Source organism: Cupriavidus sp. 01L45 (assembly GCF_056399885.1).
The window spans coordinates 1-114184 of sequence record NZ_JBFTSG010000008.1 but is presented as its reverse complement, the minus strand read 5'-3'; the positions used below and the strand labels follow the sequence as shown (position 1 = coordinate 114184).

Below are 114184 nucleotides of genomic sequence, written 5' to 3'. Positions count from 1 at the left end.
AGACCGACACTAACGTCGATCTTGTCATGCAGCACGAATTGGGTCCAAAGGTTTTCCGTGGCACCGGCCTTGCCCGGCAGGAACCCACCAAAAAAGCACACCCCGGGCTCGGACGGAATCTCACTTTCCGGACGGCCACGCACACGTTTCAGCAGGTCGAATACGCGGGCGCGCAGTTCCGGAACGATGTTCTTGGGAGTGATTAGCTCGACAAGCGAGTCGTTGGTTTGATCCGGGTTGGTGTAATCCCACCCCTCCGTTCTCATCTTGATCTGAAAGCCCCGGTCCCACTTGTAAGCTTCGATGACCCGGCTGGCTGGATGAGCAAGAACATCGCCCCGATGAATGAAATATCTTGTAGCTGCACCCGACACCTCACCGCTTGCATACAGGAACGGGTAAGCATCGGCACTCCTGGTACCTTTCAACTCCGCTTCGCGTGAGGTGACCTCCCGCTGAAACTGATCCTCCGGCATTGCCATCGCCTCAAGAGGAATCTGGTCCACCGTGAGGTTTCCAAACACAAACACATCAGCCGGCATGTCAATCAGGTAGCGTCCCACGCAGCGCGGACCGAGATTGGCTGTTAGTTCGTTCATGGTTTTTCTCTCCTCTTGCGTCAATGGCTTGGGCGGATTGCAGGCTGTCAGACATAGCGCGAAACATGCGATGGCCACCACGGTTGCTTTCTTCATGACTTGTAGGCCATCGAGGTCTTCGCAACGCCACAGGCAATCTTGGTGATCGCCCAAAGGGCAAAAAGCTGTTGGGACCTGTTCTTGTATGCACCTTCGTGATCGACGCCCGGATATGGCACACAAGCCTTGACTCTTCGGCCTGGGGCGGCGCCGGATCGGATTGGTACCGTGCCATCTCCGTTCTCGCCGGCCCCCTTCAAAATGAAGCTTGTCGCCAACGGTCTGCCGCCAGTGTGCTGGTGCACTGTCTGTTCGCCCTTCCCCGGATCGTGCAAGACCTGTCCGGCCGCGAGATCGTCAACTTTGGGATACGCATCGAACAGCCGGAGAGCACTGGAGATTCTCCGCTCCCAGACCACGTCGCCCCATGTCTTATGACCTGAATCGTCTCCATAGAATGCGTAAGTGGTTGCGTGGTACTTCCCACTGATCTCCGCTTGGAATACTTTGACTTGACGCTCAATAAGATCCACAAATCCGATCCAGTCCCGATCAATCGTCGCCTTCTTCGGATCCAGCGGATTGATCAGCTTGTCATCGCAAAGGCCCCACCACTTGCCGCGGACGGTATAGATCTCCTTGTACGGGTCTGCCTTGGGCAAGCCGACAGTACTCTTTCCGTCCTTGAGCTTGAGCCAACCCATCCCGTACTCCGGGCTGGGCAACAACTGCAGGGGCCCGGGTGATTGCGCGAACACAGCAGTCATCTCCGCGGCGTTGGCGCCCAAGACGATCCCTTCCGGCATCTCCGTGCCGGCCTTCACCCGTTTATAGGCTGTAGCCGAACCCGTGGCGGGCATTACGCCGTGCACGATCCCCAGCACGTTCTTGTTGCCACCCATCAGTTCGGAGTAGTAGCGAGATACCAGGCCGCCCATCGAATGCGTCACGATGATCACGTAGTCGCACATATAGCCCTTGCTCCGGTAGTACGCCATGAACTCCTGGATCTTCCCGTCCAATCGCTTTGCAGACTCTGCATTCGATTGGAGCCAGTTGTAACCTACGGCATGCAAGGGGAGCTGGTATTTATAGGAGAGTGCCACCTCATTGTGGGTTAGCAACTCGACGCCAGGTGCATTGGCCACAAGGGTCTTCATCAGGCGCGCGCGCTCGCCCGTCTTGCACTGATCGGCGTCGTTGAGCGCATTCTCGAGCCAGGGTAGAAACGTGCCATAGCTCATGAAGCCGACCTCACCCCACCCGCGGCGCTTCAGTTCGGCATCGTTCTGGCGCGTGCCTTGCGGGATGGCTCCATCGGCATAGACCTGGGTTTTTTTGGGATCAAGGATCCGCTTTCGTGTATCCGGACCTCTGTTCGCCCACGCCTTCGAGACACTCCCCTTCCCGTTTACGAGCCACACGTGTTTTCCGTCATCACCCATCAAGTTCGTGCCCATCACACCTGGCACAAAGATCACGGGTATGATCCTGTCGGGCACCATGTGACATACGGCAATGCTGTCGTCGGACGGCGACATGACGGACGAGTAGTGCACCGAGCCATCATCGGCTATGGAGGGTGGGATAACGCGTTCAACGGTGGCCATACGAAGTTGCTCCGGTTTGCTTCTGCGTGATTGTGGTTGTGAGGTGCACTGCGCGCCAACGCGACTCATTCCGGATCGATGCGCAGGCGCAGTCCATCCACGAAAAGACTCTTCTGCAGCCCCGTCTTTCCTTCGGCATCGGTGGTGCCACGGATCACACTGCCGTCTTCGCGAATGATGGAGAACGTGCGATTGCTGACGGGCTGACCATCGAAGGGCCATCTGAGCATGTATTGCTCATCAAAATTGGCGTGCTTCCACGTATTCATCGATTCGGCGAGCGAAGCCGGCCCCTGACGGCTGTACGCGGCCGCCTTGATGGTCCGGTCACCGCGCGTGCCGTCCTCAATGCCCGTCGACGACAGGCGAAGATAGGAGCCACCGCACTTGAGCAGCAGCTCCTCCCTGGCCTCGATCACGACGCACCCGTTTGCACTGCTGATCGTCATGTTCTTGTCCGACAGCAGGCGCATCTCATCGCTCTGCGCCTGAATCTCGACCTTGCCCTTAGCAGCAAACAGCTTGATGCCGAGTTTCTGCGCGAACACGGACACCAGTTCGCCCGCCGCAACCGTAAAGCGCTTGAGTACGCTGATGTCGGCATGACCGCCAGCGGTGGCGATCAGGTTTTGAGCGGCCGTCAGTTGCAAGTCGGCACCCGAGGCCAGCGCCAAGCCCGCCGGTGCGCTGACAAGTATCCCGGCCTTCTTCAGCGCCGTCAGCGTATCGTTGAGCAAGGCTTTCTGCCGGTTGTAGTCCGCGGCCACCGCTTGTGCCGCGTTGGCGGCCGAAGCCAATGCTTCGCTCTGCTGAAGGGCTTGCTGCAGCAGGCTCTGCGCTGCCTCCATATCGAGTTGCTGACCGCCGGCGTTCGGCTGGTCATCCGCCGAAACGAACAGCCCCTTGCCGCCGCGAATCGCGCCCCAGCCAGAAGTACGCAGCTCGAACCCTTCGCCGCGCTTCTTGCGTTCGCCGTTGACCATATGCCCCAGGGTCAACTGGCTCTTGCCCGAATGCTCGGTGGAAAGCTGTACGTGTTCCTCGTCCTCCCAGTCTTCCAGTTCGACCTTGTTGCCGCTCTGCGTATGGATGACATTGCGCGACTGCAAGCGGTCCTGGTTGGTGATCAGGTCGACATGCTGGCTGTTGTGATGGAAATGCGCGATATACGGCTTGTTCGGATTGCCGTCGTGGAACGCAATCGCCGCCTCGGTCCCATCCAGCGCCGGGAAGTGAAAGCCCGTCCGGTGAGCCCCGGCAAATGGCTTGGCCGAACGCAGCGGTACGCTCTCGCCGCCTTTTGGCCATTCATCGAAATCCAGGTCGAAGCGGACCGTGTAGTGGCCCACCTGCGTCAGGTAGGCGTACTTGTACTGGCCCGGCGAGGTGATGCGCGCGCTCAGCGTGCCGTGGATCCGCGCCCATTTTTCTTCATGCAGCGGCAGCCGGAAATGCCGGTCGGACGGGATCGCCTTGTAGGTGTTACGGTAGGCCTGGTCGCGCGCGCCGCTGTGCCTGACCTCGATGATCACCTGCCCGTTGGGCGCATCCGGCAGGACCTCGTCCATGCGCAGGATGCGCCCCGAGTGTAGAGCCCGCACATTGCTCGCGCCCTCGTAGACCACCTGCCAGGCGATTGCTGCCTCGTGGCGCAACTGGGCCTCCCATTTGGCGCCGTCCTTGTCCAGGTGATGGCTCCCAAAGACATAGGACTCGCCATAGGTCGTCTTGCCCTTGCGGGCGATGTTCGCCTCGGCATGGATACGCTCCCAGGACTGCTCGGGGTTGTAGTCCGCGACGCGGACCGATTCCGGCACCGTCTGCGCGCGGGTCTTGAGATCGGTCACAGCCTCGGCGCCAGACTCCAGCCCCGCGGTTTCGCGGAAAGGCACCCGCAACTCCGGCAGATAAATGTAGTGGTCGATGTCGTCGCCAAATACCACCATCTCGCCGAACTTTCCCAGGGCGAAGTAGCTGTAGAGCCCTTCCTGCTCCATCAACAGGCGGATGTAGGCCCAGTCGGACATCTGGTACTGGAGGCGGAACTTGTGCTGCGGATACTTGCGGCGCGTCTTGAAGGAAAACTGATGACCTTTCAGGTCATGTCGCCGCAGGATTGCCTCAATGATCTGCGGGGCGGTCTGGTGTTGATAGACGCGGCTCGCGCGGGTGAGTTTCAGCCGTGCGACGAGCGGCTCGACCACGATCTCGTAGCTGCTGAAGTCATGAGTCTGCTTGGTCTGGCTGAAGCGCATGATGCAGCCTGCAAACTTGCGCGGCTCCGTCCCGTCTCCGGGATCGATCAGGAACGTCGCGTCCTTGCCGAGATAGTCGGCCCGCTCAAGCGGCAAGGGGTGCGTCAGCTGGATGGTGACGGTATAGGGCTCGCCCATGCGCTCCACCGCTTCGAATGACACCACCGACAGCTCGGCGGCGCTGGCCGTGCCGGGCACCTCGAGGAAGTAAGCCTGGCACCCGGTCAATCCCTTGAACGGCGCACTGCCGTATGTCCTCCGTTGTTCATCCGGATCCGTCATGGTTTCCGCTCCGTTGTCGGCGTGATCGATGCTGACGCAGGACTTTAAACGTCTTTTTATATGCCATAAATACCTTATATTCCGTTTTTGAAATTTAACATTTATTTAACATGAATTCGTACTTGTCCTATATCCATCACATGGACCTCCATGCTATTAATTTCGGCGAACTACCTTACTGATCGCTAACGAAAAAATTGGAAAATTCTTGAAATCAGTTGTGTGATTCCGCGCAGCGCCAAGCAATCGCGGGCAGGGCCTTCCAGTACTCAGCCGAGGCCGACTAGAAAGGAATGCGGGCGACAATGGACATATTCACATTCGGCGCGTTTGTGCTACGGCGACGGGATATTTGCAGCGATCGGAAAATAGGATGCCAACCGATGAATCAGAAGACCTGCGCCTGATGAGGCCACCCAGTCTTATCGGACAAGTGAGGCGCACCCATAAAATGAACCCAATGAAAAACCTGAGTATCATCAAGTACACCTTCGCCGTCATAGGTATCGCGTTGCTGCTTGGTGCAGTCGCCATCGGTCAGCACACGCGTTCATTCCTGTCGAACGCGGTGCGTGCGGACGGCACCGTCGTTGCCCTCGATGCACTGCACGACCGCGGTTCGACGACCTACAGACCAATCATTCGTTTCCAGACGCCAAGCGGGACCGTCGAATTCCGTTCCTCGAGTGGCAGCAACCCACCTGGCTACACAGTCGGCGATACGATCCCGGTACTGTATTCGCCGGCAAAGCCGAATGAAGCGACGCCCGACGAATTCTTCCCCCTTTGGGGGGCGGCAACGATAGTCGGTGGCATCGGCCTCGTGTTCTTCGCCATTGGCGCCACGATGGTCGTGCTGGCACGGCGCTCATCGCGTCGAGAAGCCTACTTGCGCAGCCGGGGCGTACCGGTCCAAGCACGCATCCAGGGCATCGAAGAGAACGAAAGCATGCAAGTCAATGGACGCACGCCCTACCGGATCACGGCACAATGGCTGGACCCGGCGACATCGCGAATCCACATCTTCTACAGCGGCAACATCTGGTTCGATCCGACCGACTATGTGACGGGTGAGCACATCACCGTCCTTTTAGATCGGAATAATCCGAAGCACTATCACGTCGACATTTCGTTCCTGCCGCAACTGGCAACCTGACACGCAAGCCAGGTAGCTGAACCACCCCTCTCCCCCGGCGGGGAAAGGAACTGACAGCCATCGTCATTGCCGACTGCTTTGACATGCCGTCGGCTTCTGTCGAGGCACGTTGCGCCCCTAAACATCGATCGCCGTATCCGACTTCACCTTCTTGCGCAACTCGAACTTCTGGATCTTGCCCGTCGATGTCTTAGGCAACGGCCCGAAGTACACCGCCTTGGGCACCTTGAAGCCCGCCAGCAGGGTGCGGCAATGGGCGATCAGTTCCTCGGCCGTTGCGCTGGCGCCATCCTTCAGCTCCACGAACGCGCAGGGCGTCTCGCCCCATTTCACATCCGGCTGGGCCACCACCGCCACGGCCAGCACGGCGGGATGGCGATAGATCGCGTCTTCCACTTCCACGCTGGAGATATTCTCGCCACCGGAGATGATGATGTCCTTGCTGCGGTCCTTGATCTTGACGTAGCCGTCTGGCGTGCACACGCCCAGGTCGCCGGTATGGAACCAGCCGCCGGCAAATGCCTCGCGCGTGGCCTTCTCGTTCTTGAGGTAGCCCTTCATGCAGATGTTGCCGCGGAACATGATCTCGCCGATTTCCTCGCCGTCCGAGGCCACCGGTTGCATGGTGTCCGGGTCCAGCACGGCCACCTCCGTCTGCAGGTGGTAGCGCACGCCCTGCCTTGCCTTCTTGGTGGCGCGGTCCTCTTGCGACAGCCCGGCCCAATCGTCCTGCTCGGCGCACACCGCGGCCGGGCCGTAGGTCTCGGTCAGGCCATAGACATGGGTCAGCTCGAAGCCCATTTCCTCCATCTGCGCCAGCACCGCGGCCGGCGGCGGCGCACCCGCCACCATGCCGCGCACCGGGCCGCGCAGCCCTTCGCGCCAGGCCGGCGGCGCGTTGACCAGCGCGGTATGCACGATGGGCGCGGCGCAGTAGTGAGTCACGCCTTCGTCGCGCATCAGGTCGAATACCAGCTTGGGCTCGAACTTGCGCAGGCACACATTGACCCCGGCGCGCGCCGCGATGGTCCACGGGAAGCACCAGCCGTTGCAGTGGAACATCGGCAGCGTCCAGAGGTACACCGCGTGCTTGGGCAGGTCCCACTCAAGGATGTTGGAGATGGCGTTGATGGCCGCGCCACGATGGTGGTAGACCACGCCCTTGGGGTCCCCGGTGGTGCCCGAGGTGTAGTTGAGTGCGATCGCATCCCACTCGTCGGCGGGCATTTGCCAGGCGAATGCGGGATCGCCGGAGGCCAGCAGGCTTTCGTAGTCGGTCTCGCCGAAGGGCTGCGCGTCCTGCGGGCCCAGTGCGTCCACCACGGCGACTACCTTCAGCCCCGGGATCTCGTTGGCGATCTGCCGCGCCAGGTCGGCAAACTCGGTGTCGGCCAGCAGCACCCTGGCCTCGCCATGGCGCAACATGAAAATCAGGTTGGCAGCATCCAGCCGGATATTCAGCGCATTGAGCACCGCCCCGGCCATCGGCACCCCGAAATGCGCCTCCACCATGGCGGGCGTGTTGGGCAGCAGGGCTGCTACGGTATCGCCCTTGCCCACGCCCAGGTTCGCCAGCGCGCTGGCCAGGCGCCGCGCGCGTGCATAGGTCTCGCGCCAGTTCTGGCGCACCGGGCCGTGCACGATGGCCAGGCGATCGCCATAGACCTCGGCGGCGCGCGCCAGGTAGTCGATCGGTGTCAGGGGAACGTGGTTGGCCGGGTTCTTGCCCAGGCCGGTATCGAAATCGCTTGGCATTGCTGTAGTCTCCGCATGCGCCGGCAGGGCCGGTTCCTTTCCACAGGATGAACCAAGCGCGGCCGGTCGCTGTTACTTTTCGCTGTGCAAGGCTATCATCGCACACGACGAAGCTCTGTCGTCCGGATGACAATGCCCGCGCCGGGCCAAGCCGAAATCATGTCCAGCCCGCCATCAGCCACACCCCAAGCGCTCACGCCCCCCTCTGCAGCCGCCACACAGCCGCCAGCATCCTCGCCGTGCACCGGGCATGCCGCCCTGCTCTCGGAACATGAATGGTTCGCCGCGCTCGCGCCCGGCCATCAGGCACTGGCGGCGCGGCAACTGGTCGTGCAGGACTTTGCCGCGGGCGCCTTCGTGGCGCATCGCGGCGAGCCTTCGCGCTACTGGATCGGGGTGGAGCGTGGCCTGATCAAGCTCGCGGTCTACACGCCGGACGGGCGCGGCTGCACCTTCTCGGGCGTGCCGGCGGGCGGCTGGTGCGAAGAAGGCAGCGTGATCAAGCGCGAAGCACGGAGATACGATGTGATCGCCATCCGCGACTCGCGCGTGGCGCTGGTGCCGGACACCGTATTCCACACCTTGCTGGCCGAGAGCCTGCCTTTTGCCAGCTTCGTGGTGCGCCAGCTCAATGAACGCATGGGCCAGTTCATCGCCACCGTGCAAAACGAGCGCCTGCTGAGCGTCGATGCGCGCGTGGCGCAAGCGGTGGCCCAGTTGTTCCATCCCGCGCTGTATCCGCGTACCAGCGAGGTGCTGGAGCTATCCCAGGAGGAGATTGGCCTGCTGACCGGACTTTCCCGCCAGCGGGTCAACCAGGCGCTGCGGCGGCTGGCGTCGGAGGGCATGGTGGACCTGTCGTACCAGAGCATCCGGGTGACGGATCTTGAGCGCCTGCGTCACTTTGGCTTGTCCGAACTGTAGCCAATGTAGCCAACGCGGCCGATGAAACCTTCCTTCGCCATCCCGGAAGCCACTGGCCTTGCGAACCCGTACAATGCGAGTTCGGCTTCGCGCCCCGCGCGTCGCCTGCCAGCCGGACCCTCCTGAACTTCGCATGGCCCTCGTCAGCAGAACCGATCTGCGCCTGTCCCGCTTGCGCTTTCCCTTCGCGGTGCGCGTCGACGCCCTGCGAGGCAGCGCGCGCCTGCGCGACGCCAACGCGCGGCGCGAGGTGTGGCCGGGGAATCCGTTCGTGGTCCCTGCCTTTTCATATTTCGATTGCGATTTGCTGCCGGCGCCCGGGCGCAGCGCGGTGATCACGCTGCGCGCGGTGCCGGACGACGCCTGTCCGCGCATGACGCTGGCCGCCACGCCGGGCGGCACATACCCCAGCCAGAAATACTGGTCGCGCGCCCTCGCCGGCGAGATGTTCGAACACCCCCGGCTGGCCTGGAATGCGGCACTGGTGGCCGAGCGCTGGCAGGCCACGCCGCGCCTGGTACGCGCACGCCTGTTCGCGGAAGGCGAATCGCTGCGCACCCTGCTGCGCGAGCAGCGGGTAGCGCATACGATCCACCTGCTTGCGATGGACAAGGACGCACCCCCCGAGTGGCTGGCCAGGCAAGTGGGACTGGCGGGCGTCGCTGCGTTAAGGGCCGCCTGCGCCAACACGCTAGGCCCCTCTGCCCTGAGCTTGCTGGCGGACAGAAACAGCCAGGCTGCCCCCGCCGGACTGCGTCCGGCATTCACGCTGGCGGCCTGAAGCACCGCGTCCGGCTTCACTGCATTGCGGCCTTCACGGCGCTTGTAAAAAACCTGCGGCGTTTGTAAAAAGCACTGGCCTGCCTGCGGTCCATAGTGCCCGGCATGTGCGGGGCCGTGAACATCGTGCCCTTGCCCGACTAGTGGCGGCAAAAGAAAAGCAAGGCCAGGGAGACGCGCAAACCGTTGCCAGCCGGTCCAATGCGGGGCGCACGCGATCTCGGGTGACCGGCAGGTGGCATGGATACCCGCAGCGTGGCACGCGCCTTGCACCCCTCCATTAACGCGGCATTCCGCCGCGCCATGGAGAGCACAATGGGACAGCAACAGCAACCCGGCCAAGGCCAGCAAGACCAAAGCAAGCAACAGCAGCAATCCGGTCAGCAAGGCGGCCAGTCCGGCAGCCAGGACCAGAAGGGCGGCCAGCAACAGCAGCAGGACCGTGGCCAAGGCCAGCAAGGCGGCCAGCACGACAAGCAAGGACAACAGGGCCAAAAGGCCGACCAGGCTGGGCAGCAAAACCAGCAAGGCCAGAAAAGCGGCCAGCAAGGCCAGCGTTAATCACTTTGCCGGCATAACGAATTGGCTTGCGGCGGCAATCAAGGCCGCCGCCCGGCGCCGCCTCCGCGTGCTTGCGTGGAGGCGGCTTTTTGTTTGAGCTGGATTGAGGAATGGCCGGGCGACGCCATGGATCATGCTGACGCCTTACCTGCGGCGGCGGTTTACCTTGCTGCCGCAAACCGGCGCCGGATGGCCCTTGTCAGGCGGCATCCCGGGCAACGGCCTTCGCACCTTTTTCCTCGCTGGCCTTGCGCGCCTCCAGCAAATCCAGCGCCACGTCGACGATCATGTCTTCCTGCCCGCCCACCATGCGCCGGCGCCCGAGTTCGACCAGCACGTCGACCGTCTTCAAGCCATATTTGCTCGCCGCGGCCTCGCTGTGGCGCAGGAAACTGGAATACACGCCCGCATATCCCAGCGCCAGCGTTTCGCGGTCGACCCGCACCGGCCGGTCCTGCAGCGGACGCACGATGTCGTCGGCGGCATCCATCAGCTTGTAGAGGTCGCAGCCGTGGTTCCATCCCATGCGCTCCGCCGCCGCGATAAAGACTTCCAGCGGCGCATTGCCGGCGCCGGCCCCCATGCCGGCAAGGCTGGCGTCGACGCGGTCGCAGCCCTCCTCCACCGCCACGATGCTGTTGGCCACGCCCAGGCTCAGGTTGTGGTGGGCGTGCATGCCGGTCCGGGTTTCCGGCTTCAGCACGTCCTTGAAGGCGCGGAAGCGGTCGCGGACATCGTTCATGGTCAGCGCGCCGCCCGAGTCCACCACGTAGCAGCAGGTGGCGCCGTAGCTCTCCATCAGCTTTGCCTGCGCCGCGAGGTGCTGGGGCGTGGTCATGTGGCTCATCATCAGGAAGCCGACCGCCTCCATGCCCAGGTGGCGGGCGTACTCGATATGCTGCCGCGAGACGTCCGCCTCGGTGCAATGCGTGGCCACGCGGACGATGCGCGCGCCGGCGCCATAGGCGGCCTTGAGATCATGGACGGTGCCGATGCCGGGCAGCAGCAAGGTGGCGACCTTGGCATGGCTGACCACGCTGGCCACCGCTTCGATCCATTCCAGGTCCGTATGGGCGCCGAAGCCATAGTTGAAGCTGGACCCCTGCAGGCCATCGCCATGCGCCACTTCGATGGAGTCGACCCTGGCCTCATCGAGGGCCCTGGCGATCCGGACGGCTTGTTCGATGCTGTACTGGTGACGGACGGCGTGGCTGCCGTCGCGCAGCGTCACGTCGGAGATATAGAGTTTCTTCTGGTCTTGCATGACAGTCTTTCCTGATGAGCGGCCGCGTCAGGCGGCAGCGCGTTGGGCAAGCATGGCGCCGGCCATGCGCCTGGCGATGGTCAGCGCGGCGCTGGTCATGATGTCGAGGTTCCCGGCATAGGCGGGAAGATAGTGGGCAGCGCCCTCCACCTCCAGGAACACCGAAGTCTTGAGCCCGCTCACCCGCCCCACGCCCGGCACCACCAGCGGCGCATTGGCCGGGATCGTCTCGAACTGCACCTTCTGCTTGAGGCGGTACCCCGGCACATACTGCTGCACCTCGGCGGCCATGGCTTCGATCGACGCGGCGACCGCATCCTGCTCCGCCATCTCGCTCAGGCAGTAAACCGTGTCGCGCATGATGAGCGGCGGCTCGGCGGGATTGAGCACGATGATGGCCTTGCCCTTCCAGGCCCCGCCGATCGCTTCGATCGCCTTCGAGGTGGTCTCGGTGAATTCGTCGATATTGGCGCGCGTGCCGGGGCCCGCGCTCTTGCTGGAAATGCTCGCGACGATCTCGGCGTACAGCACGGGCGCCACGCGGGAGACAGCGGCCACCATGGGAATGGTGGCCTGTCCGCCGCAGGTGACCATGTTGACGTTGTGTGCGTCGAGATGGGCGTCGCCGTTGACCACCGGGATGCAGTACGGGCCGATGGCCGCCGGCGTCAGGTCGATCATGCGCAGCGACGGGCGCAGGCCGCGCAGGAACGCATCGTTCTTCACGTGCGCGCCGGCGCTGGTGGCATCGAACACGATGTCGATGTCGCCGAACACGGGCATGCGCGTCAATCCTTCCACGCCCTCGTGGGTGGTCGCCACGCCGAGGCGCGCGGCGCGTGCCAGGCCGTCCGATGCCGGGTCGATGCCGACCATCGCGCCCATCTCGATCTGCTCGCCGTGGCGCATGATCTTGATCATCAGGTCCGTGCCGATATTGCCGGAACCGATGATGGCTGCTTTCAGCTTGCGGGTCATGTCGTTCTCCTGTTGCTTGTTTCGCGTCATTCCACGCTGGCGCCGCTGGCCTTGACCAGCGGGGCCCAGCGCGTGCTTTCGCTGTTGAGGAAGGCGCCGAACTGTTGCGGCGTCATGGGCAGCGCTTCCAGGCCCTGGTCGGCAAACCGCCTGGTCACCTCGGGTGCCTTGAGCGCCTTGACCGCCGCCTCATTGAGACGCGCGACGATGGCATCAGGCGTGCCGGTCTTGACCACCATGCCGAACCAGACGCCGGCATCCAGCCCGCCAATGCCGAGCTCGGAGAGCGTGCGCACGTCCGGCAGCGAAGGCGAGCGGCGAGGCGCCGCGATGGCCAGCGGCTTGACCTTGCCGCCCTTGATCAGCGGCGAGGTGGTGATCACCGGGTCGAACATCATGTCGACCTGCCCCGCCATCACATCCTGCAAGGCCGGGGCCGAGCCCTTGTAGGCCACGTGGGTCATATGGCCGCCGGACTTGTCGGCGAACAGGCCGCCCAGCAGGTGCCCGATCGAGCCGATGCCCTGCGAGGCATAGTTCACGCCGTCTGGCTTGCTCCTGGATAGCGCCACCAGTTCCTTGACGGAATTGACCGGGCTGCCCTGCGGCACCACCAGCACGAGCGGCGACGAAGCCAGTGCCGTCACCGGCTTGAAATCCTTGAGCGGGTCGTACGAGAAATTGCGGTACAGACCAGGATTGATCGCGAACATTTCGGTGGCGGCCACAAACAGGGTGTAGCCATCCGCATCGGCACGCTTGACCGATTGCGCGGCGATCTGGCCGCCACCGCCGGGCCGGTTCTCGACCACGACCGGCTTGCCGAGACCGGTTTGCATCTGCTGCGCCATCTGGCGCGCAATCATGTCGGTCACGCCGCCGGCGGGGAACGGCACGACGATGGTCAGCGGCCGGCTGGGAAAGGTGTCGGCCATGGCGGGGGCGTTGGCGGCCAGGCCGACGGTCGCGAGCAGTGCTGCCAGGATGGGTTTTGCGTATTTCATGTTGTCTCCTTGTGTATTTCTAATGGGGTAAATCGCTTGATACGCGGCGCGCTAGCCCTGTGCGAACCGTGCCCGCACACTGCCGATGCCGCTAATGCGGGCCTCGAAGCACTGCCCCGGTCCGGCGGCGGCCATCGGGCCGAGCGCACCGGTCAGGATCAGGTCGCCGGCGCGCAGCGGGTCGCCCAGCGAGGCCAGCTTCCGGGCCAGCCAGACCGCGGCGTTGAGCGGATGGCCAAGGCAATCCGCACCCGAACCCATGGAGACGCGCTCGTCGTCCCGCAGCATTTCCATCTTCACGGTCTTCAGGTCCAGGCCGGCCAGCGGCACGGGCACAGCGCCGAGCACCACCAGGCCGCTGGAGGCGTTGTCGGCCACGGTATCCACGTACGAGATATCCCAGTCGCGGATACGGCTGCCGACCACTTCAATCGCGGGCAGCACGTAGGCGATGGCGTTGATCAGGTCCACCAGCGTGGCGTCCTCCTCCGGCACATCGCGGCAGAGCACCAGCGCGACCTCGGCTTCCGCCTTCGGCTGCAGGGTGCGCGCTACCGGAATCGGCTCGTCGTCGCCGAAGACCATGTCGGCGAACAACGTACCGAAGTCGGGCTGGTCCACGCCAAGCTGGCGCTGCACCGCTGGCGAAGTCAGGCCGATCTTGCGGCCCACCACGCGGCGGCCCTGAGCCCGCCACGCGTCGACGTTGGCGCGCTGGATGGCATAGGCCATCGCGGCATCGCCGGGCGGGATTTCGCCGCGCAGCGGTTCGACCGGCGTGCGCGTCTGCTCTGCCTCGCGCAGCCGCTTGGCAAGCGCGAGCGTCATTTCCTGGTTTGACATGGTTGATCCTGGTTGGGTTATGCGTGCCCGGTGGCAGGCCGTGCCTGCATCACGCCGAAGCCTGCGATCCATTCGTCGATGGGCCGGTAGTACTCGACCGATGCCTGGTAAGGCCCGGCGGCGGCCAGCGCGCCAAATGCGGCGATCCAGGTGCGGATCTCGTGCGCCGACTTGCCGGCGTCGCGCGTGATGTCGTCGTTGCGCATCGCATCCACCCCGCCCAGGTTGCCGCTGGCGAGCAGTTCCAGGAAAGCCCTGTCCCATGCCGGATTGAGCGGATGCAGGGGGCTGTCGCCCTTGGTGAAGGCTTGCGCGGCGGCCACGGTACGCGCCTGGCGGGCAGCACGCGACTCGGGCGACGGGTTGCGCCCCGCAATCAGGCGCTCGGCGACCTCCGCGTTGGCCGAAGCGATTTCCGGCACGGGCGGCTCATGTGAAATGCCGCCCGACCCCACCACCAGCACGCGCTTGCCCAGGCCTTGCAGGAAGCCACCGATGGCCTCGCCCAGCAGCCGCGCACGGCGGCACGTCGCCATGGGCGGCGCCACCGAGTTGATGAAGACGGGAATCACCGGGCACTGGCCGAGCCCGCCCAGCAGCACTTCCAGCGCCTGCGCGCAGCCGTGGTCCACCTGCATGCGGTACGACACGGCCACGTCCACGTCGCTGGCCAGCACGGCCTGCGCCATCGCAATGGCAGTGCCGCGCGGCACATCGAGCGGGCCGGCGAGACTCTTGAAGTCGCCGATGGCGCTGGCTTCGACGCCGATACAGAACTGCGGCATCACGTCATAAAAGAATCCATTGAAATGATCCGGAGCGAAGACCACCACCAGTTCCGGCGCAAAGGCCTGTACCCGGGCACGCGCCGCGGCCTGCACGCGCTCCACTTCGGCCACGATCTCCGGTGCGGGATCGTAATAGCCGTGCAGCGGCGTATGGGACAGGCATTCGAGATGCATCGGCATGTCAGGCTCCCCGCGCAAAGGCGATCGCGCGGCCGGGCACCGGCGCCGCGTCCGGCTGGGCAGGCAGTACGCCCGAGGCAGCAGATGCCGCCGGCGACACGTCGGCCAGGGCAAGCTTCCCGGCCAGCGCCTGGATGGCCTCCGACACCTGCTGCGGCGAGCACATGCCGGCCACGAAGCGGTCGGGACGCAGCAGCACCACGGAGTCCGGCACCTTGCCGAACCATTCCTTGAGGCGCCCGGCGGCATCGCCGATGGCAATCACGCCGTCCGGCACATCGTCGCGATAGGCGAGCTGCGTATCGGGCTTGGCCATCACGAAACAGGCGCCCAGCTTTTCCCAGACGGCACGCGCTTGCGGCGTCAGGCCGAAGGTCGGGTCGGCACCCCAGGCAACGATGGCAAAGCGATTGCCGATCACGTCGTCGAGGCGCACCGTATGGCCTGCCTCGGTCCGCACCATCGGCTGGATGAACATGCGCCCGACCGGCGACCCGCCGGCCGGATCGCGGCCGTGGACAAGCCTTCCCACCAGCGAATCCCGTTTCTCGCTCATCAGCCCCAGCATGCGTCCCAGCGGCGAGTTGCCGGAGCGCTCCAGCAAGCGCGCGAGGAAGCCGTCGTCCCGCTGGCGCCCGGGCAACAGCACCACCCCGGATTCGTAGCGCGGCATGGGCTTGAAGCGCATCTCCACGAAGTACTGCTTTACCGGGGGAAACACGTTCAGCACCCGCGTCAGGCCGTCGCGCACCGACGCACCGAAGCGGCTGGCGGGCGCGAAGATGTCGCCCGCCACCTCCGACAGGTGGATCATCGAGCGCGCATGGGCGCGGCGTTCCACGCCATAGGTGTCGAGCAGGCGGTCCTGCGCCACGCCCTTGACCACCATCGCCAGCTTCCAGCCCAGGTTGCTCGCATCGCGGATGCCGCTGTTGTAGCCCTGCCCCTGCCAGACCGGCATGATGTGCGCGGCGTCGCCCGCCAGCAGCACGCGGTGGACGCGGAACGTGCGCGCCAGCCGCGCGTTGTGCGTATAGACGCGCTTGCGGATGTAGTCGACCTTGTCCGGCTCGGCCACCACCTTGCGGATCAGCGCGGCGAGGTTTTCCGGCCGGGACAATTCCTCTTCCGTCTCGCCGGGCATGACCATGAATTCGAAGCGGCGGATCCCGTGCGGCAGCGCGGCCGAGACATAGGGGCGGGTCGCGTCGCAATGCATGTAGATATGCGGCGTGCCGATCGGGTCGTTGCGCACGTCGACCACAATCCACTGGTTTGGCTTGGTGCGCCCTTCGAACGGCACATCGAGCGTGCGCCGCACGATGCTGTTGCCGCCATCGCAGCCCACCATATAGGCAGCGCGGATCGAAGTGACCCGCCCCTGCGCGTCTTCCGCGCTGAGGGTCACGCCAAGTTCGTCCTGTGTGAAGGCCGCGATGCCGTGGCCCAGCAGGACCCTCACATGCGCAAAGCGCTGCAGGCCGTCATACAGGACGCGGTCGGCCAGCGGCTGGATGAAGGCGTTGCGGCGGGACCAGCCAAACTCGTCGGTGCGCGGCTCGATCGATGCAAAGCAGCGGCCGGTATGCGTGACGAAGCGCATCCAGTGGTGCGGCGTGGTATGCGGCAGCAGCGCATCGGCCAGGCCGACCGACTGGAACACGCGCAGTGCCTCGTCGTCGAGCCCGATGGCGCGGGGGTAATCGATGATCTGGTCCAGCTTCTCGACCAGCACGACGCGCACGCCCTGCAGGCCAAGTATGTTGGCGATCATCAGGCCAACCGGCCCGGCGCCGATGATGGCGACGTCGGTGGCAAGATCCTGCGGACGAGCGTCTCCGCCCGCCATCTCGATGGCGTTGTTCATGTCTCCTCTCCTGCTGTTTCGCGGATCTGGCGGGCTTAAACCGCAGTCGCTTCCGGCACGGCGTTGCCGAGCAGGAAGTTCAGGTGAATGCGGTTGAAGGTGGCGGCATCCTCGAACTGCGGCCAGTGGCCACAGCCATCCATCACCGTGAACAGCGCGCCGGGAATCATGGTGGCGATGCGGCGGCCTTCCGAGACATCGGCGGTGGGGTCATCCGAGGTCCACAGCACCAGCGTCGGGGCCTTGATGCGGCCATAGTGCTCGGCGCGCAGGATGTTGCGCTGGCGCGTTTCCATGTCCTGCAGCACCATGTTGCCGCGCTGGGCCTCGACCATGCCCGCTTGCGCGTAGATGGCCTGGCGCGTGGCGATCAGGTCGTCGAAGGCCTTGGCCTTGTCGGCCATCAGCCATTCCACGCGGGCCTTGATGAAGTCCCAGCCCGGTTCTTCCACGGCGCGCATCGACAGCGTCTTGAGGCGCTCCATCACCACCGGGTCCGCCTGCGATCCGCCGGCCGTGTTCAGTACCAGCCGCTCCACCCGCTCGGGATGGTCGATGGCCAGTCGCGAGGCCACCCAGCCGCCCAGCGACTCACCGCTGAACGAGGCGCGCTCGATGCCCAGGGAATCCATCACGCGGATCACATGGTCGACGTAATCGGGAATCTCGCGCCCGCCTGCCGGCTTGTCGGTCCAGCCGTGGCCGATCATGTCGATGGCCCATACGTCGAAATGCTCGGCATGCGATTGCAGGTTGCGTACATAAGCCTCGGCGTGGCCGCCGACACCATGCAGCAGAATCAGTGCTGGCTTGTCGCTGCTGCCGGCATGCAGGTAACGGGTGCGGATGCCTTTGGCATCGAGCCAGCCCTGGCTGAAGGAAACGCCGCGCAACTCACCCCAGATGCTCTGGAACGGCTGGCTGGCCTGGCTGGACTGGACGGGCTTGAGGCTGGTGGCGGCGCTGGGCATCGTGTCTCCTTCGTTCGTGAATGTCTAAGTAGTACAGCGGAGTGTAGAGACCCGATTGCATCCCGACAAAAAAACGAACAGAATGTGCAAGGAGTGCACAACGTTGATTTAAAAGGGTTTTTTAGGGTAATTTATGCCGCATAGCCGAACCTCCCCGTATGCCAGCGTGCGCGGGCTTAGCCGTGGACTGGACGTGCTGAAGGCGCTGAACCGGATGGAAAGCGGGCGCGGGACCGCCCTGCAACTGAGCGAACTGACCGGGCTGCACCGCACCACGGTCAGGCGCCTGCTGGAGACGCTGATCGCGGAAGGCTACGTGCGCCGCAGCGAGTCGGACGACAGCTATCGCCTGACGCTGCAGGTACGGGCCCTGAGTGAAGGCTTCAATGACGACGAGTGGATCTCCACCATCGCCGCGCCGCTGATGGGAGAACTTTTGCAGCGCGTGCTGTGGCCGTCCGACCTGACCACGCCCGACGGCGACGCCATGATCATTCGCGAAACCACCCATCGCTTCAGCCCGCTGTCCTTTCACCGTGCGATGGTGGGACGGCGCCTGCCGATGCTCTCGACGGCAGCCGGGCGGGCCTATTTTGCGTATTGCGGCGACGCCGAACGGGACGATATCCTCAACCTGCTCCGTTCGGGGGCGGGGGGCGAAGAACAAGCGGCGCTGGCCAATAACGCAGCCTATGTCCGCAAGCTGGTGGAGCGCGTGCGCGCGGATGGCTTTGGCTCCAATCGCGGCGACTGGCTCGAGCAGCGCAAGATCGGCGCCGTCGCCGTGCCGATCCGGTATCAGGACCGCGTGCGCGGCAGCCTGAACGTGGTGTATCTCGCGCGCGCCCTGAGCGAGGAAGAAGCGATCAAGCGGTTCGTTGCGCCGCTGCAGGACATCGCAAATCGTGTCCAGGAAGGCATGGCCGCGCCCGTGCCAGCACGGCAGACCACCTAGGCGCGGCTCAGTCCAGCGCGATCTTGTGCGCGCGGATCAAGGCTCCCCACTTCACGCGCTCACGCTCCACGAACTCGGCAAATCCTGCCCGCGTGTCGCCCATGGGTTCAAGGCCAAGCTCCTGCATCTGCCTGACCACAGCCGGATCCTTCAGCGCGGCCGTGATCGCCGCGTTGAGTTTGTCGACTGAAGCGGCCGGCGTGCCGGCCGGCACTACCACGCCCTGCCAGGCAAAGGCCGTGAACCCCGGCAAGCCGGCTTGCGCAAAGGTCGGAACATCCGGCAGTACCGCCGATCGTTGTTCAGCGGGCAGCGCAATCGCTCGCAGGCGGCCGGCGCGGATCAGCGGCACCGCTGCCGACAGGTCAGCCATCATGAAATCGACCTGTCCGCCCGCCACGTCTTGCAGCGCCGGCAGGGTGCCCTTGTAGGGCGCATGCACCGCGCTGGCCTGCACGCGGTCCAGCATCAGTTCGGCACTCAGATGATGCGGGCTGCCGGCGCCCACCGAGGCATAGGTCGCCTTGCCCTGCCCGGCCTTTATCCAGGCGATGAACTCGGGCAGCGTATTCATCGGCAGAGCCGGGTTGGTCACCAGCACCACCGGCAGCTTCACCAGCGAGGTGACCAGCGTGAAGTCCCTGCCGACGTCGTAAGGCAGCTTACGGTACAGCGCGGGATTGAGCACCAGCATGCCCTGCCCGGCGGTCAGCAGCGTGGCGCCGTCGGCGCGGGCCTTGGCCACGTCCTGCGCGGCCAGGATGGTGGCGCCACCGGGCTTGTTGTCGACCACGATGTTCCGGTGCATGACCGGCGCGATCGTCTGCGCGACGATGCGCGTGGCGAGGTCACTGCCGCCGCCCGCGGTAGAGGGCACCACCCAGCGTGCGGGGGGATCGGCGGCCAGGGCCTGGGTAACGCCGCAGAGCGATGCCGTCAGCAGGACCGCAGCACGGAATGTTTGCCGCGCGATAGAGAGCGAGCGCGCGCATGGCGGGCAGGCTGATGTTTGCATATTGTGACTCCTCGCTTCCTCTCTTGTTTTTCGTGCTGCCAGGATGGGACCTGCCTCGGATACGCTGATCTGCTCCTCTCTCCCGCTTGCGGAAAAAGGGGGCGGGGGAAAGGGCCGGCGCTGGTTACGCCTTCGTGCCGGAAAAAACCATTGGCTCCGCTTCCAGTGGTTCCTGGCCAAACCGCGCCAACCCTCTCCCCATGAGGGGAGAAGGAGTAACAGCCGTCGTCATTGCAGACGGTTTTGGCGCACCGGCCGGCTCCGGCTAGTACGTCTTGTCCCCGCCGGCCCCGGCACCGCCCCGCCCCTTGAACTGCGCAGCCAGGCTTTCCGCCGCACGGGCCAGCATCGTGGCATCCACGCCAACCGCGGTAAACGTCGTCCCGAGGGCCATGTACTTGCGGGACTGCGCCACATCGGCGCTGAGAATGCCCGCCCCCTTGCCGGCGCGGCGGATGCGCGCGATAGCGCCGGCGATGGCGCTCTGTACCTCTGCATGGCCCGGATTGCCAAGGTGCCCCATATCGGCAGCCAGGTCCGCCGGGCCGATGAATACGCCGTCCACGCCTTCGGTGGCCGCGATCTCGTCCAGATGTTCAAGCCCGGCGCGCGTCTCTACCTGCACCAGCACGCACATCTCGCTGTTGGCGCGGCCCAGGTAGCCATCGACGCGGTTCCAGCGCGAGGCGCGCGCCATCGCGCTGCCCACGCCGCGCACGCCTTCCGGCGGATAGCGCGTCGCCGCTACGGCGGCGGCGGCCTCGACGGCGTCCTGCACCATGGGCACCAGCAGCGTCTGCACACCAAGGTCGAGCAGTTGCTTGATCTGCACGGTGTCGTTCCAGGACGCGCGCACCACCGGTTGCACCGGATAGGCGGCCAGCGCCTGCAACTGCGCCAGGATGGACGGCACCGTGTTGGGCGCGTGCTCGCCGTCGATCAGCAGCCAGTCGAAGCCGGCGCCGGCGAGCACCTCGGCCGCGTACGGGCTGGCCAGCCCGAGCCAGAGCCCGACCTGCTGCTCGCCCGCGGCGAGCGCGCGCTTGAAGGTATTGAGGGGAAATTCCATGATGGCCTCGGATTCATGCGAAATGGCAAGCCACGGCGCCCAGCGCGCCGTAATCCACCTGGAATGTATCACCCGGGCTGGCGGCCACCGGCCGGGTGAAGGAGCCGCCAAGGATCACCTCGCCCGCTTCCAGGCTCACGCCGAACGGATGCAGCTTGTTCGCCAGCCAGGCCACGCCGTTTGCCGGATGGTTGAGCACGCCGGCGGCCACGCCGGTTTCCTCGATCACGCCATTGCGCGACATGATGGCCGAGACCCAGCGCAGGTCCACATCGAAGGGCCTCACCGGCCGGCCGCCCATGACCACGCCGGCATTGGCGGCATTGTCGGCGATGGTGTCGAACACCTTGCGCGGGCGCTTGCTGTCGGGGTCGATCGAATGGCTGCGCGCATCGATGATCTCCAGCGCGGGGATCACGTAGGCGGTGGCGTCGTAGACGTCGAACAGCGTGCAGTGCGGCCCCTTGAGCGGCTTGCCAAGCACGAAGGCCAGTTCCACCTCCACGCGCGGCACGATGAACCGGCCGGGGGGAATCGTTGCGCCGTCCTGGAAGAACATGTCGTCGAGCAAAGTGCCGTAGTCGGGCTCGTCGATTTGCGAGGACAGTTGCATGGCGCGCGAGGTCAGGCCGATCTTGTGGCCCTTGACGGTGCGGCCCCCGGCCAGCTTGTGCGCGATCCATTCCCGCTGGATGGCGTAGGCGTCTTCGATGGTGATGTCGGGATGGTCCAGCGAGATCTGCCGGATCTGCTTGCACGATTGTTCCGCATCGTGCAGGCGATGGGCAAGCTGGCGAATCAGCTCAGGGCTGAGCATGGGGTCTCCGTGGGTAGCGTTGAGATTGAGTGGGCGTGGCGCCGGTCAGGCTTTCTTGAAGCGGGCATGGACGTTGTTGTGCTTGTAGCTGCCGCCCTCGTTGAACTCAACCAGCTCCATCGACAGCGCCAGGTAGCGCCGCGCGTACAGCTCGGCAAAGTGCGCCTTGACGGCCTCGAACAGCGCGTCGCAAGCCGTCTTCTTTACCGCCTCGGCGCGCCCGGCGCCGATCTTCAGCGTGATATGGACGAAGGCATAGTCCTCCTCGCCGTCCGCCATGCGGTAGTCGGTCAGTGCCAGCGCGCGCGAGCGGATGCCGCCGGTGGGAAACACCCCGTCCTGCGCGATCAGCACGTCGTTGATGGTCTTGAGCAGGGCCGGCACGCGCGCCTCGGCCCGGATGTTATCGGTGTACTCGACGATGATGTGGGGCATTGGCGGCCTCGTTGGTGAGTCGTGATCCAGTGATCCAGCGATCCAGTGATCCGTCAGCGCACCGGGAAGACCGCATTGATCTGGCCCGTGCCGGAACTGGTGAAATAGTCTGTGACGATATCGACAGGCTGGTCGTACTTGTCCCAGCCCAGCAAGCCAAGCAGCATGGCCGTATCGTGCATGCCGCCCTCGCCGATGCAGTGCTCGTTGTACTCGGGCAGCATGCGGCAGAAGGTGGCCCAGTCGCCCTGCTTCCACAGTTCCACCACGCGCAGGTCCACCTGTTTGAAGAACTCGCGGCTGATCTGGTGGATGCTTTCCTCGGGGCTGTTGTTGTCGTTGAAACGGTGCGACAGCGAGCCGCTGGCGAGAAAGGCCACATTGGCGTCGCTGGCCTCGATGGACTCGCGCAGCGCGGCGCCGAAGCGGCGGCTCTCGTCGAGCTGGTGCCAGGCGCACCAGGCCGCGACCGACACCACCTTGAAGTGGCGGTCGGCGTTCATGTAGCGCATCGGCACCAGCGTGCCGTATTCCAGTTCCAGGCTGGCGATCTCATGGGCGCGCGTCATCACGCCACGTTCAGTCGCGGTGCTGGCGATCAGGCGGCCCAGTTCGGGGTTGCCGTCGTAGGCATAGGCCATGTCCTTGATGAAGTGCGGCAGCTCGTTGCTGGTGTAGATGCCTTCGAAATGCGCGTTGCAGTTGACGTGGTAGCCGGCGTTGACCAGCCAGTGCACATCGGCCACTACGATGGTGTCGACCCCAAGCTCGCGGCAGCGCCGGCCGATCTCGCGGTGGCCGGCGATTGCCGCTTCGCGGCAACCGTGGTGCTTGCCGGGTAGCTCCGACAGGTACATCGACGGTACGTGCGTGATCTTGGCGGCGAGTGAAAGCTTGCCCATTGCGGTGTCTCCTGTTTTGTCATGGCGCCGGTTCGCAGCCCACCCGGCGCGCCGGGTGCTCTCAAACGCCCCAGCGCGGAATGTGATGCCCGCCCATCGAGATACAAACGTTCTTCACCTCCGCAAACACCTCGAAGCTGAACTCGCCCCCTTCGCGCCCGGTGCCGGACGCCTTGGTGCCACCAAAAGGCTGCCGCAGGTCCCGCACGTTCTGGCTGTTGACGAACACCATGCCAGCCTCGATGCCGCGCGCCAGCCGGTGCACCTTGCCCACGTCCTGCGTCCAGATATACGAGGCCAGGCCGTAGGCGGTGTCATTGGCCATGGCCAGGCCGTCATCCTCGCCCTTGAAGGGGATCAGGCAGGCCACCGGGCCAAAGATTTCCTCCTGCGCCACGCGCATGTGGTTTTCCACATTCGCCAGCACGGTAGGCTGCACGAAGTTGCCGTTGCGCAGGTGCGCCGGCAGATCGGACGGACGTTCCGCGCCGCCGGCCAGGATGGTGGCGCCCTCCTGCTCGCCCAGGCGGATATAGCCCGTGACCTTCTCCCAGTGCTGCTGGGTGATCATGGCGCCCACATGCGTCTGCTCGCTGGTCGGGTCCCCCACGCGCAAACGCCTGGCGCGCTCGGCGAACTTGCGCGCGAAGTCGTCATAGACGGTGTCCTGCACGAAGATGCGCGAGCCGGCGGTGCAGCGCTCGCCGTTGATCGAGAAGATGGTGAATAGCGCGGCATCCAGCGCGCGCTCCAGGTCGGCGTCGTCGAACACCAGCACCGGCGACTTCCCGCCCAGCTCCATCGAGAACTTCTTCAGGCCGGCGCGTTCGATGATGCGCTTGCCGGTGGCGGTGCCGCCGGTGAACGACACCGCGCGTACATCCGGATGGCGCACCAGCGCGTCGCCCGCGCTGGCGCCGTAGCCCTGCACCACGTTGAGCACACCGGCCGGGACGCCGGCTTCCAGCGCCAGCATGCCGAGCTGGTCCGCCGTCAGCGGCGACAGCTCCGACATCTTCAGCACCGCGGTATTGCCCAGCGCCAGACACGGCGCGACCTTCCAGGTGGCGGTCATGAAGGGCACGTTCCACGGCGAGATCAGCGCGCACACACCCACCGGCTGGTAGAGCGTGTAGTTCAGCATCTGATCGTCGACCGGATAGGTGCGGCCGTTCATCTGCACGCACACCTCGGCGAAGAAATTGAAGTTCTCGGCGGCCCGCGGAATCAGCTGCTTGCCGGTCTGCGCGATCGGCAGGCCGGTGTCCTGGGTTTCCAGCGCGGCCAGGTGCGGCACGTGCTCGGTAATCAGGTCCGCCAGCCTGCGCATGATGCGCGCGCGCTCCTTGGCGGGCGTATTGGCCCACTTCGGAAAAGCCGCCTTGGCCGCCGCCACCGCGGCGTTGACCTCGGCCTCGCCGCCCGCGGCCACGGTGGCGATCTCCTCGCCGGTGGCGGGGTTCCAGGTCACGAAGGTGTCCTTGCTGTCGACCTGCTTGCCGTTGATCCAGTGCTTGATCATGTCTTCCTCCTTGTTGGCGCGTGGCGTATCAGCGCACGCTGCCGTATCCGGTGGCGCAGGCGATGGTGTTGACCAGCCGCCCCACGCCTTCGATTTCCGTGACGATTTCATCGCCCGGCTGTGTATCGGCCAGCCCTTCCGGGGTGCCGGTGAGGATCACGTCGCCCGCCTCCAGCGTCATGAAACTGCTGAAGTATTCGATGAGCCACGGAATGCCGAAGATCATGTCGCGCGTGTTGCCCTGCTGGGTCAGCTTGCCGTTGACGGTGGTGCGCAACGCCAGGTTCATCGGGTCCGGCACGTCGTCGCGATCGACCAGCCAGGGTCCGAGCGGGGTGCAGGTGTCGCGGTTCTTCACCCGCAGGTTGGGGCGGTAGTAGTTTTCCAGGTAGTCGCGGATGGCGTAGTCATTCGCCACTGTGTAGCCGCGCACGTAGTCGTAGGCTTGCGCCGCCTTGACGCCGCGTGCGGTGCTGCCGATCACCACCGCCAGCTCGCACTCGTAGTGCATGTACTTCACGCCTTCGGGCCGGATGGTGTGGGCGCGGTGGCCGATGAACGCGCCCGGCCCCTTGAGGAAGACCAGCGGTTCTTCCGGCGCCTTGAAGGCGAGTTCGCGTGCATGGTCGGCATAGTTCAGGCCGAGCGCGAACGTGGTGCGCGGCGCCAGCGGAGGCAGCCACGTCACCGCGTCCTCGCTGACCACACGGCCATCGTCGAGGCGCAGTGCGCCCTCGCCCACCGGTTGCGCGCTATGGATCAGGCCATCGAAGGCCACGCGTGCGGTTCTCATGCGGTCTCCCCAATGGCTGCCACGACCCTGTGCCGCAGGCACCCTACGCCTTCGATCTCGATCTCCACGGTGTCGCCGGCACGCGCCAGCGGCGCGCCTTCCGGCACGCCCGCCAGCAGCACATCGCCGGCTTCGAGCGACATGAAGGCGGTGACATCGGCCAGCAATTGCGCCACCGGGCGCAGCAGGTTGCCGGTGTGATTGCGCTGGCGTTCCTCGCCGTTGATGCGCACTACCATCATGAGCGTATCGGGGTTCCCCGCTTGCTCGCGCGCGGTCACCCACGGGCCGATCGGGCAATAGCCGTCGCGGCACTTGTGGCGCACCGCCGGGCGGTAGTAGCTGGCATGCGGCACGCTGACGTCCGACACCACCGTGTAGCCGGCGATATAGTCCGCGGCCCGCGCCGCATCGACGCGCGTGGCGCGGCAGCCGATCACGATGCCCAGCGCGGCGCCGATCTCCAGCGTGTCCTGCCCCGGCGGCAGCGCTACGTCGCTGCCGTGGGCGGCCAGTGTATTGGCGGGCTTGATGTAGAGGATGGGTCCGGCCGGAGGCGCCTGGTACGGCGCAGCGTTGACGCTGTCGCCCAGGGCCGCGAGCGCGCCCTTGAAATTCAGCAGCGTGCCGTAGACCGTGCCGGTGATGGCGGGCTGCCACATGAACTCGTCTTCACGCAGGGCGCGCGCCCCGTCCCACGGCAGCAAGGTGGCTTCGTCCACCGGCATTGCCCGCACCGGCCGGCCGCCGGCAGCGATTCTGGCTTGTCGCATCGTGCTCCTGTCTGGTTGCGCCCGCTCTGCGCCCGGCCATTGCATTGCCCGGCTTGCGGATCGTCGTGGCGGATCGCCCGTTGGCGCCGCCTGTACTTAACATGTTAATAAGATTGCGCGGGAGTTTCAAGTGCTTTGTGCCGTCCGGCTTCTCGCACATTCTGCGGCCGCTGGCAGGTTCAGGCTACCCGGCTCCGGGAGCGTGGACGCGGGCCTGTCATCGTGCTGTCATGCAGCATCGCCAGAATTCGCCCTGTACCGGGTCAGGCCTTGCTGCAGCGCAAATTTACTAATGCGCCGCAGCAGCAAAAGAGCTTGCTACCCGATTTTTTTGCAGCTTGAATGAAAACGTTTTCATTTCTGCCGCCATGCCTTCTTCGCTAACCGAGACCGGAACGACACACGTGAAGCGCAACCAGGACCGATCGCCCACCCTGCCCGACGCCGCCACCCTGGCTGACGTGGCGCAGACGGCCGGCGTCTCGCTGGCCACCGCGTCCCGCGCGTTCAACAGCCCGGCGCTGGTGCGCGAAGGCACGGTGCAGCGCGTGCTGGACGCAGCGCGGAAACTCAGCTTCCGCCCCAACCTGCTTGGCAGCAAACTGCGCGCGCAGCAAAGCCGCATGATTGGCGTGATGCTGCCGACACTGGAGAACGCCGTGTTCGCCGAATGCTGGCGCGGTATCGAAGACGCAGCGCTGGCCGCCGGCTACTCGCTGATGCTGGTGACCAGCGCCTACGACCCGGCGCGCGAGCGCGAACGCATCGAATACCTGCTGCGCCACCGCGTGGACGGCATGGTGCTGACCGTGGCCGATGCCGCCCGCAGCGCCGTGCTCGACCAGCTCGACGCGGAAGGTGTGCCCTACGTGCTGACCTACAACCAGGCTGCCGCCCGCAGCCAGCGCCATTCCGTCTCGGTAGACAACCGCGCCAGCGCCCGCGAAGGCGTGGAAGCGCTGATCGCCGCCGGGCACCGCCGCATCCGCGTGGTATCCGGCGCCTTCATCGCATCCGACCGTGCCCGCCAGCGCTTCGACGGCTACCGCGACGCCATGCGGGCGCACGGCCTGGAACCCGCGCCACCGGCATGCCTGCCCACCCACACGGCCAGCAACGCCGAACAGATCCGCGCGCTGGCCGTGGGGCCGGACGCGCCGACCGCCTTCTTCTGCACCAATGACCTGCTCGCGATCGGCGTGATCTCGGACCTGAAACGGCTCGGCCTGCGCGTGCCGCGCGACATCTCCGTGCTCGGCTACGACGGCATTGCGCTCGGCGCGCTGGTGGAGCCGGCACTGGCATCGGTGGTCCAACCCAATACCGAAATCGGCGAGCGCGCCGTCGCGCGTCTGCTTGCGCGCTTCGCGCCGTCCGGCACCGGCAAGCAGGACGGCGCCAGGCCCGGACGCATCACCCTGTTGCCACACACCCTGCGCCTGGGCGGCACCGTCGCCGCGCCGGCATGAACCGTCTTCCACCCGCTTTTCCCAGCCCCAGTCCGCTACTCAAGGAGTTCACCATGCAAGCAAGCCGTACCTGGCCCAAGCCGCTACGCTGGATCGCCATCGCACTCGGCGCCGCCGCCTTCAGCCAGGGCGTGGCAGCGCAAACCGCGATCTGCTACAACTGCCCGCCCGAATGGGCCGACTGGGCCTCGCAGATCCGCGCCATCAAGGAAAAGACCGGCGTCACGGTGCCGCACGACAACAAGAACTCCGGCCAGTCGCTCGCGCAACTCGTCGCGGAGAAAGGCAGCCCGGTCGCCGACGTGGTCTATTACGGCGTGACCTTTGGCATCCAGGCCAAGAAAGACGGCGTCACCGCCGCCTACAAGCCGGCCCACTGGAACGACATCCCCGACGGCCTGAAAGACCCGCAAGGCAACTGGTTCGCCATCCACTCGGGCACGCTCGGCTTCATGGTCAACGTCGACGCCCTGCGCGGCAAGCCCGTGCCGCAATCCTGGGCCGACCTGCTCAAACCCGAATACAAAGGCCTGATCGGCTACCTCGACCCCGCCAGCGCCTTCGTCGGCTACGTCGGCGCCGTCGCCATCAACCAGGCCCTGGGCGGCTCGATGGACAACTTCGGCCCCGCCTTCAAATACTTCCGCGACCTGCAGAAGAACCAGCCCATCGTGCCCAAGCAGACCGCCTATGCCCGCGTGCTCTCCGGCGAGATCCCGATCCTGCTCGATTACGACTTCAATGCCTATCGCGCACGCTACAAGGACAAATCCAACGTGGCCTTCGTGATCCCCAAGGAAGGCACGGTAGTGGTGCCCTACGTGATGAGCCTGGTGAACAAGGCCCCGCACGAAGCCGAAGGCAAGAAGGTGCTTGATTTCGTCCTGTCCGATGCCGGACAGGCGCTATGGGCCAACGCCTATCTGCGGCCGGTGCGCAGCGCCGCGATACCCAGCGAAGTGCAAGCCAGGTTCCTGCCCGCGGCGGACTATGCGCGCGCCAAGCCCGTGGATTTCGGCAAGATGGCGGAAGCGCAGAAAGGGTTTAGCGACCAGTATTTGAAGGAGGTCCGATGAGCGGATGGCTGCTCGCGCGATGGCCCTACGATGCTTGATGAGGCAGGCTGAGTTGGTTGCATCGCCATCGCTTTGCCTGCGCCCGCCCTCTCCCGCAAGCGGGAGAGGGGAGCAAGTCGATTCAAACCTCGCAGGGTGTAGCCGTGTGGAGCGCCCCCAAGGGCGGTCCACACCTCAACGCGATGCGAAGCGAGCCGTCAAGGTGTACCAGGCCGTATGGGGCGCCTCGGGATCCGGCGAAAAGAGCGGAAAAGAGGGACCCATGTTTGAGTATCGCCTTAAGGCGATGCGAGTTTGGGCCCCGGCCGCTCTTTTCGTCGGATCCCGAGGGGGTGTCGCCCCATCCGGCGCGCCTTCTTTGCCTACTTTCTTGGCAAGACAAGAAAGTAGGTCGCCCCCCGCAGGGGGGTGAAACCGCCTTTGACTTTAAGGTTTTAAGCCTTGGAAGTTGAAGTTGATTTTCAAACCCCGGGAGCATCCCCAACCATGCCCAAACAAAGCCCCCCCCTCCTCCTCTTCGCCCTCCCGGCCCTAATCCTCTTCACCGCCTTCTTCTGCCTCCCAATGGCAAAACTCCTGGCCATCAGCATCACCGGAGAAAAAGGCGCAAGCGTCTACTGGACCGTAATCTCAAGCCAACGCTATCTTCACAGCCTGATGGTAACGGTACTGCTCTCGGCAACCGTAACCCTGGCAACCCTGATCATCGCCGGCATCACCGGCACCTTCCTCCAACGCAACGCCGTCCCCGGCAAAGCGCTGCTGGTAGCCATGCTGACCTTCCCGCTAGCCTTCCCCGGCGTAGTCATCGGCTTCATGGTCATCATGCTGGGCGGCCGCAACGGCCTGCTGGCCATGGCAGGCGACTGGCTAGCCGGCGACCGCTGGACCTTCGCCTACGGCCTCACCGGCCTGTTCGTCGGCTACCTGTACTTCTCCATCCCCCGCGTCATCCTGACCGTGATGGCCGCGGTAGCCAAGCTCGACGCCTCCCTGGAAGAAGCCGCGCGCTCGCTCGGCGCAGGCCGCTGGCGCGTGGTGCGCGACGTCATGCTGCCCGCCCTGATGCCCGCCATGATCTCCAGCGGCGCGATCTGCTTCGCCACAAGCATGGGCGCTTTCGGCACCGCCTTCACGCTGGCGACGCAGCTCGATGTACTGCCGCTCACCATCTACAACGAGTTCACCAACTACGCCAACTTCGGCATGGCCGCAGCCCTGTCCGTACTGCTCGGCACGGTCACCTGGGCCTTGCTGGCGCTGGCGCGCTGGTTCTCGGGCGACGCCGTCGCCGCCACCGCATGAGGATTGCCATGACTACGACTTCCCGCCGCGGCAACGCTTACTGGCTGCAACTCGCGCTCACGCTCCTGGTTTGCCTCTTCATGGTGGTCCCGGTGGTGATGTCGGTGCTGGCCGGCCTGACCAACAATATCTTCATTGGCATAGCCAGCGGCCTGACCACGCGCTGGCTGGCGGAGGTATGGTCGCTCTACCGCAATACCATCTTCCTGTCGCTGGGCATCGCACTGGCCTGCCTTGCCTGCACGCTGGTGCTGGGCGTGCCGGCGGCCTACTACATGGCGCTGCGGCGCGGCCGCATCACGCGCCTGATCGAAGAGCTGCTGATGCTGCCGGTGGCAGTGCCGGGCCTGGCTACCGCCCTCGGCCTGATCCTGCTCTATGGCGGCTGGCAGGCGTTCCGCACCAGCTGGGTATTCATCCTGGTGGGCCACGTCCTGTTCACGCTGCCGTTCATGGTGCGCTCGGTGCTGGCCATCATGTCGGCCATCGATATCCGCACGCTGGAAGACGCCGCCGCCAGCCTGGGCGCGAGCCGGCTGCAGCGCTTCTTTACGGTGGTGCTGCCCAACTGCCGCCAGGGCATCCTGGCCGGAGCGCTGATGGTGGTAACGCTCTCGGTGGGTGAGTTCAACCTGACCTGGATGCTGCATACGCCCACCACGCAGACATTGCCCGTGGGTCTGGCCGATAGCTATGCATCGATGCGGCTGGAGATCGGCTCGGCCTACACCATCGTGTTCTTCTTCATGATCATTCCGCTGCTGGTGCTGATGCAGGGCCTCTCCGCGCTCGGCGCGCGCGCCCGCAAGCACCAGCCGCTTGCCGACAGCGGCGGCGCCGGGGCGATCTCCGGCACCGATCCGCTTTCCCCATCCGAGGCCCGCCATGCATGAACCGACCCCCATCACCCTGCGCCACTGCGGCAAGACCTTCGCCGACGGTACGCTGGCGCTGCAACCCCTCGACCTCGACATCGGCGCCGGCGAAACCGCGGTCCTGCTTGGTCCTTCCGGCTGCGGCAAGACCACCACGCTGCGCATCATCGCCGGGCTGGAATTCCCCGATCCCGGCGGCGTGGTCATGTTTGGCGATAGCGATGTGACGCCCCTGCCGATCGAGCAGCGCGGCGTGGGCATGGTGTTCCAGAGCTATGCGCTGTTTCCCAACATGACCGTGGCGGAGAACATTGCCTATGGCCTGCGCGTGCGCCGGACCGATCCCGCCGCGCGCCGCCGCCGGGTGGACGAGATGCTGTCCATGATGCAGCTCGGGCCCTTCGCCGAGCGCCGCATCGACCAGCTCTCCGGCGGCCAGCGCCAGCGCGTGGCGCTGGCCCGCGCCATCGCGGTACAGCCGCGCGTGCTGCTGCTCGACGAACCGCTGACCGCGCTGGATGCCAAGCTGCGCGATGCGCTGCGCGCCGACATCAACCAGTTGCTGCGCAGCCTGCATATCACCGCCGTCTATGTCACCCACGACCAGGCCGAGGCGATGGCGCTTGGCGACCGCATCATCGTGATGGACCGCGGCCGCATTGCCCAGACCGGCACGCCGCAGCAGATCTACCGGGCGCCGGCCAATGCCTTCGTGGCGGATTTCATCGGCACCATGAACCGCTTGCCGGCGGTGCCGGAAGCCGGTGCCTGGCGTGTGCCGGGTGGTCTGGTGCCGCGCCAGGACAACGCAGCGGGCGCCGCGCAGCCGGCCCGCGCCGAACTCTTGTTCCGCCCCGAGGACGTGGCGCTGGCCCGGGCCGAGGAGGCGCACCTGGGCGGCTCGGTCGTCACCGCGCTGTTCCTGGGCAACTACACGCGCTTGCTGGTCGACGTTGGCGCACCGGCGCCGCTGGTCGTCGACACCACCCGGCGCGATGCCTGGCATGCGGGCGACCGCGTCGGCCTGCGCCTTGATACCGGCCACCTGATCACGCTTTCCGAAGCGCTCGCAGCATGAACTCCCTGACCAGCACTCCGGGCAATCCGGGCAACCCCGGCGATCCGGCCGGCACCTACCTGCTCGCCCACATCACCGACCTGCACATCAAGGCCGGCGGCAAGCTGTCCTACCGCATGGTGGACACCGCCGGCGCGCTGCAGCGCTGCATCGACACGTTGCTGGACGCGCCACAGCGGCCGGATTCGGTCGTCATCACCGGGGATCTCGTCGACTTCGGCACCGAGGCGGAATACCGCTTCCTGCGTGGCATCCTGCAAGGCCTGCCGATGCCGGTACGGCTGCTGCCGGGCAACCATGACCACCGGGCTACCTTGCGCCGTGTCTTCGCGGATCACGATTACCTGTTCGCCGCCGGCGATGGCGATGCGCCCATCCACTACAGCGTGGAAGCCGGCCCGTTGCGCCTGGTTGCCTTCGACTGCACGGTGCCGGGCAAGCCTGGCGGCCGGGTCGATCCCGCCGCGCTGCCATGGCTCGAAGCCACGCTGGCGGCCGAGCCGGACCGGCCCACGCTGTTGATGCTCCATCATCCGCCCTTCCACACCGGCATCGGCCACATGGATCAGCAGGGCCTGGCCGGCGCCGGACTGCTGGAGGCGGTGGTGCGCCGGCATCCGCAGGTGGAGCGTGTGCTGTGCGGCCATTTGCACCGGCACATCACGTGCCGCTTCGGCGGCACGGTGGCCATGACGGCGCCGGGGCCCGCGCATCAGGTCACGCTGGACCTCGACCCGCAGGCCGCTTCGCGCTTTCGCATGGAGCCGCCCGGCTACCTGCTGCACTGGTGGCATTCCTTGCATGGGCTGGTGAGCCATGCGGCGGTCATCGGCGCATTCGGTGCCGACCACCCCTTCTTCGATGCCGCCGGCAAACTGATCGACTGAGCGGCGGCCGGACAAAAAAAACCCACAGCCGGGTGGATGTGGGTAATAAAGTGGTATGGGCAAGTCGCGGAAATCGCCCACGTCCGTATGGTGACACCCCGCGGCCGCGAGTGAAATAATCTTTCCGGACTAGAAGGCCGCCATGCGTCGCGCAGGCAGTCCCCAGTGTGCCTTCCGGCCACATCCCGGAAACCGCGTGGGCGCGCACGGCGCGGCACGGCCGCCCCGGAACACAAGCCGGGCTCTGCATTGCGTATCCCCTCTTTAGTGGGGAAATGGACAACACTGCAATAATCTAGTCCAATTCGCCCTTGACGATCGCTTTGAACCGGCGCTCCTTTCGCATTACCGTGGTTCCAGCGGCCGCTGCCGGCGCGCCGGCCGCCGTCCAACTTCCTACCATGCTCAACGCCCACCTGCTGCTGATCGACGACCACACACTGTTCCGCACCGGCCTGCGCTTGGTGCTGGCTGACAGCCCAAGCGTGGCAAGCATCATCGAGGCGGGTTCCGTCATGGGCGCGGTGGAGACGCATCGCGGCGCCACCGTGGATATCATCCTGCTCGACATCCAGATGCCCGGCCTCAACGGCATCGAAGGCGTCAAGGTGTTGCGCCGCCATTTTCCCGTTGCGCGCATCCTGATCGTTTCCGGCACCTCCGGGCTGGAGACCATCCCGGCCGAGGTACGCAAGGAGATTGCCGGCTTCCTGCCGAAATCCGCGGACAGCGTCCAGATCGAGATAGCCATCGCCGCCTGCCAGCAGGGCGACACCTACTTCATTCCGGACCCGACCGGCGAGAGCCACGACAATCCGGACGGCACGCCAAACGGCACGGCCAACGGCATCGCATACCAGTCCAGCTCGCTCACGCCGCGCCAGCTTGAAGTGCTGGAGCAACTCAGCCAGGGCCGCTCGAACAAGATCATTGCCCACCATCTGGGCCTCTCCGAGAACACCGTCCGGGTTCACGTGGCGGCCATTCTCGATCACCTCGGCGTAGTCAGCCGGGTGGAGGCGGTGCTCGAGGCGCAGCGCCGCGGCCTGGTGCAGACAGGCAGGTAGGTCATGGCCTTGCTCATCCCCCGCTTCGACGAACCGCGCCTGCTGGCCGCGGAAATGGAACTGATCGACCAGAGCTTCGGCATCGCCATGTTGGGCTGTGCGCTGGCGGCCTTCATCCTGGCCCTCGGGCTGGCGCTGGGCGGCGGGCATCCCGGCGCCTTCCCGTGGGCCCTCGCCATGGGCCTGGCCTGCGCCGCCGGGCACTTTGGGCGGCGCAGGCTGCCCGAGCGCACGAGCCAAGCCAAAGCGGGTCTTTACGCCCGTGCCATGACGGCCTTGCTGACACTGATCGGCGCGCTCTGGGGGCTGGCGGCATGGCTATACATGGATGTGAAGTCGCCCGCGACGGTGATCTGCATCCTGTCGCTGATCGCCGGCATGAGCGCGGCCGCGCTGGCGGTGTTCTCCGCCTGCCTGCCGGTCGCCGTGGGCTTCTTCGTGCCGGCCATCGTGCCGGTCTGGGCGGTCTTCATCGCCACCGGCGATGCCGCCTATCTGGCCATGTTCCTCGGCACGCCGCTCTATCTCGTTGTGCTCATGATCTTCGCGCGCAACTACGCGCGCGTGGCGCGCCACGGCATCGCGCTGCGCTTTGCCAACGTGGAACTGATCTCGCAATTGCGCGAGCAGACCGCCCGCGCGGAAAACGCACAGCGCGAGGCAGAGGAAGCCAACCGCGCCAAATCCGTATTCCTGGCCTCGGCCAGCCATGACCTGCGCCAACCGCTGCACGCGCTCGGCCTGTTCGTGGTCACGCTGGGCCGGTCCGATCTCACCGACAAGCAGCGCCAGTTGCTTACGCACATCGAGGCCGCCTCCTGTGCCGCGCGCGAGATGCTCAACACGCTGCTGGATTTTTCCAAGGTGGACGCCGGCGTGATCACCGCCCGGCCGCGCGCGTTCCTCCTGCAGCCGTTGCTGTACAAGCTGGAGAACGAGTTTGCGCCGCAGGCCGACGGGCGCGGCCTGTTCTACCGCACCCGGGATACCACCGCCACCGTGTTTGCAGATCCGACGCTGGTCGAGCTGATCCTGCGCAACCTGATCGCCAACGCCATCCGCTACACCAGCCAGGGCGGCGTGCTGGTGGCATGCCGCCGCCGGGGCAAGAGCATGGTGCTCGAGGTCTGGGACACCGGCGCCGGCATCCCCGCGTCCCAGCATCGCGCCATCTTCAAGGAGTTCCACCAGTTGGGCAACCCGGAGCGTGACCAGCGCAAAGGCCTGGGGCTCGGCCTGGCCATCGTGGAAGGACTGGCCCGCACCATGTCTACCCGGATCCTGCTGAATTCGCGGCCCGGCCGCGGCTCGGTGTTCCGCTTCGCCCTGCCCGTGACCGAAGACCGTGCCGAGACACCCGCCGCCAGCTTGCACCAAAGGCCCGGTCTGCGCGGGCTGCGCGTGCTGGTGATCGACGACGACCAGGAGATCCGCATCGCCATGAGGGCGCTGCTGGAGAGTTGGCAAGCCGTTTGCCTGGCGCTGGAATCCGAGGAAGAAGCGCTGGCGGCGCTTGACACCTTCAGACCCGACCTGTTGCTGGCGGACTACCGCCTGCGCGGCGAGCGCACTGGCCAGGAAGCGATGATGGCGATCCGCGAGCGGCTGGGCCACGCCCTGCCCACCGTCATCATTACCGGCGATACCGCCCCGGATCGCCTGCGCAGCGTGCATGCCGGCGGCGCCGCACTGCTGCACAAGCCCGTAGTGGCGCAACAGTTGCATACCGCCATGACCGCCCTGCTGCGCGATGCGGGCTGGCGCCAGGATATCCCCCGCTCCGCCGCCGGCAATGGCGCGGACCGCATGGCGCGTGCCGGGCGCTGAGGGGCCTGAGCGGCTCGCCAGCGCCCCTCGCCCCCTCATTCATGCGATTTTCGTATTAATTGATCCGTCCTATTAATTGGACTTAGAGCCAGTGCCCACCCAAACTGCATCGTGACAGTCGGCACGGGCGCCATCAGCAAGCCGCATCGCTTTCTCGCCAACGTGCCGCCAGGTTTCACCGATCCTAGCGAGGAGCCACCATGAGCACGCAGCCCGAACTGCCAAGACACGACTTGCTGATCGACGGCAAGCGCCTGCCACCCGGCACCGGAGAGTATTCCACCGATATCAACCCTGCCACGGAGCAGCCGATCGCCCTGGTCGCCCAGGGCAGCGCCGCCGACGTGGACTTGGCGGTGACCGCCGCGCGCGCCGCGCTCAAGGTCTGGAACGGCCTGCGCGCAGCCGAGCGCGGCCGCATCCTGTACCGCTTTGCCGAACTACTCGAAGCCCATCAGGAGGAACTGATCGCGCTCGAGAGCCTGGATGCCGGCAAACCGCTGGCCGCCGTGCGGCGCCAGGACATGCCGGCGGTGATCGATACCGTGCGCTACTACGCCGGCTGGGCCGACAAGATCAACGGCCAGGTGGTACCGACCCGCCCCGGCGCGCTGACCTACACCGTGCGCGAGCCGGTCGGCGTGGTCGCCGCCATCGTGCCGTGGAACTTCCCGCTGATGATCGGCATGTGGAAAATCGCGCCGGCGCTGGCCTGCGGCTGCACCCTCATTGTCAAACCCGCCGAGATCACGCCGCTGACCGCGCTGCGCGTCGGCGAACTGGCGCTGGAAGCCGGCCTGCCGCCCGGCGTGCTCAATATCGTCACCGGCAAGGGCAGCGTGGTTGGCAATGCGCTGGTGGCGCATCCCGGCATCGACAAGGTGACCTTCACCGGCTCGCCCGGCGTGGGGCGCGGCATCATGCAGGGCGCCGCCGCCAACTTCAAGCGCGTCACGCTGGAACTGGGCGGCAAGTCCGCCAACCTGATCTTTGCCGATGCCAACGTGGACGCCGCCGTGCGCGCGGCCGCCTCCGGCATCTTCTTCAATGCCGGCCAGGTGTGCTCGGCCGGCTCGCGCATCCTGGCGCAGCGCGAGGTCTACGACGAGGTGGTGGAGAAGCTCGCCGCCCGCGCCGCCTCGATCCGCGTGGGCGATCCGGCCGCGCCGGAGACCACCATGGGACCGCTGGTCTCATCCGCGCAGATGAAGACCGTGCTGGACTACGTGGAGATCGGCAAGCGCGAGGGTGCCATCGCGGTGACTGGCGGCGAGCGCGTGGGCGGCAAAGGCTATTTCGTGCAGCCCACCGTGTTCGCCAACGTCGAGCACGAAATGCGCGTCTCGCAGGAGGAGATCTTCGGCCCGGTCGCCAGCGTGATCCGCTTCGAGGACGAAGCCGACGCCGTGCGCATCGCCAATGGCACCGCATTCAGCCTGGCAGCGGGCGTGTGGAGCGCCGACATCGGCCGGGTGCACCAGGTAGCCGCAGACCTGAAGGCCGGCACCGTGTGGATCAACACCTATGGCCCCACCGACGTACGGCTGCCCTGGGGCGGCGCCGGCGACTCCGGACTGGGCCGTGAACACGGAGACGCCGCCATCGACAACTTCACCGAGCCCAAGGCGATCTGGTTGTCGCTGCGGCAGTAGGCGAACGAGGGGAGGCACGGCGGCGCCTCCCCGCCCGACGCCAGGAGGGTTAAGATCGCGGATGCGCCGGCATTGCCGGATTTGCCGGTGTTGTTCTTGGCATTGCGCGCCACACGATCCGTTCATTACGTCCCTCCTCCATGCCTGACAGACGCAAGTTCCTGCGCGCGGCGGCCGGCACCGTTGCCGGTGCGGGCGCGCTTTCCCTCTTGCCGCCCGCCGTCCGCAAGGCGCTCGCCATTCCCGCCAACCATCGCACCGGCAGCCTGCGCGACGTCGAGCACATCGTGGTGCTGATGCAGGAAAACCGGGCCTTCGACCATTACTTCGGGGCAATGCGGGGCGTGCGTGGCTTTGCCGACCGCTTCCCGATACCGGTGGCCGACGGCCCGGGCCTCGCCGGCAAGACTGTCTGGTACCAGCGCGACGTGAGCGACCCGGCCGCACCCGCAACGCTCGCGCCGTTCCATCTCGATACGGAGCACGTGTTCGAACTCATGCGCGTCACCGGCACGCCGCACACCTGGTCGAATACGCAGGACGCCTGGGGCCAAGGCTGCATGCAGCAATGGCCCACCTTCAAGAAGCGTCACGCCATGGGCTACTTCAAGGAGGGCGACGTGCCCTTCCAGTACGCGCTGGCCAATGCCTTTACGGTGGCGGATGCCTACCACGCATCGTTTCTCGGCGGCACCAATACCAACCGCTGCTTCCTGTGGAGCGGCACCAACGACCCGCTGGGCAAGGGCAACGGCCCGGCCATCGGCAACGCCTACAACAAGCTCGGCGGCGGCAAGCCCGATGGCGGCTATGCCTGGACCACCTATCCCGAAAGGCTCGAAGCCGCCGGCGTCAGCTGGCAGATCTACCAGGACATGGCCGACAACTACGCGCTCAATGCCACCGTCGGGTTCAAGACCTACCGGGATGCCTATCGCGGCGTGCCGGGTGCGCAGGCCGCGCTCAGGGACAAGGCACTGGGCACGCGCAACCTGGACCTGCTGCGCCAGGACGTGCTGGAAGGCCGCCTGCCGCAAGTGTCGTGGATCTGCCCCACGCGGCAGGGCTCCGAGCATCCCTCCCCGTCCAGCCCGGCGCAGGGCGCGGCCTATGTGTCCGCCGTGCTCGACGCGCTGACGGCCGACCCGGCGGTCTGGAGCAAGACCGTGCTGCTGCTGATGTACGACGAGAACGATGGCTTCTTCGACCATATGCCGCCGCCGGCGGTGCCGTCGTACCTCGCGTGGCACGCGGACCCGGCACAGGCCACGCTGGCCGGCGCCTCCACCGCCGACACCCGCGGCGAATACCACGAGCTGATCACCGGCGTGGAAGCCGACGACCTGCCGCGCTACCTGCATCGCCCGTACGGCCTCGGCATGCGCGTGCCGATGATCGCCATCTCGCCGTGGAGCAAGGGCGGCTGGGTCAACTCCGAGGTGTTCGACCACACATCGGTGATTCGTTTCATCGAAGCCCGCTTCGGCGTGCACGAGCCCAATATCACGCCGTGGCGCCGCGCGGTCTGCGGGGATCTCACCTCGCTGTTCGATTTCGCCGCGCCGGACCAATCCGACGCCGTGGCGTCGCTGCCAGCCACCGCGCCACGCGCGGCGCGAGCGCGGGCGCTGAAGGGCACGCGCATACCGGTCATCCCCGCGCTACCCGAGTTGCCCGTGCAAGCCGGCGGCACGCGCCCCTCGCGGGCGCTCCCCTATGCGCTGCACGCGCAGGCCCTGGCAGATGCCGGCAGTGCCGCGCTGCACCTGAGCTTTACCAATAGCGGCCGGGCCGGGGCCGTGTTTCATGTCTACGACCGGCTGCACCTGGAGCGCCTGCCGCGCCGCTATACGGTCGAAGCCGGCAAGCGCCTGGCGGGCAACTGGGACACGCGCGCCGACGGCGGCCGCTATGACCTGTGGGTGCTCGGCCCCAACGGCTGGCACCGGCATTTCACCGGGACCGCGGGCGCAGTGCCCGCACCGGAGATCGGGATCGTCTACGACATCTCCGCGCAAAGCCTGCGCATCACCTTGCGCAACGATGCGGACCAGCCCTGCACGTTCATGCTGGCTGCCAACGCCTACGTTAGCGGCGCGGCCCGCAGCACTACCGTGGCAGCCCGCACCAGAAGCACCCTGGCATGGCCAGTGGACGCATCGGGCGGCTGGTACGACTTCACCGTGACCGTAGCCGCCCTGCCCGGCTACGCGCGGCGCTGTGCCGGGCGCATGGAAACCGGCGCGCCCTCGGTGAGCGACCCCGCCATGAGTGGCCGTGCCATCGGGGAGCAATGGCAGCCGGCGGGATCCTCGGCGCCTGCGTGAAGCGCTTTCCCCAGTCTTGCAAATTCGTGCCGGCCAAACTCCGTGCAGCCCCTAGATCTTCGGGATGCGCAAGGTCTTGCTGATCATCAGCGAGCCAGACAGCACGAACAGCAGCGCGAGCGGATGCAGGTCCGCCGGCCCGATGGCCCACACGCCGCCGTAGAGCGCATCGCCCACCCGGCCCTGCCATGCGCAGAAGGCCAGCACGCCGGTCAGCAGTACGCTGGTGGGAATTGGCGTGCCCTCGAAGTACGCCACCTTGTCGCTGCCCTCGGACAAGATCTCGGCGGTCACGTTGAAACGTGCCAGGCGGCTCACGCCGCAGCAGACGAAATACACCAGCGCCGCCATGTCCCAGCCACCGCGCATGCCGGCGGCAAACGCCAGCGTTGCCGGGCCGACCCCGAACGAGATGATGTCCGCGAGCGAATCCAGCTCGCGGCCCAGCGCGGAGTGCTGGTGCCGCCAGCGCGCGATGCGGCCGTCGAGCACGTCGAAGATAAAGGCCGCCGGCGCCAGCGCTGCCGCCGCCATGAAATGGGCGGACGACTGCGTGGCGACGTAGAACATGGCGAAGAACACCGATGCCATGCCGCAGGCCGCGTTGCCGAGTGTGAACAGGTCGGCGAGATGCAGCTCGCGGACCATGGAAAAATGCTTGGGACGTTCTGGTGTGGATGCCATGGGGCGAACTCCTGAATCCTCTGGCGCATGAAAACTCCCGGCTCGCCAACAAGAAACGAACCAGGCGGCGGCGTGACTAGAAACGCAATCCCGCGTCGCGCAACGCGCTGGCGGTTTCACCTGCGCCGACGTGATGCACGGCCTGCCAGCCCAGGGACCGTGCCGCCGCCACATTGGCGGCGCTGTCATCGATGAACAGCAGCTCCCGCGCCGCGATTCCCGGCATGTGCGCACCGATGCGCGCCTCCATCAACCGGTAGATGGCCGGGTCGGGCTTGGCGATGCCAACCTCGCCGGACACCAGGATATCGCGGAACAATGACAGGAAATCGCCACTGCGCAAGGCGTGCGGATAGGTCTCGCTGGACCAGTTGGTCAGGCCGAACAGCGGCACCCGCGCGACGTGCAGGCGCCGCAGCAACGCCACGCCGTCGGCCAGCGGCCCGCGCAGCATCTGCGGCCAGCGGTCATAGAAGGCGCGGATCAGGCCGGCCTGCGCCGGATGCTCGGCCACCAGCGACTCGGTGGCCTCGCGCAGCGGCCTGCCCGCGTCCTGGCGGATATTCCAGGCGGGCGAGCAGACTTCCGACAGGAAGCGGGCGCGCTCTTGCGGGTCCGGGATCAACTCGCGATAGAGGTACTCCGGGCTCCAGTCGAACAGCACGCCACCAAAATCGAACACTACGGCACGGACGGTCACGGTATCTCGTTGGCTCGGTTGAAGACAAGACAGCATTCTCGCAGAGTCTGCCGGCCGTCAATATGAGATTTCTCTCAACATGCGGGCACGGCATTCCCCCTAAGCTTGCCGTTACCGGTCCATGCGCCCCGTGGGCGCCCCGGTCACGCAAGCGCCACGCCCCGACAGCGGCTGGCGCCGTGCCACGCAATCCGCCGAGCCCATGCCATGTCCCCGCCAAACCCCTTCCTTCCGCGCCTCATGCCAGCCTGCCTGGCATGGCTATGCATCGCGATGTCCGCCCACGCCGACGTGGGCCATGCCGAATCGCCGCGAACGCTGCCTGCCGCCGTCTCGCCGCAATGCGGCGCGCCGGCCACGCTGATCGCCAGTCTCCGCGACGCCAGCGAAGGCACGCCGTCCGTCGGCCGCAGGGTGGCGGTGGAGGCCGTGGTCACGGCGGACTACTCGGGCACCGGCGGCTTCAGCGGCTACTTCGTGCAGCAGGCCGACACCCGGCGCCAGAACCGCCCCGGCGTGTCGGAAGGCCTGTTCGTGCACGCGCCGCGCGCGGCGGCGCGTACCGGCGACCTGGTCCGCGTGCTCGGCACCGTCGAGGAGCGGTCCGGCCAGATGCAACTGAGGCAGTCCGGCCAGGCAACGGTCTGTGCATCGGCCCAGGCCGTCACCCCCGCCGTGGTCACGCTGCCCGTGCCCGACACGGGCGCGCTGGCGGCCTATGAAGGCATGCTGGTGCGGTTGCCGCAGACCCTTACCGTCAGCGAAACCTTCGAACTGGGCCGGTACGGCAGCGTGGTGCTCAGCCATGGCCGTCTGCCRCTGCCCACCAACGTGGCATTGCCGGGCGCAGCCGCCGCCGCCCAGGCCGCCGCCAATGCCTTGAACCGCCTGACCCTGGACGACGGCTCCAGCCGGCAAAACCCGCCGCTCGTCATCCATCCCGCACCGGGTCTCGGCGCCTCGAATACGCTGCGCGGCGGCGATACCGTCGCCGACGTGCAGGGCGTGCTGGAGCGGCGCCATGGCAGCTGGCGCGTGCAGCCCGTTCCGGGCGCACCGCCACCGGTGTTCCGGCCCGCCAACCCGCGCACGGGTGCACCGGTACGCACCGCCCGCACCGACCTGCGCGTTGCCGCATTCAACGTGGAAAACTATTTCAACGGCGACGGCCGGGGCGCGGGTTTCGATGACCCCGACAACCGCGGCGCCCGGACCCCGGCCGAGTTTGCCCGGCAGGAAGCCAAGATCCTGAGCGCGCTGCATGGGCTGAACGCCGACGTGATCGGCCTGATGGAGATCGAGAACAACGGCTATGGCGCGCTGAGCGCCATCCGCCGGCTGACGGACAAGCTCGGGCCCGACTGGCGCTTTATCGACCCCGGCGTGGAGCAACTCGGCCGCGATGTCATCAAGGTCGCCCTGGTCTACAACGCCCGCACCGTGGAACCGGCAGGCAAGCCGGCCACGCTCGAGCTGGGCCAGCGGACCCGCCAGCCCCTGGCCGCCACCTTCCGCCTGCGCGGCCTTCCGCGCAAGCTCACGGTAGTGGTGAACCATTTCAAGTCCAAGCGCTGCAACGATGCCCGCGGCGCCAATGCGGACCAGCGCGACGGCCAGAGTTGCTGGAACCCCACGCGGGTGGCGGCAGCCGCGCGGATCGCGGACTGGCTCGGCACCGCGCCMACCGGCGTGCCGGACGATGGCCGGCTGGTGATCGGCGACCTCAACAGCTACGCGCAGGAAGACCCGATCCGCCTGCTGGCCGAGCGCGGCTATGCCGACATGATCGCCCGCTTCGCCAGTGCGGGCGGCGGCGCCTACAGCTACGTCTACGGAGGCGAGGCCGGCTATATCGACCACGCGCTTGCCGATGCCGGTGCGGCCAGCCGCATTCTCGCGGCGCGCCACTGGCATATCAATGCCGACGAGCCGATCGCGCTGGCCTATCCGCTGGCCCACAAGAGCGAGGCCCAGCAACAATCCTTCTATGCGCCCGATGCCTATCGCTCATCCGACCACGACCCGCTGGTGGTGGACGTCGCCCTGCGCGACGATGCCGCCGCGCACGGCAACAGCACCGAGCCGGGCGGCAGCGCGGAAAGCGCCAACGCGGGGAACAGCGGCGCTGGCAATGGGGCGGAAACCGGCGGCGGGGGCGGTGGCGGCGTGGTGGATCCCTGGGTGATGGTGGCCCTGGCCCTGGCCGGCACCGTGGCGATAGCCGCGTGGCATCGCTTTGCCGGCCGCTCCCCGCTACGCTGATGCCCCCGCCGGATCGCGCCTGATGCTGTTGGCCAGATAGGCCACGATCAGCGCATTGGCGATGGCCAGCCCGATATGCAGCGCGCTGGGGTGAACCACTGCCTCATACATTTCAACCGGGATATAGATCGCACCCGACCATACCCCGAGCCACTTCGCCCAGGCCCGCTGGCACCACAAGCCGTAGGCCTCCGTGAAGCGCATGGCCGAGTACGTCGCGGCGGAGCCGCCGATGGCCCAAAGCCGCGCATTGCTCGGGTCGGACATCAGCGACAGGAAGATAGTCGGGTAGCGGCTTCCCGGGTTCAGGTGCAGGCGGGCAACGATCGCCTCGGCCAGCGCCTGCGCATCACGGTGCAGCAACGCTATGAGCCCCAGTCCGGCAAGGATCACCACCGCACCCTTGGCGGCCTCGAACAGCGCGATTCCCTTCAGGCCAGTGCCTGAACCGTGCTTTGCCATCTTGCCTATCCTCGTCAACGGTAAGGTGGCGATCGTACCCCGGCGCGGCGGCCAGCGGCAAACCCGGCGCCCCCGCCCAGGCGCTCAAGGCGCCGGGGCACACTGGTAACATTCCCCGGCCGGCGCCATCCGATGCCGGGCCGAGGCCGTCACATGAATCCCGAACACCTGCCCCTCCTGCTCACCCGCACCATGCCCTACGGCAAGTACAAGGGCCGCGTTATCGCGGACCTGCCCGGCAATTACCTGAACTGGTTCGCGCGCGAGGGCTTCCCGCCCGGCGAGATCGGCAAGCTGCTGGCGCTGATGCATGAACTCGACCACAACGGACTGGCCAGCCTGCTGGACCCGCTGCGTGGCCGTTAGCGCATCCGCAGCCTGCCGGCTCAACCCGCGGCAATCCTGTGAATGGACCGCCCCTGCGCCGTGCAGGGACTCGTCGCTTTCGCCAGTGCCAACCCGGGCAAGGTGACGCCGGTGTCCTATAAAGCGCCGGTCCGGCACTGACCGAAGTGATGGGCGGGCAGGTCGATGGCATGTTCAACCAGACCAACGCGGCCCTGCCCCAGGTCAAGGGCGGCAAGGTCGTCGCCATCGCCCAGACGGCAAAGCAGCGCGTGCCACAGTTCCCCAGCCACGGGCGCCGGCATCCACATGGAAAGACGTCTTCGGCACCGCCAGGCACCGTGAGCGTAAGGCCAGGCGTTCGCGCCGGCTTTTGGTAGTACGATATCGCCCTTGCACGCATCGCCGTGTTGTCGGGAGAGAGTTTTGCCATCAGTGGATCGCCGTAGCGCCGGCTCATCGCGCGCCCGGACCAGGACTGAAGAACCATCGCAGAATGAGCGGGCCTACACCGGCCTGCGGGAGCGGCTGACCACGCTGGTCTACCGTCCCGGCGAGCATCTCAATATCTCCACCCTGGTGGACGATCTCGACATTGGCCGCACGCCGATCAACCAGGCGCTGCACCGGCTCGCCAACGAAGGGCTGGTGCAGATCCTGCCGCGCAAGGGCGTGGTGGTCGCACCGCTTTCCATCGACGACGCCCTGCACCTGATCGACGTACGGCTGGCCAACGAAACGCTGTGCGCCAGGCTGGCCGCCGAGCGCATCACCCCCGCCGGTTTGCAGAAACTCGAGGCCATCCTGCGCCAGGTCGACGATGCCGTGGCGCAGCGCGACCTGCCGCAGGTGACCCACCTGGACCGGTTGTTCCATGAACAGATCGCGGAAATTTCGGGTAACCCGATCCTGATCGAGATCCTCAAGGTGCTGCACGCGCGCTCGCAACGCTTCTGGGCCATCTCGCTGTCGTCCGAAGGGCACCTGGGCGAAGTCGGCGCCGAGCACCGCGCCATCCTGCAGGCGCTGCGCGACGGCGATGCCGCGGCGGCGGCCAGCTCGGTCACGGCACATGTGCTTTCTTTTCGCCAGTCCTTGCTGCAAGGCCGCCGCGAAACCGTCTTCGCGGCGGCGGACCAGGCTTAGCGCTCCAGCGGCTTGTTCGCCGTTTCCCGGGCGGCCAGCAAAGCCACCAGCGTCAACGCCAGGGCGGCACTGACATACAGCGAGATTGCCAGCGTCGAGCCATACGACTTGTACAGGCTGGCGATGATCAGCGGCGCGAAACCGCCCCCCACGATGCCGGCCAGCGTATAGGCCAGCGACGACCCGGCATAGCGCACCCGCGTGGGGAACTGCTCGGTCACGAAGGCCGCCTGCGGGCCGTACATCATGGCGTGGATGATCAGCCCGACCACCACTGCCGCGCAGATCTGCAGCGGCTGCGCGCTGTCCATCAGCCGGAAGAAGACGAAGGCCCACACCACCGCCAGCAAGGCGCCGGCGATATACACTGGCCTGCGCCCGAGCCGGTCCGACAGGCTGCCGAACAAAGGCACCGCAATGGCGTTGCACGCCGCCCCGATCATGGTCGCGGTCAGCGCCAGCGGCCGGGACAGGTGCAGCACGCTGGTCACGTAGGTCAGCGTGAATACCACCACCAGCGCATAGAGCACGTCGGAGCCAATGCGCACGCCGCCGGCCAGCAGCAGGCGCCGCCAGTGATCCACGAACACTTCCTTGATCGGGGTCTTGGCCGTGCTCTTGCGCGCCTCCATCTCCCTGAACATCGGCGTTTCCTCAACGCCCTTGCGCAGCCACAACCCAAAGACGACCAGCAGCACGCTCGACAGGAACGGAATGCGCCAGCCCCAGGCCTGGAAGTCCTCCGGGCTCAGCCACAGCGAAACCACGGCGATAAAGCCAGTGCCCAGCAGCGTGCCGCACGACGGCCCCACCTGGGTAAAGGAAGCATTGCGCCCGCGCTGGTGCTGCTCGCCGTGTTCCATCGACAGCAGGACCGCGCCCGCCCATTCGCCGCCGATGGCCGCCCCTTGCAGGAAGCGCAGCGCCACCAGCAGGATCGGGCTCCAGATGCCCCACGACATGTAGGTGGGCAGCAGACCCATCAGGCCCGTGGCCACGCCCATCAGGACCAGCGTGGCGACCAGCACGAAGCGCCGGCCGAGCTTGTCGCCAAGGTGCCCGAACAACACGCCGCCAAGCGGGCGCGAGACATAGCCCACCGCGTAGGTGGAGAACGCCAGGATCGTGCCGGTGAGCGGATCGAACGAAGGGAAGAAAACCGCGTTGAACACCAGCGCGGCCATCAGGTTATAGACGGTGAAGTCGTACCATTCCAGCGTGGTGCCGATGGTGCTGGCCGCGGCCAGGCGGCCCATCTTCGGCGCGGCGGTGCCGGTAGCGGCGGCACCGGATGCGCCCGGCGCGGCGGAAATCGTGTTGGCGTTGTGCATCACACCACCTCCCGCGCGAAGAGCTTCCACTTGAGTGCGTAGCGGGCAGCCTGCTGCAGCGAGGCGCCCAGCCGTTCAGCGGCTTCTTGCAATGCCAGTTCGCTCGCGGCTGCGGCGCTGCTCTCGATCACCAGGATGGGCAGCAACTGCCGGTCCGCCAGGCATTCCTTCGGCAAGGGCTGGCTCAGCTCCGCGTCCGGCATCAGCAGGTAGGACTGGACGAAACCGGCCCGCGCGGAGAGTTGCCCGCCCACCTCGCCAGCGAGATCGACCAGCGCCAGCGCGTCCTCCGGCTGCGCCAGCGGCAATACGGCGAGCCAGCTGCCGCTGCCCTGCCCGACCGTGGCGGTGACTTCGCTCACGCGGCGCATCGGCTGGCGCATGCGCGCCAGGTTGGCCACGGACCACGGCGTCTGGCGGCGGAACGCCGCCTGGTAGGCCGCGGACGTGAATGCCGCAAGCGACTCGGTGCGATACAGGCCGAGATACTTCGGGCCGCCCTGCACGGCCTCATAGCGCGCCGCGGAGATAAAGCCTTCGATACGGGCGCGCTCCTCGACATGCTCGCGGTCGTACCACTGATTGAAATCTGCCTCATCGGCCGCGTCCACATTGGACGCGACGAACAACATGCCCTGCGGGGCGATCCCCGCCAGGCGTTCCATCGCCAAACTCTCGGTCGCAAACATCTCGCTCATCAAACTCTCCGGTTGCCACGCTGATTCCAAAGCGGTGAGTTGATGATCGGCGCGATCACCGCGCGCGACAAACGGGTTTTTCTTCGTGTTTCCGATCAGTTTTTCTGTTCGACCCGGCCGCGTTCGCGCACCAGCGTAGCGCACTGCGGAGCTTCACTCCGGCGCGAACGGTGCGGGCAGCGAGCGCACGAAGCGATCCGATTCGCGGCACGCAAGCTCCGCGACCAGCCGGATCGCCTCCGACGCGGCGTGATCGAGATGGCTTACCACCAGACGCTGATGCGGCAGCGGCACGTCGCACGCAATCACGCGCAGCTCGCCGCGCTCGACTTCTTCGCGCACGGGCGCCAGCGGCATCAGCGCATTGCCAAAGCCGGCTTTCACCAGGCGCACGATGGCCGCGATGGAACTGACGCAGTGCACTTTGCCGACCGGCAACCCCGCCTTGCGGTACAGCTCCTTGAGCGCCAGGTGCGGCTGCGAACCGGGACTCATGGTGATGGTCGGGTGCTGCAGCAGCGAGGCCAGCTTTCCTTCACCCGGCTGTGCCGTCCCGGCCGGCCCGATCCACCCTATCGCCATCGGCAGGCACGGCGTGCTGGTGATGCCCTCGCCCACCGCGGGATCGGTCTGCAAGGCGATATCGATGCCGCCGGCACGCAAGGTCTTGTGCAGGCCTTCGGTGGTTTCCGAAGTGATCTGCACCTCGATACCGGGATAGGACGATTGCAGATGCCGCAGGAAATCCACCAGCCAGGTATGCACCACGCTCTCGATGGCGCCGATGCGCACCAGCCCCAGCAACTCATGGCCCGAGCGGCCCAGCACCATGATCTCCCGCTGCAGTTCCAGCAGCCGTTCGCCGTAACCCAGCAGGCGCAGGCCCACTGGCGTGAGCCGCAGGTCGCGCGCCTCGCGCTCGAACACGCGCGCGCCGATTTCCTGCTCCAGCGAGGCAATGCGATTGGACATCGCGGCCTGGGTGATATGCAGCTTCTCGGCCGCCGCGCGAAAGCTGCCGAGGCGGGCCACCCACATGAAGGCTTCGACGAAGCGCGTGTTCATGGCGCGGCACCCCGGCCCGGCCGCGCCCCACAGTGGTGCGCCCCTTCCGTCAAACCTGCTCCCGACCAGGTTGGTCCGGTTCCGGCAAATGCATGTTTATCGCCTTGTGAAATTTCACAGAATTAACAGGGAGATTGTATGCAATATCCGCGCCAGTGCTGTAGTGGCATTCCCTAGCTTGCCCTGGCGCCATCGGTGTCATGTGCAGCACAACAAACATCCCCTCTGACGTGGGGTGGTGCCCGCAGGAGCCCAGTGGGCGTAAGCCGGGGCGCGGCAAGGACCGGATAAGCGCCGCCGCGTGCGCTTTTTCCTCGCGCGCAAGCGCTACAATGCGCGTCCGCTCTGCCGGCAGGCAAGGGATGCGGCCTGCGACKGGCAGGCAAAACAGAGCCAGCGCTGAAAAAACAACAAGAGCAACAACCATAGAAAGGTCCAGTCTTGTCTTCGGAGCACTTTCCCAGGATCAAGGCGTTGTGGAACACTCGGGAGACGCTCTCGCGCGATGCGTGGGAAGAGTTCTATCAACGCGTGATGGCTGTTCTGGCTAACTACCGCCCGCGCGAGGCCGCGTCGCTCGACGACGCCTTGCCCGATCTGCGCCATCAGTTCTTCATCGAGCGCGTGATGCCCGGCGAGGGGCGCAACGGCCCCGCGCACGCGGACGACCTGCGCCTTTACTTCCGCCGCTTCCTGCTCGACCTGCAGCGCAGCGGCATGCCAGACATGCCGCCCTTCGCGAACCCGCCCTGCGAGCCGGGCGCCGGGCAGATCCATCGCGCCAGCCTCGACGCGTATGGCGTCAGCCCCGAATCCGCCGAAGCCGGCGCCAGGGCTTTCCTGGCTGGCTTGCCCGAGGCCTCGCGTTTGCTGTTGCGCGCCTGCGGTTGCGGCGGCACGGTGAGCGGCAGCCTGGCCGCACGTATTGCCGCCGGGCACTTTGGCGCCGGTTCGCTCGGGCTGGTGCATCGTCGTGGCGGCGATCGCCTTTCCACGGCGCGCCAGAACCTGGCGCCGGCGCACAGCCAGACCCTGCTGAGCCGCTGGCTTACGCAGACGCTGTGCAGCGGCACGCGAACCACCCCCCTCGATCCCGCCAACCGCGGCGACACCGAGGCCGCGCAAGCCCTGCTGGACATTCTCTGCACGATTGCATTGACAGAGCAGGCAAGGCAGGCGGACCCCGCCGCCAGCCAGCGCACGGCATGAGCACCCTCCACCCCTGCCTGAGCGTTGTCGCCGCGCGGCTCGAAGCCGGCAATGCCGCCAAGGTCGCCGACGAGGGCCCGCTGCCCGCCCTCCAGGCGGACGGCGCTACCGCCGCGGCCGGCACCGACTGGACAGCGCTGCCCATCCCGCCCGCGCTCGCCGCGGCCTTCGAGCGCTCGGCCCAGGCCCGTAGCCTGCGCGCCCTGGCGCTGGCGCCCGGCCAGTTCCGCGCGCTGCGCCACGCCCCCGCCTTCGGCGCGGTCCTGCTCGACCGCTGGAGCCCCGCTGGACAATGCTGGCAAGGCTGGCTCGCCACGCCCGACCCTGCCTATGCCGGCTCCATGGACATGGTGCTGGAGCAAGGCGACGATCCGCTCGATCCGCGCCTCGGCATGGTGTGCTGTGCCATGCGGGTGCAGGCGCGTGCCGACCAGCTTGGCGCCTGCCTCGGTGTACTCGCGGCCGAGCGCATGGCGATGGTGCGCTGGCTCGGCGAATGGGATCGCGGTGCCGCTGCCGGCAACCTGGCACGGCCAGGCGTGGTCGCCCGCGCCGAGGTACCGGGCGGCTATGCGCTGACCGGCTCGCCGCTGGCCGGGCCCGATGATCCTCGCCATGCCTACCGTGGATTGCTGGCGCGCGGCATTGCCAGCTTTGGCCTTGAGGTGGCGCTGCCGGTGCCGCAACCGGTAACCCAACCGGCGGCGCGCGGCGGGCGGCCGGACTGTGCGCAAGACACAATGGCAAGCACGGCCGGCAGCAGCGAGGGCAGGAAAGAAAGGCCCATGCCGCATCCACCAGCCGCCCCGGCTGGCCCCGCCAGCGGTGGCCGCTGGGTCAGGCCCTTTGCAGCCCTTGCCGCCGCCCTGGCCATCCTGCAATCCGGCCTGCTGCTGTGGCGCTACAACAGCGACAGCGCAACGCCGGCGGCGGCGCCCCGGGCCCCTGGCACCGGCGGCAACGACATCCGCGCGCAGTTCCGCCCGGAAGCCACCGAGGCCGAGATCCGTTCCTGGCTGCTGCGGCAAGGCCTGCAGATCGTCGGCGGACCCGACGCGGCGGGCAGCTTCACGCTGCACGCGGACGATGCGCGGCAAGCACTGCCAGCACCCGGTCCCGGCAATCCGCTCGCCCGGCCCAATCCCTGAGCACGGCGCGCTGCGTACAATCCGGATTTCGCTGGCGGCAATGGCATCGCTCTTGCACCAGCGCCATCCTCGTCCTACGCCATGCCTCCTCCGCGCAAAGACGCAGCCTCCGGACCGCGCGCTGCCGCCAACCCGCCAAAGAGCACCAATCCGCTCGACTACCAGCATGGCGCGCGCCCGGCCGCGGTCATGCCCAAGGAATTCCCCGACGGCGTCGTGGTTGCGGCCCATCGGCACGAGCGCGCGCAACTGATCTATGCGGTTGCCGGGGTGGTCGAGGTCACGGCCGGCCAGTCATTGTGGCTGGTCCCGCCGCAGCGCGCGCTATGGATGCCGGCAGGCGTGCAGCACGGCATGCGCGCCCGCGGCATGGTATCGCTGCGCACGCTCTATATCCGCCCCGAAGCGTGCCCGGCGGCCACGCCGGCGCTGCCGCAACTGGTCAATGTCTCGCCCCTGCTGCGCGAACTGATGCTGCGCGCCGCCGCGCTACCGCTCGGTCCCGCCGGCACCGCACGCGAAGACCGCCTGCTCGGCGTGCTGCTGGATGAACTCGCATGGTCGCCGGAGCAGCCGCTGTGCCTGCCCGCCAGCCAGGACCGCCGCCTTGCGCGCATCTGCGGCGCGCTGCGCGAGAATCCCGCCGATGCGCGCACGCTGGCAGAGTGGGCGCGGGAGGTGGGCGCATCGAGCCGTACGCTGGCGCGGCTGTTCGTGGCCGGGACAGGCATCTCCTTCGTGCACTGGCGCCAGCAGGCGCGCCTCTTGTACGCCCTGCCACGCCTCGCGGCGGGTGAGCCGGTCGCCACCATCGCCGCCGACCTGGGCTACGACACGGCCGGCGCCTTCGCCACCATGTTCCGGCGCTATACGGGCACCACGCCCAGCCAATACGCCAGGATGTCCGATCCGGCGCAGTGATTGACCTGGGCCGCGCAGAGGCCGGGCCGCTCCAGGCGTATCGTGACAGGCATGCGCTCCCGCGAGCGGGATGCGGGGAACGGGGAACCGCCACGGCAACAGGAACAGGATCAGGAACAGGACATGGCACGTACGGATATCGAATTCGTCTCCGAGGGCGTCACCCTGCGCGGGTGGCTCTACGAAGCCCGGCATGAAGCCAATGAAACGCCGGCGGACGCCTGCCCCGCCATCGTCATGGCGCACGGCTTTTCCGCTGTCAAGGAGCAGTACCTGGACCGTTACGCCGAAGTCTTCGCCGCCGCCGGCTTTGCGGTGCTGGTCTACGACCACCGCAACTTCGGCGCCAGCGAAGGCGCGCCCCGGCAGGAGGTGGACCCGGCGCTGCAAAAACGCGGCTATCGCGATGCCATCAGCTACCTGTGCGGCCTGCCCGGCATTGCGCATGACCGCATTGGCATCTGGGGCAGCAGCTACAGCGGCGGCCACGTGCTCGAGGTGGCGGCGCTGGACCGGCGCGTCGGATGCGTGGTATCGCAGGTGCCGCAGATCAGCGGCTACCTGTCGGCGTTGCGCCGCACGCGCGCCGACCTGGTGCCGGCAGCCCTGGCGTCCTTCGAAGCCGACCGGCTGGCGCGCTTTCGCGGCGAAGCCCCGGCCATGCTGGCGGCCGTCAGCGCGGATCCCGCCACGCCGTGCGCCATGGCCGGGGCCGACAGCTATCAGTTCTTCACCGGTACCGCCGCCTTCGCGCCCAACTGGCGCAACGAGGTCACGCTGCGCAGCGCGGAGATGGCACGGGAAAACGAACCGGGCATCCACATAGCCCGCATCAGCCCGACACCACTGCTGATGATCGTCGCCGACAGGGATGTGCTGACCGCCACCGACCTGTGCCTGGCCGCCTATGAACAAGCCCTGCAGCCCAAGCAATTGCTGATGATTCCCGGCGGCCACTTCACGCCATACCTGGAGCACTTCGAGACGACCAGCCAGGCCGCGCGCGAATGGTTCGCCAGGCATCTGAAGGCCTGACCACGACAAAGGCCGCGGCAGCGCCCCGCCGCAGCCTTTGCACAGGGGCCCCTCAGTAGCCGGCGGCGCCTGCGGGCAGGTCCAGCCGCGCTACCAGGTCCGTCAGCGCCGCCGCGCAAGACACATCCACCTTCAGCGCGAGCAGCGCATCCGCACGGGTCTGGCCGAGGTTGATCGCGGCGACAGGCTTGCCCAGCTTGCCGGCGGCGAGGCAGAAGCGGTAGCCCGAGAACACCGTCAGCGACGAACCGATCACCAGCAGTGCATCGGCCTGCGCCAGCGCCAGCATGCTGGCATCCACGCGTTCCCTCGGCACGGATTCCCCGAAGAACACCACGTCGGGTTTCAGCACGCCGCCGCAATGTCCGCAGGCGGGAATGCGTACCGCCTCGAAGCTGGCCAGTTCAAGATGGGCGTCGCCATCGGAGGCGGGCAAGGCGCGCAACGCCGCCAGGTCGGGGTTCTCGGCTTCCAGCTGCGATTGCAGCGAGGCCCGTGTCCGGCGCGTGCCGCAAGCCAGGCAGATCACGCTGCCAACATGGCCGTGCAGTTCGATCACGCCGGTACTGCCGGCGCGCTGGTGCAGGCCGTCCACGTTCTGCGTCACCAGCTGGCGCAGGAAGCCGGCGGTTTGCAATTGCGCCAGCGCGAAGTGCGCGGCGTTCGGCTGCGCATTGGCAAGCACCGGCCAGCCCAGCATGCTGCGCGCCCAATAGCGCTGGCGCACCGCGTGCGAGCGGAAGAAGTCCTGCGCCTGCACGGGCGGCGTGCGCTGCCAGTTGCCCTGCGCGTCGCGGTAGCCGGGGATGCCGGAATCGGTGCTGATGCCGGCCCCGGTCAGTACGAGCAGGCGGGGATGGCCCCGCACGAACGCATGGAGATCGGCCAGGACAGGCTGGTCGGTAACGGGCACGGGCACGGGGGGGCTCCTTGTGCGTTGCGTGTGGCGTATTCGCCAGGCGAACCGGCGCCGGCGGCTCAGAAAACGGGGCCACCCGCGCTGGTGTCCGCCGTCTGGCCGGCGAGCGCCAGCCACGCCTTGAGTTCGGCGCGATAGCGCTCCATCGCCTCGGCGTGCAGGTCGAAAATGCAGGGCTCGCAGCCATTGCCGCAGCAATCGTTGATATCCGGCGTCGGCGGGGCAACAGGCCTGGGCGGCAATGCCGCCGCTGCCGGCTCCGGCGCGTTCACTGGTTCTGGGTTGCGTCCTGCCTTGGACGCCGGGTTTTCTTCCGACACCATCTGCTCCGATTGATTTGCCCGATCAGTATACGGTACGCCCCGGACCGGCAATCCCGGCGGCAAAGGCGGCGCACTGGTCAGCCGCCCGTCCCGGCCGCGGGCTTGCGGGCTTCCAGCACCGCGCGCAGCCGGGTGACCGCCTCGGTGGATTCGGCCTCGATGCGCTTGCGCAGCAGCAGGCGGTTGGTCAGCGCGAAAAGAAGGTTCGGCGCCGCGTAGCTGAAGTCGCGCCGGAAGCGCGTGCCCTGCGGCGTCGGGGCGAGCGTGTAGCGCACCGTTCCCGCCTCGCGCCCGTCGATGGTGCCCTGGATCATCCAGACGGAGGGGCGGCTGCGCTCGACCACGGTCCACACCACCTTGCCACGCCGCCCGGCCACCAGGAAGGTCTCGGTAACCTGCTCGCCAGGCACCAGCGGATGATCCGCCGCGCCGGCCACCGCCAGGGATGACGGATGCCAGTCGGGCCAGCTGGCGGGCGTGGAGACGTAATCGAAGACCACCGCGTCGGGTTGCGCGATCGTCACCTCGTTGACGATATGCGTAACGTCGCGCCAGGCGCGGGGCACAGGCAGCAGCAGGATGGCGGCCGCGCCCACCAGGATGAGCAGCGCAGCAAAAAGGGTTCGGTGCGGTCTCATGGCGAGCAACGTGAAAGGATGGCGCGCAGGACAACTGCGGCAATGCCAGCGGCCCTTCCGGCGCGTGTGGCCGCGATGCTTCCAGTTTAGTCAGCTTTGCCGGCCGCGTCGGGCCGGCATCGGATGAAGCGCGGCAACCGCGCGAGGGCGGTTGCCGCGGCTTGCAGACGCGCTTAGTGGCTCGCGGCCAGCGGGCCGGGGCCTGCCTGTGCCATCTCGGGCGTGGCCTCGGGCAAGGGCCCCCAACCGCCACCCAGCCTGCGCACCAGCGCCACCGTCGCGGAAGCGCGCAGCCCGGCCACCTGGTTGGCCTCGCGCTGCGACTGCAGCACCGTGCGGTCGGCGTCGATCACCGTCAGGTAATCCACCGCGCCGGCCTCATACCGGCTGCGCGAGATCCTGGCCGCGCGCCGGGCGCCGCCCAGCGCGCCGTCCAGCGCACCGGCCTGCTGGCTCAGCCAGCGCACATCGGCCAGGCTGTCTTCCACCTCGCGCAGCGCCGTCAGCACGCTCTGGCGATAGCCCGCCACCGCTTCCTCGTGCTGCGCGCGCGCCGCCGCCAGGTTGGCCTTGTTGCGGCCGCCGTCCAGGATCGGCTGCGCAATCGTGCTGCCTATCAGCGGCCCCAGCATCCAGGCACGCGACGACCACTTGAACAGGTTCGACAAGTCGTTCGATTCGAATCCGAACAAGCCGGTCAGCGTGATGCGCGGGAAGAACGCCGACTTGGCCACACCGATGCGCGCGTTGGCCGCCGCCATCAGGCGCTCGGCCTGCGCGATATCGGGACGGCGCTCCAGCAGGTCCGAAGGCAGTCCTGCCGGCACCGTGATCAGCGCGGCGTCGAGCGGCCGCGCAGCCAGCGTAAAGGCGCCCGGCGGCGCGCCGGTCAGCACCGCCAGCGCGTGCTCCTGGTTGGCGCGGCGGCGCTCGATGCCGGCCAGGTCCGCCCGTGCCGTGCCCAGCTCGGCTTCGGCGCGGGCGGGATCGAGATCGGTGGTCTCGCCTTCGTCGAAACGACGCTTGAGCAGCTTGAGCGCATCCTCGCGCAGCGTGATGGTGGCGTTGAGCAGGTCGCGCTCGCTGTCCAGCGTGCGCAGCGCAAAGTAGGCCTGCGCCACGTCGGCTTGCAGCGCGAGCTGCACCGAGCGGTACAGGTCTTCAGCGGCTTCGCCCTCCGCCCGCGCCGCCTTGACGTTGTCGGCCACGCGGCCGAACAGGTCGACCTCGTAGCCGGCGATGGCGCGCGCCCGCAATACCGTCTGCGGCGATACGCGCGTGCCGTCGGGCAGCCCTTGCGAGGCTGCCGAAAGCTGCGTGCGGGTCGGGTCCAGGCCCACGCTGAGCTGCGGGTACTGGTCTGCCTCGGCCACGCCGGTGAAGGCGCGCGCCTGCTTGACGCGGGCCGCGGCAATGGCGAGATCCTGGTTGGACTCGGTCGCCGCGGCAATCAGGCGGTCGAGATCGGCATCGCCGAAGATCTTCCACCATTCGCCGCGCTGCGCGCCTTCGGACGGGGTTGCCACCTTCCACTGGGCGCCTTCCGCCTGCGCGGCCTCGGCTTCCTTGTAGGCGGGCGTGGCGGCGGTGGCGCTCTCCGGCACCTTGTAGGTCGGTGCCAGCGAGCAGCCCGCCAGGACCAGGGCCACGGCCAGCGTGGCCAGGCGCGGCAGCGCCGCGGGCAGTAGCGATGTCATCCTGGATGTCATGGTTGCGTTCATTTCGATCATCCTTATTCAGCGGAGGCGATAGCCTTGTGGCTCGCCGACGGTGCGTCCGACACCTTGCGGCGCTCGCCGCGTGTCGCCAGCATGCGCAGCGCCACGTAGAACACCGGCGTCAGGAACAGCCCGAAGAACGTCACCCCCAGCATCCCCGCGAACACCGCCACGCCCATCGCGTGACGCATCTCCGCGCCGGCGCCGGTGGACACCACCAGCGGCACCACACCCATGATGAACGCGAACGACGTCATCAGGATCGGGCGCAGACGCAGGCGGCTGGCTTCGATCGCCGCAGCCACGATGGAGCGGCCTTCATGCTCCAGCTCCCGCGCAAACTCCACGATCAGGATCGCGTTCTTCGCCGACAGCCCCACCAGGACGATGAAACCGATCTGCGTGAAGATGTTGTTGTCGCCACGGGTCAGCCACACGCCCGTCATGGCGGCCAGCAGGCTGAGCGGCACGATCAGGATCACGGCCAGCGGCAGCGTCAGGCTTTCGTACTGCGCGGCCAGCACCAGGAACACCAGCAGCACGCACAGCGGGAAGATCCACACGCCCGCATTGCCGGCGAGGATGTCCTGGTAGGTCAGGTCGGTCCACTCGAACTTGATGCCCTTGGGCAGCGTCTCGGCGGCGATGCGCTCGGCCGCGGCTTGCGCCTGGCCCGAGGAGAAGCCCGGCGCCGGGCCGCCGTTCATGTCGGCGGCGGTGAAGCCGTTGTAGCGCACCACGCTATCGGGGCCGAACCCCTGCTTGACGGTGAGCAGCGACGACAGCGGCACCATCTCGCCGGCGGTGTTGCGCGTCTTCAGTTGCAGGATGTCCTCCGCGTGCGCGCGGAACTGCGCATCCGCCTGCACCTTGACCTGGTAGGTCCGGCCGAACTTGTTGAAGTCGTTGACATAGGCCGAGCCGAGGTAAGTCTGCAGTGTATCGAACACGTCCGTCACCGGCACGCCCAGCTGCTTGGCCTTGACGCGGTCCAGCTTCACGTCGAGCTGCGGCACGTTGACCTGGTAGTTGGTGAAGATACCTGCCAGCTCCGGCGTGGCGCGCGCCTTGTTGGTGAAGGCGTTGGTGGCGTCGAACAGCGCGTCGTAGCCCAGCGCGGCACGGTCCTCGATCATCAGCTTGAAGCCACCGATGGTGCCCAGGCCCTGGACCGGCGGCGGCGGGAACACGGCGATGAAAGCGTCCTGGATCGAAGCGTACTTGCCGTTGAGCTGCTGCGCGATGGCATTGCCCGACAGCTCCTTGGTCTTGCGTTCTTCAAACGGCTTGAGCGAGACGAACACGATGCCGGCGCTCGGGCTATTGGTGAAGCCGTTGATCGACAGGCCCGGGAAGGCAATCGCCGATTCCACGCCGGGCTGCTTGAGCGCGATGTCGGACATCTGGCGAATCACGTCCTCGGTGCGATCCAGCGTGGCGCCGTCAGGCAGCTTGGCGAAGCTCACCAGGTACTGCTTGTCCTGCGCCGGCACGAAGCCCTTGGGCACCAGCTGGAACACGCCCCAGGTCAGCGCCAGCATCACCGCGTACACGCCGAACACCGCGGTCTTGCGCGAGATCACGCCCTTCACGCCCTTGCCGTAACGGTCGGCACTGGCGCCGAAGAAGCGGTTGAAGCGGGCAAAGAAGCCGCCCAGCACCCGATCCATGGCGCGCGACAGCCAGTCCTTCGGCGCATCGTGGCCGCGCAGCAGCAGCGCGGACAATGCCGGCGACAGCGTCAGCGAGTTGAAGGCCGAGATGATGGTCGAGATGGCGATGGTCAGCGCGAACTGCTTGTAGAACTGGCCGGTCAGGCCCGTCATGAAGGCCAGCGGCACGAACACGGCGATCAGCGTCAGCGCGATGGCGATGATCGGGCCGCTGACTTCGCGCATGGCCTTGTACGTCGCCTCCTTCGGAGACAGCCCCTCGGCAATATTCCGCTCGACGTTCTCCACCACCACGATCGCATCATCCACCACGATACCGATCGCCAGCACCAGCCCGAAGAGTGACAACGCGTTGATGGAGAAGCCAAACGCGTGCATCAGCCCGAACGTACCCACGATGGACACCGGCACCGCCAGCAGCGGAATCACCGAAGCGCGCCACGTCTGCAGGAACAGGATCACCACCAGCACCACCAGCGCGATGGCTTCGAACAGCGTGTGGGTGACGGCCTYGATACTATGGCGCACGAACTGGGTCGGGTCATAGACGATGCTGTAGTCCACGCCATCGGGGAAGTTCTGCTTGAGTTCCTCCATGGTCTTGCGGACCTCATCCGAGATCTGGATGGCGTTGGAACCCGGTGCCTGGAAGATGGGAATGGCCACCGCGGACTTGTTGTCCAGCAGCGAGCGCAGCGCGTATTCCGATGCGCCCAGCTCGATACGGGCGACGTCCTTCAGGTACGTCACGCCGCCATCGGGCGAAGTCGCCACGATGATGTCGCCGAAGGCCTCGACCGTTTCCAGCCGGCCCTGCGCGTTCACGGAAAGCTGCAGGTCGGCGCCCGGCAGCGACGGCGAGGCGCCGATCACGCCGGCGGCCACCTGCACGTTTTGCTCGCGGATGGCCTTGACCACGTCGGCGGCGGCCAGCTTGCGCTCGGCCATCTTCTCCGGGTTCAGCCACACGCGCATGGAGTAGTCGCCCGAGCCGAACAACTGCACCTGGCCCACGCCCTGGATCCGCGCCAGGCGGTCCTTGACGTTGATCACCGCGTAGTTGCGCAGGTAGGTCATGTCGTAGCGGTCGTTCGGCGAGACCAGGTGGACCACCATGGTCAGGTCGGGCGAGCTCTTGACGGTGGTGATGCCGAGGCGGCGCACGTCCTCCGGCAAGCGCGGTTCGGCCTGCGCCACCCGGTTCTGCACGAGTTGCTGTGCCTTGTCCGGATCGGTGCCGAGCTTGAAGGTCACGGTCAGCGTCAGCAGGCCATCGCTATTGGATTGCGACGACATGTAGAGCATGTCTTCGACGCCGTTGATCTGCTCCTCCAGCGGAGACGCCACGGTAGCGGCGATCACCTTGGGGTTGGCGCCGGGATACTGCGCGCGCACCACCACGGACGGCGGCACCACCTCGGGATACTCCGAGATMGGCAGCTTGAACATCGAGATGGCGCCGATCAGGAAGATCAGCACCGATAGCACGCCGGCAAAGATAGGCCGGTCGATAAAGAATTTCGAGAGATTCATCTCAGTCTCGGCAGTCTTGGCGAAAAGGCTCCCCCTGGCGGCCTGGCATGCAGGCGCCATGTGGAGCGGGGAAGCTAAATATGGTTTGGCCTCGGGGAGAGGTGGTTTCAATGCCGGCGCACTGTGGATGCGCCCGCCCTCTCCCCCGGTTGCTCTCCCGCCATGCGGGAGAGCGAGCAAACCCTTGGCAGATTCAGCTCATGCGGCTCTTGCAGGATCGGCTCAGGTCACTGGTTTTCCATCGGCTGCCTTGTCCGTGGTTTTCTCCGTGGCCGCCTGCTTGCGGTCTGCCGATTCGGCACGTTGCTCCAGCTCGCGTTTGAACGCCATCTCGACCGGCTTGGGTGCGACCGTGACGCCGGGACGCACGCGCTGCAGCCCGTTGACCACGATCTTCTCGTCGGCCTTCAAACCCTGGCGGATTACGCGCAGCCCTTCGTACGACGGCCCGAGCGTGACTTCGCGGTAGGCCAGCTTGTTCGCGCTATCCAGTACCAGCACGAACTTCTTGCCCTGGTCGGTGCCGATGGCGCGGTCGTTGATCAGCACCACCGGGTGCGGCGAGCCGCCACCGAGCTTGATGCGCGCATACAGGCCCGGCAGCAGGCGGCCGTCCGGGTTGTCGAACACGGCCCGCACGCGGATGGTGCCGCTCTTGGTGTCGAGCCGGTTGTCCACCGACTGGATGCGGCCCTCGCGCGGATAATCCTCCTCGTTGGCCAGGCCCAGGAACACCGGCAACCTGGACTGCCCGCCTTGCGCGCCGGGCGCGCCACCGGCTGTATCCGCCTTATCTGACTTATCCGCTGTATTCGCCGTATTCGCCGTATAGCGCAGGTAGGTCTGCTCATCGAGTTCAAAGCTGGCGTACACCGGCGACACCGACACCACCGTGGTCAGCACCGGCGTGCCGGCACCGGCCGCCACCAGGTTGCCTACGGTGATCTCGGCACGCGATACGCGCCCGCTGACCGGGGCGGTGATCCGCGTATAGGCCAGGTTCAGCCGCGCCACCTCCAGCGAGGCCTGCGCGGCGCGCACATTGGCTACCGCTTCGCGGGCGCCGTTGTCGCGCTCGTCGAACTCGCGGCGCGATACCGCGTTGTCCTGCACCAGCCGCTGCGCGCGGGCCTGCTCAGTCTGCGCGTGGCTGGCACGCACTTGCGCGGCGGCCAGCGCGGCCTCGGCGCGCGCCACTTCGGCGGCGTAAGGGCGCGGGTCGATGGTGAAGAGCGGATCGCCCTTCTTCACCAGCGCGCCTTCGCGGAAGTGCACGGCGTCGATGGTGCCGCCGACCCTGGCGCGAATCTCCACACGGTCCACGGCTTCGAGACGGCCGGAGAACTCATCCCATTCGGTGATGGTCTTGCCCAGCGCGCTTGCCACGTCCACCGTGGCGGGCGCCGCCGGCGCGGGCACGGCCTGCGCCTCGCCGGCGTGCCAGGGCTTGAAGATCGAGGTGGCCAGGCCGGCGCCGAGCACAGCGACGATGGCCAGGGCAATCATGGTGCGTCGATATTGCTGATTCATTTTCTTGACTCCGTATTCCGTCTGCGGTTTTCTTCAACTGGAAAGCAAAAAATGGGACGAACGCCCCCGCCGGCGCGCGCAAAGGATCGCGCCCGGTACGCCTGCTATGCGCAGGCCGGCTTGGCTTTGTAATTCGGGATCAGCCGGGCGGGCTGGCTCCTGTCTGGCGTTCGGCCTTGGGCGAGGCGTCGTCGTCGCCGGCAAGATAGCCTTGCAGGTAGCGCGCGCCTTCGTTTATCCACACCTGACATCGGTCGTGGGATTCTTCCACGCCGGCGCCACAGGCACCGGCCATGATTCGGGCTTCGGACGGCACGCCGGCCGTCAGCAGGCGGCCGGCGAAGGCTTCGCCTTCGGCACGCAGCGCATCTTCCTCGGCCACCTGGATCAGTGTGGGCGGCAGGCCGGCCAGCCGCGAGGCAAGGGCCGGGGCCGCGTAGGGGTGCACGCTGGCGGCCGGGGTAGGCAGGTAATCGCGGTAGTACCCGGCCAGCCGCTGCAGCATTTCCAGCGGCACGCTGCGCCCGCCTTGCCCCACCGCGCACGATGCGTGCTGCAGGCAGGGATCGGTAACCGGGCGGATCAGCCACTGCGCGCGCGGCTCCGGCAAGCCGCGGTCGCGCAGCATCTGCGACAGCGCGATCGCCAGGTTGCCGCCCGCCTCCTCACCCACCACGGCAAAGCGCAGCTTGTCCACCTTGAGGCGGCGCGCATGGCGCAACACCCACTCTGCGGTATGGAACGCATCTTCCGGCGCCGCCGGGAACGGGAAATCGGGGGCCAGCGAGTATGCCGGCGTCACCACCACCGCGGGTACCGTGCCGGCCAGCGAGCGTGCCAGGCGCTGGGACTTCTCCAGGCTGGCGTCGACAAAGCCACCGGCGTGCAGGTAGATCAGCCAGGGCAGCAGCGGCGCCGCCTTGCCCGCCGGATAGCCCGGCGGGTAGCTCAGGCGCACCGCGATCGTGCGGCCGCTGCTTTCCACCGTATGCTCGGTCGTATGCCCCTCGGCCAGTTCGGCTGCGGAGGCTGCTGCTGCGGATTTCGGTTGCGTGGGCGACATGGCGGTGACTTGTTGCGCGCTAACGGGTGCACTAGCGGGTGCACTAACGGGTACGTTAACGGCGCCTCCATTGCATATTGCGATGCAGCGAATTATGGTGGTTGATAAAGGTGGGATAAAGCGAGGCTTTGCCAATGCACTGTTTCTCAGGTGGAATAATGGCGGTTTCCACGATCGGGAAACCCTTCGCTGTGCAAGGTCATCCGTTTTGTGATCCACTCCCGCACTTCCGCATCCGCGCCACACGCGCAACCCGTCATGCGCCTGGCCGGGGCGCACCCTATTCGGGTGCCTGCCCTGCCGGCCAGACCTGCCTGTTTCCTTATCCGGGGGAGTGAACATGGATCGTCTCGTATCAATGCAGGCATTTACCCGCGTGGTGGATGTAGGCAGCTTTGCGCGGGCGGCCGAGTCGCTGGACCTGCCCAAGGCCACGCTCACGCGCCTGATCCAGAACCTGGAAACGCACCTGGGCGTCAAGCTGCTGCACCGGACCACCCGGCGCATCAGCGTCACCACCGACGGCGCCGCCTATTACGAACGCTGCGTGCGGATCCTGGCGGACGTGGAAGAGGCCGAGCAATCGCTCACCCACCAGAACAACACGCCACGCGGCACGCTGTGCGTTGACACCACCGCCGGGCTGGCGCAACTGGTACTGATCCCCAGGCTGCATGAGTTCTTCGCCGCGTATCCCGAGCTGAAGATGGAGCTGACCATCAACGGCAAACCCATCGACCTGCTCAAGGAGGGCGTGGACGTGGTGCTGCGCGTGGGCGATCCGGTGGACGACACCATGGTGGCGCGCCGCATCGGGCAACTCCGGCTGGGCTTCTACGCCTCGCCGCTTTATCTCAAGAGCCACGGCACGCCCACCCAGCCCAGCGACCTGGTGCAGCACAAGGCCGTGAATTACCTGTCCAATCGCACCGGCCGCGAGATGCCGTGGCCGATGGGAGCGGGCGAGCAACGCACGGAAATGCTGCTGCCCTCGGCCATTTCCACCAACGACGCCGACGTCTACCTGGCCTGCGCGCTGGAAGGCCACGGGATTGCGCGCATCTCGCGCGTGATGGCGCTGCCGTATGTGGAAAGCGGCCGGCTGGTGGAGGTGCTCGCCGACTGGCCCACCGACTCGCTGCCGATCGCCGCCATGTATCCGCAGAACCGCCACCTGTCGGCCAAGGTGCGCGTCTTCGTCAACTGGGCAGCCGAGCTGTTCGCGCGCCATCCGCATTTCGGGGAAACACAGGCTGGGCCGGCCCGGCAGCCCCAGCCGCCCAAACTGGCGGCCTGAACGCGCCACGGGCTAGGTCGCGCTGGCCTTGGCGGATACGTTGGACGCATCCGCCACGGCCAGCGCTTCCACCTCGAACAACATCCCGTCGAGCGCCAGCCGCGGCACCGGGATCAGCGTGCAGGCCGGCTTGGGCGCATCGCCCCAGGCCCGCGCCAGCACCTCCGCCAGCACGCGCAGGCGCGCCTCATCGTGATCCACCACCAGTACGGTCAGCCTGGCAACCTGGTGCAAGTGCGAGCCGGCGGCGGCCAGCGCCACGCGCAGGTTGTCCAGCGCCTGCCGCACCTGCGCCTCGAAACTCTCCGGCAAGCTGCCGTCCGCCCGCTCGCCGCCCTGCCCGGCCACGCAGATCAGGCTTGCGCCGGGCGCCACCAGCGCCACATGGGAATATCCGTTGGCGCTCGGATCGTAGAGACCGAGGGGATTGAGCATGGTGAGCTGGCGCTTGGCGGGATGCGTTAGTGAGGCCGACATGGATGCAGTTTCCTTTTTCGGTGGCAATGCGCTGCTTGGCCGGATGCGGGACAGGCTCGACAAGGCTGCCCGCCTGCCCTAATATCCAAGAACGTTTTTGGATATTAGGCGCGCCGCATGAATTACACAACAGAAAGCTTGGATAACCCTACTGGTTCTCCGGGTGATCGCATCCTGTTCCTGCTGAAGACCAAGGGCGCGGCCTCGACCACGCAGATCGCGCAGGCGCTCGGCGGTACCGCGGAAGCCGCGCGCCAGCAGGTGCAGAAGCTGCTCGCCGCCGGACTGATCGAAGGCCGCCAGCAAAGCGCCAGCGGTGCCGGACGGCCGCGCCAGGACTGGACCCTGACTGCCAGCGGCCACGGGCGCTTTCCCGATACCCATGCGCAGCTCACCATCCAGTTGATCGGCTCGGTGCGGCAGTTGTTCGGGGAGGAAGGGCTGGACAAGCTGATCGGCCAGCGCGAAGCGGAAACCCGCCAGCAATACCTTGCCGCCGTCGCCGGCCAGGAGCAGCTCGCGCAGCGGCTGGCGACCCTTGCCGCGCTACGCCAGGCCGAAGGCTATATGGCACGCCTGGAGCAGGACGGGGCGGACTGGCTGCTGATCGAAGACCATTGCCCGATCTGCGCCGCGGCGCGGACCTGCCAGGGATTCTGCCGGGCCGAGCTGCGGATCTTCCAGGAAGTCGCCGGCAGCGAGGCGACGGTCACGCGCGAGGAACACCTGCTCAGCGATGCGCGCCGCTGCGTGTACCGGGTCAGGGCCGCGGCATAGGTTGCCGGGGGACAAACAGCAAGCAAACGGAAAGCAAACAGAAACCGGAGACCCAGCCCATGCCCCGCCGCCACGCAAACATGCCGATGGGATTGCTGCGTCAAGCCGCATTCTGCGCCACCCTGCTGCTCTGCGCGCTGGTGGCGCGGGCACAGCCGGCGCCGGCACAGGTCGTCGATATCCCGACCCGTCCCGGCGTGACGCAGCGCTTCCTCTACCTCGCGCCCGCGCAGCCCAAGGCCGCCGTGATCCTCTACGCGGGCGGCCACGGCGGCCTGCAGATTTATCCCAATGGCAGCCTGGGCTGGGGTGCCGGCAACTTCCTGGTGCGCGCACGCCAGCTCTTCGTCGACAACGGGCTGGCAGTTGCGGTCATCGACGCACCCAGCGACCACCTGACCTCCCCCTTCCTGAACGGCTTCCGCCAGTCCGCCGAGCATGCCGAGGACGCCAGGGCCGTGATCGCCTGGATGCGCGGCCATACCAGCCTGCCCGTATGGCTGGCCGGCACCAGCCGCGGTACGCAGTCGGTGGCCGCCATCGCCATCCGGCTCGCGGACGGCGGCGGCCCCGACGGCATCGTGCTGACCTCCACCATCCTTCGCGAGGAACGCGGCCGCCCGGTGCCGGCGATGGACCTCGGCAAGATCAAGGTGCCCGTGCTGGTCGTGCACCACGAGCAGGACGGCTGCAAGCTCTGCCCGTTCAGCGACGTACAGGGACTGATGGACAAGCTCGCCAAGACGCCCAAGGCCGGCCTGATCCAGTTCGATGGCGGCAACAACGTGGGCGACCCTTGCGAAGCCATGGCGTATCACGGCTTCAACGGCATCGAGCCGCAGGTAGTGCAGGCGGTGGCGAGGTGGATCGGGGAGCGGTAGGCGCGAGGTTGGGGCTGCACCCGCCAGGATAGGCAAGTGACATTGCCGGCGGAGCACGCGCCGGCGCGTTACCCGTTACCCGTTACCCGTTAATTTCCCGGGGCCGCGCGCAGTGCCGCGCCCGCCCCCGGCGTGCTGTCACTCGGCCTGGATGCCAGCCGCCTGCACGATGCGGCGGTACTTATCCGTTTCCGCGGAGATGAACTCGGCAAACGATGCGGGGCTGCCGCCGACGATCCGGTAGCCGGCCTCGGTCAGGCGCGCCTGCACATCGGGCTGGCGCAGCACCTGGCCGACTTCGCGGTTCAGCAGATCGACCACTTCCGGCGGCGTCTTTGCCGGCGCCAACAGGCCCGACCAGACGCCCATGTCGACCGATTCCAGCCCGCGCGTTTCGCTGACCGTGGGCACCTGCGGCATCGCAGCGGCGCGGCGCTTTTCACTGAGCGCGATGGCGCGCATGCCGCCGGACTTCACATGGGCCTGGGCGCCGGACAAGGTCACCACCGCCAGGTCCAGTTGCTTGCCCAGCAGATCGTTGATGATGGGAGCCGCGCCCTTGTAGGGCACGTGGAACAGTTTCACCTTGGCATCGAGATTGATCAGTTCGCCCATCAGGTGCTGGGGCGTGCCGACGCCGGCAGTGCCGTAGTTCAGCTTGCCGGGGTTGGCCCGGGCCAGCGCCAGCACCTCGTCCATGGTGCGCGCGGACAGACTGTTGCTGCCGACCAGGACCAGGGGCTGGGTGCCGACCAGCGCCACCGGCGCAAGGTCGCGCTGGCCGTCGTAGCGGATCTTCGGATTGGTCAGGCGTGCGATCGACACTTCGCTGCCGGAGCCCAGCAGCAGCGTATAGCCATCCGGCGCGGCTGCCACCACCTTGGCGGCGCCAATGGTGCCGCTGGCGCCGCCGACGTTCTCCACCACCACCGGCTGCTTCAACCGCGTCGACAGCTTCGCGGCAACGGTGCGGGCGACGAAATCGGCGGCGCCACCGRCCGCGTAAGGCACCACGATCACCACCGGCTTGGTGGGGAAATCGGCAGCGAGCGCGGGCGCGCACAAGGTCGCGAACGCGGCACACGCGGCCAGCCATTGCTTCACAAACATGGGGATATCTCCTGAAAAAAGCGCCGCGTACGGCAAAGGGCACGACTATAGATTCAATGAAGGGCGCCGTAACCGATAGCGGCGTGCGATCCCGGAGGCAGCGCGGCGGCCATCCGCTCGATCGGCAGGGTGGAAAAGCCGGTCGATGGGCTAGTGGCCGCATTGTCGGGAATGCGCGCAACCGAGCGCGCATTCCCGATGCACACCCCGTCCAGGGCCCGCGCCACTTCCCACGATGCGTTGATGCTGTCGGCACCGAAGGGTTGGAAGCCGGTTACAAGCACGCTCATCGCTCGCCCCCTCAGGCAGCGCCGCCGCCAAAGCCGCCGCCGCCCGGGGTGTGGATCTCGAACACATCCCCCGGCTGCATCTCCGCCTGGCCGATATGGTCCAGCGGCTCGATGCGGCCATCGGCCCGCACCACCCGGTTGATACCCGGCGCGCCGGCCTGCCCCCCGGCCATGCCGAAGGCACCATGGTGGCGACCGTTGGACAGGATGCTGGCGGTCATCGGCTCCAGGAAACGCACCCGGCGCACGCCGCCGTTGCCGCCCTTCCAGCGGCCGGCGCCGCCCGAACCCTCGCGGATGCGGTAGCCCTCCAGCCGGACCGGGAAGCGGAACTCCAGCACTTCCGGGTCGGTCAGGCGCGAGTTGGTCATATGGGTCTGCACCACGCTGCTGCCGTGGAAGCCGCCCGCCAGCTGGCCGGTCTCGTCATGGAACCCGCCCGCGCCGCTGCCGCCCGAGATGGTCTCGTAGTACTGGTAGCGCGCGTTGCCGAACGTGAAATTGTTCATCGTGCACTGCCCCGCCGCCATCAGCCCCAGCGCGCCGTACAGCGCATTGGTGATACAGGTGGAGGTTTCCACATTGCCCGCCACCACCGAAGCCGGCGGATTGGGATTGAGCATCGAGCCCGGCGGAATGACCACCTGCAGGGGTTTCAGGCAGCCGGCGTTGAGCGGGATATCGTCCTGCACCAGCGTACGGAAGACATAAAGCACGGCCGCCATGCACACCGCGCGCGGCGCATTGAAGTTATTGGCCTGCTGGGCACTGGTGCCGGTGAAGTCGATCACGGCGCTGCGCGCGGCGGCATCCACCCGCACCGACACGCGGATCTGCGCGCCGTTGTCCAGCGGCAGCGTAAACTCGCCGTCGCGCAGCCGCGTGATGACCCGCCGCACCGATTCCTCGGCGTTGTCCTGCACATGGCGCATATAGGCCTGCACCACGTCGAGCCCGAACTCGTCCACCATGCGGCGCAGTTCCTGCGCCCCCTTCTCGTTGGCCGCCACCTGCGCGCGCAGGTCGGCCATGTTCTGCTGCGGATTGCGCGACGGATATTCGCCGCTGCGCAGCAGGGCCAGCATCTCGCCCTCGCGAAGCCGGCCTGCCTCGACCAGCTTGAAGTTCTGGATCTGCACGCCCTCCTCTTCGATGCGCGTCGAGAACGGCGGCATCGAGCCCGGCGTGGTGCCGCCGATATCGGCGTGGTGCCCGCGCGATCCCACATAGAAGGTGGGCTCGGCGCCTTCGCCCACGTACACCGGCGTGATGACGGTGATGTCGGGCAGGTGCGTGCCACCGTGGTAGGGGTCGTTCAGCACGTAGACATCGCCCGGGCGCATGCGCCCGGCGTTGCCGTCGATCACCGCCTTGATGCTCTCGCCCATCGAACCCAGGTGCACCGGCATATGCGGCGCATTCGCAATCAGGTTGCCGGCGGCGTCGAACAGGGCGCAGCTGAAATCCAGCCGCTCCTTGATGTTGACCGAGTAGGCGGTGTTCTGCAGTTGCAGCCCCATCTGCTCGGCGATATTCATGAAGAGGTTGTTGAACACCTCCAGCAGCACCGGGTCCACCGTGGTGCCGGCGGCGGTCAGCGCCGGCCGCGCCATCGTGCGTTCGAGCATCAGGTGGTCCAGCGCCGTCAGGCTGGCCTGCCAGCCGGGCTCGACCACGGTGGTGGCGTTCTTCTCGGCGATGATGGCCGGGCCGGCCAGTACATCGCCCGGCCGCATGTCCTCGCGCACCACCAGCGCGGCGTCCTGCCACGCCGGCGCGCCGTCGGTGCCCGCGGTGAACATCGGCACGGTGCCGCGCCGTGGCACCTCGCGCACCGGATGCAGCGGGTGTGCGCGCTCGGCCGGCGCATCGCCCGGCACCACGGCCTCGACCGACACCGCCTCCACCACCAGGCCCTTGCCCTGCATCAGGAAGGCGAAGCGCTGGCGGTAAGCCGACTCGAAACCCCGCACGATCTGGTCCAGATCGCCGTGTGGCACTACCAGGGCCGCATCGCTGCCTTCGTAGCGCACGTGCACGCGCCGGTGCACCGCGACCGGTGCATCCCCCGCCGCCTGGCGCCGCAACTCGGTCTGCGCGGCCTCGGCCAGTTGCCCCAGGGCCGCGTCGATCGCGGGCAACGCCGCCGCGTCTAGGCGGGTTTCCACCGCCTGCTCGCGGATCACGTTCTGGTCGGCCAGGCCCATGCCATAGGCCGACAGCACGCCCGCCAGCGGGTGCACGAACACGCGCGTCATGCCCAGCGCATCGGCCACCAGGCAGGCATGCTGGCCGCCCGCGCCGCCGAAGCACTGCAGCGTGTAGCGCGTCACGTCATAGCCGCGCGCCACCGAGATCTTCTTGATGGCGTTCGCCATCTGCTGCACCGCGATCTGGATAAAGCCGTGCGCCACCTCCTCGGCCTGGCGGCCGCTCTCGCGCGCCAGCGTGCCGAAACGCTCGCGCACCACCTCCGCGTCGAGCGGCTGGTCGGCGCCGTGGCCGAACACGTGCGGGAACCAGGCCGGCTGGATCTTGCCCAGCATCACGTTGGCATCGGTGACCGCCAGCGGCCCACCGCGCCGATAGCTGGCCGGGCCGGGGTTGGCCCCCGCGCTTTCCGGCCCCACGCGAAAGCGCGCGCCGTCGAAGGTCAGGAGCGAACCGCCGCCGGCCGCCACGGTATGGATGCTCATCATCGGCGCGCGCATGCGCACGCCCGCCACCTGCGTCTCGAACTCGCGCTCAAATTCTCCCGCGTAGTGGCTGACATCGGTCGAGGTACCGCCCATGTCGAAGCCGATCACGCGCGCCTGGTCCGCCAGCCCCGCGGTGCGCGCCATGCCGACGATGCCGCCAGCCGGGCCGGACAAGATGGCGTCCTTGCCCTGGAACGCCTGCGCATCGGTCAGGCCGCCGGAGGACTGCATGAACAGCAGCCGCACGCCTGGCATCTCGCCGGCCACCTGGTCCACGTAGCGGCGCAGGATCGGCGACAGGTAAGCATCGACCACGGTGGTATCGCCACGGCTGACGAACTTCATCATCGGGCTGGTCTCGTGCGAGGTGCTGACCTGGGTGAAGCCGACCTCGCGTGCCAGGCGCGCCGCGGCCTGCTCGTGGGCGGCATAGCGGTAGCCGTGCATGAAGACGATGGCCGCGCTGCGCAGCCMTGCATCGTAGGCGGCCCACAGCCGCTCGCGCAGGTGGTCCTGGTCCAGCGGCTCGACGACATCGCCGTGCGCGCCGATGCGCTCCTGGGCCTCGATCACCCGGCTGTAGAGCAGTTCCGGCAGCACGATATGGCGATCGAACAGCCGCGGCCGGTTCTGGTAGGCGATGCGCAGCCCGTCGCGGAAGCCGCGCGTGGTGATCAGCAGCGTCGGTTCGCCCTTGCGTTCCAGCAAGGCATTGGTGGCCACCGTGGTGCCCATCTTCACGCATTCGACCAGGTCCGCCGTCACCGGCTTGCCCGACGCCAGGCCCAGCAGGTGGCGGATGCCGGCCACCGCCGCGTCGCGGTACTGCTCCGGGTTTTCCGACAGCAGCTTGTGCGTGACGAGGGTACCGTCGGGACGGCGCCCCACCACATCGGTGAAGGTACCTCCACGGTCGATCCAGAACTGCCAGCGGGGAAGGATTGCGTTTGCCATGATGTGTGCCAGTACGAGTGGAAATGCCCGTGCAGTATATCCACGATTTGTCGATAAATTGGCAACGTTTTGCACCATTTGAACCGGGGGATTTCCCTAGGTACCGGATGCGGGCCGGGCAGGCGGCGATTTCCGACGCGCCCTGCAGATCGGAGGGAATGCGCAGCCAAGCCAGCCTGCCCGTCTGGCTGGCCGGCACCGGCCGCGGTACGCAGCCGGTGGCCGCCATCGCCATCCGGCTCTCGGACGGCGGCAAGGTCAAGGTGCCCGCGCTGGTCGTGCATCACAATGCAGGACGGCTGCAAGCGCGGCCCGTTCAGCGAAGTACAGGGACTGATGGACCAGCTCGCCAAGACGCCGGAGGCCGACCCGCAACAACTTGGGCGGCCCTTGCGAAGCCTAGGCGTATCGCGGCTTTATGCGGTTTCATGCGGCAGGTGGTGCAGGCGGCGGCGAGATGGATCGGGGAGCGCGCCGCGCGAGCTTGCCGGTGCATCAGGTTTGATCCGATGCGCGAACACCTTTGCACGATTTTTTCGCTATGCGTCCAATGCGCGCACAACAGCAAGAATTCGAACACGGTGCATGACATTTTCGTGACAGCGCCGCGCGAATTCGAAAAAACGCCTTGCCGGCCGCGCGGGACCAGGTGCTAGGATAAGCAAGTGACCTCCTCGGCGGAGCATGCACCGGCGCATTCCCCGTTCTCCGTTACTCGTTACCCACTCCCGATCCGCCGGCATGGAGGTTGCGATATGACTGGATCCCTGTTCTTTCGGAACACGTGGCGTCAAGCCACCCTCGCATGCGCGCTCGCGGGCTTTGCACTCGCTGCGCACGCTGGCGACATCACCGGCGCAGGTTCCACCTTCGTCTACCCCTTGCTGGTCAAATGGGCGGCCACGTATCACACCAAGACAGGCCAGGAGGTGAACTACCAGCCCACGGGTTCGGGCAACGGCATCCGGCAGATCAAGGCAGCCAATGTCACCTTCGGTGCCTCGGACATGCCCCTCAAGCCGGATGAATTGCGCGCTGCCGGGCTGGCGCAGTTTCCGCTGGTGATCGGCGGCGTGGTGCCGATTGTGAACCTGGATGGCGTCGCGGCGGGCCAGATTCGCTTTACCGGCCAGTTGCTGGCGGATATCTACCTCGGCAAGATCGCCAACTGGAACGACCCCGCCATCAGCGCAATCAACCCCGGCATTCACTTCCCCGACCAAAAGATCCTGGTCGTGCATCGCAGTGACAGTTCGGGAACGACGTTCAACTGGGCCGACTATCTGTCCAAGGTCAGCGGCGAATGGAAGAACGCCGTGGGTGCCGGCACGGTGGTCAAATGGCCCACCGGCGTCGGGGCCAACGGCAACGACGGTGTGGCCACTTATATCAAGAATGTCAAAGGGGCGATTGGCTATGTCGAACTGACTTACGCCCTGCAACGCAAACTGCCTTACGCAGTAATGCAAAACAGAGACGGCGCGTACGTCAGCCCTTCACGTGAGAGTTTCAGCGCGGCGGTGGCATCCGTGAACTGGACCCAGCAAACGGATTTCTACCAGGTCATCACGGACGCGCCCGGCACGCAGGCGTGGCCCATTGCCGGCGCCGTGTTCGTGATCATGCCAAAAGTCCCCAAGGATCAGGCAAGCGCACAGGGTGCGCTTGCCTTCTTCAAATGGGCACTCAACGACGGGCAGGCCGACGCCGCTGCCGAGCACTATGTGGCGCTGCCACCCGGACTGGTCAAGCAGATCGAAACCTACTGGCGCGACAACTTCAAGTAAGCCTGGCAAGTCACGCAAGCGGGCAAGGGGATGCGCCGGTCAATGCTCGGTACTGCCGGCCCTGGAGCTCCAGTCGGTGTGATCGGACAGATAGTGCCTGTAGGCGTACTCGACCTCGGCATCGGCGTCCTCATGCGCCTGCAGCGGATTGTCCCAGCATTTCGCGCAGGTGTGCCGCGAGGAGGCCGCCGGCTGTACGCCCGCCGTGAATGTCACAAAGCCCCGGTAACGCCCCCATGGCAGTTCCTCGACAGAAGTGACGATAAAAAGATCGCCGCGCTGGTATGTCGCCATGACTGCGCTCCTGCATGCTGAAAAGGGAAATTCATTCTAGCAGCGGCGCATGGGATCACAACCCCGGCATTGTTCTTCGCTGATGCAAATCAAAATGCCGCGTCGCCCGGATCACGTGCCGTCCTTCTCTCCCGCGGTGGGCGCCGCCGCAGTCACTGCTTTCGGAGACTCAGGGGGCGCACCGCTGATCTTCGGGATGCACTCGGAACGGAACCACGCCACGGTGATCGGTTCCCCGGCCATGATGCGCCTGGCGGTCGGCACGACCTGCTCCCCGATCAGCATGCCAAGCAAGCCGACCAGGGCAATGGCGGGCGGAGCTGGCGAGCGGACCTGCAACAGCGCATAGATGATGCCAACCAGGATTCCCGCGCCCAGCGAAACCAGATAGAGCTTCATGACTTTCCTCCTTGGTAGTGTTGCGTGCCACACCGCCAGTCATGTCAGGCGGCGCACCGCCGGCGTAGCGAAACGAGTGGGCAACGCAACGATGGCCCTCGCTCAGAACGCCCGGCAGGGGCAGCCGAACGCGCCGCGCCGCGGCTGGTAGCCGCCTAATGCGCGCACCGGCGCCCAGTCCGGCATGGCCGGCGGTTCCTGGGCTTCTGCATGAAAAGGTTGTAGGCCAGCCGGATGGTCAGCAGGCCCTCGGCATGCGGGGACTCGAGTGTCGTGAACCGCCCGTTCATCAGGATCAGTTCGGGCCTGGAAGGCTGATGCATGGCAACGCTCCTGCACCCCGAATGCCATCTGCGGCAGGTGATCGATGAAGATCAGCTGGCAGTTCTGTGGGGTCAGTACTTCGAGCCTGGGATTCGTCATGATGTTCTCCGGGGACAGCAGGTTTCAGGCGAGGCAGCCTCGCCGGGATCAGTGTTCCGGATTGCGCGCCATGTGCGCTCGCGGGAAGCGGGGTGAAGTTCGCCTCGCGCGCGGAGCCTAACTAATATAGGAAGTCTTTTCGGGCGGACCAGTTTTTCTTGTCTTCGCCGCATTGCGGGACGGGAGAGCCGGGACGGCCGGGGTAACGGTCTAGTTCAGGGATCGGTCCGACGGCTGAGTTCGGGCAGGAGCGGGCCTCCGCTTGCACCCAGGCCATAGCGGCATTGCCAGCTTCCTGAGTTAATATCTCCCGAATAAGAAAAAATCCGGGGGTCAAATGAAAGCGCTGTTCGCTGTTGCCGTGCTGTTCGCGGTCGGGCTGTTTCTTCTCGCACTACTCAAGGTGAAGCGGGGTGGTGCCCCTGCCACAGCAACTTCGGGATATCTGTTTGCCCGAAGAGCGCCATTCATGCGTAATGATGAGATTGAGTTATATGACAGGCTCGTTATGGCGCTGAGAAACGCACATGTCTTTCCCCAGGTGTCCATGTCGGCCTTTGTTCAGCATAAGGGCAAGGCGCAGGCTGCACGGAATATGTTTTCGCAAAAGTACGTGGACTATCTTGTCTGCGAACGTAAGACAATGCGGCCGCTGTATGTCATTGAGCTTGATGGGGCTTCTCATGGGTCGGCCAAGGCGCGCAAGCGTGATGCGCAGAAGGATCAGGTGCTGGCGTCGGCGGGGATTCCTATCAAGCGGTATACATCCAAGGACGTGGATTTCACGGTCATTCTTGGGGACTATGTTTCGGTGACTAGCCTCGCACTGCCTCCAGATACTGTCGCTGTGACTCCTGGCGGTATCGCTCAACAGCGCTAGGCGCAACCTTGCGCAAGGCACCAGAAAGGACGCCCAACACCAATTCTCAGATATTGTCCTTGGCACCCCGCTTTGGAGCCGCCGCTGAGCGGAGCCTGGCGACCGAAAATCCTATTCCTGCTGCCATGGGTGCGGAAATTACCAGGCCGAAGACCGGCTTTCGGCCAAAACATGCTCCCTTCCGCCCAGGAAAAAACATGCTGCTTCCGCCTTCAGGCTGGCTGGTGAGCGAGACGAAAAGTGAGAGAGATAAATGGCGAATCAAGTAACCACGGGGGAAGTGCGTGTCGCGGTGCTGGTGGATTGCGACAATACGACGCCTGAGATTCTCGAACATGCCCTGCGCGTAGTCGCGCAGTTTGGCCGCGTAGTGCTGCGCAGGGGCTATGGCAACCACGCCACGCTGGCAAACAAATGGCAGGATGCGCTCGTGCGTCTGGCCTTCACGCCTTGCCTGCAATACCAGTATGCAGCCGGGAAGAATACAGCCGACATTGCCTTGGCACTCGACGCGATGGAAGCCATGTTCGATTCCCGCGCCGATACTTTCTGCCTGGTCACCAGCGATTCGGACTTTGCATACCTGTGCCGGAAGCTGAGGGAGCGTGGTGCTACGGTGCATATCGTGGGAGAAGCAAAGACACCCGACGCGCTTCGCAATGCCAGCGACCAGTTTTTCGAATGGGTTCCGCCCGAGCCGGCAGGCGAACCGGTAGATCCTGCCAAGCCGAAGATTGCTGTTGCGCCTAAACCATCTGTAAAGCGCCGTCCGAAGGCCGTGATCAATGCGGTCGCACTACTGGCCGGGGGCACGCCTGATGGACGGGTTGGACTGGGGGCGTTGGGACAGTATCTTAAACGGACTGATCCTGCATTTTCACCCAAGGCATTTGGGCATGCGGCATTGTCGGATATGGTGCGGACGTATCCTGATCTCCTTATGGATCAGCCAAATGGGACCGGAATTTGGGTTAGTTTTAGGCCGAAGGGGGATGGAGGGGAAATTTGAATTGAATAGGCGTGCGCACAGGGAATATGACCGCAACCGGCTGCGGATTCAACCGGTCGATGCAACGGTTGAAGAAATCGTTCGGCGGGGGGTTTCATAGTTCAGGGTTTTCCGCTGAAGCCGCACCACGCCTTACTGTTTAGGCAACAAGTCCTGCAAGTCACGCAAGCTGGGAGCCGCGTTTGGTGCTTGCGAAGAGTACACCGGCGCGGCCGGCAGGCCGGGAGCGCCCGACCCAGGCTTGGGGACGGCGGCGGGGTCCAGCCGGCCATTCTGGCCAAGCGTGATCTGGCTGCAGCCGGGCAGAATGCCGTCTTTTTTCAGGCTGTTGGTGATATCTATGGCCAGCACCGCCCCCCGCTCTTCAATAGCGATCGCGGTACCGCCACGGCTGAAGGAGAAATTTCCCCGCCACACGGCCCGGCTCTGTTTGACGTCCCTGAGCGTGGCGCCATAGCTGGCAGAAAGGCGCGCGCCGCCTTGACCGCTGACGACGCCGCCGCCATGGCTGATCGTCAGGATGGTGTCGGCACCGAACGCATTGGCCCTGGCTAATGGTCCGTTCTGGTCCAGTTCCAGGCCAGAGACCTCTTCGAAGCTGGTATTTGTCCCGCACTGCCTGGCAATCTGCTGGAACTTGGAACGAAACGCACCGGAGAACTCCGGGCCCCAGCCCATGCCAGCGCTGGAAATCACATATAGACGGACCGGCCGCCCCTGGTAGTCCATCGCGCGATTGGTGGCCGCGACGGTAGGAGCCGCGCAGGCGCTGACAACCAGCGTGGCGAAAAACAGGATAGAGACAAGCGAACCACGGGATGTGCCACGCATTGATCAGGATCCCTGCATCGAATAGGTGAAGAAATAGCTGCCGGAAACCGAGCGCATGGTATAGGTCTGCCCGTACCTGACGAGCTGATAGCAATGTTGCATTCCAATGAATCTGGGGTTGCCCATGTCGAAACAGACTTCGTTGCTCTCCGGCATAATGCGCCAGCGGCCATCGGAATAGCCCCGCGTCTGCATGTTGGTTACGCCGAAAGCCCCGTTCTGCTTGAATTCAAGCTCGAGCGGTGTGCCATTTGGCGAGATGGCGACGATGCGCGTCAGATTCGCAAAATGGCTGCTCAGATCATCCCCGGACAACCGCTGGCCCGGCTCGGCCGCGGGTCTTGCTGTGCCCCTGGGGCTGCTGGCCGCCACGATCGGCGCAGGAGGGGCAGCGCTCTCGGCGCGGAACTTCGCCAGGGCCACTTTAGCTCGCGCTGGCACCTCGGCGATCCACTCCGCCGGAATGGCGAAGTTAAGATTCTGCGCCTCGCGAATCGTGAGGTAAGGTATGCCGAGCAAGCGACCTTCGGTATCGAACAGCCCTCCACCGCTAGATCCGCCGGAAATCGGGGCACTGATCTGGATGCGCGACAGCTTGTCATCCCTGTCCCGATTCAGCGCTGCCACCAAGCCGTCGCTCAGTGTCAACTCCATCCCACTCGGCGCGCCGATGGCAAATACCCGCTGACCGACCTTCAGCGTCGAAGCCGGCGCAATCTTGACCGCCGGGGCAACCAGGCCCTTGGCTCGGAGGATGCACAGATCCCGCTCCACGTCGGCATGCACAAGACGTGCCTCGTGCAGCGTGTTCTCATGCTTGATGGAGATGGCCTTTCCCTGCGCCAGCACGTGGCAATTGGTGACCAGCTCTTCCTGCCCGATCACCACCGAGCTGCCCAACTTGATGCGCTGGCCTTGCGCGTTGTAGACGCTGACCAGCCAGATGCTGGGTGAGCGTTTTTCGTAGAGCTCGCCGGCGTCCATCGCCAGGCACGACGCGGCGGACAGGAACCCGCCCATTAGCAACGCAATATGCCAGTGCAGCTTCCTGATCTTGAAATGGATTCCCATACTTGCCGTATTTCTACGCGTCGCTGCGTTTGTTTACCCGCCCCGCCTATTCGGCTTCTGCCAGCCCAATTGGCGAGCGGCCTCGCTTCTTTTCAGGCAGCGCCAATAATAAGCTAAAGCATGACTCGCACGCCAGCCTCCCGCTGGTGGGATTATTGTCTCTAGCCAAATTCATTTAAACGCGCCTTGACATGTATTAACAAGTCATCAGCCGTGGGATTTTTCGTCAGGGTCGTTCTTGCGAATGCATCAAATTTTCGACTTGGTGTGTCAACCAAACTACGGCAATCCTCACTCCATGCACTCAGGGCCAATGCCAATGACGACACTGACTTCATCCTGAATATCCATGCAGCCTTCCCCGGAAATCGGCGATGAACCTTTTTACGAGCCGCAGCGCGGGTAGACACGGTGCAAAGTCACGCCACCGCCTGGCACGAATGCTATCGCGCCGCAAGCGGTCATTCCGCTGGACGGCCCGCTGCATCCCAGTACGGCGGGTCGCCGATAGCCTCCCGTATGCATTGCACAAAGGCGCGCAGCTTGGCCGAAGCACGCTGGCCCTCGGGGTGCGCCACGTAGATGGATTCCGCCGCCGCCTGAACGCCCGCGTCGATCACCTGCAGCGCACCGGAACGGATCGATGCGCCGACGATAAACGTTGGGAGCAACGCGATGCCCAGGCCCGCCAGGGCGGCGTCGTGCATCATGTCGCCGTTATTGACGCGCAACGCAACGTGCGTGCGAACCGACAGCGCGCCATCCGGGCCCGCGAGGCGCCAGTCGGCCACGCCCCGGTTGACGTAGAAGATGCCACGGTGCTGCTGCAGGTCCTCGATGGCGCGAGGCGTGCCCTGCCGTGCCAGATAGGCCGGCGACGCAACCAGGACACGCCGGCTCGGGGCAAGCTGCCACGCCACCAGCCGCGAATCCTCCAGCGCGCCGTGCCTGACCACGGCATCGTAGCCCTCGGCGGCCGCGTCCACGCGGCGGTCATCCAGGTCCAGCGTCAGTTCCAGCTTCGGGTGCCTGGCAAGAAAGGGATAGAGCGCGGGGCCGAGATGCATGCGGCCAAACGTCACCGGCGCGGAGATCCGCAAGGGGCCGGCCAGGCTGCCGCGCCGCTCGGCCATGTCGGAGGTGGCCTCCTCGACCTCACGCATGATGCGTGCCGCCCGCGCCAGGAATGCCAGGCCGTCTTCGGTCAGGCTGAGCTTGCGGGTAGTCCGGTGCACCAGGGTGGTGCCCAGCTGCCGCTCGATATCGGCCAACCGCTCGCTGACAACGGATTTCGACAATTGCAGGCGGCGCGCCGCTTCGCTGATCGACCCGGACTCCGCGATGGCCACGAAGCTGGCGACGCCCTCAAGTTTCAACATTGTCCGGTTTTCCCGAAAAGCAGTTCCGTGATTCGCACTCTACCGCGAACAGCCACGGCGAACCATACTGGGTACCGAAAGCGAAAGGTGATCCGGCGTTGCCGCGACTCACTATGCTGATTATTCGAAACGCAAAACCCCTATGTATCAATGCGCCCCCATGCGACGTTGTCGCCAGGCGCAAACCAGGAGATCGAAATGGGACGCTTGTCCGGAAAAACCGCCATTGTCACCGGAGCCAGTTCCGGCATCGGCCGCGCCACGGCGCTGTTGTTCGCCGCCGAGGGCGCCAGGGTTGTGGTTGGCGCGCGCCGCGCGAGCGAACTGGACCAACTGGTCTCGGAAATCCACGCGGCCGGAGGCGAAGCGGCGGCGCTGGCCGGCGACGTACGCTCGGAGGACTATGCCCGGGCGCTGGTAGCGCTGGCCGTCGAGCGCTACGGGCGGCTGGATATCGCCTTCAACAATGCAGGCACTCTGGGCGAAGGCGGCCCCAGCACCGAAGTGTCCGAGACGGGCTGGAGCGACGCCATTGCCATCAACCTGACCGGCGCCTTCCTGGGTGCCAAGCACCAGATCGCGCAGATGCTCAGGAATGGTGGCGGCTCGGTAATCTTCACATCCACCTTCGTCGGCTACACCTTCGCCTTTCCGGGGGTGGCCGCCTACGCAGCCAGCAAGTCCGGCCTGATCGGGCTGACGCAGGCGCTGGCGGCCGAGTTCGGCCCGCAAGGGGTGCGCGTCAATGCGATCCTGCCGGGCGCGGTGGATACGGAAATGTACCGCACGATGAACGACACCGCGGAATCGCAGAGCTTCATCACCAACCTCCACGCGCTCAAGCGCGTGGCAAAGCCCGAGGAACTGGCACGGTCGGTGTTGTACCTGGCGTCGGATGACTCGGCCTTCGTGACCGGCACGGCTTCGCTGGTCGATGGGGGTGCGTCGATTACGCGGACTTGACGTTCCGGCCGGCCAGTATTGACGACCTTGTCCTAGTGGACTAATATGGGCTTAGTCCACTAGGAGCACTTATGCAGGTCGTTAATATCCACGATGCCAAGACGAACTTCTCCCGGCTAGTCGATGCCGCTGCCGGGGGCGAAGAGATTATTATCGCCAAGGCCGGGAAGCCCGCAGCCCGGCTGGTCCCGATGGAGCGCGTTAAACCAACGCGCCGCTTCGGTACGTTGAAAGGAAAGGTTCATATCGCGGACGACTTCGACGCGCCGCTGCCCGATGACGTGATCGCTGCATTCGAGGGGCGTTGATGCGCCTTCTGCTCGATACGCACATCTACCTGTGGGTCGTGACAGATGACCGCAGACTCCCGAAGACTGCTCGCGAGATGATTGCAAATGCCGAGCACGTCTTCGTAAGCAGTGCGAGCATCTGGGAGGCATCAATCAAAGTCGGTTTAGGCAAGCTGGACGCCGACGTGAATCAGTTGGTGTCAGCCATAGAAACAAGCGGTTTCTCGGAGCTGCCGGTGCGGGCTGTGCATGGCGCAGCGGTGCGCGATCTTCCCGATATTCACCGCGACCCGTTCGATCGGCTTTTGGTTGCCCAAGCAATGAGTGAGCCCCTCCGGCTGGTGACTTCTGACGGTCGCCTCGCCGGCTACACCGAACTTGTTGTGACCGTCTAGGAAAATACGCTAGCGGATTGCTACTACGGCTACCTCGACTGCTCCTCGCCAGCAGATCCGCAGCACGCTGGCATCACCCCTCGCCACCCTCCCCCTGCTCATCCAACGCGGCCAGTTCGCTCAGCACCAGCGTCTCGTGCGCGAGCACGGTCGCCAGCGAGAGCAAATGGCCCTGCGTTTCTTCAGTCAGGTTGCAAAGGGTKCCGCCGGCAGCGTTCTCGATGGCTACGGACAACAGCGCGTTGAGTTGCGCGGTCTTCTCGGCGGCGAGGCTTAGCGGGCTTTCGGATGGGGCATGCGCGGTCAGGAACGTGTCGCGACCTGCGCGTTGGGCGGTGATGTTGTAGCGCGGGTAGTCATACATCGTGCGCCCTCCGTTGGGACGCGCTCGGGCGCTGGCAGATGACGGGAGCGTTGGGACAGGCGAGTTGCCCGGAATGGGCGAGCGAAGACTGGGGCATGGGAGTGCCTCCTTCTTAAGCGATTTCAACCCCGTTCCCCGCTGTCAATCGGGGTGGGCGGGCGCATGGCGAGGTTGACAGACCGGAAAGAAGGAACCGGCGAGCCCGAAGGCTCCCCCGCCCAGGCCCACCCATAGGGGCGTGCAAAGGCGCGACGGACATAAAAATGCCGCCTGGTGGCGGCTGTCCGCCTTCTTTTCGGGCTGTCAAACCCGGCCGCTGTGGTTGCAGCGACGTGCGAAGTATAGCGTGGGGTGGCGCAGCCCAAACTGGCCGCAACAAAAAGTCACACCCCTGCCTTGATCAACCGCCACATGCATCAGAACGATGCCGATGCCGTAAAGCCGTTCAACCGCAACCTACAGCAGCCGCTTGGCCAACTCCGCGCCATGGGCAAAGCCAGCCGTCTCGGCCGCCTCCGCCGTCGGGAACAGGTCCGTCACCTTCGATGACTCCAGCAAGGTCCCTGCAGCCCGGATATTCGTGCCGGGGCGGCAGACCCGGACCGTGTACTCCCAGACGTTGGGCGTTCTGGGCCGCACCTGCACCTGTACCTCATGTGTCTCAAAAACCCGCTTCTTCCATGCAATCTCTTTGATCATCGCTGTCTCCGATTCTTATTGGAGAATCGCAACGTCGCCAAGGGCACGCCATTCGTTGAATCGTGCCCGTCACAAGCGCCATGACGCCTGCGGGCTATCGTTGGAATCTATCCGCCATCGTATCAAAAGTTGGTATGTCTGCTCTATGATGCCAGGCAATGTCACCGCCCTGCCGCACGCCAGATCAGACCATGACACTCGCCACCCTGCTCCTGTTTCTCTTTGCTTCCGCCGTGACCATCGCCACGCCCGGCCCCACCGTCCTGCTCGCCCTGAATAACGGCTCGCGGCATGGCGTGCGCAAGGCAGCGTGGGGCATGGCGGGCGCGATCGCTGCAGATATCATCCTGATCGCCACCGTTGCGGCCGGGCTTGGCGCAGTAATCGCAGCATCCGAGATAGCCTTCGCGTTGATCAAATGGTTTGGCGCGGCCTACCTGGCCTATGTGGGATGGAAACTGCTGCGCTCCGGCAATGTACCGGCCACGGCACCGGCGGAATTCGCGGCGGCCGTGGATAGCGGCCGGGCACATGTGTTGTTTTCACGCAGCTTCCTGGTAGCCGTCACCAACCCGAAGGCGTTGCTGTTTATTTCGGCGTTCCTGCCGCAGTTCATCGACACCAGCGCGTCCTTGCTCCCACAGTACGCCGTTTTGACGATCGCGCAATGCTTGCTGAACCTGCTGGCCATGCTGGTGTACGCGGCCCTTGGCGCCAGGATCGTGCACGCCTTCCACGGCGACGGCATGCGCTGGCTGAATCGCGTATCCGGCGGCACGCTGATGGCGCTGGCGGGCGGACTGGCGCTGTTCCGCCGCGCACAGGACTGAGGCCCCGCCGGGCTCAGAAAATCGAATGCCCGCTTAGCGTAGTCAGCCACTCCAGCGCCTGCACACCCGCCAGCGAGTTGCCGCTGTGGTCCAGCCCCGGCGACCACACGCACACCGCCCAGCGCCCCGGCAGCACCGCCACGATGCCGCCGCCCACGCCGCTCTTGGCCGGCAAACCCACCCGGTAGACAAAATCGCCCGCGGCATCGTAGGTGCCGCAGGTGAGCATCAGGGCCGAAAGCCGCTTGGCAGGGCTGGCGCCGAGCACGCGCTCGCCGCTCCAGGGCACCACGCCGCCGTGCGCAAGGAACAGCGCCGCGCGCGCCAGGTCTTCGCAGGTCATGGCAATGGCGCACTGGCGGCAATAGGCGTCAATGACTTTGTCCACCGGCATATCCAGCCGGCCAAAATCCTTCATGAAGTAAGCCATGGCGCGATTGCGGTCCGCGTGCTCGCGCTCGGACTGCGCCACCTTCGGGTCGTAGTCGATGGCCGGGTTATTGCTGAGCCGGCGGATGAACTGCACCAGCGCGGTCTCCGCCTGGACGAAGCGGCTGCACAGTACGTCCGTCACCACCAGCGCGCCGGCGTTGATAAAGGGGTTGCGCGGCTTGCCTTGCTCGTACTCCAGCTGCACCAGCGAGTTAAAGGCATTGCCCGAAGGCTCTCGCCCTACCCGCTGCCACAGGTCCTCCCCCAGCAACTGGAAAGCCAGCGTGCAGGCGAACAGCTTGGAAATGCTCTGGATCGAAAACGGCACCGCGGCGTCGCCCACGCAATGGCTGCGGCCATCGGCAAACACCAGCGCCATGCCGAAACGCGTGGCGGGCACCTTGCTCAGTTCGGGGATGTAGTCCGCCACCCGCCCTTGGCCCAGCAGGGGCGCGATGTCGCGGTGGATGCGTTGGAGGATGTGTGCGTAGTCCATGCCGGGGTCGCCGAGCCGCTCTGTTCCGGGCCGCCGCGGGCCGGACAACATCCGGGCCGCCAGCGGGTTCCGCGTATCGTACAACGAGACATGGCCTTGCAGCGGCCTTACGCCGCCACCCGCCGGCCCCGGTCCAGCGAGGCCGACACGCCAACCGCCAGCAATGCCAGCGCGGCCACCGCCGCACCCAGCCAGGGCAGTTGTGTCAGCGGCAGGCCCGCGCTGATCATCAACCCGCCCAGCCACGCGCCGGTGGCGTTGCCCAGGTTGAAGGCGCCCTGGTTCAGCGTGGAAGCCAGGTTGGGCGCGCCCTTGGCCTTGTCGAGCACGCGCACCTGCGTGGCGGGCACCACCGCAAAGCTCACCATGCCCCAGACAAACAGCGTGAACAGCGTCGGCACCGGAAAATGGCTGGTCCACGAGAACACCAGTTGCACCACCGCCACCGCTGCCAGCAGGCTGGCAAGCGCCGGCATCAGCTTCCAGTCGGCCAGCTTGCCGCCGGCCAGGCCGCCCACGGTGATGCCTGCGCCGAACAGCAGCAGCACCATGCTCTCCTGCTGCGCGGTGAAGCCGGTCACGTCGCGCAGGATGTAGGCGATATACGTAAACACCGTGAACATGCTGACCGAAGCCAGCGTGCTGATCAGCAACGCAAGCTGGACCTGGGCCGCGCCGATCGAGCGGAATTCGCGCAGGATGCTGCCGGCCTGCATCGGAATGGCCTTTGGCAGCCATGCCACCAGCGCCGTGGCGGCGGCCACGCCGATCACGGTGACAGCCCAGAACGTGGAGCGCCAGCCCATCAGGTGGCCGAAGGCGGTGCCAAACGGCACGCCCAGCACATTGGCCACCGTCAGGCCGGTGAACATCAGCGCGACAGCCTGCGCGCGCTTCTCGCGCGGGACCAGCTCGGCGGCCACCACCGCACCAATGCCGAAAAAGGCGGCATGGCAGAACGCCGTGACCACGCGCGCGGCCATCAGCAGTGCATAGTTGGGCGCCAGCGCGCACAACGCATTGCCGAGGATGAACAAGCCCATCAACCCGACCAGCGCGGTCTTGCGCGGCCACCTGGCGGTGAGGATGGCGAGGATAGGCGCGCCCACGGCCACGCCGATGGCATAGCCGGAAACCAGCATGCCGGCAGCCGGCGCGGAGACGCCTAGATCGGCGGCGACATCGGGCAACAGCCCCATGATGACGAATTCGGTGGTGCCAATGCCAAAGGCCGCGGCAGCCAGCGCGAGTAGCGGTAATCGCATGATGTTGTTATTGAAGGACGAGAGAGATCGGCGAAGCTTGCGCGCCCGGCGGAGATGGACGTTGCGCACGCCGCGGCGAAAAGGACAGCACGCCGCGTGCATGTGAAAAGCGCTTTGCGGCGCGCCGGCACGATTGCGCAAGTCCGGCATTCTGCGCCAATTTCGCGCGGGACGTTGGCCGCCCCGCTAAAAACCTTGTGCCCGAAGCGGTCACAAGGCGACTGGCTACGCAGTACTACTCAGCGGTTTCGCCCGTGCATTTCCGTCGACCGCGCAGTACTACGCAAAGCCGCCTCAAAAGAACACGCTGCGGATCAGCGGTGCCGCCAACACGCTGACCAGCCCGGCGATCATCATCACCAGCGATGCCACCACGCCTTGCACTTCGCCAAGCTGGCGCGCCTTGGCCGTACCGGCGCCGTGCGCGGCGGCGCCAAAGATGGCGCCCTGCGCCAGCCGGCTGCGTACCGAAGGCAGGCAGGCCAGCACGGCCTCGCCGATGGCCATGCCCGTCAGCCCGGTGATCACGACAAAGATCGCGGCTAGATCAGGCGGCCCGCCCAGCGCGCGCACCGCATCCACGGCGAACGGCGTCGTCACCGAACGCACCGCCAGGCCCTTCTGCAGCATCACCGACAAGCCGAAACCGCGCGCCAGCCAGACCGAACTGACCACCGAGGTCAGCACCGCAGCCAGCACGCCGAGCGAAATCGACAGCCAGTGCTGGCGCACCAGCTTGCGGTGATCGTAGATCGGCAACGCGAAAGCGATGGTGGCCGGGCCGAGCAGCCACATCAGCCAGCGCGTGTCCGCGATGTAGTCGCGATAGGGAATATGGGCAGCCAGCACCAGCGCGATCAGCACCACGGGTGTAGCCAGCAGCGGCATCAGCCACAGGCGGGCGCGGCGCGCATAGAGGCGCTTGTTGAAGTAATAGAAGGCAACGGTAGCCACCAGGCTCAGCGCCGCCAGCGCGGTGTCATGCATGACGCTGCTGCCCGTTGCGGGTGGCGTTGCTCGCGCGGCGCGCCAGCCTTAGCTCCAGCCGGTACACCTGCTCCACCACCAGTGCCGTCACCACCATCACCGCCAGCGTGCTCAGGGCGATCACCGCGCAGATGCGCCAACCCTGGTGCCTGACCAGCTCCCGATACTGCACCACCGCCAGCACCGCCGGGATAAAGAACAGCAGCATCTCGCCCAGCAGCCAGTCCGCGCCGCGCCGCACCCAGCCGCCGCGCACCGCGCCACTGAACAGCAGCGCCGCCAGCGCCAGCAGCCCGAGCAGACCGGCCGGTAACGGCAGCCCGAGGCGCACGCGCAGCCAGTCGGCCAGCAACCACAGCGCCGACAGCGCCGCCACCTGGGTGAGCCCGATCGCGCCCGCACGCAGGCGGCCGAAGGCCGGCATCGGCGGCGGTACGGATGAGGCGGCGGCCGGGGTGGAGGGGACAGCGCTTTGCATGGTTCGAGTCAGTCTATTGCGCCAGGGACGAAGTGGCAGTGACGCTAGTGTACGGAGAGCCATTCGATATATAAAATGAATATAAATTATTGAATTGATGCCAGATCGGAATGGCAAATCCGGCATCGCACATTCCATCGGAGGCACCATGGATATCCGGGCCCTGCGTTACTTCGTGGAAGTCGTCCGCCAGAACGGCTTCACCCGCGCCGCCGAAACCCTGCACGTTACCCAGCCCACCATCAGCAAGATGGTCAAGAGCCTGGAAGACGAACTGGGCGGCCCGCTGCTGCTGCGCGAAGGCCGCACGGTGCGGTTGACCGACGCCGGCGAGGTTGTGTTCGCGCGCAGCCAGGCGGTGCTGGCCGAAGTGGCGCGGCTGCGCCAGGAGGTGGCCGAGGTGGACGGCATGGCGCGCGGCGAACTGAAGGTAGGCATTCCCCCCATGGCCGGGCGTTACCTTGCCCCGGTAATCGGTGCCTATCGCCGCCAGTACCCCGGCGTGAAGCTGCGGCTGGGCGAGCAAGGCGGGCGCGCACTGGAAGAAGGCGTGGCCGCGGGCGAACTGGACCTGGGGGTGACGGTGCTGCCCGCCGCCGTGGCGGGCCTGGCCAGCCTGACCGTGACACGCCAGGCGCTGGTCGCGGTGTTTCCCGGCGAGCGCGCGCCGCGCAAGGGCGGCCCGGTCCGGCTGGCGGATCTGGCTGGTCTGCCCTTTGTGATGTATGAAGATGACTTTGTGCTCTACCGGGTCATCCTGAACGCATGCGAGGCTGCTGGTTTTACGCCGCAGATTGCGGGGCAGAGCCGGCATTGGGACTTTATCGGGGAACTGGTGGCGGCCGATGTGGGCGTGGCAATCTTGCCGGCGCCGATAGCAGGCCAGCTGGATCCGGCACGCGTGGCGATCCGGCCGTTGGTTGCGCCGCAGTTGACGTGGGAGTTGGGGCTGGTCTGGCGGGAAGGCTATTTGTCGCGCGCCGCGCGGGCCTGGCTGGCTTGTTGCGAGCAGGCCTTCGGCACTGCCCGCAGATCCGTCTGACCTGATGCGCGGCCAATTTGCGTCCGGCCAGCTTGCGCGGCGCAAGCGAAGGAGGCGATGCCCTGGTCGCGGTCACATCGACCAATGGTGGTCGACCCAGATTGGACAACCGGGCTACGCAACAGCATTTTGTTCGTCCTGCCGACTGGTACTCCGTGGGACGTGCCGATGCCTGAACCTAGAGGAAGGATGGCAACTGCGCCTGGCAAAAGTCCAGATAGGACCTGACGATTGCGGACGGATGACGATGCGAGGGATATAGCAAATTGAGTTCCTGCACAGGCAAGGGGTGTTCTGGCAGCAGGGTCACAAGGTTCTTCTCCCGAATGGCGCTGGCAGCCATGAACGGGGGCAGTTCTGTGACGACCTCACCGGCAAGCGCCCGGCTGCGCAGGTGCGCATAGTCATTTGCGGACAGTACCGCCGCGGGGCTATGTTCGGACGAACCCAGGCGCCAGACAGTTGGAGCATTCGAGCCCTGGTTCCATACCGCGCAGGGAAAGCGATGCAAAGCCTCGGGCGTCTCCGGCATGCCAAGACGCTCGACGAGGGCCGGACTTGCGACCAGGACATGACGATAGGACAGGACGCGCCGCGCGACCATGGTCTCGTGTGCAATTGTCCCAACGCGCAGCGCAACGTCGATGCCATCCTCGACGAGATCGACGCGCCGGTCGGTCGTGAAAATATGCAGGCGGATATCGGGACACTGGCGTTGAAATGCCGCAAGCAGGTCCCACCAGGGTTCGAATGACGGCGGTAGCGATAACCTCAGCCGTCCCTTGAGGCGTGTCTGGTCGCTCATGACGGCCTGCTCCGCCTCCAGCAGGGCCTCGATGCCACGACTGGCGTGCTCATAGAGGCGCGCCCCGGCGTCCGTGAGCCTGGTTCCACGCACTGAACGCTCCAACAACTGCACGTTCAATTGCCGCTCCAGTTCCCGAAGCCGGCGGCTTAGTGTTGGCAGCGGTACGCCCATGCGACTTGCAGCGGCGGAGAGACTCCCCGCCTGCACCACTTCCACAAACATCTCCACGGCATTGAGGTCCATTCTTTACCTCTCAAAAATGAGAGGAATGTTACCAAAATCAACGGTTTTCTTCCGACATTGAATAGGCGAAAGTTGCTTCCAGGCGCTGGCCCCTGGCCAGCATCTTCAACTGAATCAGGAGTTACGCACATGTCAAAGATCCGGCATTCCCGTCTTGCCAGCCCTTCACCCCGCCACTGAAGAGAGACCAGCCATGAAAGCCTATGTCATCGAACAAGCAGGCGGCCCCGAAGTCCTGCAAATGCGTGAGATTGCATCCCCGGAGCCAGCGGCGGACGAAGTTTTGATCCGCGTGCGCGCATTTGGTTTGAATCGCGCCGAAGCCTATCTGCGGGCCGGGAAAATGGGGCCGATCACCGCGCCACGCGTGCCAGGCATCGAAGCCGTCGGCGAGATCGTCGACGATCCCGCGGGCGTGTTTCGCACCGGTCAGCGCGTCGCCACGGCCATGGGCGGCATGCAATTCACGCGAGGTGGCAGCTACGCCGAACAGATAGCCGTGTTGCGCAGCAATGTCATTGCCCTGGACAACATCTCCCTGACATGGGAGGAGCTTGCAGCCCTACCCGAAGCCTATCTGACCGCATGGGGTGCGCTGGAGAAGAGCCTTGCTGTCGAACGTGGTCAAACGTTGCTGATACGCGGCGCCACGTCGTCCGTCGGCCTTGCAGCGCTCACCTACGCCAAGGCGCTCGGCCTGAATGTCATTGCCACCACCCGCTCGCAGACGAATGCAGGGCGCCTGCGGGAAGCCGGCGCTGACAAGGTGGTCGTCGACACCGGCGAAATCGCAGCCGATGTCCGCCAGATCGCACCGGAAGGCGTGGATGCGGCGCTGGAAGTCGTCGGCGCCACGACGCTGCGCGATACGGTCAAGACCCTGCGGCCGTTCGGGGCGGTCAGTGTTATCGGCTTGTTAGGGGGGCCGCCTGCCCTGGAGTCGTTTCACCTGATGCAAGACCTTCCCGCCGCGGTGCGCCTCAACTTTTTCCCGAGCGGCCTGCTGGGCACTGCCGCTTTGCCGCTGTCGGAATCGCCGCTGCCATGGATTGCGCAGGATCTCGCCAAAGGTCTCATTCCATCGACGCATGCCAGGACGTTCGATTTCGATGAAGTCCGCCAGGCCCACAGCCTGATGGAGAGCAACCGGGCCCTCGGCAAGCTCGTCGTGCGACTTTAGTCGCGACCGATTCCGAGGACAGCATCATGCGTAACATACTTCGTGTCCCGTTGGCTGCGGTTGCAGCGTCCATGCTGTTGCAGCCTGCTGCCCAGGGAGCCACGCCGGCATCGGAAGCCGCAGTGAGTACGGCCATATCCGGACAGCTCGCTCGTTACGAGCAGGCGCTGAACAGTGCCGACATCGAGCGGATCATGTCGCTCTATGCCCGCGACCCGGTATTCATGCCGCAAAACGGTTCGCCGGCCGTGGGCCGCGAGGCGGTCCGACGCGCTTATGGGCATGTCTTCGACTCGATCAAGCTCAATGTGCGCTTCGAGATCGATGAGATCCGCCTGCTATCGGATGAGTGGGCCTATGCTCGTACCCGCTCACGCGGCACGGTGACGCGGCTGGGCAATGCAGTCCCGCCTGGGCCCGAAGCCAACCAGGAATTGTTCCTGCTGCGTCGCGAAGCCGATGGTCAGTGGCGATTCGCCCGCTACATCTTCTCGACCACCAACCCGCCGGCCCGACCGGACTGAGCGACCATGGCCACCTGCGCCCGACCCGGCGGATGGTGGCGTTGCGACGGCCCCGTCCTAACGAAAGAGATCCTGCCCTGCGGGCAGGCTGCAGGCAGGACTTCCACCCTGCCTGCAAACCCGCCGAACGCCCTGCGGGACGGGATCAGTTGCGCCCGATCTCCTGAAGGATGCGCGTCAGCAGGTACAACCGCGGCACGATCGAATCGATCTCGATGTATTCGTCGCGCGCGTGGTAGCCGAAGCCCGCGAGGCCAAAGCTCTCCACCACCACGGCCTTGCCGGAACGCCCGGCGAAGCCCGCGTCGGTGCCGCCGCCGGTGCCTTCGGCCAGCGCCAGCTGGCGGCCGTCGAGTTCGGCGTAGATGGCTTGCGCGCGCTGCGCCAGTTCGCGGCCGCGTGCGTTGGCGACAAACGGCGGGCGGCCGGCTTCCATGGTCACCGTGGTCTGCGTGTCGGGGACGAGCTTGCCCTCCTCGACCTTCTTCTGCAGCGCGGCTTGCAGCTTCTCCGGGCCGTCCTTGACCGTCATGCGCACGTCGCCGATGGCGGTGGCACGCTCGGGGATCTGGTTGCGTACCTCGCCGGACTGGGCGGTGGTCCAGTTGAGCTGGGTGCCCGGCACCGATTTGGCCACGTCCCGCGTCTGCTGCAACTGGTAGGCCAGCTCGATCAGCGCATTGCGGCCCAGTTCCGGCGCGGCGCCGGCATGCGAGGCGCGGCCCTTCACCTCCATGGTGGCGGTGGCGGTGCCGCTGGCGCCCATCAACAGGGCTTCGGCCTTGACCACCGCCTTGGCGGCGGTCGGCTCGAACGACAGCACTACGTCATGCTGGTCGGCCAGGCTGGCGATGGTCTCGCCGGAACCGACCGAGCCCACTTCCTCGTCCGGGTTGAACAGGACGGTCAGTTGCGCGTAGTCCTGCCAGCCGGCCGCCTTGAGGATGGCCAGCGAATGCAGGATCACCGCGATGCCGCCCTTGTCGTCGGCGATGCCGGGGCCGTAAAGGCGGTTGCCTTCCTGCCTGATCGGCTGCGTCGCCAGCGTATTGGCCGGATAAACCGTGTCCATGTGGGCGATCAGCATGATGCGGCGCTTGCCCGTGCCGGTGAGCGTGCCCTTGACCATGGTGCCGGGGCCTTTTGTCACGGCGATGCGTTCGGTGCCGGCGCCGAGCGCCTTCAGGCGGCCTTCGGTATAGCWGGCCATCTGCGCCAGTCCCGCCGCGTTGGCGCTGCCGGACTCGATCGACACCATCTCCTTGAGCGACTGGATCACCGACGGCTCCGCGGTGCGCGCCGCGTCCAGCAACCGGGCATCCGCGGCGCAGGCGCTGCCGGTGGCGAGGGCAAGGACGGCCATGGCGGCATGCGTAAGCCGGCGCAAGGATGAATGCATGAAATCTCCCGTTGAGGATGTTTGTACTTGTGGATTCGTTCTTGCCAGTTTGCGCTGGCGGCGGCAACGCAAACGCGCCGCCGCCAATCATCGGCAGGTACGCGTCGGGCGCGCGTCAGTTGCGCCCGATCTCCTGCAGGATGCGCGACATCAGGTAGAGCCGCGGCACGATCGAATCGATTTCGATGTACTCGTCGCGCGCGTGGTAGCCGAAGCCCGCCAGGCCGAAGCTCTCCAGCACCGTGGGCTTGCCCGAGCGCGCGGCGTAGCCCGCGTCGGTGCCGCCGCCGGTCTGCGGCACCAGCGTCAGGTCACGGTCGATCTCCTTGTAGATGGCCTGCGCCCGCGCTGCCAGCGCGCGGCTGCGCTGGTCGGCCACGTACGGCGGATGGCCGGGCGTGAGGTTGAGCGTGGTTTCGGTGTCGGGAACCAGCTTGCTGGAGCCAAGCTTGGCCTGGAGCGCCGTCTGCAGTTTCTCCAGCGCGCCGGGCTGGGTCAGTCGGACATCGCCCACGGCTTCGGCCTTCTCGGTGATCTGGTTCAGCGGGCCGTTGGCGCTCGCGCGGGTCCAGACCAGCGCCGCGCCCGGCACGTCCTTGGCCACGTCGCGCGTCTGGAGCATCTGGTATGACAGTTCGTAAAGCGCATTGCGGCCCAGCTCCGGCGCGGCGCCGGCATGTGCCGCACGGCCTTTGACATCGAGCGTGGCGGTGGCGACGCCGGCGGAAGCCAGCAGCAGGGGTTGGCCTTTCATCACCACAGAGCCGGCCGAGGGCTCGCAGGAGAGCACCACGTCATACTGTTCGGCCAGCCTGGCGATGGTGTCGCCGGAACCGGGCGAGCCCACTTCCTCATCCGGGTTCAACAGCACCGTCAGCTCGGCGTAGTCCTTCCAGCCGGCCGCCTTGAGAATCGCCAGCGAATGCAGGATCACGGCGATGCCGCCCTTGTCATCGGCGATGCCGGGACCGTACAGGCGGTTGCCATCCAGCCTGATGGGCTGCGTCGCCAGCGTGTTCGGCCCGTAAACCGTATCCATGTGGGCGATCAGCATGATGCGGCGCTTGCCCGTGCCGGTGAACGTGCCCTTGACCATGGTGCCCGGGCCTTTGGTGACGGGGATGCGCTCGGTGCTGGCGCCCAGCGCCTTGAGCCGGCCTTCGGTGAAGCTGGCCATCTGYGCCAGGCCCGCCGCGTTGGCGCTGCCGGACTCGATCGACACCATGTCCTTGAGCGACTGGATCAGCGCGGGCTCGGCCGCGCGGGCCGCGTCCAGCAGTTGCGCATCGGCGGCGCGGGCGCTGCCGGCGGCACCGAGGGCCAGCGTGAGCGCGGCGACAGCGGTCTGGGTAAGTCGGCGCAGGGATGGCTGCATGAAGTCTCCTGTTGCTTGCATCGTTATTGTGGTCAGGCGGTTGCCCGCCGAGCGACGATGCTAGCCCTTGCGCGCGCGGCAAGGTAGGATCAATCCCGCCAATTGGAATGCCGATCCCGCCATGCCCGACGCTGACTCCTCCGCCCTCCCGGCGCCGCCCGCCGGATCCGACAACCCCGACAATCCCGCCACCAGCGGCGCGAGCCGCCCCGTGCCGCTGCACGTGCGCCTGCTATGGCTGCCGGAGGCCATGCCGGGGATGCTGTTCGGGGCGCTGGACGTGCTGCGCGCGGCGGCCGGGGTGGCCAGGCTGCAACGCCCGGATGCGGACCGCGACCTGAGCTGGAGCGTGATCGGCCCGTCGGGCCGCGCGCTCGCCCTGCCTGCCCTGGGCCTGGAGCCCGCGCGGCGGCGCCGGCGCGCCGCGGCCGATGGCAATGCGCTGGTCGTCATACCGGGCCTGCTGGCGCGCAATGCCCCGCATCTGGGCGAAATCGTCAGCGGCGCGACCCAGGCGCTGCGCTTGCTGGAGCGCCACGCGCAGGCGGGCGGCTGGCTTGCCGCCGGGGCAAGCGGTATCGCCTTCGCCGCCGAACTTGGCCTGCTCGATGGCGCGCGCATGGGCGCGCCCTGGACCTTCCAGAGCTGGATGGCCAAGCGCTATCCCCGCTGCGATTTCTCCGCCAGTGAACCGATGAGCGTGCATCAGCGCGTGTTCGGCTGCGTCGCGCCGGCGCTGCAAACGGAGTTCATGTTGCGCGTGCTGGGCCACCTGCATGACCCGGACCTCGCGCAGACTTGTTCGCGCATGCTGCTGTACCAGGCCGAGCGCCAGCAGCTCACGCCGGAACTGGTGTCGCAACGCTGGCTCAGCAAGACAGCCGACAGCCCGGTCTATCGCGCCATGCGCTGGCTGCAGGCCAACGTCGATGCGCCGTACCGGCTGGCCCTGGTGGCGCAGGCGGCCGCCACCAGCGAGCGCACCTTGCTGCGGCATTTCCGGCAAGTCAGCGGCATGACGCCGCTGGAGTATCTGCACGGGCTGCGCGTGGAGCGCGCCAAGACCTTGCTGGAGGTGACGCTGCACGGCTCGCAAGCCGTGGCGGAAGCCTGCGGCTACAGCGATGCGGCGGCGTTCCGCCGGCTGTTCCAGCGGGCTACGGGGATGTCGCTGTCGAGCTATCGGGCGCGCTTCGCGCTGCGCTCGCAGCGGCGCTACTGGCGCGTGGAGGACATGCCGCGCACGGCCGGCAGCGCATGAGCGCATCGGGCGCACCAGAGCGGGGGCCGCCAGCCTTGCGCGGCCCCACCGTCCGGGCTTCAGGTTGCAAACGTCTGTTCAACTACTCAGCACGATGCGATTGACGACATCCTCCACGCCATGCACGTACCAGGCATCCCGCTCGGCCTGGCGTTTCGCGGCTTCGGTGGTGGCGTAGCCTTCAAGCGTGACCACCCGGTTCTCCGTACGTACCTGGATGCGGTCGGCATCGACGAACTGGTCTGTCTCCAGGACCAGCTTGAGCGCTTCCGTGACTTCGTCGTCGCGGTCGGCTTCCGCCGGGGCCACCACCAGTTCGTTGACCACGCAGCGGCAGCCACGCGACCACCAGGCCAGCACGCCGGCCAGCCGCATGTGCGACAGGCTGATCACGTGCCCCCGCAGCGTCACGACGCCGTCGACGACTTCGATCTCGATCTCGCCGCTGGACTCGCCAACGGCCTCGCGCACCGGTTCGATGCGCCCCTTGGTGTGCGCGCAGATCCGGCAATTGCGGAAATCGATCGCCTGCAGCAGGCGCACGCAGATCGCATTGCGCAGTTCGCCGTCGCCAACCGCCGCACCGCCGTCGGTCACGCGCAGGTGGTCGATTACCGCCGACACACCGTCGACACGGCGCACCGAGGCGGCAACGCGGCTCTTGTCGACAATATCGGGCACTTCGCCTTCGAGAATCAGCGCGCCGTCGCTCAGGCGCAGGTGGATGGTGGGATGGATGGCATGGCTGTGAAAGGGCACGTGGGCGATGGCCGCCCGAGCCTGGGTCAGGACTGCTTCACTGCTATACATGATGTCTGCCTTATCTTTGAAGGTCTGGATATAGGAGACGGCGTTCCGTCCGGCGAACGCCCTCGCGGCGCCACGCCGATACTACGGCGCGAAGCGGCGAATCTTCATTATAGGTAGCCAGGCTGGCTACGCCCGACCTGTTGCCAGGGCGGAGTGACGGACGCAAGCCAGCCCGCGCGAACCGCCGCTCAGGTCTCTACCGTGGCGTCCATGGTGATCTCGGCCTTGAGCAGCTTCGAGACCGGGCAGCCCGCCTTGGCCGTTTGCAGTGCCTTCTCGACCGCGGCCTTGTCGGCACCGGGGACGCGCACCTTCACGTCCAGGTGCACGGCCGTGATGGTGAAGCCAGAATCATCCTTGTCCAGGGTGACGGTGGCCTTGGTCGCGATGCTCTCGGCGACCATCTTGGCTTCGCCCAGGAACAGCGACAGCGCCATGGAGAAACAGCCGGCATGGGCCGCCCCGATGAGTTCCTCGGGATTGGTGCCCGGCCCTCCCTCGAAGCGGGCCTTGAAGCCGTATGGCGCGTCCTTGAGCACTCCGCTCTCCGCCGAGATGCTGCCCAGGCCGTCCTTGATGCCGCCCTGCCATTTAGCCGATCCGTACTTTTGCATGAGTGTTCTCCATGGTCGAAAAGCAATGTGGCGCAACCTTCGCCGCGCCGGGGGTGAGGCGGCAAGTGCCCGTCCGCATACTTCGGTGCAGCGTTGGTGCCGCAGGCATGGTCACCTGAGCTCACTGCCGCCGGCCGGGAATAATCTTCCACCAGAAGGCAAACTTCCTGAATCAACAGCTAATTCCATCAAATGAATGGACAATTTCTCTCAATTTATCGCAATAATCGGGAACCGAACCCTCCTTCCGCTGCCTTACTTCCGCCGCGCAACATCGGCGGATTGCTACCGGGCCAAGCTGAATCACAATAGGACGCAATCCGGAAAACGGCCAGCAGCCTCGCTGCGAGCCGCCTGGCGGTCCGCAGCGAACGCGCAGCACCCATCACAATTGACCACCATCCAATCACAACAAAGGGAGAACGGATGTCATTGACTTCCAATAAATTGCCTGCCTGGACCTTGTGGCTGCCACTGGCAGCCTGGGCCATCCTCGGGGCGGGCATGGCGGCGCCTGGCCAGGCGCTGCTGCTGGTGCTGGCCGGCCTGGCCCTCGCGGGCTCGGTATTCGCGGCCGTCCACCATGCCGAGGTGGTAGCGCACAAAGTGGGCGAGCCGTTCGGCACGCTGGTGCTGGCGATTGCGGTGACCGTGATCGAGGTGGCGCTGATCGTCTCGGTGATGCTGTCCTCCGGCCCCGAAAAAGCCGGGCTGGCGCGCGATACCGTGTTCGCCGCGGCCATGCTGGTATGCAACGGCATCGTGGGGATCTGTCTTCTGGTCGGCGGGCTGCGCCATCGCGAACAGGCTTTCCAGGCACCGGGCGCCACCGCCGCGCTGGCGGTGCTGGCCGCGCTGGCGGTGCTCACGATGGTGCTGCCGAACTACACCAGCGCCATCCCCGGACCCATGCTGTCGCAGTCGCAACTGGCCTTCGCGGGCATCGCCTCGCTGGTCCTCTACGGCAGCTTTGTGTTCGTGCAGACGGTGCGCCATCGGGACTACTTCCTTGTCGACGGCACCTCGGACGAGAGCGTGCACGCGCCGCCGCCGCCCGCGAAGATCGCGCTTGCCAGCGGCGGCATGCTGCTGGTTTGCCTGGTGGCGGTGGTCGGCCTGGCCAAGCTGCTCTCGCCCACGGTGGAAGCCGCGGTGGCCAGCGCCGGCGCGCCGCCGGCCGTGGTCGGCATCGTGATTGCCGCGCTGGTGCTGTTGCCGGAAGGCCTGGCCGCCTTGCGCGCCGCGCGCGCCGACCGGTTGCAGACCAGCATGAACCTGGCGCTGGGCTCCGCGCTGGCCAGCATCGGACTGACCATCCCGACCGTGGCCATGGTTTTCATCGTGGTCGGCAAGCCGCTGATGCTGGGCCTGGGCCCGACCGAAACCGTGCTGCTCGCGCTGACCTTACTGGTCAGCACGCTCACGCTGCATTCCGGCCGCACCACCATGCTGCAAGGCGTAGTGCACCTGGTCATCCTGGCGGCCTACCTGTTCCTGTCCGTCGTGCCCTGAGCGCCGCTGACTGTGGCCCGCCAGCGGGCCACCTGCCTCGCGACGCGAAGCGAGCCGTCCCGCCTGCGCACGATCCTTGCTAGTGAGAGCGGATCGATCTCACTAGCGCCCGAGCGCAATCACCATGCTCCACCCCCCTCGCCTCTATCTCTACCTGGATGCCGTGGCCCGCCACGGCTCGATCCGCAAGGCCGCCGAGCAGCTCCACGTCGCCTCCACCGCGCTGAACCGGAAAATCCTGGAGGTGGAGCAACAGGTCGGCACCCCGCTGTTCGAGCGCCTGCCGCGCGGGGTGCGGCTGACCGCCGCCGGCGAAGTGCTGATCGCCACCGTGCGCCGCAGCCTGGCCGACCTGGACTCCGCCGCCGCGCAGATGGAGCAGCTGCGCGGGCTCGTGCGCGGCATGGTGCGCATTGCGACGGTCGAGTCAGTCGCTACGGATTTCCTGCCCGGTGTCATCGGCCACTACCAGTCCACCTATCGCGGCGTCCAGTTTCGCGTGTCGGTGGGCAACACCGGCGACCTGCTGGCCGCGCTCAGGGAGGACGAGGCCGACCTGCTGCTGGCGCACGATCCCCCTCCCACCGCCTTCCTGCATGAACTGACGGTATCCGCGCAACCCTTCTGCGCAATGATGCGCCCGGACCATCCGCTGGCTGGCCGGCGCTCGCTGCGGCTGTCCGACTGCCAGCCCTATCCGGTCGCGCTCGGGCCCGAGAGCTTCGGCAGCCGGCGGCTGATCGAGGCGATCTGCGCGCGCAACCGGCTGTCGCTACGGGTCATGCTGGAGGCGACCACTGTGGAGATGCTGATGAGCTTTGCGCGCCAGACCGGCGCGATCTGCTTCCAGTTCCAGGCCGGCACGCTGCGCGAGGCGCGCCAGGGCACGCTGGTCGCCGTGCCGCTGTCCGACCCCGAACTGTGCGGCGGCCGGCTGGTGCTGGGTGCCCGCAAGGGCCGCAACCTGCCCCCGCCGGCGGCGGCTTTTGCCGAGCACCTGAAGGCAGCGCTGACGGGCCTGCACCAGCCGTTGGCCGAGGCGGCCTGATGTGCGGCCTGACCGGCGCCGCGGCCCGCCACGCGCGCCGGCGAGTGCACACAATTTGCGTGCGCCATGAGAAGAAATAAGTGCTGGTTGCATGCAATCGAATTGCCGCAAACTGCATCCATCGCACATTCAATGCAGTCAAGCCAGGCGCCACCGGCCCGGCCCGGACACCTACGAAAGCAACGACAGCAACCACAGCAAGATGAGAATCCCGCAACAAGCATGAGCCAGCGCCGTTAGCCACCGGCGCATTCCCGCGCCAGCCATTTCCAGATCACGCACTTTTTAAATAGCCGGGGCCTGTCCCCGCGGGGGCGTTGTCGTGCCCGGAGAATTCGACAGAGCCAGCAACGAAAGAGAACGGGGTCAACCATGGAGGTCTTTATGCAACACAAGTTCAAGCCGGTCATGAAACTGGCGGTCATGGCCGCAGCCTTGCTCTGCGGCCATGCGATGGCGCAATCCAGCGTCACGCTTTACGGGATGGTTGACGCCTACGTGGGCGCCACCAAGGCAGGCGGCGCGGACCGCGCCTGGGGCGTCAACAGCGGCGGCATGCAAACCTCGTACTGGGGCATCAAGGGTACCGAGGATCTCGGCACCGGCCTCAAGGCGATCTTCGACCTCAACGGCTTCCTGCGCCCAGACACCGGCAAGCAGGGCCGCTTCGACGGCGATGCGCTGTTCACCCGCAATGCTTACGTCGGCCTGCAGAGCGCCACGCTGGGCACGGTCAAGATGGGGCGTAATACCACGCCCTACTTCCTCTCGACCATCCTCTTCAACCCGCTGGTCGACTCCTATGTGTTCTCGCCGGCGATCTTCCATACGTACTTCTCGGCCAGCAACGGCCGCGTGTACGACCCGGGCATCATCGGCGACTCGGGCTGGAGCAACTCGCTGGTGTACTCCACGCCGAACTTCGGCGGCCTCACCGCCAATGCCATCTACGCCTTCGGCGAGCAGGCGGGTAGCGTCGGCAAGAACAAGTGGGGCGGCAATGTGCTCTACTTCAACGGCAACTTCGGCGCCACGGTGGCCTTCCAGCAGGTCAAGTTCAACAGCGTGCCGGGCGACGTGACCTCGCCCGCGGCACTGTCCGGGTTCGACAAGCAGAACGCCGTGCAGGTGGGCGTGAGCTACGACTTCAAGGTGGTCAAGCTGTTCGCACAGGGCCAGTACATCAAGAGCAGCGTCAACAACGCCACCGGCGACATCAAGCACACCAACGGCCAGGTCGGCGCCTCGGTGCCGCTGGGCAACGGCAACGTGCTGGTCTCGTACGCCTACGACAAGACCAGGAACGATGTCGCGGACTTCAAGCGCAATACGGTTGGGCTGGCTTACGACTACAACCTGTCCAAGCGCACCGATGTCTATGCTGCCTACTTCTACGACAAGCTGAGCGACCAGTCGCATGCCGACAGCTTTGGGGTGGGTGTGCGGCACCGGTTCTGATCCGGCGCAAGGCGCACGGCGCGTGCGTGCGCATACATGACGGCCGGTCATTGCTGACCGGCCGTTTCCTTTCATAGCGACGAACGCCACTGCGCGCTTGCCGGACGCCATCCGGCATGCCTCTTTCCAGGCGCGAAGGCAGATGGCCGATCGCAGCGCGCGCTATGCTATGGTCTGGCGTCCCCCCGTAATGGGCCGTAGCAAAGCATGAAGCCCCTTTCCCACATCCACGCAATGGTTCCGCAAGCCGCCAGCCTGCCGGACCTCGATGCCCTGCTGGCGCGCGTGCGCGCCTGCCGCAGCTGCGAAGCGCACTTGCCGCTTGGCCCCCGCCCCGTAGTACAAGCCGCCACCCCGGCCCGCATCCTGATCGTCGGCCAGGCGCCCGGCACGCGCGTGCATGCCAGCGGCATCCCCTGGGACGATCCCAGCGGCGACCGCCTGCGCGAGTGGATGGGGATTGATAAGGAAGTTTTCTACGATCCCGCGCGCATCGCCATCATCCCGATGGGCCTGTGCTATCCGGGCCGCGGCGCCAGCGGCGACCTGCCGCCGCGCAAGGAGTGCGCACCGCTGTGGATGGACGCGTTGCTGGCGTGCCTGCCGGATATTGAACTGACACTGCTGGTCGGGCAATATGCGCAGCGGCGGTTTCTTGGCGCCGCTGCGCGCGGTGGCGTGACGCCGACGGTGGCGGGCTTTGCCGCGCATGGGCCGCGCTATCTGCCGTTGCCGCACCCGTCACCACGCAACCAGGGGTGGTTCAAGCGCAATGACTGGTTCGCCAGGGAGTTGCTGCCGGTACTGCGCCAGCAGGTTGCCACCGTCCTGGCGTGTCGGCGCGACTAGCCTGGGTTCTCAGGCGTCCTCCAGATGCGACTCCCCCCACTGCCGATGCCGCGAAGAACACGACACCCTGACATCGGTAGCTGTCTGGCCCTTCTTAATTCCTGGCGCTCACGCAGTTCGGCGATGAACCAAAAAAAATGCGCCACTCGGGCGCAGATTCTTCCAGCAACAGCCTTGTACCGCGCAGCGGCCGGGCAGTGCCCGGCGCGCCGCCTTACTTCGTAGCCGAAGCGGTGACGGATTCCATGGCCTCGCGCATCGGCTTGAGTGCCGTCTCGTAGGCTGCGACCCAACCCTGAGCACCGGCGCCAGGGAACGAACCGTTCGTGTTCGACATGAAATTCTGGCCAAGCGATGCCAGTGCTTCCTGGGTCTGCGCAACGTAGGCGCTCATCTGGCGCTGGGCTACCTGGGCGAACTCGGTGCCGGTGGCGGTGATGATTTCGTTCATGTGCCCGGCGTAGGCGCTCAACTTCTGGCCAAACGCATTGGTCAGTTCCGGCTTGAAGCCAGACACGCCGCCAACGGATTGCTGACTGGCTTCGCGCACGTATTCCGCGCCGTCCGCCAGGCTTGCCTTGGCCGCCTGCATGTTCAATTCGGTGATTTTTTCGGCGCCGCGGGCCAGGGGACCGACCAGCGCGACAAACAGGTCCAGGTTAGCTTGCTGGAAACCGAAGAACTGAGCTTGGGCCTGGGCTTGGGATTGGGCTTGCGAGGGTTGTGCCATGTAATAACTCCTGAGGATGATCCAACGCTTTCGAAGAGTTTTCCGTGGGCGGCATCACCTTTGCTGCGTTGCAGCAATTGGACACATCATAGGCTCATTGGACCAGGAGTCAAGCGAATTCAAAAAGACGTTTCCGGCCGCGCGATATGCCACGTATGCGCCCTACTCCACCGCCGGCCGGATGCATAGCAGGAGCCTGTGCCTGCCGTCATCCAGCGGCACGCGCACCGTGCCTTCGCCACAGCGGATCGCCAGCCCGTCAAGGACCGCATGCCCGCCGCCAGCACCGGGCGCGAGCGTCTCCACGCGGATTTCGTAGTGGCAGGCACCCAGGCTGATGGCAGCGTCAAACCCCGGCCACGCCGCCGGAATGCTCGGCTGGACGACCAGCCAGGCCCCTTCGCGGCGAATACCCAGGATGCCCTCCACCCCGGCGCGATACATCCATCCGGCCGCGCCGGTGTACCAGGTCCATCCGCCGCGTCCGGTGTGGGGTGCGACGGAATAGACGTCGGCCGCGACCACATAGGGTTCGACCTTGTAGCGCTCGACGCCAGCGGGCGTGCTTGCGTGGTGGATCGGGTTGAGCATGGAGAACAGTTCGACGGCTTTTGCGCCTTCGCCCAGCCTGGCGAAGGCGAGAACCGACCACATCGCGGCATGACTGTACTGCCCGCCGTTCTCACGCACGCCGGGCGGATAGGCTGCGATGTAGCCGGGATCGGGCGACGCGCCCTCGAATGGCGGCGAGAACAGCAACGCCAGCCCCTCATCGCGGCGCACCAGGTATTGCGCCATCGACGCCATGGCCGTCGCCGCGCGCGCGGGATCGCCCACGCCCGACAGCACGGCCCACGACTGGGTAAGGGCGTCGATCCGGCAAGCCGCGCTTGCCTTCGAGCCCAGCCAGGTGCCGTCGTCGAAGGTGGCGCGGCGATACCAGCCGCCGTCCCAGCCATGGCGCTCCAGCGCCTCGCCCAGCGCTGCCGCGTGTGCGCGCCAGCTTGCGGCGCGAGCGGCATCACGTGTATCGGCCAGCGGCGCAAAGAGCGCGAGGGTGCGTGCCAGCAGCCAGCCAAGCCAGACGCTCTCGCCCTTGCCGCCGGCCCCGACCCGGTTCATGCCATCGTTCCAGTCGCCGCCGCCGATCAGCGGCAGGCCGTGTTCCCCGGTCAAGGCAAGGCATCGCTCGATGCCTCGGGCGCAGTGCTCGAACAGCGAGGCCGAATCCTGCGCGGTCATTGGCTGGAAGAAGGTGTCATGTTCGTCGGCGCCAAGTGCCGGCCCGTCGAGGAAAGGCACCGGCTCATCCAGCACCGCCGCATCGCCCGAGCAGGAAATGTAGGTCGCCGTGGCGAAAGCCAGCCAGACGCAATCGTCGGTAATCCGGGTACGCACGCCCTGCCCGGTATGCGCCAGCCACCAGTGCTGGACGTCGCCCTCGGCAAACTGCCTCGCCGCTGCCCGCAGCAGATGCTGTCGCGTGGCCGCCGGCCTGGCAAAGGTGAGCGCCATGTTGTCCTGCAGCTGATCGCGAAAGCCATAGGCGCCGCTCGCCTGATAGAACGCCGAGCGCGCCCAGATGCGGCAGGCAAGGGTCTGGTACAGCAGCCAGCCATTGAGCATGATGTCCATCGCGCGGTCCGGCGTCCTGACCTGGACCGCGCCAAGCAGTGTGTCCCAGTGTCCCGTCACGGCATCGAGCACCGCGTCGAGATCGGCGGCGCGATAGCGCAGCACCAGTGCCCTCGCCTCAGCGACGGAGGCGCACTCTCCGAGCAAGGCAACGACTTCGAGCGTCTCGCCCGGAGCGAGCTCCACGAAGCACTGCAAGGCCGCGCAGGGGTCGTAGCCCGCGCCCACCGCCCCGGACAATGGCGTGGCGCCAAGCAGCGCCGCGGGCGCTTCGGTGCCGCCGTTGCGGCCCAGGAACTCGGTGCGGTCGGCGGTCCAGGCCGTCTGCCTGCCGCTGAGATCGGCAAAGGCGACGCGGCCGGAGAAGGCGGTGCTCCAGGGATTGCGCGCCAGCAACGCATGGGTGGCTTCGTCGATCCCGGTCACGATGAACGGGCCCGAGGCGCCGCGGGCGGTACCAAGCACCCACTCCACGTAAGCGGTGACGGAAAGCCGGCGGCGCCCGGCGGACAGGTTGCTCAAGGTCAGGCGTGAGATCTTGACCGGGTCTTCGAGCGGCACGAACTGCAGCAGGTCAAGCGCAATGCCGTTGGCCTGGTGCGCAAAGCGGCTGTAGCCATGTCCATGGCGGGCCGTGTAGGCGCCGCCGTCGCGGATAGGCCGCGCGGTCGGGCTCCAGACCTGGAGGCTGTCTTCGTCGCGGACGTAGATCGCCTCGCCGGCCGGATCCAGCACCGGGTCGTTGGACCAGGGCGTGAGCTGGTTCTCGCGGCTGTTCTCCGCCCAGGTGTAGCCGCTGCCCTGCGCCGAGGCCTGGAAGCCAAAGCCGGGATTGGCGACCACATTGATCCACGGCGCGGGTGTCGAGGCCGCGCCATCGAGCACGATGACATACTCGCGCCCGTCCTTGTCGAAGCCGCCAAGCCCGTTGAAGAACTCAAGGTCCGGCGCGGCCCGCGGCGGCATTGGCGACGGACGCGGAGCCTGGCCGCGCGCGGGAGCGGCGCGCTGCGGCGGCTGCGGCAAGTGGGCTAGCTGCTCGGCGATGGAGCCCCGGCGTGCGGCCAGCACGACGCGGGCGACCGACAGGAGCAAGGCCCGCGCCTCGACGCGCATCAGGTCCGCGCGCAGCGTATAGACCGAGCCTTGCGCCAGTTCGTCACCGAAGCGTGGCCGCGACTGGCTGCTACGCACCGCCGTCTCGATGGCGATCTGCAGGTCCTGGATATAGGAAGAGGCACGTTCATTGACGATGACCAGGTCGACGGCCAGCCGCTTCATGCGCCAGTACTCGTGTGCGCGCAGCAGCTGGCGAACCTGCGCCATATCGTCGATCTCGTCGATGCGCAACAGAACGATCGGCAGGTCGCCGGAGATGGCATGCGGCCAGAGCCCGGACTGCGGCCCCGCCCCTTGCGCAATCGCCTCCGACGGAACGCGGAAACGGGAATCGGCATAGAGGATCGGCGCCGCCAGGCGCTGGAAATCCGCCGCCTCGTCCGCCTTGACGTCGAGATGGCGCAACTGGACCTGGGCCTGGGTCCAGGCCAGGGTCTTGGCCCGCTCGAACGCGCTGCGGTCATGATGCTTGTCGATCAGGTCCAGCAGTGCGGCGCGCGACGGCGCCACCAGCGTCCAGAAGGCAATCCGGGCAACCCGGCCCGGCGCGACGCGCACGCGCTGCCGGAGCGAGAAGATCGCGTCGAGCACCGTGCCGACCGTGTCCGAGAGGGGGTCGCCATCCCGGATGCCATCGGCGATCCTGCCAGCACGCCCCTGTCCGAGGAAATTCGCCCGGTCGGTCTCGTACTGGGGATCCGCAACCACCTCGCCTTCGACCACCGTGAAATGCGCGGCCCAGATCTCGGGCTCCGCGGGTGAGCGCGGACGGCGCGTGGCAACGAGCGCACCGAACTCGGCCAGGTATTCGGTCTGGACAAACAGCTTGGAAAAGGCCGGATGCGCGACGTCGGCGGCCTGCACAGCCAGGACCAGTTCCGCATAGGAAGTCAGCTCGATCTCGCGCGCACGGCGCCCGCTGTTTGCCAGCGAGACACGCCGGACTTCCCCGTCGTCCTCTCCGGAGACCAGGATGGAGAGCGTGGTGGTCAGGCTGCCATCCCGCCGGATGAACTCCGCGTGATCTTCCGCGAAGACCACTTCACTGCCCTGCCCGCTCTCTTCAGCGTCACCGCCGGCGAATTGCGCGCCGGCCGGCCAGACGCTGCGGCTCTGCGTATCGCGCAGGAAGATAAAGCTGCCAGCGTCATCGCGGGTTGCGTCCTCGCGCCAGCGCGTCACGGCAAGATCGCGCCAGCGGCTGTAGCCCGCGCCGGCCGCGGTCAGCATCACCGCGTAGCGCCCGTTCGACAGCAGATGCGTGACCGGCGCGCCGGCCGGCGCCCCCGAGACCCTGCGCACCGTGGCATCTTCGTTGCCGGCCTCCACCGCGGAAGCCTTTACCTCTTCGGCGCGTGGATGCGCAATGGCGACATTGCGCGGTATGCGCTCCTGCAACAGCAGTTCGGTGGCCTGGATCATCGGCTCGCGATGGAAGCGCTCCCGCATCTGCCCGCCGTGCAGGCTATTGGCGATGGCGACGATGGTCATGCCCTGGTGATGGGCCATGTAGCTGCGGATGATGGCGAACTCCTCGTCTTCCGGCAGCCGGGAGCGGGTGAAATCCAGGGCCTCGTAGAAGCCGTAACGTCCTTTTGCCCCGATCTGCGCGAGACGGGCGTAGTTCTGCTGCGCGCCCTGCGGGTCCACCATGGTCGCGAGACCGGTCGCATACGGAGCGATCACGACGTTGTCGGAAAGCCCGCGCTTCAGGCCCAGCCCCGGCACGCCGAAGTTGGAGTACTGGTACGTAAACTCCATATCGCGGGCGTTGTATGCCGATTCGGACACGCCCCACGGCACGCCCAGCGAGCGGCCGTAGGCCTGCTGGCGTTCCACCACCAGCCGGTTGGTCTGCTCGAGCAGGCTGCCTGCCGGCGCGCGCATGATCAGCGAGGGCATCAGGTACTCGAACATGGACCCGGACCAGGAAATCAATGCCGATCCATTGCCCAGCGGCGTGGCGGTCCGGCCAAGTCGGAACCAGTGGCGCGTGGACACATCGCCCTTGGCGATGGCAAACAGGCTGGCGAGCCGCGCTTCCGACGCCAGCAGGTCATAGCAACTGACGTCGAGGCGGTTTTCGTCCTGCGAATAGCCGATCGACAGCAGCTTGCGCTCCTCGTCGATGAGAAACGCGAAGTCCATCCCCAGCGCCATCTCGCGCGCCAGCCCGGCCAGCGCGTTCAGGCGCGTGCGGAGCAAGTCCGGCGCGTCGATCCGCTGTACCCGGTCTTGCTCATGTTCGGCCACGGTCTTGCGCAGGGCCTCCATCCAGAACGCCAGGTCGGCGAGGCTGTCATCGCCCGTCGCGGGCAGGATGTCGTGGGCGATGCCCGCGCATTTCTCGGTGAGCCGCTTGAGCGCGGGCATCAGCATGGCCATGGCCTGCGTGCCATCGAGCTGGGTTTCGACCTGCTCAAGCAGTTCATTGAGTTTGCCGGCGCGCTCGCTGCCGGCTATGGCCAGTCCGGCTATGGCCTCGCGCGCCAGCCTGACGGTGTCCATCATGCCAAGCCGGAACTCCGGCGCCGCCGCGCCATCGGTCCATTCTTCGCAGGCGTTGGCCAGCGCGATCAGGTGGCCGGCCAGGTTGCCGCTGTCCACCGATGAGACATAGGCAGGCGTCAGCGCGCGCAGATCCAGCGTCCCGTACCAGTTGTAGAAATGGCCATGGGAACGCGGCAGCTTGCGCATGGCGGAGAACGCCGCTTCCAGCCGCTCGACCGTCGCCGCCGTTCCACTCCAGCCAAAGTCGCGCGCGGCAATGGCGGAGAGCAGGTACAGGCCGATATTGGTGGGGGAGGTCCGGTGCGCGACGACCGGTCTTGGCTGCTCCTGGAAATTGTCGGGCGGAAGCATATTGTCCGCCGGCGTCACCATGGTCTCGAAGTAGCGCCAGGTGCGGCGCGCGGTCAGGCGCAGCTCGCGCGCGTCCGTGTCCGACACTACCAGCCGCCTGCCGACCTTCGGCGCCCGGCTTGCCCACAGCGCAAGCACCGGCGCCGTCAGCCAGAGCAATCCAAGGGGAAGCACAAGCGGCCAGGAAACGGGGGCGAAGCCAAGCGTGCCGGCCATCGCCGCCAGCGTCAGCGATACCCCGCCCGCCATCTGCCGGTAAGAGCCGCCCAGGTCGAGCCGTGGACTGGTCATCGACTGGGCGGCCGTGGTCCATTCCAGCAGGTGGCGGCGCGTGAATCGCAGCCGCGCCGCCGTCCTGGCGATGGCATCGGCCATCCGCCAGGCCACGTCGGGCAGGAACGCGAGCGTCAGCAGGACCTGCGTGGCGGCGCCGCGCAGGTCGCCGGCCAGCATCCCGACGTGATTGCGCAGCCGGATGCCGGCGCGGTGGGGAATCACGGAAAACATACCGGGAAAGAAAACAGGAATGACCATGGCCGCAAGCAAGAGCAGCGTGCCGCGCAAGGCGGCGCCCGGCGGCAGCAGCCAGCACGCGGCAAAGCCCAGCAGCAGCGAAGGCGCGAGCAGCGAGCGCCGCAGGTTATCCAGCATCTTCCAGCGGCCCAGCATCGGTACCGCCGCGCTGCCCGCGCGGCCGCGGAAAATCCAGTCGACAAGTTGCCAGTCACCGCGCGTCCAGCGATGCTGGCGCTTGGCCGCGACGTCATAGCGCGCAGGGAAATCCTCGATGACTTCGATATCCGAGGCCAGGCCGGCCCGGGCGAACGTGCCTTCGAAAAGATCATGGCTGAGCACCGCATTCTCCGGAACGCGGCCGCGCAGCGCGGCCTCGAAGGCGTCGACATCATAGATGCCCTTGCCGGTGTACGAACCTTCTCCGAAGATGTCCTGGTAGACGTCCGATGCGGCTGCCGCATAAGGATCGATGCCGCCCGGTGCCGAGAATATGCGCTGGTACAGCGAACCTTCGCTGCCAACCGGCAGCGAAGGCGTGACGCGCGGCTGCAGGATGGCGTAGCCGCCGGTGACGCGCTGCAGCTGTTCGTCAAACCGTGGCCGGTTCAGCGGGTGGGCCATCTTGCCGATCAGCCGGAGCGCCGCGTCGCGCGGCAGGCGCGTGTCGGCATCGAGGGTGATCACGTAGCGCACGCCGGGCGGTACCTGGGGCGGCTGGCCGTCAAGGGGGACAAAGCTCGTGTCCGTGGCGCCGCGCAGCAGCCGGTTGAGTTCATGGAGCTTGCCGCGCTTGCGCTCCCAGCCCATCCACACGCCTTCACCCGCGTTGAAGACGCGGCGCCGGTGCAGCAGCAGGAAGCGGTTGCCGGCGGGGCCAGGCCAGTAGCGGCGATTCAGCTCGCCGATCGCCTCGACGGCCACGGCCAGCAGCGCGGCGTCGCCCGGCATGGTCTCGTCGTCGGCATCGGTCCCATCGGTCAGCAGCGCGAAGGTCAGGTCGCCGCCGGCGCCGGCGAGGTGGTGGACTTCAAGACGCTCGATCTGCTCGCGCAGGCTGGCTTCGCTCGACAACAGCGTGGGGACCGCCACCAGCGTGCGCAGCGAACTCGGCACGCCTTCGGTCAGTTCAAGCCCCGGCAGGATGGATGCCCCAAAGGTCCAGCCGATCCCGCGATTGACCAGTGCCGTCGCCACCTCGCTGGCTGGCACAAGGCCTAGCAGGCCCACCAGCGCAAGCCAGCCGCCGGAGAGCGCGGGAACCGCCACCGCGGCGAGCAACCAGAGCGAAGCGGTGAGCAAGCCGATGGTGACGAGCAGGATCGCGCCCGCATAGCCGCCGATCCCAAGCGCGATATTGATACGGCTAAACCGCAGCCGTGCAGGGGGACGGAATCCGATCAACGCCTCGAAGGCACGCCTGCCCTCGGCGATCAGGTGATATCCCGGATCCCCGATGCGCTCCGCCTGTGCCACATCTGCGCTGCCGGCGGACGCGGCGCGCGCGGTGGCCAGCGCAAGATCGGCGATCTCGAGCTCCGAAGCCGGCGAGCCCCGGGCGAGTTGCTCGATGGCGCTGCGGTACAGATTGCGGGTGGCGAAATCCATCGCGGCATAGCCGCTGCCCACGCGCAACCGCTCGTCGACCAGGCTCACGCTCTCAAACAGCTCAGCCCAGTCGATGTCGGAAATCAAGCGCATGCTGGTGATGACATTGCGCACGGTGACGTTCGATGCGCCCTGGCGCTGCTGGGCGTGCCGCACCACGTCGTTGATCGATGCGCCCTGCAGCCCGAGCCGCTCCTCCAGCCAGCCGAGCGTTGGCGTGGTTCGGGGGTCCTGGTCCCTGAGCCGCTTGGCCAGTTGCGCGGCGAACAGTTCCGACAAAGGCGCCAACGGGCGCGAGGCGATATCCGTATCGAGCGCCGAGCGGGCGCAACCCGATTTGAGAAGCCGCTTCGACAAGGCGTCCGCGTCCGCGCGTGCGATGCGCCCGGCAGTGATCTGCTCCGCCAGCCGCCGCAGGTTTTCGATCAGGACAATGCGCAGCGTGATGGCCACCGCCCACAGTTCGCCGATGGTCAGGGGCTGCACGCGCTGGTAGGCGGTAATGAACCGCCGCAGGGTGTCAGGATCGACATGGCTGTCGGTATGCGCGACGAAGGCCCAGGCAAGGCCAAAGACGCGCGGGTAGCCGGCGAAGGGCCCCTCGCCAAGCTTGGGCAACTGGCGATAGTAACCAGGGGGCAGGTCGTCGCGTATCTCGCGGATCTGCGCCTCCACCAGGTGATAGTTGTCGAGCAGCCATTCGGCGGCGGGCACAACCGCCCTGCCGCTTTCCAGCTCCGCCGCGCCGGCCCGGTAGGCCGCCAGCAAGACCGCGGCATTGTCATTGAGGCGGCTGCGCAGGGACCGGACACGCGGCGGCTTTGCCGTGACGGGCTGGGCGGCGGCAAGGCTTTGCGCATGCTGCTCCAGCCGCTCGATGCCGAACAGTTCCTCCCGTACGGGTGCCTTGTCGTCCCACGGCGAAGGCGAGCGGGAATACTCGAACGTACGGCCTAGAGCTGAATACATGCGCGCCTTGGTTGTCAACGTGGATCGGGAAACGGACTCGCCTCCTTGAAAACGGCTGGCCGGCAAGCTCCGCGCTTGCCGGCCATCATGCGATCGCTTCGCGGACTGTTGCGCTCACGAGAACGTTGTCGCCTATAAGCGACCCATAAGTAACAACACAACCACCACTAGCAGCAGCACGCCTAGCACGCCGCTAGGCATATAGCCCCAGGAACGGCTATGCGGCCAGGTCGGCATGACGCCGAACAAGACCAATACAAGCACGACCAGCAATACGGTTCCTAACATGTAACGCTCCCTTTCCGACTCCGCGTTTCGGCCAGGCCTCCACAGCTATCTCGCCAGGGGGGCCGGAATCTTCGAGCCCGAGGCAAAGGTAGCCGCGCCACTTCGCGTYACTTGGCACGGGCCTGACCGCTAACGTCACCCTGCCATTGATTGGGTATGTTGTCGGTACGATGACGGACAGTGCGGACAGTGTGGCGCCGCCGGGCCGCCGGGACTGTGTGACAAGCGGGAATCAAATCCAGCGCCCGGAAACCGTCCGGGAAGAAGATGACCTGCCGTGTATGGTCACGCAGCGCTGCGGATCCGCAGCGGATTCGTTGCGGGAAGAGACGCAGCGATGAGAATGGCATGACAACCATCGGCAGCCCAGGGCCCAGGTGATGGCAGCATGCTTCGGGGAGGCACTGGAACCGAGAGCCCTGGCGGAAAGGAGCGGGGCGCGACTGAGGACCCGGTACCGACACAGCCTGGCGCGCACATTTGGCGCGCCGCTGTGCCTTCATCTTCGCATACTCTGCCCCTGTTGCCCGCCTTATATTTTTGCGGGAACGTTTCCTGATTCCGGCTACGCGGGCGCGTGGCTTTGGCGCCGCCTGACGAGTGCCGGTTCGGGCCGGGCTCCGGCAGCCGCGCTTAGCGCGCCATCAGTTTCGCGGCAATGCCCGCGACATGCCGTCCCTGGTAACGGGCGATCGCCAATTCGTTCTCGCTGGGTTGGCGCGAGCCATCGGCCGCGGTCAGGGTAGACGCGCCATAAGGCGAACCGCCGGTGATCTGGCTCATGTCGAGCAGACGCGCCTCGGTGTACGGCACGCCCACGATCACCATCCCCTGGTGCAACAGCGTGGTGTGGAAGCTGGTGATGGTGGTTTCCTGTCCTCCATGCTGGGTCGCCGTGCTGGTAAAGACACTCCCGACCTTGCCAACCAGCCCGCCGCTCATCCACAGCCCGCCAGTCTGGTCGAGAAAGTTGCGCATCTGCGCGCACATATTGCCAAAGCGCGTGGGCGTGCCGAACAGGATGGCATCGGCGTCGGCCAGTTTCTCCGGCACGGCCATCGGCACATGGGCGAAGGCCGCGCGGGCGGCCTTCGCCCCACTCTTTTCCAGCACGGCGTCGGGCACCAGTTCCGGCACTTGCAGCAGCGCCACCTCGGCGCCGTCAACTTCGCGCGCGCCTGCCGCCACGGCTTCGGCCATCTTGTAGACGTGTCCGTACATGCTGTAGAAGACCACCTGAATCTTGCAGGTCATGACAAGGCTCCTGTGTGTAGGAAGGGGCAGGCGCCCGGAGGACGTCCGCAACAGAAGTAGCCGGCACTGATCATCGCCGGCGCGGGGCGCGCACATACGGTATGCAGTGCCGCCCATCTGCTTGAGTCTAGGCGACGACAGCGCGCCGCGCGACGGCGGCCACCCTTCCCTTCGCATCCGCGCCGCCTACAATGAAATACCCTGGGATGTGCCCGTGCCGCGCGGCACGGGCCTGCCGGGCCCGCGTCAACGAGGGAGATTCGCGATGACAACGGCATGTCCGCATCTCGCGCTGAGCCACCCTGTCACACCGAGCGCAAGCGGTTGCGAGGAATGCATGCGCAGCGGCGACGAATGGGTGCACTTGCGCCTGTGCCTGTGCTGCGGCCACGTCGGCTGCTGCGACGATTCCCCCAACCGGCATGCCACCCGGCATTTCCTCGCCACCGAGCATCCGGTGATCCAGTCGTTCGAGCCGGGCGAATCCTGGCGATGGTGCTATATCGACAAGCTGTTCATCCCTTGAAGGGCGTCCAGCCAATGCCCGGCAACACCGCCAAAGCCCCTAAAGGCGCTGAAGCCGCTGAAGCCGCAAGCCAGTCCAGACACGCCAATCCCGCAAGGAGAATGCCATGCTGTCGACTCCCATTGACCAGACCGATCACGTGCTGGGGCGCGCAGCGGCCCACGTCACCGTGGTCGAGTACGGTGACTTCGAATGCCAGTATTGCCACCTGGCCTATGGCGGCGTGAAGATCCTGCTCAGCCGTTACCACGACCGCGTGTGCTTTGTGTACCGCCATTTCCCGCTGACCGCCTGGCACCAGCTGGCCGAGGGCGCCGCCGAAGCGGCCGAGGCGGCCGGAGCCCAGCACAAGTTCTGGCCGATGCACCAGCAAATGTTCGAGCGGCATCACGGACTCAAGCCCGCGGCCTTGCGGCAGTACGCCGCCGCGCTGGAACTGGATCTTGAGCGCTATGACTACGACATGAAGTCCCACTCCTACCTCCAGCGTGTGCGCGAGCACCAGCAGAGCGGCATCGCCAGCCATGTGCGCGGCACGCCGGCCTTCTTCGTCAACGGGGTGATACAGGATGTGACCTTCGGCATGGAGCATCTCGACCACGCCATCGCCGCAGCGCTGCACCGCTGGGGGGCTGGCTAGCCGCCGGCGGGCGTTGCCGCCTCCGCGGCGCTATAGACGTGCCGCGTGGCCAGCAGCGATGCAAGATCGGCATCGCCGGCAATCACCGCCTTCAGGATCTGCGCGTGCTCGTCCCAGTTCTGCTGGGCGCGCAGGTGGTGAGCCGGCGCGAATACCAGCCCGGTGCGCTCACGCAGCGAGCGCATCATGTCTTGCAGCACGCTGTTGGCGGCGATGGTGCCCAGCACCTCATGAAAACGGAAGTTGAGCGCGAGCAGGCACTCGGCCTCGTCCTCGCGGGCGGCCGCGCTGCCCTGGCGCAGGACCTCCTGCAACTCGGCGACCAGCCGCGGGTCGCGCCGCTGCGCGGCCAGCCTGGCATTGAGGCCCTCCAGGGTGGCGCGCACTTCGACCATTTCCCTGGCGACATGCTCCGACAGGCAAGCCACCGAGGCGCCGCGGCGCGGCTCGATGCTGACCAACCCTTCGGCCGCCAGCGCGCGCAGCGCTTCGCGCACCGGCACGCGCGACACGCCCAGCTCGGCCGACAGTGTGTGTTCCACCAGCCGGTCGCCCTGGCGGTAGGCGCCGCCGACGATGCGCTGGCGCAGCGTGTCGGTCACCAGCGCGAACAGCGGCGAATGGCGCGTGCCGAGGTTATCGCCGGAAAGCGCCGCCTTGGCGCCGGGTGGAACACTGCCGGATTGGTCGGACATGTTCGTCATGTGGTCGCGCGACATGGCGAGCGCCTGGCCCGCCACGTGCGCGTGGGTTCAGCTGCGTTGGAAGGTGAAGCTGTCCGCGTAGATATGCGCGCCGCTGGCACCGAGCGCGAGGAACGTCTCGCGCGCGTCGCGGATCATGTCCGGCGAGCCGCACAGGTAGATCGCATGTTCGGACAGGTCCGGCAGGTCGGCGGCGACGGCGTGCTGCACATGACCGCGCCGGCCGCTCCATGCCTCGTCCGCGCGCGACAGCACCGGTACGTACTGGAAATCGTAGAGACGCGCGCCCCACGCCTGGATCTGCTCGTGCATGTAGAGATCCGCCGCGGTGCGCATGCCCCAGTACAGCGAGACCGGCGGGCAGTCCGGATCGTCCATCAGCGATTCAAGGATGCTCTTGATCGGGGCGAGGCCGGTGCCGGTGGCCACCATCACCAGCGGACGATAGTCGTCCTTGCGGAAATAGAAGCCGCCCAGAGGCAGCTCCACGTCGAGCCGGTCGTCCGAGCGCAAGCTGGCCAGCAGGCGTTCGGTAAAGTAGCCGCCGGGAATGCGGCGCACGTGCAGGTCCACCGTGCGGTCTCTCGGCACCGACGCCATCGAGAAGCTGCGCGCGATGCCGTCGCCGGTGAAGATCTTCAGGTACTGGCCGGGGCGGTAGTCGAGCGTTTCCGCCTGCGGCAGTTCCAGCGTCAGGTGCACCACGTCGGCGCTGAGCGGCGCGATATTGCGGATCACGGCGGTGTGCCGCGCGGGTTCGGCGCATGGCTCGCCCGGCCGCGCGGTGCTGATCACCAGGTCGCTGGTGGGCCGGGCCTGGCATGCCAGCGCAAAGCCTTCGGCCTCTTCTTCCGGGGTCAGGCCCATGGGGTACTCGTCATAGGCCACCGCGCCTTCGACCAGCCTGACGCGGCACGTGGCGCAGCCGCCGAAGCGGCAGTCGTGCGCCATCTGCACGTTGGCGCGCAGGGCACCGTCCAGCACCGTTTCGCCGGCGCCGGCTTCGAATGATTGCTGGGATTCGAGGAGATGGATGCGGTAGGACATGGCTGACTCGGAATGCGTGGGGATATGGGCTTTGAAACCTAAAACCTAAAACCTAAAACCTAAAACCTAAAATCTAAAACCTAAAGTCAAAGGCGGTTTCACCCCCCTGCGGGGGGCGACCTACTTTCTTGTTTCGCCAAGAAAGTAGGCAAAGAAGGCGCGCCGGATGGGGCGACACCCCCTCGGGATCCGGCGAAAAGAGCGGCCGGGACCCAAACTCGCATCGCCTTAAGGCGATACTCAAACATGGGTCCCTCTTTTCCGCTCTTTTCGCCGGATCCCGACGCTCTTTTCGCCGGATCCCGA

The 114184-nt window shown here is 66.4% G+C and carries 100 protein-coding genes and 1 pseudogene (1 of these 101 cut by a window edge); 42 read left to right on the top strand and 59 right to left on the bottom strand.

Features of this window, described 5'->3' with window-relative positions; translation table 11 throughout:
- The 3 genes from AC1DT6_RS07740 to AC1DT6_RS07730 all read right to left on the bottom strand — a co-directional run.
- Positions 1–695 carry the 5' portion of a T6SS immunity protein Tli4 family protein gene (locus tag AC1DT6_RS07740; protein ID WP_441629751.1) on the bottom strand. The gene continues 370 nt to the left of window position 1, outside the view, so 695 of the gene's 1065 nt are visible here — the first part of the coding sequence; the start codon lies at positions 693–695; its stop codon lies beyond the left edge, outside the window.
- On the bottom strand, positions 692–2248 hold the full coding sequence (locus tag AC1DT6_RS07735; RefSeq protein ID WP_441629750.1) for an esterase/lipase family protein: 1557 nt from the start codon (positions 2246–2248) through the stop codon (positions 692–694). The genes AC1DT6_RS07740 and AC1DT6_RS07735 overlap by 4 nt, the downstream gene beginning before the upstream one ends.
- Before the next feature lie 65 nt (positions 2249–2313).
- Complete coding sequence (locus AC1DT6_RS07730) at positions 2314–4785, bottom strand: type VI secretion system Vgr family protein (protein WP_441629749.1); 2472 nt, start codon at positions 4783–4785, stop codon at positions 2314–2316.
- Positions 4786–5158: 373 nt separating this feature from the next.
- Between AC1DT6_RS07730 and AC1DT6_RS07725 the strand changes: the two genes are divergently transcribed.
- Positions 5159–5941 carry a DUF3592 domain-containing protein gene (locus AC1DT6_RS07725; RefSeq protein WP_441629748.1) on the top strand — a complete coding sequence of 261 codons (783 nt, stop codon included), beginning with the start codon at positions 5159–5161 and terminating at the stop codon, positions 5939–5941.
- A gap of 117 nt (positions 5942–6058) precedes the next feature.
- Here AC1DT6_RS07725 and AC1DT6_RS07720 read toward each other — a convergent pair whose 3' ends face one another.
- Positions 6059–7696, bottom strand: coding sequence for an acyl-CoA synthetase (locus AC1DT6_RS07720; protein ID WP_441629747.1), 1638 nt, complete (start codon positions 7694–7696; stop codon positions 6059–6061).
- 159 nt (positions 7697–7855) lie between these two features.
- Between AC1DT6_RS07720 and AC1DT6_RS07715 the strand changes: the two genes are divergently transcribed.
- From AC1DT6_RS07715 to AC1DT6_RS07705, 3 genes are all read left to right on the top strand, one after another.
- On the top strand, positions 7856–8620 hold the full coding sequence (locus tag AC1DT6_RS07715) for a Crp/Fnr family transcriptional regulator (protein ID WP_441629746.1): 765 nt from the start codon (positions 7856–7858) through the stop codon (positions 8618–8620).
- A 133-nt stretch (positions 8621–8753) separates the two neighbouring features.
- The gene (locus tag AC1DT6_RS07710; protein WP_441629745.1) at positions 8754–9401 is read left to right on the top strand and encodes an AraC family transcriptional regulator; all 648 of its coding nucleotides are present in this window, start codon (positions 8754–8756) and stop codon (positions 9399–9401) included.
- Between the two features lie 314 nt (positions 9402–9715).
- Positions 9716–9961, top strand: coding sequence for a hypothetical protein (locus tag AC1DT6_RS07705; RefSeq protein WP_035871606.1), 246 nt, complete (start codon positions 9716–9718; stop codon positions 9959–9961).
- Between the two features lie 199 nt (positions 9962–10160).
- Here the strand turns inward: AC1DT6_RS07705 and dmpG are convergent, their stop codons facing one another.
- The 7 genes from dmpG to AC1DT6_RS07670 are packed head-to-tail and all read right to left on the bottom strand — an operon-like array spanning position 10161 to position 17856.
- The gene (gene dmpG / locus AC1DT6_RS07700; protein ID WP_441629744.1) at positions 10161–11225 is read right to left on the bottom strand and encodes a 4-hydroxy-2-oxovalerate aldolase; all 1065 of its coding nucleotides are present in this window, start codon (positions 11223–11225) and stop codon (positions 10161–10163) included.
- A gap of 27 nt (positions 11226–11252) precedes the next feature.
- Positions 11253–12203: an acetaldehyde dehydrogenase (acetylating) gene (locus tag AC1DT6_RS07695; protein ID WP_441629743.1), complete on the bottom strand. Its 951-nt coding sequence runs from the start codon at positions 12201–12203 to the stop codon at positions 11253–11255.
- 26 nt (positions 12204–12229) lie between these two features.
- On the bottom strand, positions 12230–13207 hold the full coding sequence (locus tag AC1DT6_RS07690) for a Bug family tripartite tricarboxylate transporter substrate binding protein (RefSeq protein ID WP_441629742.1): 978 nt from the start codon (positions 13205–13207) through the stop codon (positions 12230–12232).
- 51 nt (positions 13208–13258) lie between these two features.
- On the bottom strand, positions 13259–14050 hold the full coding sequence (gene mhpD, locus AC1DT6_RS07685) for a 2-keto-4-pentenoate hydratase (RefSeq protein ID WP_441629741.1): 792 nt from the start codon (positions 14048–14050) through the stop codon (positions 13259–13261).
- A 17-nt stretch (positions 14051–14067) separates the two neighbouring features.
- Positions 14068–15018 (bottom strand): 3-carboxyethylcatechol 2,3-dioxygenase, encoded by a 951-nt coding sequence (locus AC1DT6_RS07680; protein ID WP_441629740.1) that lies wholly within the window; start codon positions 15016–15018, stop codon positions 14068–14070.
- A gap of 1 nt (position 15019) precedes the next feature.
- Complete coding sequence (locus AC1DT6_RS07675) at positions 15020–16885, bottom strand: bifunctional 3-(3-hydroxy-phenyl)propionate/3-hydroxycinnamic acid hydroxylase (RefSeq protein WP_441629739.1); 1866 nt, start codon at positions 16883–16885, stop codon at positions 15020–15022.
- Between the two features lie 35 nt (positions 16886–16920).
- A complete protein-coding gene (locus AC1DT6_RS07670) occupies positions 16921–17856 on the bottom strand; it encodes an alpha/beta fold hydrolase (protein ID WP_441629738.1) in 936 nt (311 codons plus the stop codon).
- Positions 17857–17989: 133 nt separating this feature from the next.
- Between AC1DT6_RS07670 and AC1DT6_RS07665 the strand changes: the two genes are divergently transcribed.
- Positions 17990–18811, top strand: a complete 822-nt coding sequence (locus tag AC1DT6_RS07665) for a DNA-binding transcriptional regulator (protein WP_441629737.1) — start codon at positions 17990–17992, stop codon at positions 18809–18811.
- 7 nt (positions 18812–18818) lie between these two features.
- Here the strand turns inward: AC1DT6_RS07665 and AC1DT6_RS07660 are convergent, their stop codons facing one another.
- The 8 genes from AC1DT6_RS07660 to AC1DT6_RS07625 form a co-directional block, all read right to left on the bottom strand.
- A complete protein-coding gene (locus tag AC1DT6_RS07660; protein ID WP_441629736.1) occupies positions 18819–19826 on the bottom strand; it encodes a Bug family tripartite tricarboxylate transporter substrate binding protein in 1008 nt (335 codons plus the stop codon).
- 265 nt (positions 19827–20091) lie between these two features.
- Positions 20092–20895 carry a 4-hydroxy-2-oxoheptanedioate aldolase gene (gene hpaI, locus AC1DT6_RS07655; protein WP_441629735.1) on the bottom strand — a complete coding sequence of 268 codons (804 nt, stop codon included), beginning with the start codon at positions 20893–20895 and terminating at the stop codon, positions 20092–20094.
- A 13-nt stretch (positions 20896–20908) separates the two neighbouring features.
- Complete coding sequence (gene hpaH / locus AC1DT6_RS07650) at positions 20909–21712, bottom strand: 2-oxo-hept-4-ene-1,7-dioate hydratase (protein WP_441629734.1); 804 nt, start codon at positions 21710–21712, stop codon at positions 20909–20911.
- 45 nt (positions 21713–21757) lie between these two features.
- A complete protein-coding gene (locus AC1DT6_RS07645; RefSeq protein ID WP_441629733.1) occupies positions 21758–22147 on the bottom strand; it encodes a 5-carboxymethyl-2-hydroxymuconate Delta-isomerase in 390 nt (129 codons plus the stop codon).
- 53 nt (positions 22148–22200) lie between these two features.
- Positions 22201–23049, bottom strand: coding sequence for a 3,4-dihydroxyphenylacetate 2,3-dioxygenase (gene hpaD / locus AC1DT6_RS07640; RefSeq protein WP_441629732.1), 849 nt, complete (start codon positions 23047–23049; stop codon positions 22201–22203).
- Between the two features lie 61 nt (positions 23050–23110).
- Entirely contained in the window at positions 23111–24571 is a 1461-nt protein-coding gene (gene hpaE, locus AC1DT6_RS07635) for a 5-carboxymethyl-2-hydroxymuconate semialdehyde dehydrogenase (protein ID WP_441629731.1), read from the bottom strand.
- 28 nt (positions 24572–24599) lie between these two features.
- The gene (locus AC1DT6_RS07630) at positions 24600–25364 is read right to left on the bottom strand and encodes a fumarylacetoacetate hydrolase family protein (RefSeq protein ID WP_441629730.1); all 765 of its coding nucleotides are present in this window, start codon (positions 25362–25364) and stop codon (positions 24600–24602) included.
- Positions 25361–26026 carry a fumarylacetoacetate hydrolase family protein gene (locus AC1DT6_RS07625; protein ID WP_441629785.1) on the bottom strand — a complete coding sequence of 222 codons (666 nt, stop codon included), beginning with the start codon at positions 26024–26026 and terminating at the stop codon, positions 25361–25363. Before AC1DT6_RS07625 ends, AC1DT6_RS07630 begins: the two co-directional genes overlap by 4 nt.
- A gap of 515 nt (positions 26027–26541) precedes the next feature.
- Between AC1DT6_RS07625 and AC1DT6_RS07620 the strand changes: the two genes are divergently transcribed.
- From AC1DT6_RS07620 to AC1DT6_RS07575, 10 genes are all read left to right on the top strand, one after another.
- Entirely contained in the window at positions 26542–27606 is a 1065-nt protein-coding gene (locus AC1DT6_RS07620; protein ID WP_441629729.1) for a substrate-binding domain-containing protein, read from the top strand.
- 53 nt (positions 27607–27659) lie between these two features.
- Positions 27660–28682 (top strand): ABC transporter substrate-binding protein, encoded by a 1023-nt coding sequence (locus AC1DT6_RS07615; protein WP_441629728.1) that lies wholly within the window; start codon positions 27660–27662, stop codon positions 28680–28682.
- A 486-nt stretch (positions 28683–29168) separates the two neighbouring features.
- Positions 29169–29987, top strand: coding sequence for an ABC transporter permease (locus AC1DT6_RS07610; protein WP_441628840.1), 819 nt, complete (start codon positions 29169–29171; stop codon positions 29985–29987).
- A gap of 8 nt (positions 29988–29995) precedes the next feature.
- Positions 29996–30880, top strand: coding sequence for an ABC transporter permease (locus AC1DT6_RS07605; RefSeq protein WP_441628838.1), 885 nt, complete (start codon positions 29996–29998; stop codon positions 30878–30880).
- On the top strand, positions 30873–31940 hold the full coding sequence (locus tag AC1DT6_RS07600; protein WP_441628836.1) for an ABC transporter ATP-binding protein: 1068 nt from the start codon (positions 30873–30875) through the stop codon (positions 31938–31940). The genes AC1DT6_RS07605 and AC1DT6_RS07600 overlap by 8 nt, the downstream gene beginning before the upstream one ends.
- The gene (locus AC1DT6_RS07595) at positions 31937–32827 is read left to right on the top strand and encodes a phosphodiesterase (RefSeq protein ID WP_441628834.1); all 891 of its coding nucleotides are present in this window, start codon (positions 31937–31939) and stop codon (positions 32825–32827) included. The genes AC1DT6_RS07600 and AC1DT6_RS07595 overlap by 4 nt, the downstream gene beginning before the upstream one ends.
- A gap of 401 nt (positions 32828–33228) precedes the next feature.
- Entirely contained in the window at positions 33229–33894 is a 666-nt protein-coding gene (locus tag AC1DT6_RS07590) for a response regulator transcription factor (protein WP_441628832.1), read from the top strand.
- A 3-nt stretch (positions 33895–33897) separates the two neighbouring features.
- The gene (locus AC1DT6_RS07585; protein ID WP_441628830.1) at positions 33898–35721 is read left to right on the top strand and encodes an ATP-binding response regulator; all 1824 of its coding nucleotides are present in this window, start codon (positions 33898–33900) and stop codon (positions 35719–35721) included.
- Between the two features lie 200 nt (positions 35722–35921).
- Positions 35922–37373, top strand: a complete 1452-nt coding sequence (locus AC1DT6_RS07580; RefSeq protein ID WP_441628828.1) for an aldehyde dehydrogenase family protein — start codon at positions 35922–35924, stop codon at positions 37371–37373.
- 140 nt (positions 37374–37513) lie between these two features.
- Positions 37514–39700, top strand: a complete 2187-nt coding sequence (locus AC1DT6_RS07575; protein WP_441628826.1) for a phosphocholine-specific phospholipase C — start codon at positions 37514–37516, stop codon at positions 39698–39700.
- A gap of 51 nt (positions 39701–39751) precedes the next feature.
- On the opposite strand, the gene AC1DT6_RS07570 is transcribed toward AC1DT6_RS07575, so the two are convergent.
- On the bottom strand, positions 39752–40384 hold the full coding sequence (locus AC1DT6_RS07570) for a CDP-alcohol phosphatidyltransferase family protein (RefSeq protein ID WP_441628824.1): 633 nt from the start codon (positions 40382–40384) through the stop codon (positions 39752–39754).
- Between the two features lie 76 nt (positions 40385–40460).
- Positions 40461–41084 (bottom strand): HAD family hydrolase, encoded by a 624-nt coding sequence (locus AC1DT6_RS07565; protein WP_441628822.1) that lies wholly within the window; start codon positions 41082–41084, stop codon positions 40461–40463.
- Positions 41085–41291: 207 nt separating this feature from the next.
- Here AC1DT6_RS07565 and AC1DT6_RS07560 point away from each other — a divergent pair, with 207 nt between their 5' ends.
- Positions 41292–43346: an ExeM/NucH family extracellular endonuclease gene (locus AC1DT6_RS07560; protein ID WP_441628820.1), complete on the top strand. Its 2055-nt coding sequence runs from the start codon at positions 41292–41294 to the stop codon at positions 43344–43346.
- Here the strand turns inward: AC1DT6_RS07560 and AC1DT6_RS07555 are convergent.
- Positions 43338–43808: a DUF2127 domain-containing protein gene (locus AC1DT6_RS07555; protein WP_441628818.1), complete on the bottom strand. Its 471-nt coding sequence runs from the start codon at positions 43806–43808 to the stop codon at positions 43338–43340. The genes AC1DT6_RS07560 and AC1DT6_RS07555 overlap by 9 nt on opposite strands.
- 153 nt (positions 43809–43961) lie before the next feature.
- Here AC1DT6_RS07555 and AC1DT6_RS07550 point away from each other — a divergent pair, with 153 nt between their 5' ends.
- Positions 43962–44174 carry a DUF3820 family protein gene (locus tag AC1DT6_RS07550; protein ID WP_441628816.1) on the top strand — a complete coding sequence of 71 codons (213 nt, stop codon included), beginning with the start codon at positions 43962–43964 and terminating at the stop codon, positions 44172–44174.
- 414 nt (positions 44175–44588) lie between these two features.
- Complete coding sequence (locus tag AC1DT6_RS07545) at positions 44589–45299, top strand: GntR family transcriptional regulator (protein WP_441628848.1); 711 nt, start codon at positions 44589–44591, stop codon at positions 45297–45299.
- Here AC1DT6_RS07545 and AC1DT6_RS07540 read toward each other — a convergent pair.
- The 3 genes from AC1DT6_RS07540 to AC1DT6_RS07530 form a co-directional block, all read right to left on the bottom strand.
- Positions 45296–46555, bottom strand: coding sequence for an MFS transporter (locus AC1DT6_RS07540; protein WP_441628846.1), 1260 nt, complete (start codon positions 46553–46555; stop codon positions 45296–45298). The genes AC1DT6_RS07545 and AC1DT6_RS07540 overlap by 4 nt on opposite strands.
- 74 nt (positions 46556–46629) lie before the next feature.
- Complete coding sequence (locus AC1DT6_RS07535) at positions 46630–47328, bottom strand: hypothetical protein (RefSeq protein WP_441628814.1); 699 nt, start codon at positions 47326–47328, stop codon at positions 46630–46632.
- Positions 47329–47481: 153 nt separating this feature from the next.
- Positions 47482–48393: a LysR family transcriptional regulator gene (locus AC1DT6_RS07530; protein ID WP_035859863.1), complete on the bottom strand. Its 912-nt coding sequence runs from the start codon at positions 48391–48393 to the stop codon at positions 47482–47484.
- A gap of 474 nt (positions 48394–48867) precedes the next feature.
- Here AC1DT6_RS07530 and AC1DT6_RS07525 point away from each other — a divergent pair, with 474 nt between their 5' ends.
- The 4 genes from AC1DT6_RS07525 to AC1DT6_RS07510 all read left to right on the top strand — a co-directional run bounded on the left by AC1DT6_RS07525 (position 48868) and on the right by AC1DT6_RS07510 (position 52706).
- Positions 48868–49602, top strand: coding sequence for a hypothetical protein (locus tag AC1DT6_RS07525; protein WP_441628812.1), 735 nt, complete (start codon positions 48868–48870; stop codon positions 49600–49602).
- Positions 49599–50750 (top strand): hypothetical protein, encoded by a 1152-nt coding sequence (locus AC1DT6_RS07520; protein WP_441628810.1) that lies wholly within the window; start codon positions 49599–49601, stop codon positions 50748–50750. The genes AC1DT6_RS07525 and AC1DT6_RS07520 overlap by 4 nt, the downstream gene beginning before the upstream one ends.
- Positions 50751–50831: 81 nt before the next feature.
- Positions 50832–51671, top strand: coding sequence for an AraC family transcriptional regulator (locus AC1DT6_RS07515; protein ID WP_441628808.1), 840 nt, complete (start codon positions 50832–50834; stop codon positions 51669–51671).
- Positions 51672–51794: 123 nt separating this feature from the next.
- Positions 51795–52706, top strand: coding sequence for an alpha/beta hydrolase (locus tag AC1DT6_RS07510; RefSeq protein WP_441628806.1), 912 nt, complete (start codon positions 51795–51797; stop codon positions 52704–52706).
- Positions 52707–52758: 52 nt separating this feature from the next.
- On the opposite strand, the gene AC1DT6_RS07505 is transcribed toward AC1DT6_RS07510, so the two are convergent.
- The 7 genes from AC1DT6_RS07505 to AC1DT6_RS07475 form a co-directional block, all read right to left on the bottom strand.
- Complete coding sequence (locus AC1DT6_RS07505) at positions 52759–53625, bottom strand: NAD-dependent protein deacetylase (RefSeq protein WP_441628804.1); 867 nt, start codon at positions 53623–53625, stop codon at positions 52759–52761.
- 59 nt (positions 53626–53684) lie between these two features.
- The gene (locus tag AC1DT6_RS07500) at positions 53685–53948 is read right to left on the bottom strand and encodes an oxidoreductase-like domain-containing protein (protein WP_441628802.1); all 264 of its coding nucleotides are present in this window, start codon (positions 53946–53948) and stop codon (positions 53685–53687) included.
- Between the two features lie 77 nt (positions 53949–54025).
- Positions 54026–54586, bottom strand: a complete 561-nt coding sequence (locus tag AC1DT6_RS07495) for an SRPBCC family protein (protein WP_441628800.1) — start codon at positions 54584–54586, stop codon at positions 54026–54028.
- 173 nt (positions 54587–54759) lie between these two features.
- Positions 54760–56307, bottom strand: a complete 1548-nt coding sequence (locus tag AC1DT6_RS07490; protein WP_477111217.1) for an efflux transporter outer membrane subunit — start codon at positions 56305–56307, stop codon at positions 54760–54762.
- An 11-nt stretch (positions 56308–56318) separates the two neighbouring features.
- Entirely contained in the window at positions 56319–59510 is a 3192-nt protein-coding gene (locus AC1DT6_RS07485) for an efflux RND transporter permease subunit (RefSeq protein ID WP_477114580.1), read from the bottom strand.
- Between the two features lie 222 nt (positions 59511–59732).
- Positions 59733–61040: an efflux RND transporter periplasmic adaptor subunit gene (locus tag AC1DT6_RS07480; RefSeq protein WP_441628794.1), complete on the bottom strand. Its 1308-nt coding sequence runs from the start codon at positions 61038–61040 to the stop codon at positions 59733–59735.
- A gap of 139 nt (positions 61041–61179) precedes the next feature.
- Positions 61180–62103 carry an alpha/beta hydrolase gene (locus AC1DT6_RS07475; protein ID WP_441628792.1) on the bottom strand — a complete coding sequence of 308 codons (924 nt, stop codon included), beginning with the start codon at positions 62101–62103 and terminating at the stop codon, positions 61180–61182.
- Positions 62104–62443: 340 nt separating this feature from the next.
- Here AC1DT6_RS07475 and AC1DT6_RS07470 point away from each other — a divergent pair, with 340 nt between their 5' ends.
- Positions 62444–63400, top strand: coding sequence for a LysR family transcriptional regulator (locus AC1DT6_RS07470; RefSeq protein WP_441628790.1), 957 nt, complete (start codon positions 62444–62446; stop codon positions 63398–63400).
- A gap of 12 nt (positions 63401–63412) precedes the next feature.
- Here the strand turns inward: AC1DT6_RS07470 and AC1DT6_RS07465 are convergent, their stop codons facing one another.
- Complete coding sequence (locus AC1DT6_RS07465; protein WP_441628788.1) at positions 63413–63877, bottom strand: RidA family protein; 465 nt, start codon at positions 63875–63877, stop codon at positions 63413–63415.
- Between the two features lie 117 nt (positions 63878–63994).
- Here AC1DT6_RS07465 and AC1DT6_RS07460 point away from each other — a divergent pair, with 117 nt between their 5' ends.
- Positions 63995–64654 (top strand): helix-turn-helix transcriptional regulator, encoded by a 660-nt coding sequence (locus AC1DT6_RS07460; protein ID WP_441628786.1) that lies wholly within the window; start codon positions 63995–63997, stop codon positions 64652–64654.
- 59 nt (positions 64655–64713) lie between these two features.
- The gene (locus AC1DT6_RS07455) at positions 64714–65535 is read left to right on the top strand and encodes an alpha/beta hydrolase (protein ID WP_441628784.1); all 822 of its coding nucleotides are present in this window, start codon (positions 64714–64716) and stop codon (positions 65533–65535) included.
- 138 nt (positions 65536–65673) lie between these two features.
- Here AC1DT6_RS07455 and AC1DT6_RS07450 read toward each other — a convergent pair whose 3' ends face one another.
- From AC1DT6_RS07450 to AC1DT6_RS07440, 3 genes are read right to left on the bottom strand one after another with little or no spacing between them, the layout of a single operon-like run.
- Positions 65674–66645 (bottom strand): Bug family tripartite tricarboxylate transporter substrate binding protein, encoded by a 972-nt coding sequence (locus AC1DT6_RS07450; RefSeq protein WP_477114579.1) that lies wholly within the window; start codon positions 66643–66645, stop codon positions 65674–65676.
- A 53-nt stretch (positions 66646–66698) separates the two neighbouring features.
- Positions 66699–66935 carry a pyroglutamyl-peptidase I family protein gene (locus AC1DT6_RS07445; RefSeq protein ID WP_441628780.1) on the bottom strand — a complete coding sequence of 79 codons (237 nt, stop codon included), beginning with the start codon at positions 66933–66935 and terminating at the stop codon, positions 66699–66701.
- Between the two features lie 11 nt (positions 66936–66946).
- On the bottom strand, positions 66947–70588 hold the full coding sequence (locus AC1DT6_RS07440) for a hydantoinase B/oxoprolinase family protein (protein ID WP_477114578.1): 3642 nt from the start codon (positions 70586–70588) through the stop codon (positions 66947–66949).
- A gap of 755 nt (positions 70589–71343) precedes the next feature.
- Here AC1DT6_RS07440 and pstS point away from each other — a divergent pair.
- The gene (gene pstS, locus AC1DT6_RS07435; RefSeq protein WP_441628776.1) at positions 71344–72375 is read left to right on the top strand and encodes a phosphate ABC transporter substrate-binding protein PstS; all 1032 of its coding nucleotides are present in this window, start codon (positions 71344–71346) and stop codon (positions 72373–72375) included.
- Positions 72376–72414: 39 nt separating this feature from the next.
- Here pstS and AC1DT6_RS07430 read toward each other — a convergent pair whose 3' ends face one another.
- The 3 genes and pseudogenes from AC1DT6_RS07430 to AC1DT6_RS07420 all read right to left on the bottom strand — a co-directional run.
- Positions 72415–72669, bottom strand: coding sequence for a hypothetical protein (locus AC1DT6_RS07430; RefSeq protein WP_441628774.1), 255 nt, complete (start codon positions 72667–72669; stop codon positions 72415–72417).
- A 111-nt stretch (positions 72670–72780) separates the two neighbouring features.
- The gene (locus AC1DT6_RS07425) at positions 72781–73068 is read right to left on the bottom strand and encodes a XapX domain-containing protein (protein WP_441628772.1); all 288 of its coding nucleotides are present in this window, start codon (positions 73066–73068) and stop codon (positions 72781–72783) included.
- A gap of 333 nt (positions 73069–73401) precedes the next feature.
- Positions 73402–73491, bottom strand: a pseudogene (locus tag AC1DT6_RS07420) (hydrolase); the annotation flags it as partial.
- A gap of 337 nt (positions 73492–73828) precedes the next feature.
- Here AC1DT6_RS07420 and AC1DT6_RS07415 point away from each other — a divergent pair.
- A complete protein-coding gene (locus AC1DT6_RS07415) occupies positions 73829–74371 on the top strand; it encodes a DUF2726 domain-containing protein (RefSeq protein ID WP_441628770.1) in 543 nt (180 codons plus the stop codon).
- A gap of 253 nt (positions 74372–74624) precedes the next feature.
- Entirely contained in the window at positions 74625–75380 is a 756-nt protein-coding gene (locus AC1DT6_RS07410) for an NYN domain-containing protein (RefSeq protein ID WP_441628768.1), read from the top strand.
- Positions 75381–75512: 132 nt separating this feature from the next.
- On the opposite strand, the gene AC1DT6_RS07405 is transcribed toward AC1DT6_RS07410, so the two are convergent.
- The 3 genes from AC1DT6_RS07405 to AC1DT6_RS07395 all read right to left on the bottom strand — a co-directional run bounded on the left by AC1DT6_RS07405 (position 75513) and on the right by AC1DT6_RS07395 (position 78661).
- Positions 75513–76211, bottom strand: a complete 699-nt coding sequence (locus tag AC1DT6_RS07405; protein ID WP_477114577.1) for a hypothetical protein — start codon at positions 76209–76211, stop codon at positions 75513–75515.
- A 3-nt stretch (positions 76212–76214) separates the two neighbouring features.
- A complete protein-coding gene (locus tag AC1DT6_RS07400; RefSeq protein WP_441628764.1) occupies positions 76215–77282 on the bottom strand; it encodes a S1C family serine protease in 1068 nt (355 codons plus the stop codon).
- 461 nt (positions 77283–77743) lie between these two features.
- Positions 77744–78661, bottom strand: coding sequence for a LysR family transcriptional regulator (locus AC1DT6_RS07395; protein WP_441628762.1), 918 nt, complete (start codon positions 78659–78661; stop codon positions 77744–77746).
- Between the two features lie 198 nt (positions 78662–78859).
- Here AC1DT6_RS07395 and AC1DT6_RS07390 point away from each other — a divergent pair, with 198 nt between their 5' ends.
- From AC1DT6_RS07390 to AC1DT6_RS07380, 3 genes are all read left to right on the top strand, one after another.
- On the top strand, positions 78860–79624 hold the full coding sequence (locus AC1DT6_RS07390; protein WP_045240158.1) for an SDR family oxidoreductase: 765 nt from the start codon (positions 78860–78862) through the stop codon (positions 79622–79624).
- A gap of 71 nt (positions 79625–79695) precedes the next feature.
- On the top strand, positions 79696–79932 hold the full coding sequence (locus AC1DT6_RS07385; protein ID WP_441628760.1) for a type II toxin-antitoxin system Phd/YefM family antitoxin: 237 nt from the start codon (positions 79696–79698) through the stop codon (positions 79930–79932).
- On the top strand, positions 79932–80309 hold the full coding sequence (locus tag AC1DT6_RS07380; protein WP_441628758.1) for a type II toxin-antitoxin system VapC family toxin: 378 nt from the start codon (positions 79932–79934) through the stop codon (positions 80307–80309). Before AC1DT6_RS07385 ends, AC1DT6_RS07380 begins: the two co-directional genes overlap by 1 nt.
- A 73-nt stretch (positions 80310–80382) precedes the next feature.
- Here AC1DT6_RS07380 and AC1DT6_RS07375 read toward each other — a convergent pair whose 3' ends face one another.
- Complete coding sequence (locus AC1DT6_RS07375) at positions 80383–80673, bottom strand: hypothetical protein (RefSeq protein ID WP_441628756.1); 291 nt, start codon at positions 80671–80673, stop codon at positions 80383–80385.
- A 456-nt stretch (positions 80674–81129) separates the two neighbouring features.
- On the bottom strand, positions 81130–81372 hold the full coding sequence (locus AC1DT6_RS07370) for a hypothetical protein (protein WP_441628754.1): 243 nt from the start codon (positions 81370–81372) through the stop codon (positions 81130–81132).
- Positions 81373–81563: 191 nt separating this feature from the next.
- On the opposite strand from AC1DT6_RS07370, the gene AC1DT6_RS07365 reads away from it, so the two are divergent.
- Positions 81564–82202, top strand: a complete 639-nt coding sequence (locus AC1DT6_RS07365; RefSeq protein WP_441628752.1) for a LysE family translocator — start codon at positions 81564–81566, stop codon at positions 82200–82202.
- A gap of 13 nt (positions 82203–82215) precedes the next feature.
- Here the strand turns inward: AC1DT6_RS07365 and AC1DT6_RS07360 are convergent, their stop codons facing one another.
- The 4 genes from AC1DT6_RS07360 to AC1DT6_RS07345 all read right to left on the bottom strand — a co-directional run bounded on the left by AC1DT6_RS07360 (position 82216) and on the right by AC1DT6_RS07345 (position 85860).
- Positions 82216–83130 carry a glutaminase gene (locus tag AC1DT6_RS07360; RefSeq protein ID WP_035859907.1) on the bottom strand — a complete coding sequence of 305 codons (915 nt, stop codon included), beginning with the start codon at positions 83128–83130 and terminating at the stop codon, positions 82216–82218.
- 107 nt (positions 83131–83237) lie between these two features.
- Positions 83238–84395 carry an MFS transporter gene (locus AC1DT6_RS07355; RefSeq protein ID WP_035859996.1) on the bottom strand — a complete coding sequence of 386 codons (1158 nt, stop codon included), beginning with the start codon at positions 84393–84395 and terminating at the stop codon, positions 83238–83240.
- A 294-nt stretch (positions 84396–84689) separates the two neighbouring features.
- Positions 84690–85382, bottom strand: a complete 693-nt coding sequence (locus AC1DT6_RS07350; protein WP_441628747.1) for an LrgB family protein — start codon at positions 85380–85382, stop codon at positions 84690–84692.
- Positions 85375–85860, bottom strand: a complete 486-nt coding sequence (locus tag AC1DT6_RS07345; RefSeq protein ID WP_441628745.1) for a CidA/LrgA family protein — start codon at positions 85858–85860, stop codon at positions 85375–85377. The genes AC1DT6_RS07350 and AC1DT6_RS07345 overlap by 8 nt, the downstream gene beginning before the upstream one ends.
- Positions 85861–86008: 148 nt before the next feature.
- Between AC1DT6_RS07345 and AC1DT6_RS07340 the strand changes: the two genes are divergently transcribed.
- Positions 86009–86902: a LysR family transcriptional regulator gene (locus AC1DT6_RS07340; protein ID WP_441628743.1), complete on the top strand. Its 894-nt coding sequence runs from the start codon at positions 86009–86011 to the stop codon at positions 86900–86902.
- A gap of 178 nt (positions 86903–87080) precedes the next feature.
- Here the strand turns inward: AC1DT6_RS07340 and AC1DT6_RS07335 are convergent, their stop codons facing one another.
- A complete protein-coding gene (locus AC1DT6_RS07335; RefSeq protein WP_276289875.1) occupies positions 87081–87953 on the bottom strand; it encodes a LysR family transcriptional regulator in 873 nt (290 codons plus the stop codon).
- Between the two features lie 193 nt (positions 87954–88146).
- Between AC1DT6_RS07335 and AC1DT6_RS07330 the strand changes: the two genes are divergently transcribed.
- Together AC1DT6_RS07330 and AC1DT6_RS07325 are read left to right on the top strand one after the other, a co-directional pair.
- Positions 88147–89133, top strand: coding sequence for a zinc-binding dehydrogenase (locus AC1DT6_RS07330; RefSeq protein WP_477111215.1), 987 nt, complete (start codon positions 88147–88149; stop codon positions 89131–89133).
- Between the two features lie 26 nt (positions 89134–89159).
- On the top strand, positions 89160–89657 hold the full coding sequence (locus AC1DT6_RS07325) for a YybH family protein (protein WP_441628739.1): 498 nt from the start codon (positions 89160–89162) through the stop codon (positions 89655–89657).
- A gap of 145 nt (positions 89658–89802) precedes the next feature.
- On the opposite strand, the gene AC1DT6_RS07320 is transcribed toward AC1DT6_RS07325, so the two are convergent.
- Positions 89803–91056, bottom strand: a complete 1254-nt coding sequence (locus AC1DT6_RS07320) for a M20/M25/M40 family metallo-hydrolase (protein ID WP_441628737.1) — start codon at positions 91054–91056, stop codon at positions 89803–89805.
- A 115-nt stretch (positions 91057–91171) separates the two neighbouring features.
- Positions 91172–92431 carry a glutamate carboxypeptidase gene (locus tag AC1DT6_RS07315; RefSeq protein WP_441628735.1) on the bottom strand — a complete coding sequence of 420 codons (1260 nt, stop codon included), beginning with the start codon at positions 92429–92431 and terminating at the stop codon, positions 91172–91174.
- Positions 92432–92681: 250 nt separating this feature from the next.
- Here AC1DT6_RS07315 and AC1DT6_RS07310 point away from each other — a divergent pair, with 250 nt between their 5' ends.
- Positions 92682–93692 carry a GlxA family transcriptional regulator gene (locus AC1DT6_RS07310; RefSeq protein WP_441628844.1) on the top strand — a complete coding sequence of 337 codons (1011 nt, stop codon included), beginning with the start codon at positions 92682–92684 and terminating at the stop codon, positions 93690–93692.
- A 78-nt stretch (positions 93693–93770) separates the two neighbouring features.
- Here AC1DT6_RS07310 and AC1DT6_RS07305 read toward each other — a convergent pair whose 3' ends face one another.
- Positions 93771–94502, bottom strand: a complete 732-nt coding sequence (locus AC1DT6_RS07305; protein ID WP_441628733.1) for a BON domain-containing protein — start codon at positions 94500–94502, stop codon at positions 93771–93773.
- 188 nt (positions 94503–94690) lie between these two features.
- Positions 94691–95116, bottom strand: a complete 426-nt coding sequence (locus AC1DT6_RS07300) for an OsmC family protein (RefSeq protein WP_441628731.1) — start codon at positions 95114–95116, stop codon at positions 94691–94693.
- A 426-nt stretch (positions 95117–95542) separates the two neighbouring features.
- Here AC1DT6_RS07300 and AC1DT6_RS07295 point away from each other — a divergent pair, with 426 nt between their 5' ends.
- The 4 genes from AC1DT6_RS07295 (at position 95543) to AC1DT6_RS07280 (ending at position 99983) form a co-directional block, all read left to right on the top strand.
- Positions 95543–96628 (top strand): calcium:cation antiporter, encoded by a 1086-nt coding sequence (locus AC1DT6_RS07295; protein ID WP_441628729.1) that lies wholly within the window; start codon positions 95543–95545, stop codon positions 96626–96628.
- A 124-nt stretch (positions 96629–96752) separates the two neighbouring features.
- The gene (locus AC1DT6_RS07290) at positions 96753–97676 is read left to right on the top strand and encodes a LysR family transcriptional regulator (RefSeq protein WP_441628727.1); all 924 of its coding nucleotides are present in this window, start codon (positions 96753–96755) and stop codon (positions 97674–97676) included.
- A gap of 384 nt (positions 97677–98060) precedes the next feature.
- The gene (locus AC1DT6_RS07285) at positions 98061–99134 is read left to right on the top strand and encodes a porin (RefSeq protein WP_276286500.1); all 1074 of its coding nucleotides are present in this window, start codon (positions 98061–98063) and stop codon (positions 99132–99134) included.
- A 207-nt stretch (positions 99135–99341) separates the two neighbouring features.
- Positions 99342–99983, top strand: coding sequence for a uracil-DNA glycosylase family protein (locus tag AC1DT6_RS07280; protein ID WP_441628724.1), 642 nt, complete (start codon positions 99342–99344; stop codon positions 99981–99983).
- Positions 99984–100197: 214 nt separating this feature from the next.
- Here AC1DT6_RS07280 and AC1DT6_RS07275 read toward each other — a convergent pair whose 3' ends face one another.
- The 4 genes from AC1DT6_RS07275 to wrbA all read right to left on the bottom strand — a co-directional run bounded on the left by AC1DT6_RS07275 (position 100198) and on the right by wrbA (position 110961).
- Positions 100198–100713: a phasin family protein gene (locus tag AC1DT6_RS07275; protein ID WP_045240143.1), complete on the bottom strand. Its 516-nt coding sequence runs from the start codon at positions 100711–100713 to the stop codon at positions 100198–100200.
- Between the two features lie 162 nt (positions 100714–100875).
- Positions 100876–109419: a GH36-type glycosyl hydrolase domain-containing protein gene (locus AC1DT6_RS07270; protein ID WP_441628722.1), complete on the bottom strand. Its 8544-nt coding sequence runs from the start codon at positions 109417–109419 to the stop codon at positions 100876–100878.
- Between the two features lie 132 nt (positions 109420–109551).
- Positions 109552–109707 carry a DUF3309 family protein gene (locus AC1DT6_RS07265; protein ID WP_441628720.1) on the bottom strand — a complete coding sequence of 52 codons (156 nt, stop codon included), beginning with the start codon at positions 109705–109707 and terminating at the stop codon, positions 109552–109554.
- A 633-nt stretch (positions 109708–110340) separates the two neighbouring features.
- Positions 110341–110961, bottom strand: a complete 621-nt coding sequence (gene wrbA, locus AC1DT6_RS07260; RefSeq protein WP_441628718.1) for an NAD(P)H:quinone oxidoreductase — start codon at positions 110959–110961, stop codon at positions 110341–110343.
- Between the two features lie 265 nt (positions 110962–111226).
- Between wrbA and AC1DT6_RS07255 the strand changes: the two genes are divergently transcribed.
- Both AC1DT6_RS07255 and AC1DT6_RS07250 read left to right on the top strand, forming a co-directional pair.
- Positions 111227–111487 carry a UBP-type zinc finger domain-containing protein gene (locus AC1DT6_RS07255; protein WP_441628716.1) on the top strand — a complete coding sequence of 87 codons (261 nt, stop codon included), beginning with the start codon at positions 111227–111229 and terminating at the stop codon, positions 111485–111487.
- 106 nt (positions 111488–111593) lie between these two features.
- The gene (locus AC1DT6_RS07250; RefSeq protein ID WP_441628714.1) at positions 111594–112127 is read left to right on the top strand and encodes a DsbA family protein; all 534 of its coding nucleotides are present in this window, start codon (positions 111594–111596) and stop codon (positions 112125–112127) included.
- Here AC1DT6_RS07250 and AC1DT6_RS07245 read toward each other — a convergent pair.
- The gene (locus AC1DT6_RS07245; protein ID WP_441628842.1) at positions 112124–112822 is read right to left on the bottom strand and encodes a GntR family transcriptional regulator; all 699 of its coding nucleotides are present in this window, start codon (positions 112820–112822) and stop codon (positions 112124–112126) included. The genes AC1DT6_RS07250 and AC1DT6_RS07245 overlap by 4 nt on opposite strands.
- A gap of 57 nt (positions 112823–112879) precedes the next feature.
- Positions 112880–113878 (bottom strand): 2Fe-2S iron-sulfur cluster-binding protein, encoded by a 999-nt coding sequence (locus tag AC1DT6_RS07240; protein WP_441628712.1) that lies wholly within the window; start codon positions 113876–113878, stop codon positions 112880–112882.
- Positions 113879–114184 lie beyond the last annotated feature (306 nt).

Coding starts and splice junctions, on each gene's coding strand:
- AC1DT6_RS07735 (WP_441629750.1), bottom strand. CDS start 2,248: ATGGCCACCGTTGAACGCGTTATCCCACCCTCCATAGCCGATGATGGC.
- AC1DT6_RS07730 (WP_441629749.1), bottom strand. CDS start 4,785: ATGACGGATCCGGATGAACAACGGAGGACATACGGCAGTGCGCCGTTC.
- AC1DT6_RS07725 (WP_441629748.1), top strand. CDS start 5,159: ATGCCAACCGATGAATCAGAAGACCTGCGCCTGATGAGGCCACCCAGT.
- AC1DT6_RS07720 (WP_441629747.1), bottom strand. CDS start 7,696: ATGCCAAGCGATTTCGATACCGGCCTGGGCAAGAACCCGGCCAACCAC.
- AC1DT6_RS07715 (WP_441629746.1), top strand. CDS start 7,856: ATGTCCAGCCCGCCATCAGCCACACCCCAAGCGCTCACGCCCCCCTCT.
- AC1DT6_RS07710 (WP_441629745.1), top strand. CDS start 8,754: ATGGCCCTCGTCAGCAGAACCGATCTGCGCCTGTCCCGCTTGCGCTTT.
- AC1DT6_RS07705 (WP_035871606.1), top strand. CDS start 9,716: ATGGGACAGCAACAGCAACCCGGCCAAGGCCAGCAAGACCAAAGCAAG.
- dmpG (WP_441629744.1), bottom strand. CDS start 11,225: ATGCAAGACCAGAAGAAACTCTATATCTCCGACGTGACGCTGCGCGAC.
- AC1DT6_RS07695 (WP_441629743.1), bottom strand. CDS start 12,203: ATGACCCGCAAGCTGAAAGCAGCCATCATCGGTTCCGGCAATATCGGC.
- AC1DT6_RS07690 (WP_441629742.1), bottom strand. CDS start 13,207: ATGAAATACGCAAAACCCATCCTGGCAGCACTGCTCGCGACCGTCGGC.
- mhpD (WP_441629741.1), bottom strand. CDS start 14,050: ATGTCAAACCAGGAAATGACGCTCGCGCTTGCCAAGCGGCTGCGCGAG.
- AC1DT6_RS07680 (WP_441629740.1), bottom strand. CDS start 15,018: ATGCCGATGCATCTCGAATGCCTGTCCCATACGCCGCTGCACGGCTAT.
- AC1DT6_RS07675 (WP_441629739.1), bottom strand. CDS start 16,885: ATGAACAACGCCATCGAGATGGCGGGCGGAGACGCTCGTCCGCAGGAT.
- AC1DT6_RS07670 (WP_441629738.1), bottom strand. CDS start 17,856: ATGCCCAGCGCCGCCACCAGCCTCAAGCCCGTCCAGTCCAGCCAGGCC.
- AC1DT6_RS07665 (WP_441629737.1), top strand. CDS start 17,990: ATGCCGCATAGCCGAACCTCCCCGTATGCCAGCGTGCGCGGGCTTAGC.
- AC1DT6_RS07660 (WP_441629736.1), bottom strand. CDS start 19,826: ATGCAAACATCAGCCTGCCCGCCATGCGCGCGCTCGCTCTCTATCGCG.
- hpaI (WP_441629735.1), bottom strand. CDS start 20,895: ATGGAATTTCCCCTCAATACCTTCAAGCGCGCGCTCGCCGCGGGCGAG.
- hpaH (WP_441629734.1), bottom strand. CDS start 21,712: ATGCTCAGCCCTGAGCTGATTCGCCAGCTTGCCCATCGCCTGCACGAT.
- AC1DT6_RS07645 (WP_441629733.1), bottom strand. CDS start 22,147: ATGCCCCACATCATCGTCGAGTACACCGATAACATCCGGGCCGAGGCG.
- hpaD (WP_441629732.1), bottom strand. CDS start 23,049: ATGGGCAAGCTTTCACTCGCCGCCAAGATCACGCACGTACCGTCGATG.
- hpaE (WP_441629731.1), bottom strand. CDS start 24,571: ATGATCAAGCACTGGATCAACGGCAAGCAGGTCGACAGCAAGGACACC.
- AC1DT6_RS07630 (WP_441629730.1), bottom strand. CDS start 25,364: ATGAGAACCGCACGCGTGGCCTTCGATGGCCTGATCCATAGCGCGCAA.
- AC1DT6_RS07625 (WP_441629785.1), bottom strand. CDS start 26,026: ATGTGGCAGCCCGCCATCACCGGCACGGTCTACGGCACGCTGCTGAAT.
- AC1DT6_RS07615 (WP_441629728.1), top strand. CDS start 27,660: ATGCAAGCAAGCCGTACCTGGCCCAAGCCGCTACGCTGGATCGCCATC.
- AC1DT6_RS07610 (WP_441628840.1), top strand. CDS start 29,169: ATGCCCAAACAAAGCCCCCCCCTCCTCCTCTTCGCCCTCCCGGCCCTA.
- AC1DT6_RS07605 (WP_441628838.1), top strand. CDS start 29,996: ATGACTACGACTTCCCGCCGCGGCAACGCTTACTGGCTGCAACTCGCG.
- AC1DT6_RS07600 (WP_441628836.1), top strand. CDS start 30,873: ATGCATGAACCGACCCCCATCACCCTGCGCCACTGCGGCAAGACCTTC.
- AC1DT6_RS07595 (WP_441628834.1), top strand. CDS start 31,937: ATGAACTCCCTGACCAGCACTCCGGGCAATCCGGGCAACCCCGGCGAT.
- AC1DT6_RS07590 (WP_441628832.1), top strand. CDS start 33,229: ATGCTCAACGCCCACCTGCTGCTGATCGACGACCACACACTGTTCCGC.
- AC1DT6_RS07585 (WP_441628830.1), top strand. CDS start 33,898: ATGGCCTTGCTCATCCCCCGCTTCGACGAACCGCGCCTGCTGGCCGCG.
- AC1DT6_RS07580 (WP_441628828.1), top strand. CDS start 35,922: ATGAGCACGCAGCCCGAACTGCCAAGACACGACTTGCTGATCGACGGC.
- AC1DT6_RS07575 (WP_441628826.1), top strand. CDS start 37,514: ATGCCTGACAGACGCAAGTTCCTGCGCGCGGCGGCCGGCACCGTTGCC.
- AC1DT6_RS07570 (WP_441628824.1), bottom strand. CDS start 40,384: ATGGCATCCACACCAGAACGTCCCAAGCATTTTTCCATGGTCCGCGAG.
- AC1DT6_RS07555 (WP_441628818.1), bottom strand. CDS start 43,808: ATGGCAAAGCACGGTTCAGGCACTGGCCTGAAGGGAATCGCGCTGTTC.
- AC1DT6_RS07550 (WP_441628816.1), top strand. CDS start 43,962: ATGAATCCCGAACACCTGCCCCTCCTGCTCACCCGCACCATGCCCTAC.
- AC1DT6_RS07540 (WP_441628846.1), bottom strand. CDS start 46,555: ATGGGCCGCCTGGCCGCGGCCAGCACCATCGGCACCACGCTGGAATGG.
- AC1DT6_RS07535 (WP_441628814.1), bottom strand. CDS start 47,328: ATGAGCGAGATGTTTGCGACCGAGAGTTTGGCGATGGAACGCCTGGCG.
- AC1DT6_RS07530 (WP_035859863.1), bottom strand. CDS start 48,393: ATGAACACGCGCTTCGTCGAAGCCTTCATGTGGGTGGCCCGCCTCGGC.
- AC1DT6_RS07520 (WP_441628810.1), top strand. CDS start 49,599: ATGAGCACCCTCCACCCCTGCCTGAGCGTTGTCGCCGCGCGGCTCGAA.
- AC1DT6_RS07515 (WP_441628808.1), top strand. CDS start 50,832: ATGCCTCCTCCGCGCAAAGACGCAGCCTCCGGACCGCGCGCTGCCGCC.
- AC1DT6_RS07510 (WP_441628806.1), top strand. CDS start 51,795: ATGGCACGTACGGATATCGAATTCGTCTCCGAGGGCGTCACCCTGCGC.
- AC1DT6_RS07500 (WP_441628802.1), bottom strand. CDS start 53,948: ATGGTGTCGGAAGAAAACCCGGCGTCCAAGGCAGGACGCAACCCAGAA.
- AC1DT6_RS07495 (WP_441628800.1), bottom strand. CDS start 54,586: ATGAGACCGCACCGAACCCTTTTTGCTGCGCTGCTCATCCTGGTGGGC.
- AC1DT6_RS07490 (WP_477111217.1), bottom strand. CDS start 56,307: ATGAACGCAACCATGACATCCAGGATGACATCGCTACTGCCCGCGGCG.
- AC1DT6_RS07480 (WP_441628794.1), bottom strand. CDS start 61,040: ATGAATCAGCAATATCGACGCACCATGATTGCCCTGGCCATCGTCGCT.
- AC1DT6_RS07475 (WP_441628792.1), bottom strand. CDS start 62,103: ATGTCGCCCACGCAACCGAAATCCGCAGCAGCAGCCTCCGCAGCCGAA.
- AC1DT6_RS07470 (WP_441628790.1), top strand. CDS start 62,444: ATGGATCGTCTCGTATCAATGCAGGCATTTACCCGCGTGGTGGATGTA.
- AC1DT6_RS07465 (WP_441628788.1), bottom strand. CDS start 63,877: ATGTCGGCCTCACTAACGCATCCCGCCAAGCGCCAGCTCACCATGCTC.
- AC1DT6_RS07460 (WP_441628786.1), top strand. CDS start 63,995: ATGAATTACACAACAGAAAGCTTGGATAACCCTACTGGTTCTCCGGGT.
- AC1DT6_RS07455 (WP_441628784.1), top strand. CDS start 64,714: ATGCCCCGCCGCCACGCAAACATGCCGATGGGATTGCTGCGTCAAGCC.
- AC1DT6_RS07445 (WP_441628780.1), bottom strand. CDS start 66,935: ATGAGCGTGCTTGTAACCGGCTTCCAACCCTTCGGTGCCGACAGCATC.
- pstS (WP_441628776.1), top strand. CDS start 71,344: ATGACTGGATCCCTGTTCTTTCGGAACACGTGGCGTCAAGCCACCCTC.
- AC1DT6_RS07430 (WP_441628774.1), bottom strand. CDS start 72,669: ATGGCGACATACCAGCGCGGCGATCTTTTTATCGTCACTTCTGTCGAG.
- AC1DT6_RS07425 (WP_441628772.1), bottom strand. CDS start 73,068: ATGAAGCTCTATCTGGTTTCGCTGGGCGCGGGAATCCTGGTTGGCATC.
- AC1DT6_RS07415 (WP_441628770.1), top strand. CDS start 73,829: ATGAAAGCGCTGTTCGCTGTTGCCGTGCTGTTCGCGGTCGGGCTGTTT.
- AC1DT6_RS07410 (WP_441628768.1), top strand. CDS start 74,625: ATGGCGAATCAAGTAACCACGGGGGAAGTGCGTGTCGCGGTGCTGGTG.
- AC1DT6_RS07405 (WP_477114577.1), bottom strand. CDS start 76,211: ATGCGTGGCACATCCCGTGGTTCGCTTGTCTCTATCCTGTTTTTCGCC.
- AC1DT6_RS07400 (WP_441628764.1), bottom strand. CDS start 77,282: ATGGGAATCCATTTCAAGATCAGGAAGCTGCACTGGCATATTGCGTTG.
- AC1DT6_RS07395 (WP_441628762.1), bottom strand. CDS start 78,661: ATGTTGAAACTTGAGGGCGTCGCCAGCTTCGTGGCCATCGCGGAGTCC.
- AC1DT6_RS07390 (WP_045240158.1), top strand. CDS start 78,860: ATGGGACGCTTGTCCGGAAAAACCGCCATTGTCACCGGAGCCAGTTCC.
- AC1DT6_RS07385 (WP_441628760.1), top strand. CDS start 79,696: ATGCAGGTCGTTAATATCCACGATGCCAAGACGAACTTCTCCCGGCTA.
- AC1DT6_RS07380 (WP_441628758.1), top strand. CDS start 79,932: ATGCGCCTTCTGCTCGATACGCACATCTACCTGTGGGTCGTGACAGAT.
- AC1DT6_RS07370 (WP_441628754.1), bottom strand. CDS start 81,372: ATGATCAAAGAGATTGCATGGAAGAAGCGGGTTTTTGAGACACATGAG.
- AC1DT6_RS07365 (WP_441628752.1), top strand. CDS start 81,564: ATGACACTCGCCACCCTGCTCCTGTTTCTCTTTGCTTCCGCCGTGACC.
- AC1DT6_RS07360 (WP_035859907.1), bottom strand. CDS start 83,130: ATGGACTACGCACACATCCTCCAACGCATCCACCGCGACATCGCGCCC.
- AC1DT6_RS07355 (WP_035859996.1), bottom strand. CDS start 84,395: ATGCGATTACCGCTACTCGCGCTGGCTGCCGCGGCCTTTGGCATTGGC.
- AC1DT6_RS07350 (WP_441628747.1), bottom strand. CDS start 85,382: ATGCATGACACCGCGCTGGCGGCGCTGAGCCTGGTGGCTACCGTTGCC.
- AC1DT6_RS07345 (WP_441628745.1), bottom strand. CDS start 85,860: ATGCAAAGCGCTGTCCCCTCCACCCCGGCCGCCGCCTCATCCGTACCG.
- AC1DT6_RS07340 (WP_441628743.1), top strand. CDS start 86,009: ATGGATATCCGGGCCCTGCGTTACTTCGTGGAAGTCGTCCGCCAGAAC.
- AC1DT6_RS07335 (WP_276289875.1), bottom strand. CDS start 87,953: ATGGACCTCAATGCCGTGGAGATGTTTGTGGAAGTGGTGCAGGCGGGG.
- AC1DT6_RS07330 (WP_477111215.1), top strand. CDS start 88,147: ATGAAAGCCTATGTCATCGAACAAGCAGGCGGCCCCGAAGTCCTGCAA.
- AC1DT6_RS07325 (WP_441628739.1), top strand. CDS start 89,160: ATGCGTAACATACTTCGTGTCCCGTTGGCTGCGGTTGCAGCGTCCATG.
- AC1DT6_RS07310 (WP_441628844.1), top strand. CDS start 92,682: ATGCCGGGGATGCTGTTCGGGGCGCTGGACGTGCTGCGCGCGGCGGCC.
- AC1DT6_RS07305 (WP_441628733.1), bottom strand. CDS start 94,502: ATGTATAGCAGTGAAGCAGTCCTGACCCAGGCTCGGGCGGCCATCGCC.
- AC1DT6_RS07300 (WP_441628731.1), bottom strand. CDS start 95,116: ATGCAAAAGTACGGATCGGCTAAATGGCAGGGCGGCATCAAGGACGGC.
- AC1DT6_RS07295 (WP_441628729.1), top strand. CDS start 95,543: ATGTCATTGACTTCCAATAAATTGCCTGCCTGGACCTTGTGGCTGCCA.
- AC1DT6_RS07290 (WP_441628727.1), top strand. CDS start 96,753: ATGCTCCACCCCCCTCGCCTCTATCTCTACCTGGATGCCGTGGCCCGC.
- AC1DT6_RS07285 (WP_276286500.1), top strand. CDS start 98,061: ATGCAACACAAGTTCAAGCCGGTCATGAAACTGGCGGTCATGGCCGCA.
- AC1DT6_RS07280 (WP_441628724.1), top strand. CDS start 99,342: ATGAAGCCCCTTTCCCACATCCACGCAATGGTTCCGCAAGCCGCCAGC.
- AC1DT6_RS07275 (WP_045240143.1), bottom strand. CDS start 100,713: ATGGCACAACCCTCGCAAGCCCAATCCCAAGCCCAGGCCCAAGCTCAG.
- AC1DT6_RS07270 (WP_441628722.1), bottom strand. CDS start 109,419: ATGTATTCAGCTCTAGGCCGTACGTTCGAGTATTCCCGCTCGCCTTCG.
- AC1DT6_RS07265 (WP_441628720.1), bottom strand. CDS start 109,707: ATGTTAGGAACCGTATTGCTGGTCGTGCTTGTATTGGTCTTGTTCGGC.
- wrbA (WP_441628718.1), bottom strand. CDS start 110,961: ATGACCTGCAAGATTCAGGTGGTCTTCTACAGCATGTACGGACACGTC.
- AC1DT6_RS07255 (WP_441628716.1), top strand. CDS start 111,227: ATGACAACGGCATGTCCGCATCTCGCGCTGAGCCACCCTGTCACACCG.
- AC1DT6_RS07250 (WP_441628714.1), top strand. CDS start 111,594: ATGCTGTCGACTCCCATTGACCAGACCGATCACGTGCTGGGGCGCGCA.
- AC1DT6_RS07245 (WP_441628842.1), bottom strand. CDS start 112,822: ATGTCCGACCAATCCGGCAGTGTTCCACCCGGCGCCAAGGCGGCGCTT.
- AC1DT6_RS07240 (WP_441628712.1), bottom strand. CDS start 113,878: ATGTCCTACCGCATCCATCTCCTCGAATCCCAGCAATCATTCGAAGCC.